The organism is Amycolatopsis roodepoortensis (genome assembly GCF_014873915.1).
Taxonomy (GTDB): domain Bacteria; phylum Actinomycetota; class Actinomycetes; order Mycobacteriales; family Pseudonocardiaceae; genus Amycolatopsis; species Amycolatopsis roodepoortensis.
The window spans coordinates 169,291-284,633 of record NZ_JADBEJ010000001.1 but is presented as its reverse complement, the minus strand read 5'-3'; the positions used below and the strand labels follow the sequence as shown (position 1 = coordinate 284,633).

Below are 115,343 nucleotides of genomic sequence, written 5' to 3'. Positions count from 1 at the left end.
GATGATCACCATCATGATCACCAGGAAACTGGTGAATTGTCCGATATGCACCACCTGATCGAGTGAATATCACCTGACAGATGGGTGGCGTAGCCCACTTTTGACCTGTTCTGTTGCCCGCAGATGTCTAGGGCGTTGCGAAAAGCCTTGTGGGCTCCCGAATCCTGGGATGTATCGGTCGGCCGCCCGGTCAACTCGGCCCGATTGCGCGTGAAGGCCCCCTTCCCTCGGCTGAGCCGAGGGAAGGGGGCCTTCACGCGCTCAGGAACTCACCGGGGTCGCCGCCGAAGTGAACGACCGCATCGCTTCGTCGAGCAGGTACACGTTCGCCTTCCCGACGTCGAAGTACATCCCCGTGAGCCGGAGTTCGCCCCGCGCCAGCGCGGCCTCCACCACCGGGTACGAACGCAGGTTTTCCAGTTGCTGCACCACGTTGTGCAGGGCGAGCAGATCCGCCTCGTGGCCGGGGCGGGCACCGTCGAGCAGCACCGGCCCTTCGCTTTCCCTGCGCCGCAACGTCGCCTCGCCGTGGCGCAGCCAGCCACCGAGGTGCACGAGACCGGTGGGCGCGTCACCGAGCAACGCCTTCATCGCCCCACAGCCGGAATGCCCGCACACCACCACTTCCCGCACCCGCAGCAGCCCGACTGCGTACTCGATCGCCGCCCCCACCGAGAAATCCGCCTCGGCGCCGGCGTGCGGGACGAGATTTCCGATGTTCCGCACGGTGAACAGGTCCCCCGGCCCGCTGGTGGTGATCAGGTTCGGCACGATCCGCGCGTCGCCGCAGGTGACGAACAACGTGTGCGGCCGCTGCCCGTTCGCCAGCCCGTCCCACGTGCTCCGCAGCAGCGGCGCCGTCCGCCGCTGGAACTCCGATGCGCCACGGCACAACGGAACGCTGCCGCCGCGCTGGCCCGGCAGTTCGAGATGTTCGGCCTGCCATTGCGACCACGGCGCGAGCCATCGCGGCACCACGCGCGAGGCGACGCCGCGGCGCACGGTCGGCACGCCCGCCTTGCCGCGGCCGAACCACGGATGCCCGATCTCGTCGACGATCACGGTCCCCCCGGCGCGTTCGTACGCGCGCTGCCAGCCGCGCAGGCAGTCGAAAGCGGCGTGGTCGAGGTAGTCGACGAACAGTTCGAGCGTCACCTCCGAACGTCCGGGTACTTCGGCGAGAACGGTCGTGAGCCTTGGCACGGAAAGGAAAGTGAGCGCGCCTTCGATGACGACGCGGCTCCGAGGGCCGTCCCGTTCGACGTGGATGCCGGAGAACAGCATCCGGCGCAGCATCAGCGCGAGCGCCACCACGATCCCCGCGGCGACGCCGGTGAGCAGGTCGACCGCGACCGCGCCGAGCAGGGTCGCGAAGTAGACCGGCAGATCGCCGTGGCGGCGGACCTCGCGGAGATTCGTGAGGTTGACCAGTTTCGCACCGACGTAGACGAGGAGGCCGGCGAGCGCGGCCAGCGGGATCAGCCGCAGCGCGCCCGCCAGGAACAGGCAGCAGCCGAGGATCCAGACGCTGTGCAGGACCGCCGACATCCGGGTGCGGGCGCCCGCTTCGAAGTTGGTCATGGTGCGCACGACGACGCCGGTGACCGGGAATCCGCCGAGCGAACCGGAAGCGACGTTCGCCAGGCCCTGTCCGATCAGTTCACGGTCGAGGTCGGTGCGCCGCCCCTCGCGGAGTTTGTCGATGGCGACGGCGGAAAGCAGGCTCTCCAGGCTGGCGATGAGCGCGATGGAGAGAACGGCGGCGATGATCGCGGCCCAGGAACCGGACGGCGCCTCGGGGACGAAACCCAGCCCTGGCAAGCCGTTCGGGAGGTCGACGCGCGGCAGGTCCATCCCGGCCGCGACGGAAAGGCCGGTCGCCAGCGTGACGGCGGCGAGCGGGCCGGGGACGCGGCGCACCGAACGCGGCATCCGGGTCCAGGCCAGCAGAACACCGACGGTGACGACACCGATCAGCGCGGCCTGGTCGTGATGCCCGACGATCCGGCCCGGCAGCGCGAGGACGTTCTCGATCGCGGAACTCCGAGGCGTGCCACCGAGCACGACGTGCAGCTGACCGAGGACGAGGATCAACCCGATCCCGGCGAGCAGGCCGTGCACGATGGCGGGCGAGATCACCAGGCTGGCCCGCGCGACGCGGCAGACGCCGAAGAGGATCTGGACCACACCGGCCGCGGCGGTGATCGCGCAGGTGGCCGCCCAGCCGAAGGTGGCGATGGTCTCCGCGATGACGATGGTCAGCGCCGCGGAGGGGCCGCTGACTTGAAGGACGGAGGCGCCGAAGAGGCTCGCGACGATCCCGCCGACGACGGCGGAGACGAGTCCGGCGAGCAAGGGGGCCCCGGCGGCGTGTGCGACGCCGAGCGAAAGCGGAACGGCCACGAGGAAGACGACGACCGAAGCCGGGAGGTCGTGGCGGAGGTTCTTCAGGAGGGTCGATGCGGGATTGCGGCGGCCCGGAGGCCCGGTGTCGTGCTCGTCACCAACGAAGTCGATCATGGGGGCAGGAAACCCGATCGGCGCGCAAAAGTCCGCTACGCAAAGGTTTCTCAGGTTTGCTTGTGCACCAGGGAACTAGGACGAACCACGCTTTGACGACAAACCGCCCGAGTTGGACCTCGATCGGACTCGCCCGTTCGCTTGACCAAGATCAACTCGCGACCACGCTCTGTACCCAGCGTGGCCTCTCCCGATTGCTGTGGCCGCTGTCACACTCTTTGGGTTGAATTTCGCCGTATTTACGCTTTTTGGGCGGCCGAGACCATTGCGGAGGTGATCGCGGCGAGGTCGTCCGCCTGGGAGATGTAGGGCGGCATCGTGTAGATCAGGTTCCGGAACGGGCGCAGCCAGACCCCGTTCGCGGTGAGGACCTCGGTCGCCACCGCCATGTCCACGGGATGGTCCAGCTCCACCACGCCGATGGCGCCGAGCACCCGCACGTCGGCGACCGCGGGCAGCTCGCGAGCCGGTTCGAGCCCGGCTTTCAGCGCCGCCTCGATCCGCGGGACGTCGGACTTCCAGCCGCCCTCGGCCAGGATCCCCAGCGAGGCGTTGGCGACTGCCGAGGACAGCGGGTTCGCCATGAACGTCGGGCCGTGCGCCAGCACCGGCAGCTCGCCGCGCGAGATCCCGTCGGCGATCTCCGGCGTGCACAGCGCTGCCGCCATCGTGAGGTAACCACCGGTCAGCGCCTTGCCGAGGCACAGGACGTCCGGCGTGACGCCGGCGTGCTCGGCGGCGAACATCGTGCCGGTGCGGCCGAAACCGGTGGCGATCTCGTCGAAGATGAGCAGGACGCCGTTGGCCTCGGTGATCTCGCGCAGCGCGCGCAGGTACGCGGGCGGGTGGAACCGCATTCCGCCGGCGCCCTGTACGACCGGCTCGACGATGACCGCCGCCAGCTCGCCCGCGTGCCGCTCGATCTCGGTCGCGAGCAGTTCGAGGTACGCCGGATCCGGCTCGTCGGCGAAACCGCCGGGCGGTTTGGGCAGGAACAGCTGATCCGGCAGGATCCCGCGCCACAGCGAGTGCATCCCGCCCTCGGGATCGCAGACGCTCATCGGCGTGAACGTGTCGCCGTGGTAACCACCGCGCCAGGTCATCAGGCGCCGCTTTTCCTTGCGCCCCACCGACTGCCAGTACTGCAGGCACATCTTGACGGCGACCTCGACCGACACCGACCCGGAATCGCACAGGAAGACGTGCCGCAGCCCCTCCGGAGCGAGGTCGACCAGCGTCTTCGCCAGCCTGATGGCCGGTTCGTGGGTGAGCCCGCCGAACATCACGTGACTCATCCGGCCCGCCTGCTCGGCCAGCGCCGCGTCCAGCACCGGGTGCCGGTAACCGTGGATCGCCGCCCACCAGGAGGACATGCCGTCGACCAGCTCACGGCCGTCGTCGAGGGTGAGCCGGACACCGCTCGCCTCACGCACGAGCAGGGAATCGATCGTGCTCGGCATCGGCCCGTACGGGTGCCAGACGTGTTCCGCGTCGAGCGCGAGGAGTTCGGCGGCGTCCATCCGGCGACCCTACGACACGCTCTCCTCAGCGCAGGCGCACAGGGAGGGTTTCCAGGCCGTGGACGAGGGTGCTTTCCCGCCACCGCAAGGTTTCCGGCTCGGCGTCCAGGCTGAGCGCCGGGAACCGCTCCAGCAGCCCGCGCAACGCGATCTCGGCCTCCAGCCGGGCCAGCGGTGCGCCGACGCAGTAGTGGATGCCGTGCCCGAACGCGAGATGCCCCGCCGCCGTCCGCGTGACGTCCAGCCGGTGCGGGTCCTCGAACCGCCCGGCGTCGCGGTTCGCGCCGAGCAGGGAGACGAGCACGAATTCACCCGCCGGGATCTCGACGTCACCGACCGGGACGGGTTCACGGGTGAACCGGATGGTCGCCAGGTGGATCGCGCCGTCGTAGCGCAGGAACTCCTCGATCGCGCCGGGCAGCAGGGCGGGATCGGCCCGGAGCGCGGCCAGCTGGTCCGGCTCGCGCAGCAGCGCGAAGACGCTGTTCGCGATCAGGTTGACCGTCGTCTCGAATCCCGCCACCAGCAGCAGGAACGCCATGGCCAGCAGTTCGTCGGCGGAGAGCGAATCACCTTCGTCGCTGGCGTGGATCAGGCCCGAAAGCAGGTCTTCGGCGGGTTCGGCGCGCTTCTCCTCGATGAGGTCGACGAGGTACGCGTGCATCTTCGCCGCCGCGGCCTGGAGCTCCTCCGGCGTCGACCAGGCGACCATCGTGTTCGACCAGGTCGCGAACGCCGGCTGGTCGCCCGCGTGGACGCCGAGCAGTTCGCAGATCACCCGGATCGGCAGGGGAACGGCGAAGGCGGGCAACAGATCGACGCGCTCGGCGTCGCCGATGCCGTCCAGCAGTTCCGCGGTGATCTGCTCGATCCTCGGCCGCAGCCGGGAAACCGTGCGCGAGGTGAACGCCTGGTTGACCAGTTTGCGCAGCCGGGTGTGGTCCGGCGGGTCCGAGTTGAGCATATGCCCGCCGAGCGCGCGGACCGCGCTGTCGGCCGCGGATTCGAAGCCGTCGCGTTCGAACAGCCGCCGGATGGCCGCCGGATCCTTGCCGACGCGGGAATCCGAGAGGACCGCGCGGGCCTCTGCGTATCCGGTGACGATCCAGACGTCCAGGCCGCGCGGCATCCGGACCTTGCGGGCCGGGCCCTCTTCGCGCAGCAGCGCCGAAACCCGGTGCGGTTCCTGGACGAGATCCTCGGCCAGGTTCTTCGGTTCCCCCATCGGTACGCCTCCCCCGGCGCGCCGGTCAGCGTTCGGCCAGCGCGGCCACCACTCGCTCGGTCACTTCGGTCCAGTATGCCCGCTGTTCCTCACGCTCGTCGGCGCCCGCGAGCCACTCCTGGTGGAAGCGGAGCGTGGTCTTCTGCTCGGTTCCGCTCACCGTGATCTGCAGGGTCGAATCGTGGTCCCAATCCTTCGGCCGCCAGGTCAGGCGGAGCTTGTCGCCCTCGGAGCGGCCGCGGATCTCGCCGGTCGTCCCGTTCGCCGTCTCGTACGCCGCGCCCAGCTCGGTGCCGAGCTCGGCGCCGGGGCCGAGCCAGATGCCGACGCCCTCGCGTCCGACCAGGAAGTCCCAGACCTGGGTGCTGGTGTACGGCACCGTCTGGGAAACGCCTACCTGCCAACCACTTCCGGCTGTCTTGGCCGTTGCTTTCACCACCGGGCCATCATCCCATCGGGTGTACCGTTCGACAGTCACCGGTCCGGGTGGAGGATCTCTGTCTGTGCGCTACCGTCCGATTTCTCCCGCTCTGCTGGTCTCCGAACTGACCCAGCGCATCACGGCGATCACGGGCCGCCGCCGGATCGCGGTCGCGATCGACGGCGCGGCCGGTGCGACCAACACCACAGAACTCGCCGACGCCCTGGTCGATCCCCTGCGGGTCGCCGGTCACGCGGTGGTGCGGGTCTCGGCGAACGACTTCCTCAGGCCTGCCTCGTTGCGCTTCGAACGCGGCAAGGAGGACCCCGATTCGCGCTACACCGACTGGCTCGACCTCGGCGCCCTGCGCCGCGAGGTGCTGGACCCGCTCGCCGAGGACGGCAGCGGGCAGGTCCTCCCGTCCCTGTGGGACCCGGTCCGCGACCGTGCCACGCGTGCCGAACGCGTCAGCCTGCCCGAAGGCGGCGTCGTCCTGCTGGACGGTGAATTCCTCTTCGGGGCGGGGCTCGCTTTCGACCTGAGCGTGCACCTGTGGCTCTCGCCGGCCGCGCTCAAACGGCGGGTGCCCGAGCAATGGGCGCTGCCCGCCTACGAACGCTACGAACAGGAAGTCGCCCCGTCGGCGCTGTCCGACGTGGTGATCCGCGTCGACGATCCGAAGCATCCGGCGCGCTACGAACCCTGATTCCTCAGAGCCGGCCGAAGGCCCCGCTATCGCGGTGGCAGGGCGCCCTGGTCACCCACAGGAACGAGCTTTACCAGGTCGCGCCCTGCCGACGTCGATCGCGGCGCGGGTTCACCAACAGACACTCAGCGCACCGCCGCGACGGGGTCACCGTCGAGCAGCCCGGAAAGCCTGCTGGCCATGGTGTCCCACCGCCAGTTCTCGCCGACCCAGTCTCGGCCGGCGGCCCCCATCCGCCGCGCGCGCACCGGATCCGCCAGCAACGCGGCCAGCGTCTCCCGCAGCTGCTGCTCGTCACGGCCGTCGACGACGTGCCCGGTGACCTCGTCCAGCACCGTTTCCGGCGCGCCACCGGAATTCCCGGCGACGACCGGCAGCCCGGTCGCCGAAGCCTCCAGGTACACGATGCCGAGGCCTTCGACGTCGAGCCCCTTCCCGCGCGTCCGCGCGGGCATCGCGAAGACGTCACCCGCGTTGTAGTGCGCGGGCAGCTCCTTCCACGGCACCGATCCGGTGATGACGACGCTGTCTTCGACGCCCATCGCTTCGACGAGCCCGGTGAGCGTCTTGCGGTACGGACCGCCACCGACGAGCAGCAGCGCCACGTCCGGGACCCGCTTGCGGAGCTCGGGCAGGATCTTGATCAGCATGTCCTGGCCCTTGCGCGGGACCAGCCGCGAAACGCAGACGATCGTGGGACGGTCGCCGAGCCCGTGCCGCTCGCGGATCTCCTTGCCCGCGGCCGGATCCGGGCGGTAGAGCGTGGTGTCCACGCCGCACGGGAGCATCTCCAGCCCCGCCATCGGGCCGAAAGCGGCCGAGAACCGGGAGCGCGTGTACTTGCTGACGTAGGTGATCACGTCGACGGTGTCGCCGATCCGCCGCAACGCCTGCCGGGAACCCGGCAGCATCGACCAGCCGACCTCGTGGCCGTGCGTGGACGCCAGGACCCGGCGGGCGCCCGCCGCCCGCAGCGGATGCCCCAGCAACGCCAGCGGCGCCGCGGCGCCGAACCAAACGGCCTCGCAGTCGCGGGCGCGCATGATCTCCTTGGCCCGCTTGAGCACGTCCGGGGTAGGCAGCATCAGCGACGTCGGGTGGCGCACCACCTCGAACGGGGCGGCGGCGTCGAACTCGCCGTGCGAGCCGGTGCTCGATTCCCAGGACGGCGCGTAGACGACCAGGTCGTCCGCGGGGAGGCGGGTGGCCAGCGAGTTCAGGTAGTTCTGGATACCGCCTGGCCGGGGCGGGAAGTCGTTGGTCACCAGCAGGGTCCTCAGCACCCCTGCAGGCTACTTGGCCCGCCGCATACGAAAGGGGCGGCACCGCCTGCGCGGTACCGCCCCTTGTCGTCTGTTCGTCAGGCCGTCGGGCGACGGGCGCCGACGTAGTTGTTCTGTAGCGGCGACACCTTGACGACGTCACCGGTGGTCGGCGCGTGCACCATCATGCCGTTGCCGACGTACATGCCGACGTGCGAGACCGGCGAGTTGTAGAACACCAGGTCGCCCGGCTGGAGCTGCGAACGCTGCACAGCGGCGCCGAAGGTCGACTGCTGACGGCTCGACCGCGGCAGGGTGAGCCCGGCCTGCTTGTACGCCCAGAGCATCAGACCGGAGCAGTCGAAGGACGACGGCCCGGTGTCGCCCCAGCCGTACGGGCTGCCGAGCTTGCTCTTCGCGGCGGCCAGCGCCGTCGCCGCGGCGGGACCCGGAGCGGGCACGTTGGGGAACGCGCCGCCCTTGTCCTTCTGAGCGTTGCGGTCCGAGGCGCTGAGGTTGTTGCTCGCGCGCTGGATCTCCGCGAGCTGGTCGTTCAGCGTCTTCTGCCGCGCCTCGATGTCCGTGGTCAGCTTGGCGGCCGTGTCACGGGCGGCGGTGGCCGCGTTCTGGGCGTCCGCCGCCTGCTTGGCGGCGGCCGCGGCCTGGGCGACGGCACCGCTCAGGTTGTTCAACGCGGTGTTCTTGTTCGCGGCGAGGACCTCGAGCGCCGAGGAGCGCTCCAGGAAGTCCTGGGTCGACGCGCCCGACAGCAGCGACGACAGCTTGTTCAACTGCACACCGCTGGTGAAGGAGGCACCGGCGAACTTGTTCACCTCGGCCTGGAACGTCTTCTCGTCACCGGCCGCCTTGACACCGAGTTCCTTGGCGGCGGCGGCGTCGGCGGTCGCCTTGTCGAGCTCGCTCTGCTTCGCGGCGAGGTCGTCCTTCGCCTTGAGGAGGTCTTCGTTCGCCTTCTCGGCCTGTGCCGCGAGGTCGCGGTACTTGGCGAGCGCGTCCGAGCCGGACGGGGGCTGTTGGAGGGCGGGGCCTGGGGCGGCGGTGGCCGGGGCCTGGACGACGGTCACCGCGGTGATCACCGCGGCCGCGGCCAAAGCTCCTGACACCACGCGCTTCACTGGATGCGACTGCACGGTCGCGCGTGTCTCCTTTGCTGTCGGCCACCGACTCGGAACCAGGGACGAAGAGGTCGGGGGCCCTCTTCCGCGAAGCCGCGACGCCGGCCGTGAGGCCCGCGCGGTTCCCCGCGTTCCCGCCTTGCGCCTGGCCGAGAGCTATCGCAACAGGTTTGGCGCACGGCTGGTTCTGATGCAACTCCCCGACAAAGCTGCCTCGGTGGCGATCCCGTGTCGTCGTCTGGCGACGACTTCCGGCCACGAGATCTCGGACAGGTTACGAAACCACGGGCACGACGTCCACCATGGCAGGCGCAAAAACTCTGCGTGATGCGCCGAAACACCTTCGGACCAGCATGAGCGGAAACATGTGACGGGCGTTACATCCTGGGACCTGTCGCGACTACCTACCGTTCACCCGATCGGATCGACCACTCGCCGAATGCCCCGGTAGTGGCGTGTCTCAGGCGGTTTTCCGGCGCTCCTGCTCCACGATCGCGACCATCCGGAGGCGCGGGACCATCCCCGCTTCCGCGAGCGCGTCGACCGCTTTCCGTTCGTCGGCGTCCCATTCGAGCGACGGCGGGGCGCCGAGAAGGACGCTGACGACACAGTCATGACATGCGTCACCGCGGACCGCGCACCGGTCGCAATCGATGACTAGCGTCTCTATGTCGGCTATATCGGCGATGGCCTTGTCGTGCATGTCGGGCTCCTCACTTTCAGTGGTGAGGTGCACATTAAGAGCGACCACCGACAGTTTCGGGCGGCTCCTTCAGCCTCCGACAGACCCGGCCTCGAGTTCTTATGTCGTGAAGGGCCCCTTCGAGACGTTCACCGTCTCAAAGGGGCCCTTCACGACATTTCCGTGTCTCTGGTGCAGGTGGGCGAACGTGGGGGTTACCGAGGCCTTCACGGACACGAGATGCGCCCCAACGCCCGCTCGACGCGCGATCGCTCAAGTAGCGATCACACCTCTAGACCCGGCTCAGCCGTGAAACCAGCACCGCCGACGGCACCGGGTGCGCGCCCTTGCGCCGCACCGAATCCGCCACCGCCCGGTCCGTGCTCGCGACCACCATCGGTCGCCCTGGCGGCTCCGCCGCGACCAGGGACCGGATGACGTCGTCCGCGAGGACGCCGCGTTCGGAGAACAGCACCCGCACCCCGCGCGGCACCGCCGCGGGCACGGAGAGCACACCGGCGCCGTCGAACACGACGGTGACCTCGGCCGAAGTCCGCGCGGCGAGCGCGGAAAGCTGGTGGATCAGCCGGTCGCGCTGGTCGGAAAGCGCCAGCTCGGGATATCCGGTCTTCGTGACGTTGTAGCCGTCGACGATCAGATGCACGTTCGGCAGCGCGAGATGCCGGTCGAGCCCGGTGACGTCCTGGATCTTGCCGCCCGCCCCGATACCCGACGTCGCGCCGCGGACCATGTCCGCCGGCCGCTGTCCCCGCGCGCTCACCGAAAGTTCCCGGCGCAGGCCGCCGACGGCGCCTTCGATCGTGTCCAGCAACAGCCCGAGCCTGACCTCGTCGGCCTGACGCGCCTCGCGGGCGGACTGGCGGGCGATCTCAGCGTCCGTGACGGCCTTCTCGGCCCGCGCCCGCTCTGCCGCGACACGCTGCCGCTCACGGTCCAGCTGGGCCTTCAGCGCCTTGATCTCCTCAGCGCTCTCGGCGCCGCCGCTCTCCAGCTGGGCGTGAGCCTCGGCGACGGCGTCCTTCGCCTGACGCAGCTGGACACCTTGTTCCCGCAAGCGTTTCAGCAGCTTCTCGACCTCGGCGTCGCGTTCTCCCCGCGCGCCGCTGGCGATCTCCTTGGCCTCACGCAACTCTTCGCGCAGCTGGGCCAGTTCGGCCTCCAGCCGCTGGTTTCGGGCCAGCGCGGCGTCGCGTTCGGCGCGCAACGCCGTCTCCTCGGCGTTCTTCGCCACCAGCCGGACCCGTCCGGCCGCGCCCGCCTCGCCGAGGAGCACGGCGGCGGCCGCGGCGGCGACGGAATCGGGGGCGTTCGGGTCGAGGGCGTCCTTGCGGTGGTCACGCAGCCACTCGGTGACCGCGACCCGGAACTGCGAAGACTCCCCCAACGCGGCGAGCAACGCCGTCCCGCCGAGTTTCGCGCGTTTCGCCGGGGCGAACTTCGCGACCGGGCGCAGCTGCCTCGGCACGTCGGCGGACGGCAGTTTGCCGACGGCGGCGGCCGCCAGCTCGGCGATCCGCTCCCGAACGGTCTCCGGCAAGGACGTCCAGCCTTCGGCGGGCACCTCTTCGGAGGTCTCCTGCGTGCCCGCGGACGCCACGACACCCGAGGGGCCGCCGGTGGCGTCCTCGGGCGTTTCGGGCACTGCGGGCTGCGGTTGCATCGCTCCAGCGTAGGCCCCATCCCCTCGGGGCGCGCTGGATGGGACGCCCCAGGATTGTCGGTGCCCGCCCCTACTGTGCCCGACCATGGACACCGGACGGCGGCCCGGCGCGGCGCAACTCGCCTTCGACGAGCTGGGAACTCCTTTGCGGGACATCACTTTCGTCGTATTCGACCTGGAGACCACGGGGACGAAACCCGGTCCGGACGGGATCACCGAGATCGGGGCGGTCAAGATCCGCGCCGGCGAGGTCGTCGGCGAATTCGCCACCTTCGTCAATCCGGGGATGCCGATCCCGCCGCAGATCGTCGAGCTCACCGGCATCACCGGCGCGATGGTCTACGACGCTCCCCGCATCGAGCGCGTGCTGCCCGCGTTCCTCGAGTTCATCTCCGGCGCCGTGCTCGTCGCGCACAACGCCGCCTTCGACACCGGCTTCATGCGCGCGGCCTGCGAAGGCCACGGCTACCACTGGCCGAAGACGGCCGTCGTCTGCACGGTCCGGCTCGCCCGCCGGGTCATCTCCCGCGACGAGACGCCCAGCTACCGGCTTTCCGCGCTGGCCGCGTTGTTCGGCGCGCGCACCACGCCGAACCACCGCGCGCTCGCGGACGCGCGCGCCACCGTCGACGTCCTGCACGCCTTGCTCGAACGAGTGGGCAATCTCGGCGTCCACACCCTCGAGGAGCTGCTGGACTATCTGCCCGAGGTGACCGCCGCCCAGCGCCGCAAACGTTCGCTGGCCGAGCATCTGCCGTCGAGGCCCGGCGTCTACCTGTTCCGCGGCCCGAGCGACGAGGTCCTCTACGTCGGGACGTCGTCCGATCTGCGGCGCCGGGTGCGGCAGTACTTCACCGGCTCGGAAAGCCGGGGCCGGATCCGGGAGATGGTCGCGCTGGCCGAACGGGTCGACGCGGTCGAATGCGCGCACGCGCTGGAGGCCGCCGTCCGGGAGCTGCGGCTGATCGCCGCCCACCGCCCGATGTACAACCGCCGTTCCAAGAACCCACGGCACGCCTGGTGGGTCGCGCTGACCGAGGAGGCGTTCCCGCGCCTGTCGGTGGTCCGCATGCCGCGAGACGGGATGCTGGGGCCCTTTCGCACCCAGACCGACGCCAGGACCGCCGCGGACACCCTCGCCGGCGCCTCGGGCCTGCGGACGTGCACCCAGCGCATCTCGGCGACGGCGCCGAACGGGACGCCCTGTGTCCTCGCCGAGCTCGGGCGCTGCGGAGCGCCGTGCGCCGGGAAGCAGACGATCGAGGCGTACCGGCCGAGCGTGCTGGCGGTGTCCGGGCTCATCGCCGGGACGGACGGACGTCCGCTGCGGGCCGCCGCCGATCAGCTGGCCCGGCTGTCCGCGGCGGAGCACTACGAACAGGCCGCTCAGCATCGCGATCAACTGGCCGGCCTGATCCGCGCGGTCGGCCGGGCGCACCGGCAGTCGGCGCTGGCGGGTATCCCGGAGCTGATCGCCGCCGGGCCGGATGGCAACGGCGGCTGGGAACTGGCGGTGATCCGGCACGGCAGGCTCGCGTCGGCAGGGGTCGCCCGGCGCGGCGTGCCGCCGATGCCGGTCGTCGAGATGCTCGTGGCGTCCGCGGAGACGGTGATCCCGGGACCCGGCCCGCTCTTCGGCGCGATCCCGGAGGAAGTCCAGATCCTGTTGCGCTGGCTGACCCGCCCGGGCGTCCGGCTCGTGCGCACGACGCATCCCTGGGCGGAGCCCGCCGCCGCGGGCGGCTGGCAGGAATGGCTCGACCTGGCGGCGAGCGCGACGGCGCTGGAACGTGTGGCGGGCTAGGATTCCGGCACCGGATTCACCGACGTAGGAGGACCCTTTGATCACGGCGATCGTGCTGATCCAGGTCGAAGCCGATGCCATCCCCGAGGCGGCACAGGCGATCGCGGACATCGACGGTGTCCGCGAGGTCTATTCCTGCGCGGGCGATGTCGATCTGATCGCTTCGGTCCGCGTCGCGGCCCACGAGGACCTCGCGGATCTGATCCCGGCGAAGATCGGCAAGGTCCCCGGCGTGCTGAGCACGGTCACGCATATCGCGTTCCGGTCGTACTCGAAGGCCGACAGCGAGTCCGCGTTCGACATCGGCGTCGAAGGCGCCTGAGCTTCTTCCCTTGTAGCGCGTGAAGGCCCCCTTCCCTCGGCTGAGCCGAGGGAAGGGGGCCTTCACGCGTGTCTCCCGAGCTAGTGCCCGGAGGTGATCTCCTTGCGCTCCTCGGAGGGCTCGCCACCGATGTCGTCGACCTTGCCGTTGCCGTGCCCGTTGGACCGGGCGCGCTCCAGCGCGATCGTCTCCTCGACCGGGTCCGGGGACCAGGTCGAACCGGCGACGGCGTGCCCGGCCGAGCCGAGTTTGTTCATCTTCTTCGGCACCGACGCGCCCTGGTACTCGAGCGGGATCGCGTGGCCGTGGTCGTCCACCGGGCCGAGCGGCTGGTGGATCTCGATGAACTCACCGTGCGGCAGGCGCTTGATGATGCCGGTTTCGACGCCGTGCTCCAGCACCTCGCGGTCGGCCCGCTGGAGGCCGAGGCAGATCCGGTAGGTGATGTAGTACGCGATCGGCGGTGCCAGCAGGACACCGATCCGGCCCGCCCACGTCGTCGCGTTCAGCGAGATGTCGAAGGCGAACGCAATGATGTCGTTGAAGCCCGAGAGCATGATGACCGCGAAGAACGTCAGGGCCATGATGCCCAGCGAGGTCCGGACCGGGACGTCGCGCGGACGCTGCAGCAGGTTGTGGTGCGCGGTGTCCTTGGACAGCTTTCGCTCGATCCAGGGATACATCAGCAGCAACCCGATCAGCAGCGGCATCCCGATCGCGCCGGGGAAGAACACCGCCGGAACCGTGTAGTTCCCGAGGTAGAGCTCCCACGCCGGCCAGATCCGCAGCATGCCGTCGGCCCAGGCCATGTACCAGTCCGGCTGTGAACCCGCCGAGACCTGCGCCGCGTTGTACGGGCCGATGTTCCAGATCGGGTTGATCTGGAAGAGGCCCGACATCAGCGCGATGACACCGGTGACCAGCGCGAAGAACGCACCGCCCTTGAGCGCGAAGACCGGCATGATGCGGACGCCGACGACGTTGGTCTCCTTGCGGCGCACGCCCGGGAACTGCGTGTGCTTCTGGTACCAGACGAGCGCGAGGTGCGCGGCCACCAGGCCGAGCATGATGCCCGGCAGCAGCAGGATGTGGATCGTGTACAGGCGCGGGATGATCTCGTTGCCGGGGAACTCCCCGCCGAACAGCGCCCAGTGGATCCAGGTGCCCATGACCGGCACCGAGAGCACGATGCCCGACAGGGTCGCGCGGATACCGGTACCGGAGAGCAGGTCGTCCGGAAGCGAGTAACCGAAGAAGCCCTCGAACATGCCCAGGACCAGCAGCAGCGCGCCGATGACCCAGTTCGCCTCACGCGGGCGACGGAACGCGCCGGTGAAGAAGATCCGGAACATGTGCACCATCATCGAAGCCACGAAGATCAGCGCGGCCCAGTGGTGCAGCTGGCGGACGAACAGACCGCCGCGGACGTCGAACGAGATGTCCAGCGTGGTCGCGAAGGCCCGCGACATCTCGACGCCCTGCAGACCGGTGTAGCTGCCGTTGTAGACGACCTCTTCCATGGAGGGGTCGAAGAACAGCGTGAGATAGACACCCGACAGCAACAGGATGATGAAGCTGTAGAGCGCGATCTCGCCGAGCAGGAACGACCAGTGCGTCGGGAACACCTTGTTGAGCTGGTGCCGCATGCCCTTGGCCAGGTGATACCGGTCGTCGGCCCACTTCGCACCAGCGCCCGCGGCCTTCTCGACCGGGTTCGTCCCCTTCGTCGGGGTGGTGAGTGAACTCATGACTTACGCTCCCAAAAGGCCGGTCCGACGGCCTCGTTGAAGTCTCCGCGCGCGATCAGGTAGCCCTCAGAGTCCACTGTAATCGGAAGCTGGGCCAACGGCCTCGTCGCCGGACCGAAAATCGGCTTGGCGTAGTGGAGCGCGTCGAACTGCGACTGGTGGCAGGGGCAGAGGATGCGGTTGGTCCGCTGCTCGTACAGGGAGGTCGGGCAGCCGACGTGGCTGCAGATCTTCGTGTACGCGTAGTAGTCGCCGAAGTTGTAGTCCTCCTGGCCCTGACGCTTGACGACCTTGGCGGCGTCGGTCGGGCGGAGACGGATCAGCATGACCGGGTTGTCGACGCGCTTGAAGGCGGCCGACAGCGCGTGCTCGTCGTCCTTCTCGGACTCGCGGTACGGGAACACCGTCTCCATCGCGCCCGCGTCGAGGTCCTCGGCCTTGACCAGGGAGATCTCGTGCGGACGGCCGGTGTTGCGGCGCAGGTAGACCTTCTCTTCCGGGAAGTTCTTCTTCCAGCCCGAGTGCCACAGCGAATCGCGGTTCTCGGTGTCCTTCCACGGGTCCTTGATGAAGGACGCGACCGGCAGCGCCGCGACGGCGAGACCGAGCACACCGGCGCCGGCACCCGCGGACCGCTTGATCATCGAGCGGCGCGCGATCGTGCTGCGGCTGCCCGAGTCGGCGAGCTGGGCGACGATGGTGGCCTTGTCGACCTCCTTGGAACCGCCGTCCCCGCGCTCCTGGACCGCGACCTCGGCCGGGATGAACTTCTTGGTGTAGAGGATCACACCGATACCGAGGCTGAGCACGGCGAGCCCGAGGGTGACCCCGAGCAGCGGCGTGTACAGGGTGTACATCGTGTAACCGTGCTTGCCCGGCTCTTTGTACTCGAACCAGTGCGGCCACGCGATGAGGACCACGAACGCGAGGCCGGACAGCGCGGCCAGCACGAACCAGAGGGCGACGGAGCGCTCGGCGCGCTTCTCCGCCTTCGTCCCCTCGACCGGCCAAGGCGTCGGGTATTCGACGATCTCGACCCCGTCGAGCGCGGTACCCAGCTTGACCAGCTGGTCGCGATCCATGTCCGCCAACTCCGCCTCTGTCGGCGGCTTCGGCCCTTCGGCGCTCATGCCTTCGATCCAATCCACAACGTCACGCCGATCAGCGCGGCGATCCCGACGATCCACGCGATCGCGCCCTCCGAGGCCGGGCCAAGACCGCCGAGCGAGTTACCGCCGGGTGAGTTGTTCCCGTTACTCACGGATTTCACGAACGCGATGATGTCCTTCTTCTCCTCCGGCGACAGCTGCCGGTCGGAGAACTTGGGCATGTTCTGCGGCCCGGTGAGCATCGCGGTGTAGATCTGCTCTTCCGTGGCCGGGTCCAGGTTCGGGGCGAACTTGCCCGAGGACAGCGCGCCACCGCGGCCGGTGAAGCCGTGGCAGGAGGCGCAGTTGAGGCGGAAGAGCTCGCTGCCGCGCGCGACGTCCTCGCCACGCAGCGCGTCACCCTTCTCGGCGGGACGCTGCGCGCCGCCGCCGTTGGCCTGGATGTAGGCACCCAGCGCGTTGATCTCGGCCTCGGTCAGCTTCGGCGGCTTCCGCTGCGCCTGGGCTTCCTGGCGGACCGCCGGCATGCGGCCGGTGGAGGTCTGGAAGTACACGGCCGCGTCGCCGATGCCGATGAGGCTCGGGCCACGGTCGGTGACACCTTCGAGCTTCGGCCCGTGACATTCGATACACGTGTTGTTGTAGAGCTTCTCGCCCTCGCGCAGGAGGGCGGATTCGCCCTGCGCCTGCGCGGTCTGCGGCTCCGGGGCGAAAACGGCGTACAACCCGCCCACGCTCAGCAGCGCGATCCCGAGCGCCAGCGCGCCGGCGAACCGCCTGCGAGCCTTCGACCGCTTGCGGAAGCGGCGCTCCGTGTTGTTCTTGCTGGAGGTCATCTTGCGGCAACCCTTGCTGTCAGTTCAGGCCGATAGGTCGTGGTGGCGGCTTCGTTCACGGAAGGATGTAGATCACCGCGAACAGGCCCACCCACACGATGTCGACGAAGTGCCAGTAGTACGACACGACGATCGCCGAGGTGGCCTGAGCCGGGGTGAACTTGCTCAGCTTGGTGCGGATGAGCAAGTACACGAACGCGATGAGCCCGCCGATGACGTGCAGGCCGTGGAACCCGGTCGCGAGGTAGAAGACCGTGCCGTACGCGCCGGACGGGATGGTCAGCCCCTCGTGGATCAGGTTCAGGTACTCGTAAGCCTGGCCACCCACGAAGATCGCGCCCATGATCAACGTGATGATGTACCAGCGGCGGAGGCCGAACACGTCACCCTTTTCGGCGGCGAACACACCGAACTGGCAGGTGAACGACGACGCCACGAGGATCACGGTGAACGGGATCGCCAGCGCGATGTTCAGGTGGAAGGGCTCACCGTGCAGCGGCGGCGGCCACTGGCCGGACGCGTTCTGCGCCTTCACGGTGAAGAACATGGCGAACAGTCCGGCGAAGAACATCAGTTCGCTGGACAGCCACACGATGGTGCCGACACTGACCATGTTCGGCCGGTTCAGCGAGTGGACCCGCTGGCTGATGGTGGGAGCTGCCGTTGTCACGCGTCGCATTATGTCCTCTCACGCACGGGGCCCGCCGGGTGGGTCCACGGCGGGTCGCGTGCGTGTCGGGTCACATCTGAACGAAAGTGGGAACAGGGCTACTCATGGGTTTACTAGATCGGCTTCGTGACCTGGTCAAGAAGCCGAAGCTCCCAGGCCTGACGGTCGACACGCCCGGCGTCGAGATCGTCGTGGAGGCCTTCGATCCCGCCGAGGCGGATTCTTCGGCGTTGTCGAGATCACCCGCTTGGGTCGCCGAAGCGCCCGCGATCCTGCGCCATCACTTGAAGCTGCCGCCCGAAAAGATGGCGGAGGCGGCCTCGATCCTCGCCCAGGACGGCTGGGAGCTGCGAGAACAGGGCCACGAAGGCGACTTCGCCCTCGCGCACGCGGTGCGGGTGCAGACCCTCGACGCGCTGCACTGCGCGCAGGAACGGTCACGGATGGCGGGCCTCGCGCAGCGGCTCGGCGGGGATTCGCTGGGCTGGGACGCGCTCCAGCCGTCGGGTGGTCCACGTGATGTCGGTCATGGCGGATAACATCGCGGGGTCGACATGACTAGACGAGGCGGAGGCGCGCTCATGGGCGAGCAGGCGATGCGGATCCTGGTGTTCAGCCACAAGGCGGAGGTGCGCGAGGCGATCATCAACGCCGTCGGCCGCAGGCCCGCCGCCGACCTCGGCCGGGTGGACTACACCGAGGCGTCCGGCATCTCCGAGGTCCTCGTCGAGATGGACGCGGGCAACGTGGACCTCGCCATCCTCGACGGCGAGGCGCAGCCGACCGGCGGCATCGGGCTGACCCGCCAGCTGAAGAACGAGATCGAGGACTGCCCGCCGATCGTGGTCTCGGTGCGGCGCAAGGACGACCGCTGGCTCGCGACCTGGTCGCAGGCCGACGCGGTGCTGGTCCACCCGCTCGACCCGCTGACCGCCGCCGAAACCGTCGCCGACGTGCTGCGCGCCCGGCGGGTGCCGGCCGTGCACGGCTGAGCCGATGAGCTCGGCCGCGAAGAGCTGGCCTTCCCTGCTCAACCAGCTCATCGCGCGCGCGGACCTGTCCGAAGAGGACACCGCGTGGGCGATGGACCAGATCATGAGCGGGGCGGCGACACCCTCCCAGATCGCCGGGTTCGCCGTCGCGCTGCGCGCGAAGGGTGAGACACCGGCGGAGATCTCCGGGATGGCCGACGCCATGCTGGCGCACGCCAGGCGGGTGACGATCGACAGGCCGTCGGTCGACATCGTCGGCACCGGCGGCGACCGGTCCAATTCGGTCAACATCTCCACCATGGCCACGGTGGTGACGGCCGCGGCGGGCGCGCCGGTGGCCAAGCACGGCAACCGGAGCGCTTCGTCGAAGTCCGGCGCGGCCGACGTGCTGGAGGAGTTGGGTGTCACCATCGACCTGCCGCCCGAGACGGTCCAGCGCAGCGTGAACGAACTGGGCATCGGCTTCTGCTTCGCGCCGAAGTTCCACCCCGCCCTGCGTCACGCCGGGCCGACCCGCGGCGAGCTCGGCGTGCCGACGACGTTCAACCTGCTCGGCCCGCTGACCAACCCGGCGCAGCCGCGCAGTTCGCTGATCGGCTGCGCCTACGAGGACAAGACCCGTGTGCTGGCCGAGGTGTTCGCGCGGCGCGGCATGACCGTGCTGCTCGTGCGCGGCGACGACGGGCTGGACGAGCTCACGACCACGACCACGAGTTCGGTGTGGGTGGTCTCCGGTGGAGAGATCACCGAGCGGAGCTTCGATCCCGCGTCGCTGGACCTCCCCCGGGTGACCGCGGAGGACCTGCGCGGCGGCGACGCGGCGCACAACGCCGAGGTGTTCCGTCAGGTGATGGCCGGGAAGACCGGGCCGGTCCGGGACGCGGTGCTGCTCAACTCGGCGGCCGCGCTGGCGGCTTTCACCGGGTTCTCGGGGTCGCTGGAAGACGATCTGGCGGCCGGGTTCGCGCGGGCGGCGTCGGCCATCGACTCCGGTGCGGCGGCCGACCTGCTGAACCGGTGGATCGCCTTCGCCTGACTTCCTGAGCGGTGAGGACGGTTGGAGCCAAGGGCCTCCTTGGGGTACCTACTGCCGATGCGCGTGATTGGACGGACGACACATGTGTCGGGACGGACGACACGTGTGATTGGACGGACGACACGCGGCGGAGCCCCAGGCCGCGGTCGTGTCGTCCATCCGATCACGCGTGTCGTCCATCGGATCACGCGTGTCGTCCATCCGATCACGCGTGTCGTCCAGTCGGTCACGTGACATCGCCGGTGCGGCCTCGTGAGTGGTAGGGACGGTTCTAACCGTCCCTACCACTCACGAGGCGGTGCTGAAGCGTGCCCGGTAAGCCGTAGGCGTCAGCCCCGTTGCCCGCCGCAGTTGCGTGCGCAAGTTCGCGGCGGTACCGAACCCCGAAGCCCGCGCCACCAGGTCCAGCCGCTGCTCCCCGCGCTCGATCAGCCGGCACGCCAGCGCGATCCGTTCCGTGGTGAGCCACGCCAGCGGCGTCGTGCCCAGTTCGGCGCGAAACCGCCGGTGCAGCGTCGCCTGGCTCGCCGCCGCCCGCGCGGCGAGGTCGGCGACGGTGAGCGGGCGGTCCAGCCGTTCCCGCGCCCAGGCGAGTACCGGCGCCAGCGAGGTGTCCGGCACCGGCGGCAGCGGACGCTCGACGAACTGCCGCTGGCCGCCGTCGCGATGTCCGGCGAACACCAGCCGCCTGCTCACCGCGTTGGCGATCTCGGCGCCGTGGTCGCGGCTGATCAGGTGCAGCCCCAGATCGAGCGCGGCCGCGCTGCCCGCCGCGGTCAGGACGTCGCCGTCGTCGACGAAGAGGACGTCGGGCTCCAGCAGTACTTGGGGATACAGCTCGCGGAACAGTCCCGCCCACTTCCAGTGCGTCGTCGCGCGCCGTCCGTCCAGGACACCGGCCTGCGCGAGGGTGAAGGCGCCGGTGCAGAAGCTCACCAGCCGGGCACCCCGCTCGGCCGCGGCGCGAACGGCCCTCAGCACCGACGCCTTGGCCGGGGTCTCCGGATCGGGCCGGTTGGGCACGATCACCGTGTCCGCGGTCTCCACGGCTTCGAGCCCGGCGACCCCGGTGAGCGTGAACATACCCAGGTGCATGCGCACGGACGGCTCGGCGGCGCACAGGGTGAAGCCGTACCAGGGCCTGCCCAGCTCCGGCCGCCGCAGGCCGAACAGCTCGGTCGCGACGCCCATTTCGAACGGATTGGATCCTTCGTCGACCAGGACGGCGACCTCGTGCGAGGAATCATGCGACATATGCGATTCCTAGCACTCACCGCTCCAGCGGTCCAGTGACGAGGATCGGATCATGAGCAAGCAACCGATCGATCTGGACACCGCGCTGGCCGGCTTCGACGAGATCTGGAGCCCGCGGATCGTCGCCCACGTCAACGACTACGACGTCCGCCTCGCCAAGGTCGCGGGCGAGCACGTCTGGCACGTCCACGAGGACACCGACGAGTTCTTCCTCGTCCTCGACGGCACCTTGGACATCGCGTTGCGCGAGGACGCGGGCGAACGGGTCGTCACGCTCCCCCGCGGCTCCGTGTTCGTCGTCCCGCGCGGCACCTTCCACAAACCGTCCTCAGTGGACGGTGCTTCGCTGCTGCTGTTCGAGCCGACCGGGACGCTCACCGTCGGCGACAAGCACGACGAGGTCCCCGACCATGTCCATGTCACCGTGGGGCAAGAAATCTAGCCGGCGGAAAACGTTCTGCGGTAAGCACTCGGGCTGGTCCCGCGCAGCTTGCCGAACTGATGCCGCAGCGCCGCGGCGGAGGCGTATCCGCAGGCGACCGCTATGTCCTCAATGGACAGACGTCCCTCTTCGAGCAGTGACTGCGCGCGGTCGAGGCGGCGTTCGGTGAGCCACCGGTGCGGCGTCGTCCCGGTGGCCGCCGAGAACCGGCGCAGGAACGTGCGCTCCCCCAAACCGCTGCGCCTGGCGAGTTCCGCGACGGTGAACGGCTGGTCCAAGCGCCGCTCGATCCATTCGAGCGCCTCGGCGAGCACGGTGTCGTCCGGCGCGGCGGTCTCGGGCACCGGCGCCTGCACGAACTGCGCCTGACCACCGACCCGATGCGGCGCCGCGACCATCCGCCTGGCCAGCGTGGTGGCCGCGGCGACGCCGCGCAATTCCCGCACCAGGTGCAGGCACAGGTCGACGGCGGCGACGGTTCCCGCGCTCGTGAGGACGCCGCCGTCGTCGACGTACAACGCTTTCGGGTCGACCTTCGCCGTCGGGAAACGCGACCGGAACTCCTGCTCGTAGACCCAGTGCACGGTGCAGTTGCGCCCGTCTAGCAACCCCGCGTACCCGAGGGAGAAGACACCCGCGCAGAAACCCGCAACCCAGGCACCCCGGCTCGCCGCGTCACACAGGACTTCGAGCACGGGCTCCGGCGGGCTCGCGCTGCGCGGCGCGCAGGTCGGCACGATCAGCAGGTCCGCGGACGCCGCGAAGTCCAGGCTCTCCAGGCCATCGAGCCCGAAGCCGGACCAGCTCAGGACGTTCTCGCCGCCGGGCGAGCACACCGCGAAGTCCCAGCCCTCGATTCCGTCGGCGCTGCGATCGGTGCCGAAGACCTCGCACGCGACGCCGAGTTCGAACGGCGAGACCTGGTCGGCGAGCACGACCGCGACCTTCTTCACATCCATCCGCGCAGTGTGTCACAAGTTTTGCGGTCGATGTCATCTCTGACACTGGTTGAACGCGGGCACGACGGCGAAAGTGGTCGCCATGAACAAGAACAACCCCGTGCTGCAGTGGACCGCCGCGATGGCACTCTCCGGCACGATCGGTGCCGTCGTCCTCGAAAGCGGCGCCGAAGCCCCCGCCGTGGCGTTCGCGAGGAGCCTGGTCGGCGGGCTGCTGCTCCTGGTGTGGAGCGCGGCCCGGGGCTGGCTCCGCCCGTGGACGCTCAGCCGCCGCGACCTGCTGCTCGCCGTCCTCGGCGGGCTGTTCCTGGTCGGCAACTGGGTCCTGCTGTTCGCCTCGTACTCGCTGTCGTCGATCGGGGTCAGCACCGTCGTCTACCACACGCAGCCGCTCATGCTGGTCGGTCTCGCGGCGGCGTTCCTCGGCGAGAAGATGGCCAAGAGCCAGCTGGTCCGGGCACTGATCGCGTTCGGCGGGGTGACGCTCATCTCGCTTTCCGCACACGGCGCCGACGGGAAACCCGTCCGCCTGGAGGGGATCGCGCTCGCCCTCGGCGCGGCCGCGCTGTACGCCGGCGCTTCCTTCGTCGCGAAGCAGCTCAAGCACGTCCGCCCGCACGTCCTGGCGGCCGTCCAGCTGGCGACCGGCACGATCGTGCTCGCACCCGCCCTGCTCGTCACTCCGCTGCCCACGGACACCTCAGGGCTGCTGTGGCTGATCCTGCTCGGGACCGTGCACACCGCGCTGATGTACGTCCTGATGTACGCGAGCATCGGCAAGCTGCCGACCACGACGGTGGCGCTGCTGTCCTACGTCTACCCGGTGGTCGCGGTGGTCGTCGACGTCCTCGCCTATGGGCACCGGCCGACGTGGCCGGAGGGCCTCGGCATGCTGGCCGTCCTGGCCGCCGCGCTGGCGCCGAAACGAGCACCCAAGCCCGCGCCGGCGCTTGAGACGGCGGTGGCCACTCGGGCCAGCGGGTCGTGAGTGCCGTTTCGGAAGTACGTGAAGGTGTGGTGCCGGGGGCGGATGAGGGGAACTTGAGGGACTCTGGGTCCTCTGAATGCGAAAACGGCGCCCGGCTCCACAGGGAGCGGGGCGCCGTTTCGGCGTCAAGACGTCACTCGTGGTTCGGGCCCGTGTGGTACTCGAACACCAGCCCGCCGATGGCGACGATCACCAGGCCCAGCGCGATGATCAGCAGCCAGACGTGGAAGAACGCGAGCGCGACACCGGTCAGCGCGGCGGCCGCCGCGAGACCGACCGGCCAGTAGCTGCCGGGGCTGAAGAAGCCCAGCTCACCGGCGCCGTCGCTGATCTCGGCGTCTTCCCGGTCCTCCGGCCGCGGCTCGATGCGCCGCGCCACGAACTGCAGGTAGCTCCCGGCCAGGAAGGCCAGGCCACCGGTGAGGATCAGAGCCACCACACCGACCGGCTCGACGCCGTCCCGGGTCATCGTTCCGGTCATGTACGCGTAGATACCCGCCACGACGACGGAGAAGACCGCGACGAGGAAGAAAATCCGTCCTTCGACCTTCATGGACGTTGCCTCACTCCTGTTTCGGGCTCGAACAGCCGGGTCAGTTGGACGCGACCCGCGCGGTGCGGTCGGTGTTGAACGGGGTGGTGGTGACGGCGTAGGGCGAGCACAGCTCGCCGCAGTTCATCGCCGTCAGCGCCTCGGAGGCGGTGTTCGGCTTGCCGCTCTTCGGGTTCACCGTGCCGCGGAGCTGGATGTACTGCGCGTACTTGTCCGGCGAGAGCGCCCTGACTTCGAAGTTCATCCCCGAGTGGTAGGTGCCGCACAGCTCGGCGCAGCGGCCGACGAACGAACCTTCCTTGTCGATCGAGTTCTGGAAGGTGAAGTCCTGGTTGTTCTTCTCCGGGTCCGGCATGACGTCCCGCTTGAAGTGGAACTCCGGCACCCAGAACGAGTGGATGACGTCGGCCGACCGCAGGTTGTACTGGATCGTCTTGTTCGTCGGCAGGACGAGCAGCGGGATCTCGGTCGAGCTGCCGACCGTGGTGATCTCGGGGTCGTCGTGGTTCTTGGAGTCGCTCTTGTACTTGAACTCCCAGTTCCACTGGAACGCGACGATGTCGACCGTGACGTCCGGGTTCTCCGTCTCGGCGAGCACGCGGTTCTCGGTGGTCGCGGTGAAGAAGAACAGCACGCAGACCATGATCGTCGGGACGACGACCGTGAAGATCTCCAGCGGGATGTTGTACTGGAACTGACGGGGCAGTTCCTCCTCCGCGCCGTCGGCGGTCTTCTTCTTGCGGTGGAAGATCGCGGTCCAGAAGATCAGCGCCCAGACGATGGCGCCGACGACCAGCGCGGCGATGACGGTCCACGTCCACAGCGTGCGCATGTCGTGCGCCTGCGGGGTCACCCCGGCAGGCCAGCCGAAGCGGAGGACCTCTTCCCCGGAACAGCCCGTCGCAGTCAGCATCACCAGCACGGCGAGCGCGACGACGCGACCAGACCGCTTGACTGGGGTGCGCTCTGGATTTCCCACTGCGCCTTGCCCTTTCACCCAGAGCCTCCTCGACCGATCTTCGTGACAGGCGGAGCCTAGCCGAGTTGCGGCGCCGCGCTGACCAAGGGGTGACCACAACACGCGTATCCCCCACCACATCCGGGTGTACACACCCACCGGCATACTGGGCCCTTCTCCCCGCTCGGCCAACAAGAGGTGTGTGAACTAGACGTGTGCGGCCTGCTTGGACTGATCTGTTCGACCGAAGCCGACGCTGCGAGCGCCCGTGACGCCGTCGACGCGGCCATGCGCTGCCAGCGGCACCGCGGCCCCGACGAGCACGACACCTGGGCCGACGCCGAGGTGGTCTACGGCTTCAACCGGCTGGCCTTCATCGACGTCGACCACGCCCACCAGCCGCTGATCTGGGGTCCGCCGGAGGCCCCTGAGCGCTACACGCTGAACTTCAACGGCGAGATCTACAACTACAAAGAGCTGCGCGACGAGCTGGCCGCCGAGCACGGTGCGAAATTCGCCACAGAGGGTGACGGCGAGGCGATCGTCGCGGCCTACCACTACCTCGGCGACGACGCGGTGAAGAAGCTGCGCGGGATGTTCGCCTTCATGATCTGGGACTCCCAGGAGAAGGTCGTCTTCGGCGCGCGCGACCCGTTCGGCATCAAGCCGCTGTTCTACTCCGCCGGCCCCGGCAAGGTCGCCTTCTCCAGCGAGAAGAAGAGCCTGCTGGAGCTTTCGAGCGTGCTCGGGGTCAAGGACGAGCTGGACAAGACGGCCCTGCAGCACTACCTGGTGCTCCAGTACGTGCCGGAACCGGAGTCGATGCACACCGGCGTCCGTCGCGTCGAGTCCGGCACGTCGTTCCGGGTCGTCCCCGGCGGTGACGTCGAGTTCACTCGGTACTTCCACCCGACGTTCAACGCGAAGCCCGTGAACAGCCAGGCCGAGGCCGACGAACTGTACGAGCGCATCGCCGATGTGATGCGCGACTCGGTCGGCAAGCACATGATCTCCGACCCGGACGTCACGGTCGGCGCGTTCCTCTCCGGCGGTATCGACTCCACCGCGACCGCGACGCTGGCCAAGGAGCACAACCCGAACCTGATCGCGTTCACCACCGGATTCGAGCGCGAGGGCTACTCCGAGGTCGACGTCGCCGCCGAATCGGCCGCCGCGATCGGCGTGAAGCACGTGGTCCGCACGGTTTCGGCGGACGAGATGATGGAGGCGCTGCCGCTCATCGTCTGGTACCTCGACGACCCGGTGGCCGACCCGGCACTCGTGCCGCTGTGGTTCATCGCCCGCGAAGCACGCAAGCACGTCAAGGCGGTGCTGTCCGGCGAAGGCGCCGACGAGCTCTTCTGCGGCTACACGATCTACAACGAGCCGATCTCGCTGGCGCCGTTCGAGAAGATCCCCGGCGGGATGCGGAAGATCATCGGGAAGGTCTCCACGAAGATCCCGGAGGGCACCCGCGGCAAGGACCTGCTGCGGCGCGGGGCGCTGCCGCTGGAGGACCGCTACTACGGCAACGCGCGCAACTTCCGCGACGACCAGCTCCGCAAGGTGCTGCGCACGTACGAGGACGGGATCGGCTTCAAGGACGTCACCGCGCCCTGGTACAAGATCTCCGAGAACTGGGACCCGGTCGCGCGGATGCAGCACGTCGACCTCTACACCTGGCTGCGCGGCGACATCCTGGTCAAGGCCGACAAGGTGACCATGGCGAACTCGCTGGAACTGCGCGTGCCGTTCCTCGACGCCGAGGTGTTCAAGGTCGCCTCGACGATCCCGCTCGACCAGAAGCTCGCGCACGGCACCACGAAGTACGCGCTGCGCCAGGCGCTGGCGAAGATCATCCCGGGCCACGTGCTGAACCGGCGCAAGCTGGGCTTCCCGGTGCCGATCCGGCTGTGGCTGCGCAACGAGATGTACGACTGGGCCAAGGGCATCATCTCGGACTCGCAGACCGACGCGCTGCTCGACAAGAAGGCCGTCCTGGCGCTGCTCGAAGAGCACAAGGCCGGGCAGCTCGACCGCAGCCGTCAGCTGTGGGCGCTGCTGGTGTTCATGCTGTGGCACGGCATCTTCGTCGAGAACCGCATCAAGCCCGAAGTGCCGGAACCCGTCTACCCGGTGAAGCTCTAGTCACGACTCGTGACACTGGCCTTCACCGGTCACCCGGTGGAGGCCAGCATGGAGCGATGGACTTCGTCCTCGTGCACGGCACGACGCAGAGCCCGGCGAGCTGGGACCGCGTGGCCAAGCTGCTCACCGCCGCCGGGCACCGCGCGATCGCCGTGGACCTGCTGACCCCGGTGGAGCTGCCGGTCGAGGGCTACGCGCAGCACGTGCGGGAGCAGTACGACGGCGGACGGCCGGTCGTCGTCGCCCATTCCGGGTCCGGAGTGCTGCTGCCCGCGATCGCCGAAGCGCTCGACGCGCGGGCCATGGTGTGGGTCGCCGCCTACATCCCCGACTTCGACGGCGGCCGGAGCCTGCGCGACGAGGCGCGGGACGTGCTCGAACCCGACTGGATCGGCGTGGACCCGGCGGCGGATCCCGCGAAGGCGTCGGAATTCCTCTTCCACGACTGCGATCCCGAGACCGAACGGCCGGCGCTGGAGAGCCTGCGGCTGTTCAACCCCGCGGTGCTCGCGACGCATCCCGCCGGGGCCGCGCCTGAGATCCCGTCGACGGTGATCGTCCCCACGCGGGACCGCACTTTGAAACCGGACTGGATGCGGCGAGCGGCCCGGGAACGGCTCGGGGTCACCGCGATCGAGATCGACGCCGGGCACTGTCCGCAGCTGTCCCGCCCCGCCGAACTCGCCGCCATCCTGACCCATCGCGCGTGAAGGCCCCCTTCCCTCGGCTGAGCCGAGGGAAGGGGGCCTTCACGCGCTATAACGCAGCCTCAGGCGGGCAGGATCGCCGCGATCTCCTCGGCGGACTCCGGCCCGAAGGCCTCCTTGAGGCGGCCCAGGACGTCGGTGCGGTCGAAGGACCATTCCTGCGTGCCCACGGTCTCCAGCACCAGCACGGCGATCAGCGAGCCCAGCTGCGCCGAACGCTCCAGGCCCAGCCCGCCGTCGATACCGGCGATGAACCCGGCGCGGAAGCCGTCGCCGACGCCGGTCGGGTCGACCTTGCCGCGCTCCGGGACGGCGCCGATCTGCAGCGCGAGGCCGTCCTTGCCGACGATCTCGACGCCCTTCTCCCCGAGCGTGGTGATCCGCATGCCGACGCGGTCGAGGACGTCCGCCTCGGACCAGCCGGTCTTCTGCAGCAGCAGTTCCCATTCGTAGTCGTTGCTGAACAGGTACTTCGCGCCCTCGACGAAGGCGCGGACCTGCGCGCCGTCCATCCGGGCCAGCTGCTGCGAGGGGTCGACGGCGAAGGTGTAGCCGCGCTGGCGGCACTCCTCGGCGTGCCGGACCATGCCTTCGGGGTCGTCCGGGCTGATTAGCACGAGCGACAGCTCACCGGCGTGCGCGGCGACCGGCGCCAGCTCGATGTTGCGGGACTCCGCCATCGCGCCGGCGTAGAAGGTGGCGATCTGGCAGAGGTCCACGTCGGTGGTGCAGACGAAGCGGGCGGTGTGCGCGACCTCGGAGACCAGCACTCCGGCGGTGTCGACGCCGTGCCGCTCGAGCCAGGACCGGTAGTCGGCGAAGTCCGAGCCCACCGCGCCGACCAGGATCGGGCGCTTGCCCAGCACACCGAGCCCGAAGGCGATGTTCGCGCCGATCCCGCCCCGCCGGACGACGAGGTCATCGGCCAGGAAGCTCAGGGACACCCGGTGCAGCTGCTCGGCGACGAGCTGCTCGGCGAACCTGCCTGGGAAGTGCATGAGGTGGTCGGTTGCGATACTGCCGGATACCGCGATCCTGGCGTTGTCTGCCACCGGTTCTCCTTGGTCGGTCGGCCCCGCCGAGGCGAGGACGGCTAAGTTACCCGCAGGTCATGCCCCATACGGGTTGCTTCGGGCACGGCCATCAACACTACCGGTTGGTAGTGGTGTCCTACTCGGACACGAGTCATTAGCTTGTCGTTCGTGACCACTTCCACGTATCACCTCGAACCGGAATCGATCGGCGAACTCATCGCCGACTGTGCCGGCATCCCGGCGTCCCTCCAGGCCGAGAACCTGCCCCTGCCCCGGCAGATCGCTCCCCCCTGGACCGTGGACGAGCGGTGCCACGCCCAGGTGGCCGATCTGGACGCCTACGTCTGATCCCGCTCCGGCGGCAAGAACCGCAGGCATGAAGAAGGGCCGCGACCTGGGTGAGGTTCGCGGCCCTTCTTCATGCCTCGACGCGGATCAGTGGAAGCTGTCGCCGCAGGCGCAGCTTCCGGTCGCGTTGGGGTTGTCGATCGTGAAGCCCTGCTTCTCGATCGAGTCGACGAAGTCGATCACGGCGCTGGACACGTACGGCGCGCTCATCCGGTCGACGGCGACGCGGAGGCCGTCGAAGTCACGGAACAGGTCACCGTCGAGCGTGCGCTCGTCGAAGAACAGCTGGTAGCGCAGGCCCGCGCACCCACCGGGCTGGACGGCGATGCGCAGGTGCATGTCGTCGCGGCCCTCCTGCTCGAGCAGGGCCTTCGCCTTGCTGGCGGCGGCGTCGGTCAACGTCACGCCGTGGGTCTCCTCGGCGGTTTCGGCCTGAGCTGCGGCTGCCTGCTCAGCGGTCGTCATGGTTCTCCCTCTGGTCGAACTCGCTGCGGGTACTCGTCTTGCACATGGTCCAACACGTCGGAGTCCCGATCTGTTCCCCACCATGGTGACATATCGCTCGGCCTGGTGCGTGGGACCGTGACGCCCGCGACTACCCTGGTGGGGTGAGGTTCCTGCGCCGTAGCACCACAGACTCCGCCACGACGGACACCGAGACCCCCGGCGACGAGGCCGTCGAGGTCCAGGCCAAGTCGTACACGCCCGGAAAGGGCAAGGCCACGCCCAAGCGGCGTGAGGCCGAGGCCAAGCGCCGCGGCCCGGTGGCGCCCCCGCCGACCACCATGCGGGAGGCGATGAAGCGCAACAAGGAGCTCCGGAAGTCCGCGAAGGCCGACCCGGAGTACAAGCTCAAGCAGCGCAACGCCGCCAAGGAACGCCGTGAGCGGATGATGGCGGGCGAGGACAAGTACCTGCTCCCCCGTGACCGCGGCCCGGTCAAGGCCTACATCCGTGACCTGGTCGACTCGCGGCGCAACCTGCTCGGCCTGTTCATGCCGCTGGCGATCCTCGTGTTCGTCGCGCTGATCCTGCCGTACCCCGAGGTCCAGCGGTACGCGACGCTGCTGTGCACCGTGATGCTGCTCGGCATGATCGTCGAGGGCTTCCTCAGCGGGCGCCGGATCGCGAAGATGGTCCGCCTGAAGTTCCCGAACGAGACGATCAAGGGCACGTCCGTCGGCTGGTACTCCTTCATCCGCGCGAGCCAGATCCGCAAGCTGCGGGTCCCGAAGCCGCGCGTGAAGCCCGGCGACAAGGTCTGATCTGCGGAAACCCGGGTCGTTAGCGTGGCTAACGGCCTGGGGTAGAGTCGCGTCCATGGAGTTTCGACGACTCGGCCGCAGCGGCCTCAATGTCAGTGAGATCTCGTACGGCAACTGGCTCACCCACGGGTCCCAGGTGGAAGAGGACCAGGCCCAGGCCTGCATCAAGGCGGCGCTCGACGTGGGCATCACCACGTTCGACACCGCCGACGTCTACGCGAACACGGCCGCCGAATCGGTACTCGGCCGCGGCCTGAAGGGCCTGCGCCGCGAAAGCCTGGAGATCTTCACCAAGGTCTACTGGCCGACCGGCCCCAAGGGTCCGAACGACCAGGGCCTCGGCCGCAAGCACATCATGGAGTCGGCGCACGCTTCGCTGAAGCGGCTCGGCACCGACTACGTCGACCTCTACCAGGCGCACCGCTTCGACCGGACCGTCCCGCTCGAAGAGACGTTCCTCGCCTTCGCCGACCTCGTCCGCCAGGGCAAGGTGCTCTACGTCGGCGTTTCCGAGTGGACCGCCGAGCAGATCACCCAGGGCGCGGCGATCGCACGCGAGCTCAAGGTGCCCCTCATCTCGAACCAGCCGCAGTACAACGCGCTGTGGCGGGTCATCGAAGCGCAGGTCATCCCGGCGTCCGAACGTGAAGGGCTCAGCCAGATCGTCTGGTCGCCGATCGCGCAGGGCGTGCTCACCGGCAAGTACAAGCCCGGTCAGCCGCTGCCCGAGGGCTCCCGCGCGACCGACGAGAAGGGCGGCGCCAACATGGTCGCCCGCTTCCTCAACGACGACGTCCTCGAGCGCGTCCAGCGGCTTCAGCCGATCGCGGACAAGGCGGGCCTGACGATGGCCCAGCTGTCCGTGGCGTGGGTGCTGCAGAACCCGAACGTCGCCTCGGCGATCATCGGCGCTTCGCGGCCGGAGCAGGTGCACGAGAACGTGAAGGCGGCCGGCGTGAAGCTGGACGCGGATCTGCTCGCCGCGATCGACGAGGCCCTCGACGGCGTCACCGAGACCGACCCGACGCTGACCCGCTCACCCTGATCCTCGGAACGCAGTCAGTCGGCTAAATGCGGACGCTTTTCCCGCATTTAGCCGACTAACTGCGACAGAGGTCAGTCGCCGTGTACCCGGGACTGGTAGGCGATCTGGCCGTCGAGGTCGAGGGCGTCACCGGGGGCACGCAAGGGATCGATGCCCAAGCCCCGCAGCAACCTGCTCGCGCCGGCGACCCGGTCACCGGTCCGGCCGTCGAGCCGCTGCGGCCGGTGACCCCGCTGGATCAGCAGGCCCTCGACGTCGTCGATCAGCCGGTACGGGTCGTAGACCTGCTGTTCAGGCATGACCACCACCGGGAATCCAGGTCTTCCCGGTGATCCTTTCGTAGACCTCGGTGTAGCGCTTGCGGGTCGCCTCGACGATCTCGTCCGGAATGGCCGGCCCGGGCGGCGTCTTGTCCCAGCCGGTGGTCGTGGACCAGTCGCGGACGAACTGCTTGTCGAACGCGTGCTGCGTGCGGCCGGGCTCGTACTCGTCGGCGGGCCAGAACCGCGACGAGTCCGACGTGAGCACCTCGTCCCCGAGCGTCAGCACACCGTCGGCGTCGAACCCGAATTCGATCTTGGTGTCGGCGATGATGATGCCGTTCTTCGCCGCGTGCTCCGCGCCCTTGGTATAGACCTCCAGCGTCAGATCGCGGAGGCGATCCGCGGTCTCCTTGCCGATCTCGTTCACGACGTCGGCGAAGGTCATGAACTCGTCGTGGCCGGTGTCGGAGATCTTCGTGGTGGGCGTGAAGATCGGCTCGGGCAGCTTGTCCGCTTCGACGAGACCGGCGGGCAGTTCGACGCCGGAAACCTTGCCGTCGCGCCGGTATTCACGCATTCCGAGACCGGTGAGATAACCACGCGCGATGCACTCGACCTGGATCATCTTCAGCGGCTTGCACCGCATGGCGCGGCCGGCGAATTCGGCGGGGACGTCCGTCGTGGAGAGGACGTGGTTCGGCACCACGTCGGCCATCTTTTCGAACCACCAGGCGGAAAGCTGGTTCAGCAGCGCACCCTTGTCCGGGATCGGGGTCGGCAGCGAGACGTCGTAGACCGAAACGCGATCCGACGCGACGAGCAGAATGTCGCCGTCGATTTCGTAAAGGTCCCGGACCTTACCCGCGTGAATGTGCTTCATGCCCCGTCCTCGATGTTGTATTCGTAGAAAATCCAGTGGTCCGGCAACGCCGCCGATTCGCCGTACTCGAGTACGTCACCCTCGGCGGACATGAACCTGTTGCGACTCAACAGAATCGCCGAACCTTCGGCCACGCCGAGTTCCGCCGCGTCCTCGGCACCCGCCAGCCCCGCGGCGTGCTGAGAATGAGTCGAGGTCAGAACCCGGCCTGTCCGGTCCGCCACATACTTGACCGTTCCTTCGACGATCCGCACCGGTTCGAAGAGCAACGGAGCCTTTGACGCGACAGCGCCGTCGAACCACGAGACCGACGTCGACACCGGCCGGCCTTCGCTCGCGTACGTGGTCCTGCGCCGCCGGATCACCGGAGCGCCTTCATCGATTCCGAGCGCGCCCGCGACCCTGTCCGGCGCCGGCAGCAGGCCCGCTTCGCGGATTTTCGCGTAGTGGCCCGGCGGATAGACCTTGCCGGTTCGCGCGATCGAGATCGTCCGATCGTGCGCGGAGCGGTGCAGTGTCCTGGTCTGCACCACTGTGCCGACGCCGCGTACGGCGCGGACCAGACCTTCGGCGCGCAGCGTCGAGAGCACCTTCATCGCCGTCGCCATCGCGACGTTCCAGTTTCTGGCTATCTCACGCGCGGACGGGACCGCGTCGCCTTCCTTGAGCCTGCCCGAAACGATGTCGTCGCGAATGTTGCCCGCGATCTGGAGATACGGCGGTTCGGGTCGATCGACGGCGGGCAAGGTGACTCCTCACAAGGTCGCGCGGTGCGCACAAGCGTTCTAGCACACCAATGGGCGAGCACCAAGGATCCTGCTCACACCCCATTATTACGTACTAGTACACATTCTGGACGGTGCTCTAGTACACCTGTTACTCTCCGAGAAGTTCCCGAAACCCGTTGGGGGGCTCGATGAACCATCTGAGCATCGACGAACTGCTCGAAGAGCTTCGAAGACGCAGGTGGGTCGTCTACATCTTCGGCCCCCGGGAGGAACCGGAGGTCTGTGCCGCGGTCTTCCAATGGGACACCTGCGCCGACGTCCTCATCCTCCGCGGGGAAGAACGGGCGAGCGCCTTCCGCGTCACCACACTTGCCGACACGGACGTCTTCCGCCCGGCGCTCGTCTCTTGGCAGTACCACTCCACGGCCGACTGGACCCTGCGCGCCGTGCTCACCATCCCGGCGCCCGGCGACGCCGCCGCGCCGATCCAGCTGCTGCAACCACATCCGGACTGCGTGATCCCGATGGAGGCACGAAGGCCGGTCACGATTCTGCCCGCCATCCCGACCAAGGCCGACCAGGGAGATCCCTAACCTCGGCCGATCACCTGCTCGGCGACAACGAGGTCGTGCGGGTAGGTGATCTTGAGGTTCTCCGCGCTGCCCGGAACCCACCGCACCGGCAGCGCGGAGAACCTTTCCATGCACGAAGACGTGTCCGTGCCGACGAAACCCTCACGCTCGGCCGTTTCGTAGGCTTCGAGCAACGGGGCCGCGCGGAAACCCTGCGGTGTCTGCACCCTGATCGCCCCGGGCAGCGCGCCGGAAACCGTGTCGCCGCCGACCCGCACGATGTCGTCGGCCGCGACGCCGGGTACCGCTCCCCCGTGGCGCCGCGTGGCGGCGAGGACGTCCGCGATCAGTTCCGGGGTGACGAGCGGACGGGCCGCGTCGTGCAGCAGTACCGCGTCGATCTCGCCGCTCTCGATGCGGGAAGCCAAGTGGCGCAAGGCGTTCAGCTCCGAGCCCTGGCGCGTCGCGCCGCCGTGGACGAGTTCGACCTCGCCCGGATGCGCGGCGAGCACCTCCTGCGCGAGTTCGGTGTCCTGCGGCCGGATGACCAGCACGAGCACGTCGATCCCGGGCACGCGGGCGAAGGCGGCGAGCGACCACGCGACGATCCGTTCGCCCGCCACCGGCAGGTACACCTTGTTGAGCTTGGCGCCGACCCGGGTGCCCGCGCCGCTCGCGAGCACCACCCCGGCGGCCTTCGTCTGAGCCACAGGCAACTCTTGCACAGGCGGGTGGGTAGGTTGGGCCCGGCCACCGAAGCGATCCGAAGGGGCAGGGCGTTGAACGACGAAATCCTCGAGTTCGCCGAAGTCGAGCAGCCTGACGAACACGCGCGCTCGGCGGCGATCGCCCTGCACTCCAAATTGATCAAACCGGCCGGTTCGCTGGGCAGGCTCGAAGAACTGGGCGTATGGGTCGCGGCCTGCCAGGGCCAGTCGCCGCCGCGGCCGTTCACGCGGCCCCGGGTCGTGGTGTTCGCCGGGGATCACGGCATCGCGGCGAAGGGCGTCTCGGCCTATCCGAGTGAGGTCACCGCGCAACTCGTCGGCAGCATGCTGACCGGCGGCGCGGCCATCAACGTCCTGGCGGCGTCGGCGGGCGCGAGCGTCCGGGTCGTCGACATGGCCGTCGACAGCGACGCCCCCGCGACGCGGTCGATCGGCGAGTTCAAGGTGCGGCGCGGGTCCGGCTCGATCGACGTCGAGGACGCGCTGACCGACGAGGAGGCGCGTGCCGCCGTCCGAGCGGGCCGGGCGATCGCCGACGCCGAGGTCGACGGCGGGGCCGACCTGCTCATCGCGGGCGACCTCGGGATCGGCAACAGCACGCCCGCCTCGGTGCTGGTCGCGGCGCTGACCGGCAGTGAGCCGGTGGCCGTCGTCGGCCGCGGTTCGGGGATCGACGACAACGCCTGGATGCGCAAGGCCGCGGCGGTCCGGGACGCGCTGCGGCGCGCGCGGACCGTGCTGGCCGACCCGGTCGCCCTGCTGCGCACCGCCGCGGGCGCCGACATCGCGGCGATGGCGGGTTTCCTCGCGCAGGCCTCGCTCCGGAAGACGCCGGTGATCCTGGACGGGCTGGTCGCCTCCGCGGCCGCGCTGGTCGCCGAGGAACTCGTCCCCGGCGCGCGGCAGTGGTGGGCGGCGGGTCAGCGTGGCGGCGAACCCGCGCACGCGCTGGCGCTGGAGCACCTCGACCTGGACCCGATCCTGGACCTGGACGTGCGCCTCGGCGAGGGGACGGGCGCGGTCGCGGCGCTGCCGCTGGTCTTCATGGCGACGCGGGTGCTGGCGGAGATGGCCACGCACGAACAGGCCGGCGTCAGCGGTCCGCTGATCGAGGCCCCTCCTTCCTGAATGCGGGGAGTACGTGAAGGCCCCCTTCATTGCGTCTAGCGCAATGAAGGGGGCCTTCACGTACTTGAGCGTCAGCCCAGCGGGTACATCCAGCCTTCCGGCGCGGGCCGGGTGCCCTCCTGGATCCCGGTCAGCGCGCCGCGCAGCTTCATCGTCAGCTCGCCGGGCTGCCCGCCCGCGACGGAGAACTCGCCGCCCGCGTGCTTCACGTGCCCGACCGGTGTGATGACCGCCGCGGTCCCGCAGGCGAACACCTCGGTCAGCTCGCCGGAAGCCGCCGCCTTCTCCCACTCGTCGGTGGAGACGCGCCGCTCCTCGACCTTGTGCCCGAACGACTTCGCCAGTTCCAGCAGCGACTTACGGGTCACGCCAGGCAGCAGCGAACCGGTCAGTTCCGGGGTCACGACGCGGGCCTCGTCACCGGAGCCGAAGACGAAGAACAGGTTCATCCCGCCCATTTCCTCGACCCAGCGCCGTTCGACCGCGTCGAGCCACACGACCTGGTCGCAGCCCTTCTCCACGGCCTGCGCCTGCGCGACGAAGGACGCCGCGTAGTTGCCCGCGCACTTCGCTTCGCCGGTGCCGCCGGGGACGGCGCGCACGTACTCGGTCGAGAGCCAGACGCTCACCGGCTTCACGCCGCCGGAGAAGTACGAGCCGGCGGGCGAGCCGATCAGCGCGTAGAGGTACTCGTTCGCGGGCCGGTTGACGCCGAGCCCGGCTTCGGTGGAGATCATGAACGGCCGCAGGTACAGCGACTCGCCCGGCTTCGTCGGCACCCAGCGGCTGTCGACCGCGATGAGCTCGCGGATGGAGTCGAGGAAGGTCTCCACCGGCAGCTGCGGCATGGCGAGCCGCTCGGCCGAGTTACGGAAGCGGATCGCGTTCGCGTCGGGGCGGAACGCCGCGATCGTGCCATCCGGCTGACGGTACGCTTTGAGGCCTTCGAAGATCGCCTGGCCGTAGTGCAGCACGGAAGTCGCCGGGTCGAGCGCGAAGGGCGCGTACGGCCCGACGGTCGCGTCGTGCCAGCCCTGCCCGGCGCTCCATTTCACGGTCACCATGTGATCGGTGAAGTGCAGGCCGAAGCCGGGTGCGGCCAATACGTCCGCGACGCGTTCCGGGCTCGCGGGGCTCGGGTGCGGGAGGTGGGTGAACTGCGTCGAGGTCGTCATGGCTAAGACGATAACGCTTGGTCGGACCCACGTTAGTCGGACGTCCGCATATCTTTACCTCCCTCGATCTGTCCGTCACGACGAACACGGGAGGGTCCTCGCCCCTAGGATGGCGGCGTGACGTACAACCAGATGCAGCCCGCCCACCCGGCCCAGCCGGCCAAGCCCGCCACCCCCGGCGCGGGGGCCGACGTCAAGACCTTCGTGACGGCCGTGCTGCTCACCTTCGGCACCGGCGTGCTGATGATGGACGGCTGGGCCCTGCTCGACAGCGGCTTCGGCGCGTTCCTCGGACTGGTCGCCGGCGGTTTCGGCATCTTCTGGTGGAGGAGCATCCACGGCAAGGTGTTCCCGCGCGAGCTGGGCACCAAGTCGGTGGTCATCCTCACGGTGATCAACGTGGTGCTGGTGCTGCTCCTGCTCCTCCAGGTGAGCTAAAGCAACCCCTCGGGGAGGCCGGGCGCGGGCCAGTCCGGGTCGGGCCGGAAGTCGGTCCACGTCCCGTCGAAGGGGAACCGCCCGGCGTCCGCGAGTGCCCCGATCCGCTCGCCCTCGGCACGCAGCCGCTCCAGCTGGCCGGCGGTGATGCGGCCGGCGAGGACGGCCTCCTCCGCCTCGTCCTCGTCCTTCCACTGCCAGCGTCCGCCGGGCTCGACGGCGACGTCGAGGATGCCGTCGATGCGGTCCGGTCCCGACGGCGTGCGCCCCAGCGGGACCTCGAGGTTGACGTACCAGTTCAGGAAACGGCCGCCGGCGTCGAAGAACCACCAGACCGACGACCATTCGTCGTCGGCGATGCGGCGCAGCGTCGAGGTGTCGCGCCAGAAGTCGGCCACCCGCACCCTCGGCACCCGGAACCGCTCCTCGAGCGGCGCCTCGCGGAAGAGCCGCCCGTCGGCGAGCCTGCTGCCGACGATCGGGGTGTCCGCTGGCAGCCAGCCGAGCAGCACGGTGCCGTCGTCGGAGATGACGCGCAGCGGGTGGTGCTGGCCGATCGAGCCGTCCGGCCGGAGGAAGCGTTCGACGACCGTGTCGCCAGGGGTCCAGAGAGGATCATGCACGCCTTGAACGGTCACTCTTCGAACGGTACCGACGGGCGCGGACCCGCAGAACCAGTTCGGCGAGCGTTCCCACTCCCGCGAGGCCGAGGGCCACGACCGGCCCAGCGAAGGCCGCGGCGACGGCCACGATCAGTCCACAAGCGAGTGTCGCCTTCGGACGTTCCGGGGAAAGCCGCTCGCGGCCGTCGGTGAAGGCGTCCACCGCGACGGGGACGGTCGCCACGGCAGCCACGACCGTCAGCACCGGCAGCAGCGAGACCCCGTCGGCCGCGGCGAGGAGCTCACGGAACGACGTCGCCGAAAGCCCCAGCCGGATCGGCCCCAGCTGGTAGAGCGCGACAGCGGTGATCGCGACGGCCACGGCGCCCACCGCGGCGGCGCGGCCCGCGCCGGGTCGGCGGGGCAGCAGGAACGGCAGCAGTACCAGCACGGCGAGGCCGAGTCCGGGCACGGACGGCGGGTCCGGCGCGATGAACTGCGCCAGCGGCGGGATCCCGACGCAGACGGCGATCAGCGACGCGGCCGCGACCAGCAGCAGGCCGGTGATCCAGCGGGCGGCGTAGCCGCCGAGGCGGACGCCGGCCAGGTCGGCGACGGTCACCACGACGGCGAACACCGCGGCGGCGGCTCCCGGCGCGGACGGGAAGACGTACTGGCCGAACGTCGTCGCGAAGACCAGGACCAGGCCCAACCGCGAAACGGAGCCCGCGATCCGGTCGGGTCGGGTGTCGCCCAGCGGCGGCAGCAGTGCCTCCGCCGCGACCGCGAGCACGGCCGCGACCACGACGGCGGCGAGTACCCAGTAATCCGCTCCGGAGGTGCCCGCCGCCAGTGCGATGAGCAGACCGCCAGCCAGCCGCACGCCGTCTCCCTTCCGGTGTCATCCAGTTACCCGATCGGCCCCGCTGTTACCCCAGGTCCCGCTGTCATTAGCATGGCTCACGATCCAACCGGGCGGCCGCCCGGTACCACCGCGAACGCGCGAGGAGCCAGAAGTGACCGTGCCGAAGCTTGCCCTGACCGAGAACGCCGAAGCGGCGCTTGCCAAGACGCGCGCCGACGTCGTCGTCATCGGAACCCTGCAGGGCGAGGACGGCCTGGCCCTCGCCGCCGGTTCCTCCGTGGCCGACGCCGCCTTCGACGGCAAGCTCGCCGACGTCCTCGGCACCCTCGGCGCGTCCGGCAAGGCCGACGAGGTCGTCAAGGTACCGACGCTGGGCAAGCTGTCCGCCGGTGTCGTGCTGGCCGTCGGCCTCGGCAAGGCGGGCGCGGACGGCGTCACCGCCGAGCAGGTCCGCCGGGGCGCCGGTGCCGCCGCGCGGGCGCTGAGCGGGACCGACCGCGCGTTCGTCACGCTGTCGGCGATCGACCTGCAGGCCGCCGTCGAGGGCACCGTGCTCGGCGCGTACTCCTTCACCGAGTACCGCTCCGAGAAGGGTGACGCCCCGGTCGCCAAGGTCGACTTCGTGAGCCCCGAGGAGGGCACCGCCAAGGACCACAAGGCGACGCTGAAGGCCGCCGGCCTGATCGCCGAGTCGGTCATCGTCGCCCGCGACCTGATCAACACCCCGCCGAACGACCTGTTCCCGGCCTCCTTCGCCGACCGCGCGAAGACGCTGGCCGAGGCCAACAACCTCGACTTCGAGGTCCTCGACGAGAAGGCCTTGAAGCGCAAGGGCTTCGGCGGCATCCTCGGCGTCGGCGGCGGTTCGTCGCGTCAGCCGCGCCTGCTGCGCATCGCCTACAAGCCCGCGAAGGCCTCGAAGAAGGTCGCGCTGGTCGGCAAGGGCATCACCTTCGACTCGGGCGGCATCTCGATCAAGCCCGCCGCGAACATGGACCACATGACCTCGGACATGTCGGGCGCGGCCGCCGTGCTCGCCTCCGTGGTGCTGGCCGCGAAGCTGAAGTACCCGCTCGAGGTCGTCGCGCACATCCCGCTGGCGGAGAACCTGCCCTCGGCCACCTCGTACCGGCCGGGCGACGTGCTCAGCATGTACGGCGGCAAGACCGTCGAGGTGCTCAACACCGACGCCGAAGGCCGTCTCGTGCTGGCCGACGCCATCGTGCGCGCGGGCGAGGAGAACCCCGACTACCTGATCGAGACCTCGACCCTGACCGGCGCGCAGGTCGTCGCGCTGGGCAACCGCACCGCGGGTGTCATGGGCTCCGACGAGTTCCGCGACCGGATCGCTTCGATCGCGCAGGCCACCGGTGAGGGCGGCTGGGCCATGCCGCTGCCGGAGGAGCTGCGGGCCGACCTCGACTCGCGCCTCGCCGACCTGGCCAACGTCACCGGGCACCGCTGGGGCGGCATGCTCGCCGCGGGCATCTTCCTGCGCGAGTTCGTCACCGAAGGCCTGCCCTGGGCGCACATCGACATCGCGGGCCCGTCGTTCAACACCTCCGGGCCGTGGGGTTACACCGGCAAGGGCGGCACCGGCGTCCCGGTCCGCACCATCGCCGCGGTCCTCGCGGACATCGCCGCGAACGGCTGATCCTTTTCGCGCGTGAAGGCCCCCTTCCCTCGGCTGAGCCGAGGGAAGGGGGCCTTCACGCGCATCTGTGGCAGGGTCGGTGCCGTGGACAGGGACGCGTATCTCGAAGGCGCGATCAGGGACGTGCTGAGCGGTGACGACGCGGCGCTCGACGACCGGATCGCGCACGCGGCGCTGTTGTTCGCCGCGTCCGGGGCGATGGCGGACGCCGACCGGCTGGTCACACATTGGCACGCGCTCACCGAACGTCCCGTCACGGCGCTGGTCCCCAGCGCCGTGCAGGCCCGCGCGTGGGCGATGCTCTTCGAAGCGCGAGGAGCGCACCCGGACTGGGCCGCGGGGATGATCCCGCTCGATCTCGACGCGGAGGAACGCGCGCACGACGAGTACCTCGCCCGGCGGGCGTCCGATCTCGACGGTCTGCTCGGCGGCTCCCCGATCGGCGAGGCCGTCTCGCATCTCGGCCCGTCACGCCCGGACCGGTTGCGCGAAGCCGTCGCGCGAGGCGATCTGGACGCCTGGGCGGAGATCGCGTCGCGCCAGGGTCGCCCGGACGTCGCCGTGCTCGCCGCGACCCGGCGTCTCGCGCCGCGGCTCGCCGGCGGTGCGGACCCGCTAGGGCTCGGCGGCTGGACCGAAGTGTGCGCCGGGGCGCTGGTCGCGGCGCTGTACGAACGCTACCCGCCGGACACCGGCTCCTGGCGCGAGATGATCGCGGGCATCCTGCGGCTGCGCGGCGGCGGCACCGCTCCCCCGGCCGCGTCGCTTCGCACCATCGGCGCCGCCGAGGCGCGGCTCGGCCTCCGGCTGCCCGACGACTACCGCGAGTTCCTCCAGACCTGCGACGGCCTGCCCGCCGACGTCGTCTTCCCGCGGCTGCTCGGGACCGCGGAACTCCGCGCGGAAGGCGGTGTCGTCGTGATCGCGGACCCGGCCGTCGTACTGCTGACGGCCGCCGGCGACGAGTGGCGGACGGTCGAGATCGACCCGGCGCTGGGCACGACGGTGCATCCGACGTTCCGGGCGCTGCTGGAGCGGCACTTGCTCCTTTTGGCGCAATCCGCGTGAATTCCGCCGGAGCGCGTCGCTAGCTTCGCGACCATGACCGCACTCACGCTCGCGAAGATCACCCGGGACAACGTCGGCGTCGCCTGTTCGATCGTCGTCGAACCGCACCAGGAGTCCTACGTGGCCCCCGTGGCCCGGTCACTCGCCGAGGCCTACACGCAGCCCGAAGCCGCCTGGCCGCGGCTGATCCTCGACGACGGCGAACCGGTCGGATTCGTGATGGGCGCGTTCGATCCGGACTGCCCGATCGACTACTTCCGCTGCGGGCTGTGGCGGCTCAACGTCGCGGCAGGTCGGCAAGGCAAGGGCTACGGCCGCTTCGCCGTCGAGGCCGTCTTTGACGAGGCTCGGCGCCGTGGCAGCCGGCGGGCGACGACCCTCTGGGTGCCGGGCGAGCACAGCCCGGAGGCGTTCTACCTGCGGCTCGGCTTCCGGGACACGGGCACCGTCCACGACGGACAGCATGTCGGCGAGATCGACCTCTGATCCCGCCTCAGGCTTCGCCGCGCTTCTTCCGCTCGGTGTACTCCCGCATCCGCTTCGGGTAGCCGACCCGCGCCACCTCGTACACCGGGATCGACCGTTTGCGGCCGAACTGCTGAGCCGCGTCCAGGCTCTCGATCCGGCGCCGGGTCCATTCGCCGTCGTGGGCGATGAGGACGACGGTGGTCTCCGTGACGTTGGTCTTGGGCTCGACATAAGCCTCGACGCCGGTCCGTGAAGCGGCCCACTCCTCGAGATGCTTGAAGTCGTTCGAAGAGGCTTTCCGCAGCGTACCGGGCTTCTGCCCGCCTTTAGAGCGCCGGCGCAGCGAGTCGAACAGACCCACTCCGACCACCTCACTTCCCAGTAGCGTCCGGTGCCCATTATCCCGACTCGCGTGTGTGCTCACCGTGGCGACCCTGGCGGGCCGTGTCCCGTGGGTCACAGGACGCGGCCTAGGTCGCAGCCTCTCCATACGTAGTGACAAGATGGCAAGTGTCCGCGCGCGCGTATACCGCGCGAAGCGGCGCCAGAGCACCACCCCTACCGCTTGCCGAGGAGTTATTGAAGTGACCGACACCTCCGCCGACCTTGTGATCCTGGGTGGCGGATCGGGCGGCTACGCCGCCGCGTTCCGCGCGGCCGAGCTGGGCCTTTCCGTCACCCTGATCGAAAAGGACAAGCTTGGCGGGACGTGCCTCCACCGAGGCTGCATCCCGACCAAGGCCCTCCTGCACGCGGCGGAGGTCGCCGACGAGACCCGCGACGCCGAGACCTTCGGTGTGAAGGCCGTGCTGGAAGGCATCGACATCGCCGGCGTCAACAAGTACAAGGACGGGATCGTCTCCCGCCTGTACAAGGGCCTCCAGGGCCTGGCCAAGGCGCACAAGGTGAACCTCGTCGAGGGCACCGGGACGTTCGTCGGCGGCACGACCGTCGAGGTCGACGGCACCCGCTACACCGGCAAGAACGTCATCCTCGCCACCGGCTCGTACTCGAAGACGCTGCCCGGCCTGGAGCTGGGCGGCCGCATCATCGCGAGCGAGCAGGCCCTTTCGCTGGACTACGTCCCGAAGAAGGTCATCGTCCTCGGCGGTGGTGTCATCGGTGTCGAATTCGCGTCCGTCTGGGCGTCCTTCGGCGTCGACGTCACCATCGTGGAGGCGCTGCCCCGCCTGGTCCCGAACGAGGACGAGTACGCGTCCAAGCAGCTCGAGCGCGCTTTCCGCCGTCGCAAGATCGCCTTCAAGACCGGCGTCCGGTTCACCGGCGCCAAGCAGGACGACAACGGCGTCAGCGTGTCGCTGGAGTCCGGCGAGACGCTCGAAGCCGACCTGCTGCTGGTCGCCGTCGGCCGCGGCCCGAACTCGGCCGGGCACGGCTACGAGGAGGCCGGCGTCAAGATGGAGCGCGGCTTCGTCCTCACCGACGACCGCCTGCGCACCAACCTGCCGAACGTCTACGCCGTCGGTGACATCGTCCCCGGCCTGCAGCTCGCGCACCGCGGGTTCCAGCAGGGCATCTTCGTCGCGGAGGAGATCGCCGGCCAGGAGCCGCGCGTGATCGACGAGAGCGGCATCCCGCGCGTCACCTACTCGCACCCCGAGGTCGCTTCGGTCGGCCTCACCGAGTCGCAGGCGAAGGAGAAGTACGGCTCCGACGTCACCACCTTCACCTACGACCTCGGCGGCAACGGAAAGAGCCAGATCCTCAAGACCTCCGGTGGGGTCAAGCTGATCAAGGCTCCGGAAGGGCCGGTCGTGGGCGTGCACATGGTGGGCGACCGCGTCGGCGAGCTGATCGGCGAAGCGCAGCTGATCTACAGCTGGGAGGCGTTCCCCGAGGACGTGGCTCCCCTCATCCACGCGCACCCCACGCAGACCGAGGCCCTCGGTGAAGCGTTCCTCGCCCTCGCGGGCAAGCCGCTGCACGTGCACAGCTGACGTCTCACCGTCGAAGAACCAGACCAAGCAAGACATATCAAGGGAGTCAGCGAACGATGGCCTACTCCGTCACGTTGCCGGAGCTCGGTGAGAGCGTCACCGAGGGCACCGTCACCCGGTGGTTGAAGCAGGAGGGCGACACCGTCGAGGTCGACGAGCCGTTGCTCGAGATCTCCACGGACAAGGTCGACACCGAGGTCCCGTCCCCGGTCGCCGGCAAGGTCGTGAAGATCAGCGCTCAGGAGGACGAGACCGTCGAGGTCGGCGGCGAGCTCGCCGTCATCGACGACGGGACCGGCGGGGTGCCGGAGTCCTCCGGTTCCGCCGAGCCTGCCGCCGAAGAGGCGCAGCCCGAGCCGGAGCCGGAGCCCGCGAAGGAAGAGGCCTCCGCGCCCTCCCAGCCGGACACCGCGCCGGCTTCGGGCGGCGAAGGCACCGAGGTGAAGCTGCCCGAGCTGGGCGAGAGCGTCACCGAGGGCACCGTCACCCGGTGGCTCAAGCAGGTCGGCGAGAGCGTCGAGGTCGACGAGCCGCTGCTCGAGATCTCCACGGACAAGGTCGACACCGAGGTCCCGTCCCCGGTCGCCGGCACCGTGCTGGAGATCCGCGCCGGTGAGGACGAGACCGTCGAGGTCGGCGGGGTGCTCGCGGTGATCGGTGCCGCCGGTTCCGCCCCGGCCCCGAAGGCCGAGTCCAAGCCCGAACCCAAGCCGGAACCCAAGCCCGAGCCGAAGCCGGAGCCCAAGCCGGAACCGAAGCCCGAGCCCAAGGCCGAAGCGGCTCCCGCGCCGAAGCCCGCCCCGGCTCCGCAGGCCGCCCCGGCTCCCAAGGCCGAGGCCGAGGCCCCGAAGCCGGCGGCGAGCAGCGACAACGGCTCGGACAACGCGCCGTACGTGACGCCGCTGGTCCGCAAGCTCGCTTCGGAGCACGGCATCGACCTGTCGTCGCTGTCCGGCAGCGGTGTCGGTGGCCGTATCCGCAAGCAGGACGTGCTCGCGGCCGCCGAGGCCAAGCAGAAGGCCGCCCCGGCTCCCGCCGCGCAGCCCGCCGCCCCGGCCCCCGCCGCCGCCCCGTCGGCTCCGCGCAAGGCCGCGGTTTCGCCGGAGCTCGCGGCGCTGCGCGGCACCGTGCAGAAGGCCAGCCGGATCCGTCAGATCACCGCCACGAAGACCCGCGAGTCGCTGCAGGTCTCCGCGCAGCTCACGCAGGTCCACGAGGTGGACGTCACGAAGATCGCCAAGCTCCGTCAGCGGGCGAAGGCGGCCTTCAAGGAGCGCGAGGGCGTCAACCTGACGTTCCTGCCGTTCTTCGCGAAGGCCACCGTCGAGGCGCTCAAGCAGCACCCGAACGTCAACGCGTCCTACAACGAGGACACGAAGGAGATCACCTACCACGGTGCGGTGCACCTGGGGATCGCGGTGGACACCGAAAAGGGTCTGCTGTCGGTGGTCATCCACGACGCGGGTGAGCTCAGCCTCGCCGGTCTCGCGCACCGCATCGCCGACCTGGCGGGCCGCGCGCGTTCGGGCCAGATCAAGCCGGACGAGCTGTCGGGCGGCACCTTCACGATCACGAACATCGGCTCCAACGGCGCCCTGTTCGACACGCCGATCATCGTGCAGCCGCAGTCCGGCATGCTCGGTACCGGCGCGGTCGTGAAGCGCCCGGTCGTGATCGCGGACGCCGACGGCAACGACACGATCGCCGTCCGGTCGATGGCGTTCCTCCCGCTGACCTACGACCACCGCCTGGTGGACGGGGCCGACGCGGGCCGCTTCGTCACGACGATCAAGCAGCGTCTGGAAGAGGGCAACTTCGAGGACGAGCTCGGTCTCTGATCCTCCGGTAGTCCAGGAAGGCCCTCGCTCCGCTTCGGCGGGGCGGGGGCCTTCCTCTTTCTTCCCCGCATTTAGTCCTCTGGATGCGGGAGTTTGACAGGCGACCCGAACTCTAGTATTCCGGAATTACGGAAAACAAGAGGGAGGACGCCACCATGCTGACCAGACGCCATCTGCTGGCGGGCGCCGCCGCGGGATCGGCCGCGTTGCTGCTGCCGGGAACCGCGACCGCGGCCCAGCCGGACACGACGACAGAACAGGGCTGGCTCGACTGGATCGCCGCACACCGCGGCGACGTCTCCGTCCTGATCGACGACGGCGCGGGCCGCCGCGCCGCGCGCAACCCCGACGTCCGGCGCGTTCTGGCCTCGTCGGTCAAAGTCGTGCATCTCAGCGCGTACGCCGAGAGCCGGCTCGACCCGGCCGAACAGATCCGGGTGGGCGACTGGGACGCCCACCACCCCTTCGTCGCCGACGGCCGCGCGCATTTCCAGGCGCTCAACTGGCTGGGCATCCCCTGCGACGAGTTCGGCATCGCCAAGGACCCCGAGCAGCGCGTCCCCTTGGCGAGGCTCGCCGAAGCGATGATCTTCTTCAGCGACAACGCCGCGACGGACTATCTCCGCACCCGCCTCGGCGATCCCGCCCTCCGGCGGGCGGCCGCGCGGGGCGGCTGGTTCCGGCCGGACACCCGCTCGCTCGGCGGCGAGGTCCTGATGCTGATGATGCCGGAGTACGCGCCCCCGCCCGGCAGCCCGGTCGCCGTCCGGCGGGCGATGGGCGACGCGGTCGCGCGCCGGTTCGTTCGCGATCCGGGGTTCCGCGCCGAAGCCTTCAAGCGCTGGCCCGGCATGCCGGGCACCTCCGACGCCCAATGGCCGTGGATCAAGGGGCACGGCCAAGGCTCGGCGTCGGAGCTGTTCTCGCTTCACCGCAGTATCGCGAAGGGCCTGTACGCACCCGCGCGCGAGATCCTCGCGAAGCCGCTCGCGGACCGCGTGCCGCCCGGAGCGAGCGAAGTGCTCTTCAAGGGCGGAAGCCTGCCGCGTTCGCTGACGCTCGGGCTTTCCGTCCGCTGGCCGGGCGGACGTTCGGGCACGGCAGCGGTCCTGCTCACCGGCGTGAGCGACCAGGACATGCAGAACGCCTTGCCGCTCATCGACCTCGTGCTCGCGGCGCTGTCGGACCCGGCCCGGTTCACCGCCCTGGAACGAGCGCTTCACTGAGGCGGCGGTATAGATAACCGGTATGAACGCCGAGTTCGCCGAGCGGATCGCCGCCCTCGAAGCACGGGTGGCCGCGCTCGAAGGAGGACACAGCCGGCAGACCGAACCGGCGGCCGGCCCTGGCGGCCTGGTCGGCTATCACGGCGAGCTGACCGAGCCCTTCGAACTGAGCTGGGCGATCAACGTCACGCCCGGGCCGATGCTGGCGTTCGAGGACGGGCCGCGGGTCGAAGTCCTCGCGGCCCTGTCCAGCACCGCGCGGGTGGCACTCGTGCGGACGCTGGCCGAGAAGGGCGCGCAGACCGCGCCCGCCCTGCAGGAGGCCGCCGAACTCGGCTCGCCGGGCCAGCTGTACCACCACCTCAAGGCGCTGACCGGCGCCGGGATCGTCGAGCAGGACAAACGCGGCAGTTACCGGCTCCGGCCCGCCGCGACGATCCCGGTGCTGGTGCTGCTCACCGCCGCGTCCGACGTCGCCGGGCAACTGAAGAACCTGAGCGTGCGGCCGGATCGCGGATAGGACACGATCGGATCATGCGAGTTCTGATCGCGGGCGCGAGCGGACTGATCGGCACCTCCCTCACGACACGGTTACGCCGTTCCGGGCATGAAGTGGTGCGGCTCGTCCGCCGGGAGGAGCGGGCGGCCGACGAACGCCGCTGGGATCCTCCCGCCGGCGAGATCGCGGACGGCGCGTTCGACGGGGTCGACGCCGTCGTGAACCTCGCGGGAGCGCCACTGCTGCCCGGACGCTGGAGCGCGGCCCGCAAACAGGTCCTCCTCGACAGCCGGGTCGAACCGACAGAGGTCCTCGCGGAAGCCGTCGCCGAACACGGGATCCCCGTGCTGGTCAACGCCTCCGCCGTCGGCTACTACGGCGACGCCGGTCCGTCCCTTGTGGACGAAACGAGCCCGGCGGGACGCGGTTTCCTCGCCGAGCTCTGCACCGCCTGGGAAGGCGCGACCGAGACCGCGGCCACCGCCGGCGCGCGGGTCGTGCGCATCCGCACCGGGCTGGTGCTCGCGCGCGAAGGCGGGCTACTGGACGTCCTGCGCCCGCTGTTCCGCCTGGGACTCGGCGGAAAACTCGGTGACGGCAAGCAATACATGCCGTGGATCTCACTCGACGACGAGGTCGGCGCGATCGTTTTCGCGCTGGAGAACGAAACTCTGTCCGGCGCGGTCAACCTCTCCGGCCCGCAGCCCGCCACGAACGCCGCCTTCACGAAGGCGCTGGGCCGCGCCGTGCACCGGCCGGCGATCTGGCAGGTGCCCGGTTTCGCCATGAAGATCGCCCTCGGGCAGGCGGCCGAGGAGATGGCGCTGTTCGGCCAGCGGGCCATGCCGCGGGTGCTGGAGGAGGCGGGATACGCGTTCCGCCATCCGACCCTCGAGGACGCGCTGGCCGCCGCGACATGACCGTGCGGCGCGGTCTGTACACCCTCGCCGGGTTCCTCCTGCTGATCGGCTTCGTCGTCCTCGGGCTGTCCGTCGACGAGCGGCCGCCGCCGGTGGACGTCGCGCTCGCCGACGCGTTCCGCGGCCAGCACACCAGGCCCGCCGGTCAGGTGGCCGGCCTGGTCACGAACGTCCTCGGCCCGGTCCTGCCGTTCGCGCTGGGGGCGGTGCTGGCGGTGGTCGCCTGGCGCCGCCGGGACCTGACCGTGCTGTGCGTCAAACTCGCCGTCGTCCTGCTGCTGTGCCGGATGACCAGCCTGATCGCGAAACCGGCCTTCTACCGGGAACGGCCGCGTGAATTCCCCGATCTGAGCTATCCGAGCGGGCATGTGGTCGCCGTCGCGTGCACCGGGTTCGTCGCGGTACTGCTGTGCGCCTGGACTCGCCCGCACCTCACGCGCCTGGCGATCACGATCGCCGCCGCGGCGACGGTGGCGGGTGCCCTCTGCCGCATCGTGCTGGGCGTCCACTGGCTGACCGACACCGCGGGCTCCGTGCTCGCGGTGGGCGGCGTCGGCCTGATCGTTGCGGCCGGGCTGGGCCTGCTCCCCCTGCCGAAAGACCCGGCGTAGTGTCGCTGACGTGAGCTCTTCGACCACGTCATGCCGCGCCTCCGCCGAGCCCGTCGACGTCCGCGAGATCGGGACGATCGACTACACCGAAGCCTGGGAACTCCAGCGAGAGCACGTGACCGCGCGTGCCGACGGTGACGGCCCGGACACCATGCTGCTGCTGGAGCACCCGTCGGTGTACACCGCGGGCAAGCGCACCGAAGCCGAGGACCGGCCGACCGACGGCACCCCGGTGATCGACGTCGACCGCGGCGGCAAGATCACCTGGCACGGGCCGGGCCAGCTGGTCGGGTACCCGATCGTCAAACTCGCCGACCCGATCGACGTCGTGCACTACGTGCGGCGTCTCGAAGAGGCGCTGATCACCGTCTGCGACCAGCTCGGCGTGCACACCGGCCGGGTCGAGGGCCGCAGCGGCGTCTGGATCCCCGCCGACGACCGCGGCCCGGAGCGGAAGATCGCCGCGATCGGCATCCGCGTCCAGCGCGGCGTGACCATGCACGGTTTCGAGCTGAACTGCAACGCCGACCTGGGCGCCTTCGACAAGATCGTCCCGTGCGGCATCCGGGACGCGGGGGTGACGTCGCTTTCCTACGAGCTCGACCGCGAGGTCACCGTGGCGTCGGTGCTGCCGATGGCGCGCGACGCCGTCCTCGCGGCGCTCGAAGGCGATCTGCCAGTGAGTGACGAGCGCTGGCTGCCGCGCCCCGAGGCCCCGGCCGCCCCCGGCGTCACCTTCGCCCTGCAGAACTAGAGAAGCGCGTGAAGGCCCCCTTCCCTCGGCTCAGCCGAGGGAAGGGGGCCTTCACGCGCTAAGCGTCAGTCCAGCTGAGGAGCGACCTCGGAAGCGATCAGCTCGATCTGGTCCAGATCCGACAGGTCCAGCAGCTGCAGGTAGAGCCGGGTGATCCCGGTCTTCTCCCGCCACAGCCCGACCTTCTCGACGACCTCCGCAGGCGTCCCCGCGAGCCCGTTCTCCCGCAGCTCGGACACCTCGCGCCCGAGCACCGAAGCGCGCTTCGCGACCTCGGCGTCGTCACGGCCCACGGCGACGACGAGCGCGGCCGAACGGATGATCTCCTTGGGGTCGCGGCCGATCTCGCGGGCGGCGTCGTCGACGCGGCCGAATTGCGCCGCGGCGACGTCCGGTCCTACGAACGGCAGGTTGAACTCATCCGCGTAGCGGGCGGCGAGCGCCGGAGTGCGCTTCTTGCCGCCACCGCCGATGATCACCGGCGGCCGGGGCCGCTGCGCCGGCTTCGGCAGGCCCGGCGAGTCGACGAGCTTGTAGTGCTCGCCGTCGAAGGAGAACGTCTCCCCCTCCGGCGTCTCCCACAGCCCGGTGACGACGGCGAGCTGCTCGGCGTAGCGGTCGAACCGCTCCTTGATCGGCGGCAGGTCGAGGCCGTACGCGGTGTGCTCGTCGTCGTACCAGCCGGAACCGAGGCCGAGTTCGACGCGGCCGCCCGACATCTGGTCCACCTGCGCGACCGAGATCGCGAGCACCGACGGATGCCGGAAGGTGGCGGCGGTGACGAGGGTGCCCAACCGCACACGACGGGTCTCGCGGGCGAGTCCCGCGAGGGTGATCCAGGCGTCGGTCGGCCCGGGCAGCCCGGTCGCCGAACCCATCTTCAGGTAGTGGTCGCTGCGGAAGAAGGCGTCGTAACCCGCGTCCTCGGTGGCCTTCGCCACCCGGAGCAGGTCTTCGTAACTGGCCCCCTGCTGGGGTTCGGTAAAGATCCTGAGGTCCACGAAAGCCACCATATAGAGGGCTTCGTCAGCTCGCTTTCCCGTGCTCGGCGGGCGGAACACGGCGGAACCCGACGAGCAGCCGCACCAGGACCTCCTCGACCTGGGCGCTGACCTTCTTCGGCTCGGGGGACGAAGCGATCTCGATGGCGGCGCTGGACAACGCGCCGAACAGCAGCCGCGCGGTGACGTCCACCGGGACGTCGTCGACCTCGCCGACCTCGATGAGCGACTGGATCCCGGTGCGGACCAGGCCGAAGCTGCACCGCTCCTCCGCCTCGCGCCAGCGCTCCCAGCCCATCACCACCGGCGCCTCGTGGATCGCGATGCGCTGGTACGCCGGGTCGAGGCAGCTCTGCAGGAAGCCGCGCAGCCCGGCGAGCGCCCGCTCCCACGGCGAATCGGGGCCGTTCATGATCTTTTCGAGCCGGTCGAAGACCTGGCTCTCGACCGTGTCGAAGGCGGCCTCGAACAGCGCCTGCTTACCGCTGAAATGGTGGTACAGCGCGCCCTTCGTCACCCTGGCCCGTTTGGCGATCTCGTCGAGAGACGTGCCGGCGTACCCGCGTTTGGTGAATAGCTCCACGGCACTCTCGACGAGCGCCGACCGGGTGGACTCGGAATAGTCCAGCCGCCTTGACCTCAATGTCGCCACCTTCACAACTTTACGCCGCCGGTCCCACTCCATACCCATGGTATGTTGACTGCTGTCAGGTCCGTACCGGGAGTATGCCGCAAACCTGCGGTATGAACCGGGTCACGGAGGGGAGCCCACATCATGAGCTGGAACGACTTCTACCAGCGGCGCGACATCCTCGAAGCCGCACTGCGCCAGGCGGGTCACCACCCGTCGGACGCGATCTCACTCGAAGAAATCCCTGGCGCCACCAAGTACTTCGCGACCGAGGAAGAGCTTCTGGTCGCGCTTCGGTACAAGTGGAACCAGGTGCTCGCCGGTCGTCTCCGCGCCGAGATGACCGATCCGGACTACGCCGACCAGGACCTCGCGCTCGACCGGGTCGAAGCCGTCACCCGTGCCTGGAACAGCGCCACCGCCGAACACGAGACCCTTCGCGCCGTTCTCGACGCGGCTCTCGACCGGTGCCCCGCGCTGATCCCGGGCCATGAGGCCGAGCTGCGCATGCTCGCGCTGACGGCGGGACTGGCCGACGGCGACGAGCCCATCGACGAGATCACCAAGGTCGGCAGCGCGTTCGCCGCCCTGCTCCGGCACGGACGGCACGCGAAGCCCGCCCGCCGCCGCAGCCCGATGGGTCATCTGCTCCGGTTGCTCGCACCGAGCGCCTGATCCGGCGTAGCGGCCTCGCCGACGATGTAGTTAGGTACCGACATGGCTGCTCACGCGCGCTGGACCGAGGCCGACATCCCGGATCAGACCGGCCGGACCGTGTTCGTCACGGGGGCGAACTCGGGGCTGGGGTTGCGCATGTCCGAGGTGCTCGCGGGCAAGGGGGCCCGCGTGCTGCTCGGCTGCCGATCGCCGGAGCGCGGCGCCAAGGCACTGGAACAGGTTCGCGCGGCCGCGACCGGGCAGGCGCCCGAGCTCGTCCGGCTGGACCTCGCCGACCTCGACTCGGTCCGCGAAGCCGCGAAGAAGGTCCAGGAGCTGTCAGGCGGCAAGCTCGACATCCTGGTCAACAACGCGGGCGTGATGGCGACCCCGCGCGGCCACACCAAGGACGGTTTCGAGACCCAGTTCGGCACGAACCATCTCGGGCACGCGGTGCTGACCTGGCTGCTGATGCCCTCCCTGCGCAAGGGCTCCGGGGCGCGCGTCGTCACCCTGTCGAGTGTCGCGGCGACAGGCGCGCGCATCGACATCGCGGACCCGAACTTCGAGCGCCGGATGTACAACCCCGGCTCGGCTTACGGCCAGTCGAAACTCGCCAATCAGGTGTTCGCGCTCGAACTGGACCGCAGGCTGCGCGCCGCGGGCGACGGCGTCGTCAGCGTGGCGGCGCACCCGGGCTACACCTGGACCGGGCTCGGATCGGGCATGGCCCGTTCCTATCGCAATCCCGTGGTGCGCGCGCTCGTCGCAGGCGGCAACCGGATCGGCGAGATCTTCATCGCGCAGAACGCCCGCCAGGGCACGCTCCCGCAACTGTTCGCGGCGACTTCCCCCGAGGTCGAAGGCGGCGATTACATCGGCCCGCGCGGGCTCGGCGGGCTTCGCGGCGCGCCGGTCAAGGTGCGGCCGTTGGCCGCCGCGAAGAGCGAGTCGCTCGGCGCCGCGTTGTGGGACGTGACCACCAAGTTGACGGGCGTCACCCCCGACCCCGCGTGAGCGGCGACCACTGCTCCGGCGGGCGTAGGGTGGCGGTGTGAGTGCTGCCCCAGATGGCCGCAAGCTGTTGCGGCTCGAGGTCCGGAATTCCCAGACTCCCATCGAAAAGAAGCCGTCTTGGATCAAGACGCGCGCGCGGATGGGTCCGGAGTTCACCGAACTCAAAGGCCTGGTGCGCCGCGAAGGCCTCCACACCGTCTGCGAAGAAGCCGGCTGTCCCAACATCTACGAGTGCTGGGAAGACCGCGAGGCGACCTTCCTGATCGGTGGCGACCAGTGCACCCGGCGCTGCGACTTCTGCCAGATCGACACCGGCAAGCCCGCCGAGCTGGACCGCACCGAGCCGCGGAAGGTCGCCGAGAGCGTCCAGGCCATGGGCCTGCGCTACTCGACGGTCACCGGTGTCGCGCGCGACGACCTCGAAGACGGCGGCGCGTGGCTGTACGCCGAAACCGTGCGCCAGATCCACGCGCTGAACCCGGGTACCGGTGTCGAGCTGCTGATCCCGGACTTCAACGCCGATCCCGACCAGCTGGCCGAAGTCTTCGGCTCCCGCCCCGAGGTGCTCGCGCACAACGTCGAGACCGTGCCGCGGATCTTCAAGCGCATCCGCCCCGGCTTCCGGTACGCGCGGTCGCTGGAAGTCATCACCCGCGCTCGCGAAGCCGGGCTGGTGACGAAGTCGAACCTGATCCTCGGCATGGGCGAGACCCCGGACGAGGTCGCGCCCGCGATGAAGGACCTGGTCGACGCGGGCTGCGAAATCCTGACGATCACCCAGTACCTGCGCCCGTCGCCGAGGCACCATCCGGTGGACCGCTGGGTCAAGCCCGAAGAGTTCGTCGAGCACTCGAACGCCGCCGAGGCCATGGGCTTCGCCGGCGTGATGGCCGGGCCGCTGGTCCGTTCCTCGTACCGCGCCGGCCGGCTGTTCGCCCAGACGAAGGCCCACCGCGGCGAGCCGCTGTCGGAGAACCTGGCCCACTTGGCCGCCGAGGGCCCCGCCGCGCAGGAAGCCAGCTCGCTGCTGGCGAGGTGACTCCGGTCACCCTCCTCGCGACATCGCCACCCACCAGGTCACGAATCAGTAAAGTGACCTGGTGGCGTTGGTAACTGATCTTCTGAACTGGCTGCAGGGTCTCCCGGAACCGGGACTGGTCGCGGCGACCGGCGGGCTGGTGTTCGCCGAATGCACCATCGGGCTCGGCTTCATCGCCCCCGGTGAATCGGGGCTGCTGGTCGCGGCCACGACGGCGACGTCGGTCCCGCGTTTCCTGACCCTGTGGGCGGTCGTGACGGTCTGCGCCGCGCTCGGCGACTCTCTCGGCTACGCGATCGGCAAACGCTTCGGCCCCCGCCTGCGCGAGACGAAGCTGATCCGCAAGTACGGCCTCGACGCCTGGGACAAGGCGACAGGCGTGCTCGAACGGCGAGGCGCGTGGGCGGTGTTCTTCGCGCGGTTCCTGCCGGTGATCCGCACGCTGACGCCGGCGGCGTCGGGCACGTCGGGCCTGCCCTTCCGCAAGTTCCTGCCCGCCGCGGCGGCGGGCGCGGCCTGCTGGTCGGCCATCCACATCGGCATCGGCGCCGCTCTCGGTGAAGCCGCCAAGAAGGTCGAAGGCGCGCTCAACACCGGCGGGCTGGTGATCGTCGGCGTGCTCGTCGGCGTCGCCGTGTACTTCCTGCTGCGCTACAAGAAGAAGCGGGCGCTCGCCGTCGCGGTCGAGGAAGCCACTCCGGCGAAGATCGGCGCGGACGACTAAATTCCCGGGTATGGCCGCCCTGAACCTGCCCCAGCCGATCGGTTTCGTGCTCGGTGGCGGCGGCAGTCTCGGGGCCATGCAGGTCGGGATGCTGCGCGCCCTGACCGAAGCCGGGATCACCCCGGACCTCGTCGTCGGCACCTCGGTGGGTTCGCTGAACGCCGCCGTGCTCGCCCTCGGGGACGAATCGGGCGACCGGCTCGACCGGATCTGGTCGCGGATGACCCGGCACGAGGCGTTCCCCGGCGGCGTGTTCAGCCAGGTGCGGACGCTGCGGCACAGCAAGACGAACCTGTTCCCCAACACCGGTCTCGCCGCGATCGTCGACGAGCACATCGGCGAGGGCGCCCGGTTCGAGGATCTCGCGCTACCGCTGGGTGTCGTCGCGACGGACGTCGACACCGCCGAGCCGCTCCTCATCCGCTCCGGGCCCGTTCTGGCTCCCCTGCTGGCCAGTTGTGCGATCCCGGGGATCTATCCGCCAGTGCCGTTCGGAAAGCGCATGCTCTACGACGGCGGCCTGGTCGCCAACGTGCCGATGCGCCAGGCGCTCGCCATGGGCGCGAAATCGCTCGTCGTCCTCGACTGCGCCTTCCCCGGCAAGATGCCCGGCGCCCCGCAGACCTTCGCCGAGGTGCTGATGTTCACCGCGATGATCAGCATGCGGAACCAGGCCGTCCTGGAAGCGCCGATCGCCGCGGCCGAAGTGCCCGTGGTGTACGTGCCCGGGCCGAAGCCGGTGCGGGTCAGCCCGCTGGACTTCCGCCACACCACCACGCTGACCGCCGAAGCCTATGAAGCCGCGAAGACCTATTTGGGCGAATTGCGTGTCGATGGCCCCGGTCTTTATGGTGCCCCCGGTCTCGTCGTGGATTGACAGGCAACCATCCGGCATCGATCACGTCTTCTTCGTCGCGTAGTTTTGAAAGAGAACTTTCCGCTGATAGCGACGTAAAAAGAGACTCACATGTTTCCCAAGAAGACATTACTTTCGACGGCCGGAATACTCGCCGCGGTATTGGTGATCTCGGCCTGCTCGCCTTCGGGTGGCACCGATTCCCCCGGCACCAGCGCCGAACCGGACACGAGCCCGGTTTCGGTGACCATCGATCCGGCAGGCGGGACGAACGTCAATCCGGCGACGCCGGTGGTGGTCAAGGCCGAGCACGGCAAACTGATCGACGTCACCGTCAGCAACGCCGACAAGGGCAACCAGGTGAAGGGCGAACTCGCGAGCGACGGGCTCAGCTGGAGGACCACCGAGCCGCTCGGCTACGGCAGCACGTACAAAATCGTGGCGCATGCCCAGGGCACCGACGGGAAGCCCGTCGAGCAGCAGAGCAGGGTCTCCACGCTGAGTCCGAAGCAGCAGGCGAACCCGAACCTCATCCCGGCCCCAGCCGCGGTGGCATCCGCCGGCGTCGGCGTCGGGCAGCCGATCGTGTTCGCCTTCGGCCAGCCGGTGAAGAACAAGGCCGAGGTCGAGAAGAAGCTGTCCGTGGAGTCCACGCCGAAGCAGGAGGGCTCCTGGTACTGGATCGACGACAAGAACGTCCATTACCGCCCCAAGGTGTACTGGCAGCCGGGGACGACGCTCAAGGTGTCGGCGATGATCTACGGCGTCGATTTCGGCAATGGCGTGTACGGCGCGACCGATCGCACCGAAACGTACAAAGTGCACGATTCGTGGGTCGCGAAAGCCGACGGCAACACCGAACAGATGCAGATCTTCCACAATGGCCAGTTGGCGAAGTCGATGCCCATTTCCATGGGCAAGGACGCCACACCCACGCATTTGGGCGCCCACGTCATTTCGGACAAACACGAGAATTACGTGATGGACTCGTGCACCTACGGCGTCTGCCAGGGGCAGCCGGGGTACTACAAGGCGAACGAGAAGTGGTCGCTGCGCATCTCCAACGACGGCGAGTTCGTCCACGAGAACCCGAACAGTGTCGGCGCGCAGGGCAGCTCCAACGTGTCGCACGGCTGCATCAACCTCAACGCCGCCAACGCCCAGTGGTTCTACCAGAACATGGGGCTCGGCGACGTCGTCGAGGTGACCAACTCCGGTGGCCCGCAGCTCCCGGTGTGGGACCTCTACGGCGACTGGTCGAAGTCGTGGACGGACTGGCAGGCGGGCAGCGCGCTCAAGTAGAGGCATGATGGGCCGGTGACCAGCACCCTGAGCACCGCCCGCTCACTCGTGGCCGGCGCCGGCCGGGTCGTCGCACTGACCGGCGCCGGGATCTCCACGGATTCGGGGATCCCCGACTTCCGCGGCCCGCAGGGCCTCTGGACCCGCGATCCGGCCGCGGAGAAGATGTCGAACCTCAAGGCGTACCGGGAAAGTCGCGAGGTCCGCGAACGGACCTGGCAGGCGCGACTGGTGCACCCCGGCTGGGACGCGACACCGAATGCCGCGCACTACGCGCTCGAGCGCCTCTCACCGACGCGGATCATCACCCAGAACATCGACCGGCTCCATCAGAAGGCGGGCTCACCGCCCGAGCGGGTGCTGGAACTCCACGGGACCATGTTCGAATCCGTCTGCCTGTCCTGTGACGACCACCGGGACATGCGCTCGACGCTGGAGCGCGTCCGCGCGGGCGAGACCGACCCGCCCTGTCTGGTGTGCGGCGGCATCCTGAAGTCGGCCACTGTGTCCTTCGGTCAGCACCTGGACCAGAACCTGCTCCGAGCCGCCCGCGCCGCCGTCTCCGACAGCGACCTCCTGCTGGTGGCCGGGTCCTCGCTACGCGTCCAGCCGGCCGCCTCCCTGGTGAGCGTCGCTTCCCGCTCCGGAGCCGCCGTGGTGATCTGCAACGGCTCCGAAACGCCCTACGACTCCATGGCCACGGCCGTCGTCCGCGGCCCCCTCGGCGACACCCTCCCCGCCCTGATCCCGCCACCCACGTGACCCACCCCAAACTCACGTGCCCGACTCCTCAGCTCACGTCCCCGACCCCGCCACTCCCGACTCCGCCCGGCCTCGTCACTCCCGCTCGCTCCCCAACTCACGTGACGCAACGGGTAACTCGCGTGGCTGAGCGCGTCACTCGCGTGATCGAACTCGTAACTCGCGTGCTTGAGCGCGTCACTCGCGTGTCCAGCGCCGTCATTCGTGTGATCAGGGGGGTGACTTGCGTGATCAGGTGGACGACACGCGTGTGTGGAGGGACGACACGCGTGATCAGGTGGCCGGCACGGCACCTGGGGTTGCCTGCCCGCTCGTGTCGCCCGCCCAGTCACGCGAATGACGCGTCCGATCACGTGAGTGACGCGTCTGATCACGTGAGTGACGTGTTCAAGCACGCGAGTGACGCGTCTGGTCACGGGTGTGGCGGGGTGTGGGTATGAAGAAAGGGTCCAGGCCCCGGGAGAACTCGTGGTTCTCGACCGGGGCCTGGACCCTCTTTTAATGTTAGTCCGGCGGTGTCCTACTCTCCCACAACCCTTCGGTTGCAGTACCATCGGCGCTGTCAGGCTTAGCTTCCGGGTTCGGAATGGGACCGGGCGTTTCCCTGACGCTATAACCACCGAAACACTACGAAACAACACACACTGTCTGTTTCCACAAACGGTGTGGTGTTTCAGAGCTGTAGAGTGGATGCGTAACATCTTTGTGGGCAAGTCCTCGGCCTATTAGTACCAGTCAACTCGACAACACATTACTGTGCTTCCATTTCTGGCCTATCAACCCAATGGTCTGTTGGGGGCCTTAACCCACAAGGGGTGGGATACCTCATCTTGGAACAGGCTTCCCGCTTAGATGCCTTCAGCGGTTATCCCTTCCGAACGTGGCCAACCAGCCATGCCACTGGCGTGACAACTGGCATACCAGAGGTTCGTCCGTCCCGGTCCTCTCGTACTAGGGACAGCCTTCCTCAAGTATCCTACGCGCGCGGCGGATAGGGACCGAACTGTCTCACGACGTTCTAAACCCAGCTCGCGTGCCGCTTTAATGGGCGAACAGCCCAACCCTTGGGACCTACTCCGGCCCCAGGATGCGACGAGCCGACATCGAGGTGCCAAACCATGCCGTCGATATGGACTCTTGGGCAAGATCAGCCTGTTATCCCCGGGGTACCTTTTATCCGTTGAGCGACACCCCTTCCACCAGGTGGTGCCGGATCACTAGTCCCGACTTTCGTCCCTGCTCGACATGTCTGTCTCACAGTCAAGCTCCCTTGTGCACTTGCACTCAACACCTGATTGCCAACCAGGCTGAGGGAACCTTTGGGCGCCTCCGTTACTCTTTAGGAGGCAACCGCCCCAGTTAAACTACCCATCAGGCACTGTCCCTGAACCAGATCATGGTCCGAGGTTCAGATTCCCAATCCGACCAGAGTGGTATTTCAACAACGACTCCACCAACACTAGCGTGCCAGCTTCACAGTCTCCCACCTATCCTACACAAGCCGAACCGAAAACCAATACCAAACTATAGTAAAGGTCCCGGGGTCTTTCCGTCCTGCCGCGCGTAACGAGCATCTTTACTCGTAGTGCAATTTCGCCGGGCCTGTGGTTGAGACAGCCGGAAAGTCGTTACGCCATTCGTGCAGGTCGGAACTTACCCGACAAGGAATTTCGCTACCTTAGGATGGTTATAGTTACCACCGCCGTTTACTGGCGCTTAAATTCTCAGCTTCACCCCGAAGGGTTAACCGGTCCTCTTAACGTTCCAGCACCGGGCAGGCGTCAGTCCATATACATCGTCTTGCGACTTCGCATGGACCTGTGTTTTTAGTAAACAGTCGCTTTCCGCTGGTCTCTGCGGCCACCCACCCCTAGTCCGCAAGGGACTTCAGAGTGTTTGGCCCCCCTTCTCCCGAAGTTACGGGGGCATTTTGCCGAGTTCCTTAACCACAGTTCACCCGATCGCCTTAGTATTCTCTACCTGACCACCTGTGTTGGTTTGGGGTACGGGCCGTGCACGCACTCGCTAGAGGCTTTTCTCGGCAGCATAGGATCACTCTACTTCGCCTCAATCGGCTACGCATCACGTCTCAACCTATATGGAATGCGGATTTGCCTACACTCCGGTCTACACGCTTACACCAGTACTACCACTCACTGGCGGAGCTACCTTCCTGCGTCACCCCATCACTCGACTACTACGGAATCAGATCCCACGCTCCACACTCGCGTATCCACCCGAAGGCTTCAACACGAGGCTTTGGGTGGTTAGTATCAACCGCCTCATCCTGGGCGCACGTGCTCGGGTACGGGAATATCAACCCGTTATCCATCGACTACGCCTGTCGGCCTCGCCTTAGGTCCCGACTTACCCTGGGCGGATTAGCCTGGCCCAGGAACCCTTGGTCATCCGGCGGCAGAGTTTCTCACTCTGCATTCGCTACTCATGCCTGCATTCTCACTCCCACACCCTCCACGACTGGCTTCCGCCGCCGCTTCCCTGGATGCAGGACGCTCCCCTACCCATCAACACGACTAGACACTTCCTCAAGGAAAGTGCCGATCTATATGTGTCAATGACACAGCTTCGGCGGTGTGCTTAAGCCCCGCTACATTGTCGGCGCAGGACCACTTGACCAGTGAGCTATTACGCACTCTTTCAAGGGTGGCTGCTTCTAAGCCAACCTCCTGGTTGTCTGGGCAATCCCACATCCTTTCCCACTGAGCACACACTTAGGGGCCTTAGCTGGTGTTCTGGGCTGTTTCCCTCTCGACGACGAAGCTTATCCCCCGCCGTCTCACTGCCACACTCTCACACCACGGTATTCGGAGTTTGGTTGATTTCGGTAACCCGGTAAGGCCCCTAGACCATCCAGTAGCTCTACCCCCGTGGAGAAACATGTGACGCTGCACCTAAATGCATTTCGGGGAGAACCAGCTATCACGGAGTTTGATTGGCCTTTCACCCCTACCCACAGCTCATCCCCTCAGTTTTCAACCTAAGTGGGTTCGGCCCTCCACGTCGTCTTACCGACGCTTCAGCCTGGCCATGGGTAGATCACTCCGCTTCGGGTCTAGACCACGCGACTCAATCGCCCTATTCAGACTCGCTTTCGCTACGGCTACCCCACACGGGTTAACCTCGCCACGCAGCACTAACTCGCAGGCTCATTCTTCAAAAGGCACGCCATCACCTCAACATCACAAGGATGTGCTCGGGCTCTGACGGCTTGTAGGCACACGGTTTCAGGTACTCTTTCACTCCCCTCCCGGGGTACTTTTCATCTTTCCCTCACGGTACTAGTCCGCTATCGGTCTTCAGGAAGTATTTAGGCTTACCGGGTGGTCCCGGCAGATTCACAGCAAATTCCACGAGCTCGCTGCTACTCGGGAACACCAAACAAACGATCCACAACATGTTTTCGCGTACGGGACTCTCACCCACTCCGGTCGCCCATCCCAAGGCGTTCCACTAACACGCGTAACCGTTCCGAGGACTGTCAGATCCTCGACGCTGGGTCCCACAACACCACACACACAACGCCTGACAGCTTGACATGTGCATGGTTTAGCCTCTTCCGCTTTCGCTCGCCACTACTCACGGAATCACGGTTGTTTTCTCTTCCTACGGGTACTGAGATGTTTCACTTCCCCGCGTTCCCTCCACACACCCTATATATTCAGATGCGGGTAACACCACATAACTGGTGCTGGGTTTCCCCATTCGGAAATCCTCGGATCACAGCTCGGTTGACAGCTCCCCGAGGCATATCGCAGCCTCCCACGTCCTTCATCGGCTCCTGAAGCCAAGACATCCACCATGTGCCCTTAACAACTTGACCACAAAGATGCTCGCATCCACTCTACAGTTCTCAAACACCACACCAGAAACAAACAACCCTGGAGCTCGTGTAAGCCCCTCGGCGTGTTGCCTCAGGACCCAACAGCGTGCCAATGAACAATTCTCGACTGAATCCGGCGTAACACTTTCCACGCTCCTTGCGGAGCAGTACTCGCCCTCGCCGGCAACCCAATCTCGAACCCTAACCAGTAGTTCCACAATTCCTTGAGCAACCAGTGCCAACACACAGTCGGTGTTGAAACCCTGGCCACTCCACCACCGTTGGTCCGGGTATCCCGGCGGGGTGGATGTGTTGCTCCTTAGAAAGGAGGTGATCCAGCCGCACCTTCCGGTACGGCTACCTTGTTACGACTTCGTCCCAATCGCCAGTCCCACCTTCGACCACTCCCTCTGCAAGCAGTTGGGCCATGGGCTTCGGGTGTTACCGACTTTCATGACGTGACGGGCGGTGTGTACAAGGCCCGGGAACGTATTCACCGCAGCGTTGCTGATCTGCGATTACTAGCGACTCCGACTTCACGCAGTCGAGTTGCAGACTGCGATCCGAACTGAGACCGGCTTTAAGGGATTCGCTCCACCTCGCGGTATCGCAGCCCTCTGTACCAGCCATTGTAGCATGTGTGAAGCCCTGGACATAAGGGGCATGATGACTTGACGTCATCCCCACCTTCCTCCGAGTTGACCCCGGCAGTCTCCCACGAGTCCCCGCCATGACGCGCTGGCAACGTAGGATAAGGGTTGCGCTCGTTGCGGGACTTAACCCAACATCTCACGACACGAGCTGACGACAGCCATGCACCACCTGTACACCAACCACAAGGGAAGCCCTATCTCTAGGGATGTCTGGCGCATGTCAAGCCCAGGTAAGGTTCTTCGCGTTGCATCGAATTAATCCACATGCTCCGCCGCTTGTGCGGGCCCCCGTCAATTCCTTTGAGTTTTAGCCTTGCGGCCGTACTCCCCAGGCGGGGCGCTTAATGCGTTAGCTACGGCACGGACAACGTGGATGTCGCCCACACCTAGCGCCCAACGTTTACAGCGTGGACTACCAGGGTATCTAATCCTGTTCGCTCCCCACGCTTTCGCTCCTCAGCGTCAGTATCGGCCCAGAGACCCGCCTTCGCCACCGGTGTTCCTCCTGATATCTGCGCATTTCACCGCTACACCAGGAATTCCAGTCTCCCCTACCGAACTCAAGTCTGCCCGTATCGCCCGCACGCTCCACGTTAAGCGTGGAGTTTTCACGAACGACGCGACAAACCGCCTACGAGCTCTTTACGCCCAATAATTCCGGACAACGCTCGCACCCTACGTATTACCGCGGCTGCTGGCACGTAGTTAGCCGGTGCTTCTTATCCAGGTACCGTCACTTGCGCTTCGTCCCTGGCGAAAGAGGTTTACAACCCGAAGGCCGTCATCCCTCACGCGGCGTCGCTGCATCAGGCTTGCGCCCATTGTGCAATATTCCCCACTGCTGCCTCCCGTAGGAGTCTGGGCCGTGTCTCAGTCCCAGTGTGGCCGGTCACCCTCTCAGGCCGGCTACCCGTCGTCGCCTTGGTAGGCCATTACCCCACCAACAAGCTGATAGGCCGCGGGCTCATCCTGTACCGCCGGAGCTTTCCACCACCAACCATGCGATCAGCAGTCATATCCGGTATTAGACCCAGTTTCCCAGGCTTATCCCAAAGTACAGGGCAGATTGCCCACGTGTTACTCACCCGTTCGCCACTAATCCACCCCGAAAGGCTTCATCGTTCGACTTGCATGTGTTAAGCACGCCGCCAGCGTTCGTCCTGAGCCAGGATCAAACTCTCCAACAATGTCAAATTTGATCGAGGCAAATACTTGCTCTCAAAGGAACCTCACACGAGGTTCAAATACATAAGCTCTACTGGCTTAGTTCACTAGCACACTGTTGAGTTCTCAAGCAACACACCCCAGATCGCACCGCAGTCACGCGGCCTTATCCGAAGCAGTCATTTCTTGGCTTTTGTCCGGAGCACACCCTAGCACCTGCTCGAAACTGCCGTTTCAGCGGGGGTAGAGTTACCTCTCCGGTTCGGGACCACCCACTCTACCACCATCCGGTGGGAGCTTGGTTCGTGTTCCCGGCGGCCGCTCGGTTTCCCTGGCGACGAAGAGAACATTACACGGCCCGAAACCGGCGTTTACAGGGGGGTCCCTTTTTTCGCGCCGGGGCTCTGACCTGCGTCGATCGGCCCCTCCCCCGGAACCGGCTCGCCGTGGGTGGCGACCACCGTCAGCACGACGAGGGCGGCGGCGAGCCCGGCGGTGATGTGGATGGGCGCCAGCGTGAACGACGCGGCGAGCACGAGCACCGCGGTCACCGGGAAGCCGATCGCGATCGGGCGGCATTCGTTGGTGGGCCCGATGTGCATCAGCCAGACGCTGAGCAGATAGATCGCGACGGGCACGGTCGTCGCCATGGCGGCGGGCAGGGACGCGACGTGCCCGGTGTGGGTGTCGTAGTCGACCGCGACTTCGAGCCCGGCGCCGAGCGCGGCCGCCGAGGCGAAGATCAGGTAGTGCCCGTAGCCCCAGCTCGCCACGGTGAACAGGCTCTTCGCCTTCTCCAACCGGACGTGACCCGGCTGGTCGAAGTACAGCCACCACAAGGAGAACACCAGCACGAGCCCCGCGGCGGCCAGCGAGATCAGGCTGCCGGTGTGCTTGCCCTCGTCCAGACCTTCCTTGACCGCGGTGGTCGCGCCGAGGATGGATTCACCCAGCACGATGATCGTGAACAGGCCGTAGCGCTCGGCGATGTGGTGCGGATGCCAGCCCGTCCAGCGCTTGCGTTCGGCGATCACCGGGACCGCGAGTTCCGCGATCAGGAGCAGGAAGAACGACGGCAGCGCCAGCGACTCCGGCAGACCGAGGCGGACGACCCACAGGATCTGGACGATCGTGATGCCGATGGCGTACCGCACTGCGGCCGGACGGCATTCCGGATCGGTCCGAGCGGCGCGCAGCCACTGCACGACCATCGCGAGCCGCATCAGGACGTAGCCGGCGACCACGATCGCGAAGTCGCCTTCGAACGCCGACGAGACACCGGCGGCGACGGTCAGCCCGCCCGCGATCTGCACCAGCGTCACCAGCCGGTATGGGACGTCGTCGGTGTCGAACGACGACGCGAACCAGCTGAAGTTCAGCCAGCCCCACCAGATCGCGAAGAACACCATCCCGAAGCTGAGCACCCCGTGCCCGATGTGGTTCTCGGCGATCGCGTGGTGCAGGCCGGCGGCGGCCTGCGCGACGGCGACCACGAAACACAGGTCGAACAACAGCTCCAACGGGGTCGCGACCCGGTGGCCTTCGCCGGAATCGCGCATCGTCATCGGCCGGTACCAGACCCGCAGCCGATTCCGCCGCTCAGAACTCTCCGCCATCAGTGCTCCTCGCCTTGTCGATCTGCGGAGATCTTCGCAGCCGAAAGCGGTTCACACACTCGGAGAAACGCGCGGCGGGTGGGTCCGGGCCGGGTGCACCTCCCCAGGCGACCCCGCGCGAACCCACCCGCGCGAATGCCTCACCGGTACTCGGCCCGCCAGTGGTGTTGAGCCGGCCGCCGCCGAACGGTCCCCCGCGGACGCCGACGACTGTCCACCGGCTCGTGACCGCAGGTGTCCATTCCTGGGAACTCCGGACTCACCACGATCGCTCCCGCCGATCGATCCATCCCCGATCGATCGACAGAAATACCACTGTCGGTAGCCAACGCACAGCGGTGAAGGCTCCGTTAGGTGTACCCGGTTGCTCTGAGTAGCACCAGGGGATGACGACCTCAGTCACTCGGATGGAGCATTCGGTCTTGCCGAACGTAGTCATCGGCCGCCCGGAAGACTCAGCCGCGTTGACTGTCGGCGGCGGCCCGCTCGGCTTCCTCCCGCTCAGTGAGCACGCGCCGCTTCCGGCGTGCGCGGAGTTCGATCACGGCGAGTAGGAGCGCCGAGCTCGTCAACACGGCGGCGCACAGCATCGCGGCGGTCAGCGCCCACGGATAGCCGCCATTCGCACCGAGTACCGCGTGGAAGACCGAGGCCAGCACGACCGTGCCGATCGCGGTGCCGATCCGTTGCCCGGTCTGCAGCGCTCCCCCGGCCACCCCGGCCATCGACGTCGGGACGCATTCCAGCGTCAACGTGGTGTTGGGCGAGATGACCATGCCGCCGCCGACACCCGCGACGAGCAGCGGCAGGGCGAACCACCACCCCGCCGCGGCGCCGAGGTCTTGACCGGCGAGAACGGCGACCGTGACCATCCCGGCGATCACCATCACCAGCCCGGTGACGGTGAGTTTGCGGCCCCACCTCGGCACCAGCCGTCCCGCGATCGCCGCCGACACGGCCGAGCCGAGCGCGAAGGAGGTGACGGCGAGCCCGGATTGCAGTGGCGTGTAACCGAGGCCCTGCTGGAAGAAGATGGCGAAGACCAGCCACATCCCGGTGAACCCGCTGAAGTACAGCGCGCCGACGGCCGCGCCCGTCGCGTAACCCGGGGTTCCGGTGAACAGCCGGGTGTCCAGCAGCGGCGGGCGGCCGCGCCGCACCATCGAGCGTTCCCAGCGCACGAAGGCGAAACCGAAGACCACCGCGACGAGGAACAGCCACCACAGGCTGCTGAGCCCGCCCTGTTCGGATTCGATCAACGGGAGCAGGACACCGAGTACGGCGACACCCAGCAGCATGATGCCGACGAAGTCGATCTCACCCCGCAGGCTTCTCGCCGGGGCTTCCGCTTTCGGCAGCCATCTCAGGGCCAGCGCGAACGCCAGGATCCCGATGGGCACGTTCACGTAGAAGACCCAGCGCCAGCCTTCCGGATCCCCGAAGACGGCGAGGATCACGCCGCCGAGCACCGGCCCGACGGCGGTCGAGATCCCGACGGTGGCGCCGAACATGCCGAACGCGCGGCCTCGTTCCGCGCCGCGGAACAGGTCCTGGATCATCCCGCTGTTCTGCGGCGTCATCATGCCCGAGGCGAATCCCTGCAGGAGCCGCGCGATGATCAGCGTCGTCTCGTCCGGCGCCGCGCCGGCGAACGCGCTGGTCAGCACGAACCCGGCGAGCGCGAACAGGAACATGCGGCGGCGGCCGAGCGCGTCACCGAGCCTGCCGCCGGTCACCAGCACGAGCCCGAAAGCCAGCGCGTACCCCGAAACCACCCATTGGATCCCGCCGCTCGACGCGCCGAGGTCCTTCTGGATCGAGGGCAGCGCCGTGTTGACGATGCTGACGTCGAGCAGTCCCATGAACCCGGCGGCGAGGGTGACGGCGAGCGCCTTCCAGCGCCGGGGGTCGGGTTCGGAGGTGTTCATCAGGTGCTGGCGGCGATCCCGGGGATGCCCTTGAGCTCACCGATCAGCATCGACGTCACCTTGACCGGATAGTCGTAGAGCGCGAAGACCGTCTGGTTCTTGCCGACCAGCTTGAGGTGCACCGGGGTCTCGCCCTTGTGCGCCAGCAGGGTCTGCTTCAGTTCGCTGACCACCGACTGGTCGATCTTCTCCGCCGCGGCCAGCAGGACCAGCGGCAGATCGTCGTCGCCGTTGCCCACCTCGGACAGGTCGAGCGGCACGAGCCCGCCGCCGAAGATGGACATCTTGTCCTCGCGCCAGTTCACCCTGCCCTTGACCAGCACCGCGTTGTCCTCGATGAGGTCGGCGGAGAACATGGCGTAGGACTTCGGGAAGTACAGCACCTCGAGCGAGGCGTCCATGTCCTCGATGGTGCAGATCGCCCAGGGCTCGCCCTTCTTGTTGACCCGGCGTTCCAGCGAGGTGATCAGCCCGGAGACGACCAGCTCGCCTTCCTTCGGCGGGTCGGCGAGGATCGCGGCGATCGGCCGCGGCGCGTGTTTGCGCAGGATGCGCTCGGCGCCGTCCAGCGGATGCGCCGAGACGTAGAGGCCCAGCATCTCCCGTTCGTAGGCCAGGAGCTGCTTGCGCGGGTACTCCTCTTCGCCGAACTTCAGATGCGCGAGCGGCGAAGAGGACACCGCGGCTTCGGCGTCGTCATCCCCGCCGAAACCGAAGAGGTCGAACTGGCCCATCGCCTCCTGGCGTTTGAGCGGGACCACGGCCTCGACCGCGTCCTCGTGCACCTGGATCATCGAGAGCCGCGTGTTGCCGAGCGAGTCGAACCCGCCCGCCTTGATCAGCGATTCGATGACCCGCTTGTTGCAGGCCACCAGCTCGGACTTGTCGAGGAAATCGGTGAAGGAGGAGTACTTCCCCTTCTCCTCGCGGGTCTTGATGATCGACTCGACGACGTTCGCGCCGACGTTGCGGACGGCACCCATGCCGAAGCGGATGTCCTCCCCGACGGCCGCGAACCTCAGCGCCGACTCGTTGACGTCCGGCGGGAGCACCTTGATCCCGAGGCGGCGGCATTCCGAGAGGTAGACCGCGGACTTGTCCTTGTTGTCACCGACCGAGGTGAGCAGCGCGGCCATGTACTCCGGCGTGAAGTTCGCCTTGAGGTACGCGGTCCAGTAGGAGATCAGGCCGTACGCGGCCGCGTGACTCTTGTTGAACGCGTAGCCGGCGAACGGGAGGATCGTGTCCCAGAGCGCCTTGATCGCCTCGGACGAGAAACCGCCGGGAACGAGGTCGCTCGACTTCATCCCGGCCTCGAAGCCCTCGAACTCCTTCTCGAGGACTTCCTGCTTCTTCTTACCCATCGCGCGGCGGAGCACGTCCGCGCGGCCCATCGAGTACCCGGCCACCTTCTGGCCGATGTGCATGATCTGCTCCTGGTAGACGATCAGGCCGTAGGTGTCGGCCAGGATCTCCTTCAGGGGCTCGTCGAGCTCGGGGTGGATCGGCTTGACCTTCTGCCGCCCGTTCTTGCGGTCGGCGTAGTCGTTGTGCGCGTTCATGCCCATCGGGCCGGGGCGGTACAGCGCGCCCACCGCCACGATGTCGTCGAACTGGGTCGGCTGCATGCGGCGCAGCAGGTCGCGCATCGGGCCGCCGTCCAGCTGGAACACGCCGAGCGTGTCACCGCGGGAGAGGAGTTCGTAGGTCGCCTTGTCTTCGACGCCGAGGGTGTCGAGGTCGATGTCGATCCCGCGGTTGGTCTTGATGTTGTCGATCGCGTCGCCGATGACGGTGAGGTTCCGCAGGCCCAGGAAGTCCATCTTCAGCAGGCCGATGGCCTCGCACGACGGGTAGTCCCAGCCGGTGATGATCGAACCGTCGTCGCGCTGCCACAGCGGGATGGCGTCGGTCAGCGGGTCGCAGGACATGATGACCGCGCAGGCGTGGACGCCGGCGTTGCGGATCAGGCCTTCGAGACCACGCGCGGTCTCGAAGATCGTCTTGCACTCCTCGTCGGTCTCGACGAGCGCACGGACCTCGGCCGCTTCGCCGTAGCGCTCGTGCTTCGAGTCGACGATGCCCGAGAGCGGGATGTCCTTCGCCATGATCGGCGGCGGGAGTGCCTTCGAGATCCGGTCCGCGATCGCGTACCCCGGCTGGCCGAAGTGGACGCGGGCCGAGTCCTTGATGGCCGCCTTGGTCTTAATGGTGCCGAAGGTGATGACCTGCGCGACCTTGTCGACGCCGTACTTGTCGGTGGCGTAGCGGATCATCTCGCCGCGACGGCGGTCGTCGAAGTCGATGTCGATATCGGGCATCGAGACGCGCTCGGGGTTCAGGAACCGCTCGAACAGCAGCTTCTGCGGGATCGGGTCCAGGTTGGTGATACCGAGGACGTACGCGACCAGCGAGCCGGCGGCGGAACCACGGCCAGGGCCGACGCGGATGCCGACTTTACGGGCGTAGTTGATGAGGTCGGCGACGATGAGGAAGTAGGCGGGGAAGCCCTTCCCGATGATGACGTCGAGTTCGATCTCGATGCGCTCGTTGTAGTACGGGTCCGGCACGCCGTCCGGGTACCGCCACTTGAGGCCGCGCGCGACCTCTTCCCGCAGCCAGCTGCCCTGGTCGTAGCCCTCGGGTACCTCGAAGAAGGGCAGCCGGTCCTTGTGCGTGTACACGTCCTTGTAGGACTCGACGCGCTCGGCGATCAGCAGCGTCGAGTCGGCGGCGCCGGGGACCTCCTTGTCCCAGTACTCGCGCATGTCGGCGGCCGACTTCAGGTAGTAGCCGTCGCCGTCGAACTTGAACCGGTTCGGATCGTTCAGCGTCTTGCCCGCCTGCACGCACAGCAGCGCGGAGTGGGTGTCGGCCTGGTCCTTGGTGACGTAGTGCGAGTCGTTGGTGGCCAGCGGCTTGAGGTCGAGCAGCTTGCCGATCTCGAGCAGGCCTTCGCGGACCGAGCGCTCGATCGGCAGCCCGTGGTCCATCAGCTCGAGGAAGAAGTTGTCGGCGCCGAAGATGTCCTTGTAGTCCGAAGCGGCCTGGATCGCCTCGGTGCGCTGCCCCAGCCGCAACCGCGTCTGCACCTCGCCCGAGGGGCAGCCGGTGGTCGCGATGATGCCGTGGTGGTTCTCCGCGATCAGTTCGCGGTCCATCCGGGGCTTGCGGTAGTAGCCCTGCATGCTCGCGAGTGAGGAGAGCTTGAACAGGTTGCGCAGGCCGGTGGAGTTCTCGGCGAGCATCGTCATGTGGGTGTAGGCACCACCACCGGAGACGTCACCGCCCTCACCGAACTCGTCGGCGCCGCGCTGGTTCGACTGGCCCCAGAAGACCGGCTTCTTGTGGAACCGGCTCTCCGGCGCGACGTAGGCCTCGATGCCGATGATCGGCTTGAGCTCGTGTTTGACCGCCTGCTGGTAGAACTCGTCCGCGCCGTACATGTTGCCGTGGTCGGTCATCCCGACCGCGGGCATGCCAAGGCGCGCCGCCTCCTTGAACAAGGGGGCGATCTTCGCCGCACCGTCGAGCATCGAGTACTCGGTGTGCACATGCAGGTGGACGAAGGAATCGTTCGACACCAGCGAAAACCTCCCCTAGGCAGACGGATCCCTGGCTGCTTGACGCGGGCCGGTCCTCCCACCTTATGCGCCGGTGCTCGACGGCGCCCGGGCGGGATGGCACCCCGGCGAGGGCCAGTCTCCCCCTCCGTCCGGCCGCCGCCAAGCACCGACGCGGCGCGGTTCGCGATGACCTCGGTTACCCCCGAACGGGGCGCCGGATCAGCTCAGCCGAGCGAGCCGCTCGTCGACCACCTCCCTGTCGAACCACTCCGGATCGAACCCGAGGCCGCCGAGTTCCTCGATCAGGCCCTCGTTCTCTTCGTCGTCCGGATCGCGCAGTGCCTCCAGCAACATCTCGTAGCTCCGCTCGTCTTCGCATTCCGGCGGAGGCGCGGCGCGTTCACCGTCGAGGCAACTCGGGGCTCCGGGGAGGGAGACCCGCCGCTCGACGCGGATCCAGTGCCGCCAGCTCTCCGCCTCGTAGACGAATCGGTGGCCTGGCGAGCTGACGACCTGGCCGAGTGTCACTTCGTCGTCGAAGCGGTGGCCTTCGCAGCTCTGCGCGTCGACGCTGAAGCCTCCGTACGCGGTCTCGAACCGGTGATACTCCCGTTCGTCGCGGTCGAACGCGGCCGCGAGGATGCGGTGCAGGCCGGCGAGGGTGACGTCGGAGCGGACTTCGAGCCGTCGCCAGATCGCTTCGTCCGGCTCGGCCAGGGCTACCGCCAGCCAGAGCCCGGTGACCGGCGCGGGCGGTGGCAGGACGAGCGGCAGCGGATCGGCCGACGGTATGCGCGGCAGCGGATGGTAGCCGGGAAGACCGAGCCACCGGCGCAGCTGGGCCGCACGCTCCGGCAGATCGGGCCTCGGATCTCTCCCCAACTTCAAGAGGTCGGGGATCCTCTCGCGAATCCAGGCGGCGCTGTCCGCCCTGACGATCAACGCCGCTTCGACCTGGCTCCGGAACTCCTCGGGGCTCAGCGGTGCCTCGGTCACCTCGAAGCCGCCGCGAAGCACCGCGAGGGTGTCCTCGGGTTCGGGATGGAGCTCGATCACGTCGACCTCGCGACCTTTCACCACCACCTGGACACCCACCGAGCGTTTGCCCGCGGTCAGCGTGGCGGCCAGGACCACGAGGTCCCGATCCACCTGGCCCTGGACGACACAGCCCGAGAGCTCGACCGGCCCGTGGAGCAGCTTCGGCCAGCGCTCCACCCTGGACACGTCCAAGGGCGGACGCGTCCGGCGGGAGCGCTGGTGCTTCGGTCGTTTGGCGGGCTTGCGGCCGCGGCTGACGGGGGACACGGAACGAGTATCGGCGGAGGCACCGACAGTTTCGGCGCCGTGAGCAGCGCTGATCGGAAAATGCTTGCCGACCTGGGCGTGGCTGTGCAGACTGGCCAGCCGCCAAGATCAACCGAACGCCCGGAGAGTTGATGATCGACCTGCAGGCCATGAACGAGCGCGTGATCGCGGAGTTCCGCGCGAACGGCCGCCACGGCGACGGTCTCCCGACCTTGCTGCTCACCACCACCGGTGCCCGCACCGGGCGACGGCACGTGACGCCGATGCTGTTCCTAGCCGACGACGACCGCTACGTCGTCTTCGCAGCCAATGGGGGCGCGCCCCGGCATCCGGACTGGTACCGCAACCTGGTCGCGGAGCCGTCCGTCGATGTCGAGGCGGACGGAGAGGCCTTCACGGCTCACGCGATCGAAGTCACCGGAGCAGCGAGGGACCGCCTGTTCGCGAAGCAGGCGAAGGCGTTCCCGCGGTTGGCTGAGCACCAGTCGAAGACCACGCGGCCGTTCCCGGTGATCGCGCTCAGCCGCGTGTGACGTTCGCGGGGTCGCGGCGGCCTTGGTCGCAGGCAAGTACGTGAAGGCCCCTTCATTGCGCCTGGCGCAATGAAGGGGCCTTCACGTACTTGCGGACCGAACTGGACGCAGACCTTGTGACGCTGGCCACTTAAGCACGGGGATCCGGTGTCCTCACGGCACTCCGTGCCCGCGAAGGTGCCCTGTACGGGTCCGCTTACCGCGTCCAAGCGAACCTCGCAGGCTGAATCCAGGCGCTCGGCCGTTCTCTTGACAAAGCGTCGCGGCCGACCGCACGATCTCGTCCCATGAACCTGTCTGACAGCCAGACAGCCGGACACGGTGGTCCACGACGCGTCAGCGCGATGGAGGCCGTTCTGGCCCACCTCCGCGGCGCCATCGAGCGCGGCGAGTACCCCGTCGGCCAGAAACTGCCGTCGGAATCCGCGCTCGGCAAGGAGTTCGAGGTCAGCCGTTCGGTCGTCCGCGAAGCGTTGCGGGGGCTGCAGGCACTCGGGCTCACCGTGTCCAAAACGGGCAAAGGGACCTTCGTGACCGCCACCGGGCCGGTCGAGAACCCCACCTTCGGGACCTACTCGGCCCGTGACCTGTTCGAGGTACGGCGGCACGTCGAGATCCCCGTCGCCGGTTACGCGGCCCTGCGCCGCAGCACCGACGACCTGGACCTCCTCGGTCACCTCGTCGAGCGGATGGACGTCGAAACCGACAACACCGCGTGGGTGGCGCTCGACTCGCTGTTCCACATCACCATCGCCCAGGCTTCGGGCAACCCGGTGTTCGGCAAGGTCATCGAAGAGATCCGGGACGCGCTGGCCCGCCAGTCGTCCTTTCTCAACCAATTGGGGGACCGTCGGACCCGCTCGAACACCGAGCACCGTGAGATCGTCACCGCCATCGCCGCCGGTTCCGAAGCCGACGCCGTCGCGGCGATGACCTCCCATCTCGAACACGTCGAGGACGCGCTCACCACCATCGTGCGGCCGGGCCACACGACGCAGCAGAACAAGGACGACTGACATCGTGACCGAACAGACCCTCAGCGCGGACGACAGCAAATCCGCGCCGGTACCCGCCGACGCCGGTGACGCCGGCTACGACAAGGCGCTGAAACCCCGCCACGTCAACATGATCGCGATCGGCGGCGCCATCGGGACCGGCCTGTTCCTCGGCGCGGGCGGCAGGCTCGCGCAGGCGGGCCCGGCCCTCGCGATCGTGTACGCGGTCTGCGGCCTCTTCGCGTTCTTCGTGGTGCGCTCGCTCGGCGAGCTCATCCTGTACCGCCCCTCCTCCGGTGCCTTCGTCTCCTACGCCCGCGAATTCATGGGCGAGAAGGGCGCTTTCGTCGCGGGCTGGATGCACTTCCTGAACTGGTCGACGACCGGTATCGCGGATATCACCGCGATCGCGCTGTACGCGCATTTCTGGTCGTTCTTCACCCCGATCCCGCAATGGGTGCTGGCGCTCATCGCGCTCGCGGTGGTGCTGGCGCTGAACATGGTCTCGGTGAAACTGTTCGGCGAGATGGAGTTCTGGTTCGCCATCATCAAGGTCGCCGCGCTGGTGACCTTCATGGGGATCGGGATCTTCCTGCTGGTCACGCAGCAGCCGATCGACGGCAACACGCCGGGCTTCTCGCTGATCTCCGACCACGGCGGGATCTTCCCGGCCGGGGTGCTGCCGATGGTGCTGATCGTCCAGGGTGTCGTGTTCGCCTACGCCTCGGTCGAGCTGGTCGGCGTCGCCGCGGGCGAGACGGAGAACCCGCGCAAGATCATGCCCAAGGCGATCAACTCGATCATGTGGCGGATCGGGATCTTCTACGTCGGCTCGGTGGTACTGCTGGCGATGCTGATGCCGTGGGACTCCTACTCGAAGAACGAGAGCCCGTTCGTCACCGTGCTCTCGCATATCGGAGTGCCGCAGGCGGGCAACGTCATGAACCTCGTGGTGCTGACGGCGGCCCTGTCCAGCCTGAACTCGGGCCTCTACTCCACCGGCCGCATCCTGCGATCGATGTCGATGGCAGGCTCCGCGCCGAAGTTCACCGGTGTGATGAACAAGAACCACGTGCCCTACGGCGGGATCCTGCTCACCTCCGCGGTCTGCGTGGTCGGGGTCGGCCTGAACGCCGTCGTGCCGAGCCAGGCCTTCGAGATCGTGCTGAACTTCGCCGCCATCGGCATTCTCGGCACCTGGGCGATCATCGTGCTTTCGCATCTACTGTTCGTGCGCAAGGCCAAGCTCGGCGAGGTCGAGCGTCCGTCGTACCGCCTGCCGTTCTCCCCCTACACCGAGATCGCGACGCTGATCTTCCTCGTCGCCGTGGTGGTGCTGATGGGCTTCGACGAGGTCGGCCGGATAACCCTGTACTGCCTTCCGGTCATCGGGCTCGCGCTGGTGGCTGGCTGGTTCGGGGTCCGCAAGCGGATCAACATGGACGTCTTCGAGAAGACGAAGCTGTGATCCCGGAGATCCGCGTCCCCGCGCACGAACCGCTGGTGCACCTTCTCCGCGACGGAATGGTCGAGGGGGTGCACCACGGTTCGGCCGTGGTGCTCGCCCCCGACGGCCGCGTGCTGTTCTCCGCGGGCGACATCGAAGCGGCGTTCTACCCGCGTTCGGCGGCGAAACCCTTGCAGGCCACGGCGATGGCGCGGCTCGGCGTCGACCTGAGCCCCGCCGGGTTCGCCGTCGGCGCGGCCAGCCACTCCGGCGAGGAGATCCATCTCGCCGAGGTACTCAGGACGCTCGACGGTGCCGGGCTCACCATGGAAGACCTCCGGACGCCGGAAGACCTGCCGTTCGACCCGGTCGAACGCGAAGCGTGGGTCGCTTCGGGACGGACGGCTTCGCGGATCGCGCACAACTGCTCCGGCAAGCACGCCGCCATGCTCGCGACCTGCCGTCGGCACGGCTGGTCCACAAAGGACTACCTGGATCCCGGCCATCCGCTGCAGCGCGCGATCGCGGAGTGCGTCGAAGACCTGACCGGGCAACGGATCCCGAAGGTGGCCGTCGACGGTTGTGGCGCTCCCCTGTTCGCGGTCTCGCTGCGCGGGCTCGCCCGCGCGGTCGGCAAGATCGCCGCGTCGGCGCCGGGAACACCGGAAGGTCTTGTCGCCGAAGGGATCCGGAAGCATCCGGAATTGGTCGCCGGTACGCGTCGAGACGTCACCGCGCTCATGCGCGCGGTGCCCGGCCTGATCGCCAAGGACGGTTTCGAAGCCGTCCAGGTCGCCGCCCTCCCGGACGGGACGGCGATCGCGATCAAGATCGCCGACGGTGGCGACCGCGCACGGCGGCCGGTGCTCGCCGCCGCGCTCGCGCTGTGCGGTGTCGATCCGGACGTGCTCGAACCCACCCCCGGCCTGCGCGTGACCGGCGCGCTGGCCGAACCCGACCTCGCCGCCTGAGGAGCCTTCGATGCACCGCGTGGAACACGATCTGCTGGGGGACAAGGAAGTCCCGGCCGACGCCTATTGGGGTGTGCACACCGCGCGCGCCAGGGAGAACTTCCCCATCACCGGCACCGCGATCTCCACGTACCCGCATCTGATCGAGGCACTCGCCTCGGTCAAGGAGGCCGCGGCCGGCGCCAACGCCGATCTGGGGTTGCTGGAGCCGGACGTCGCCGACGCGATCCGCCGGGCGTGCCGTGAGATCCGCGAAGGCGCGCTGCACGACCAGTTCGTCGTCGACGTCATCCAGGGCGGCGCGGGCACCTCGACGAACATGAACGCCAACGAGGTGATCGCGAACCGAGCGCTCGAACTGCTCGGGCACGAGAAGGGTGATTACGCCCGCGTGCACCCGAACGAGCACGTGAACCTCGGGCAGTCGACCAACGATGCGTACCCGACCGCGGTCAACGTCGCGACGATCATCGCCGTCCGCGAACTGGCCGAAGCGATGGTCGTGCTGGAGCGGGCTTTCGCGGCCAAGGCCGTCGAGTTCCGCGATCTGCTGAAGATGGGCCGCACGCAGTTGCAGGACGCCGTCCCGATGACACTGGGGCAGGAATTCGGCACCTACGCGGTCATGCTCGGCGAAGACCGGCTTCGGCTCACCGAAGCGGTGACGCTGCTGCACGAGATCAACCTCGGCGCGACCGCGATCGGCACCGGGCTCAACGCCGCGCCCGGGTACGCCGAAGCCGCCGTCGCGCAGCTGCGTGAGATCACCGGGCTCCCCGTCGTGTCGGCGGCGGACCTGGTGGAGGCGACGCAGGACTGCGGCGCGTTCGTGCACCTTTCCGGTGTGCTCAAGCGGATCGCGGTGAAACTCTCCAAGAGCTGCAACGATCTGCGGCTGCTCTCCTCGGGGCCGCGGGCGGGGCTCAACGAGATCAACCTGCCGCCGGTGCAGGCGGGTTCGTCGATCATGCCCGGCAAGATCAACCCGGTCATCCCCGAGGTGGTCAACCAGGTCGCGTTCGAGGTCATCGGCAACGACGTCGCCGTCACGATGGCGGCCGAAGCCGGGCAGTTGCAGCTCAACGCGTTCGAGCCGCTGATCCTGCATTCGCTTTCGGAGAGCATCACGCATCTGCGGTCGGCGTGTCTCGTGCTGGCTGAGCGATGCGTCTCCGGGATCACCGCGAACGCGGACGTGATGCGGGGCTACGTCGAGAATTCGATCGGCCTGGTGACCGCGCTGAACCCGAAGATCGGGTACGCGGCGGCGACCGAGATCGCCAAAGAGGCGCTCCTGACCGGGCGCGGGGTGGCGGAACTCGTCGTCGAAAAGGGGCTTCTGCCCGCCGAGGAGCTGGCGAAACTGCTGAAGCCGGAGACGCTCGCCCGGCTTTCCTGAGACCCGCGGGGCGGTACCGGGCGGTCCGCCCCGCGCCAGTGTCACGAAAGTGGCTTTCCGGACATTTCCCGTCCTGAAAGCCACTTTCCTGACCGGCGGGTACCGTCGTAAGCGGAAGCTGATCCTCCGCACGAAAGGCGGCCAGTGTGCTCGACCGACTCCTCGACCGGTACCTCGGCCTCCCGCCCGCCGAAGGGCCTGCCCCCTCGGTGACCAAGGCGATCCCCGTGCCGATGCCCGACGGCGTCCGGCTGCTGGCGGATCGCTACGCCGTGCCGGGCGACGAGCCGCGGCCGGTGGTACTGATCCGCACGCCGTACGGCCGCAAGGGCGTGATGGGCAAGATCTTCGGCGAGACGTTCGCGCGGCACGGGTTGCAGACGGTCCTCCAGAGCACGCGCGGGACCTTCGGCTCGGGCGGCGAGTTCCGCCCGTTCCACCTTGAGAAGGAGGACGGCCTCGCCACCGTCGCCTGGCTGCGCGAGCAGCCGTGGTGTGACGGCCGAGTCGCGATGGCGGGCGCGAGCTACCTCGGCCACACGCAGTGGGCCGTCGCCCCGTATCTCGACGAGCCGCTCGAAGCGCTGTGCCTCGGCGTCACCGCGTCGGAATTCGTCTCGACGTTCTATCCCGGCGGGATCCTCGCGGTCGACAACATGGTCTCGTGGTCGGCGCTGATCGGCCGCCAGGAGGGCCGGTTCGCCGGCCTGCCGAATCCCTGGCAGACGAAGAAGACCCGCCGCGCCATGGCGTATCTGCCGCTTTCCGGCGCCGACGTCGCGGCCATCGGCAAGCAGGTGCGGTTCCTGCAGGACGTCTCCGCGCACGCCGAACCCGGCGACGACTTCTGGGCGCCGTCGGATCACAGCGCCGGGGTCGCCGCGCTGGAGACCCCCGTGTCCATGGTGACCGGCTGGTACGACCTGTTCATCTCCGCCCAGCTGCGCGACTTCAAGGAGCTCGCCGCGGCCGGGCGCGCACCGCGGATCACCATCGGACCGTGGGCGCACGGCGAGCCCGCGAGCATGAAGACCCTGATCACCGACCAGATCGGCTTCCTCTCCGCCCACCTTCTCGGTGATCGCGCGCCGCTGAGGCAGTCGCCCGTGCGCCTGTACCTCCAGGGCTCCGGACGGTGGCTGGACTTCGAAAGCTGGCCGCCGGAGTCCGACGCCACCCCGTACTTCCTGCGTCCCGGCGGGCTTTCCACCGCGGAACCCGTCGAGTCGGAACCGGGCACGTTCACCTTCGACCCGGCCGATCCGACGCCGACCGTCGGCGGCCCGCTGCTGTCGGGCGTGCAGAAACAACAGGACAACAAGGTCGTCGAACAGCGGCCGGACGTGTTGCTCTTCACCGGTGACGTGCTGGAGCGCGACCTCGACGTCATCGGCGAGATCTCCGCGCTGGTGCACGTGCGGACCAACCTCGGGCACGGCGACGTCTTCGTCCGGCTGTGCGATGTGGACCGTCGCGGTGTCTCCCGCAACGTCACCGACGGCATCCTCCGCCTTCGGCCCGGTGCGCCGGAGTCCGATGTGGACGGTGTGGTCGCCGCCGAGATCTCGCTCGACCCGACGGCGTACCGGTTCCGGCGCGGGCACCGCCTGCGGGTGCAGGTCGCGGGCGGCGCCTTCCCGCGCTTCGCCCGCAATCACGGCACCGGCGAGCCGGCGCACAGCGCGGTGGACGGGAAACCCGCGCGGTTCGAGATCTTCCACGACCCCGCGCGGCCGTCCCGGATCACACTGCCGGTGTTCGAGGGTTAAGCCGGCACGACCCGCTGGTGCGTGGTCAGCCTGCCGTCGTCGTGCAGCACGTGGAACAGCAGCGACGGCGGCAGGTCGTAGTCCACCGGCCCGCCTTCACCCCACGACCGCAGCCCGTTCTCCTCCCACGGGAACAGGATGCTCGACCCGACCGACGGCGCCGACCGCAGCGGCAGCCCGGCGAACGTCGTCGACGCCGCGGCGTGGACGTGCCCGCAGAGCAGGGCGACCACGCGCGGGTGGCGCGCGAGCACCTCGGCCAGCTTTTCCTCACCGTACTGGCGCATCGCGTCCACCAACGGCAGCCCGAGCGCGACCGGCGGATGGTGGAAGGCGATGAAGGCCGGCCCGTCGCCGTCGCCGAGCACGCCGTCCAGCCAGGCCATGGTCTCGTCGTCGAACTGCCCGTCGGGCTTGCCGGGGATGGTCGAATCGGCCATGACGAACGTGACGTCGCCGACGGTGTGCGCCGTGTTGACCGGGGCGTCGTCCGGCGCCTGGCCGAGCAGCCCTTCGCGGAACGGGCCGCGCTTGTCGTGGTTGCCGGGGCAGACGAAGAGCGGGACGTCGGTCTTGAAGAGTTCGGCCGCGCGCCCGTATTCCTCCAGGGTGCCGTGGTCGGTGATGTCGCCGGTCACCAGGATCGCGTCGACCGGGGTCGCCAGGCCTGCCAGGTACCGCATGACCCGCGCGGTGCGTTCGTCGGCGCGCTCCCCGCCGTCGAGATGGTTGTCGCTCAGATGTGCCGTCACGAACATCGTGTCACCCCATGTCTTCCAGATATGCCAACGTCTTCACCCAGTTCCGCACGAGCAGCTCCACCGCCGTCGCGAGATCGGAGACGCGGATCGCCTCGGCGATCCGGTGGTGCTCTTCGATACTCTCCCTGGCGCGTTCGACGCCACCGAAATAACGCGCGTCGTAGCGTTTCAGCAGCGGCTTCGTCTGTTCGAGCAGGCGGAGCAGATGCGGATTCGTGCAGCGCGAGACGAGCAGCGCGTGCCAACGGTCGTCCAAAGTAGACAAATCACCCTGCCGCGCGAGTTCCGCGGTCATCTCGGCGGCGATCCGGTCCAGCCCGCCGGTGAGCCCGGCGAGGTCCTGCGGCGAACTCCAGCGCAACGCGAGCGATTCGAGCTCCGCGACCAGCGGGTACAGCTGCCGGGCCTCGTCCGGATCGAACGGCGGCACGAGGAAACCCCGGTTGGGTGCCGAGACGAGCAGGCCGCGGTCGGCCAGCCCGATCAGCGCCTCGCGCAGCGGCGTCCGGCTGACGCCCAGTTCGCGGGCGAGGTGCACCTCGTTGATGCGGCTGTCCGCGGCGATCCGGCCGTCGAGCACGCGGGCGGTGATCTCCTCCGCGAGGTCGCGCCGGAGCAGGTTCCTCGTCATCGGTGCAGTATTGCATGCACTTCGGCCATACTGTATTCAGTTAGGCATGACGGACTTCGATGTGCACCGCGCCCGCGCCGAGACACCGGGCTGCGCGGAGGTGGTCCACCTCAACAACGCCGGCTCGTCGCTGCCGCCCGCACGGGTGACCGACACCGTCGTCGGCTACCTGCGGGAAGAAGCCCTGATCGGCGGATACGAGCAGGCCGCGGCGACCGTGGAGCGGATGAACGGCGTCTATGCCTCGGCCGCGCGCCTCGTCGGCGCCGATCCCGAAGACATCGCCCTGACCGACAACGCGACCCGCTCCTGGCAGGCGGTCTTCTACGCGCTGCCGTTCGCCGCGGGAGACCGGATCCTGACGGCGAAATCCGAGTACGCGAGCAACGTGATCTCGTTCCTGCAGATCGCGAAGCGCACCGGCGCCGTCGTCGAGGTGGTCGAGAACGACGAGTCCGGGCAGCTGGACGTCGAGGACCTCAAGCGCCGCGTCGACGGCGACGTCAAACTGATCGCCGTCTCCCACGTGCCGACCCAGGGCGGGCTGGTGAACCCCGCCGAGGAGATCGGCGCGGTCGCGCGCGAGGCCGGGATCCCGTTCCTGCTGGACGCGTGCCAGAGCGCCGGCCAGATCGACCTCGACGTCGCACGCCTGAACTGCGACGCCCTCAGCGTCACCGGCCGCAAGTACCTGCGCGGACCGCGGGGCACGGGGTTCCTCTACGCGCACCCGCGGCTGCGCGAGCGCGTCGAGCCCGCGATGCTCGACCTTCACTCCGCGTCGTGGACCGCGCCCGAAACCTACGAAGTCGATCCGACGGCGAAGATGTTCGAGGTCTGGGAACGCGATCACGCCGCACTGCACGGCCTCGGCGCGGCGATCGACTACGCCCTCGAATGGGGCATGCCCGCCATCGAAGCCCGAGTCGCCGCCCTCGCGGCGAAACTGCGCGACGCGCTGCGCGAGATCCCCGGCGTCCGCGTCCACGACCAAGGGGTGCGACAGTGCGGGATCGTCACGTTCAGCGTGGCGGAAACACCGTCGCAGGAAGTGAAACAGCGCCTGGCGGCGGCGAAGATCAATGTCAGCGTCACGGAAGCGACGTCCGCCCAGTTCGATTTCGTCGAGCGTGGATTGCCGCCACTGGTCCGGTCTTCGGTGCACTACTTCAACACCGAAGACGACATCGCGCTAGTCGTCGGTGAAGTCGCGAAGCTGGCCTAACGGCGCGAAAGCACCGACTCGGACGGCGGGGCGTACGGCAGCCCCGTCGTCTTCGCGCGCATACCGAGCACCAACGCCTCCCCCAGCAGGCTGACGCCGATCGACAGCGTCACCGGCCGCGCGTCGGGATGCGCGCCGGCCATCGTGGCCAGGAAGCCGACCCCGAAGTTCACCAGCATCGACAGCACCCAGACGCCGAACGTCCAGCCGGTGTAGCGCAGCCACAGGACGCCGTCGCGTTCGAAGAGCTTCGTGGTGGTGGCGCGGACGGCGCCGAGGACGCAGCCGACCACGGAGCCCAGCACGAGCCACAGGCCGTCCGTGAAGGTGAAGGTCGCCAGCTTGCTCAGGCCGTAGACACCGATCGCGAGCAGGATCACCGGCCCCCCGAACACATCGCGGGCGACCAGTGGCTCCCCGCGCAACCTGCGCACGACGATCACGACCACCGCGGCGACCACCAGCGCGATCAGCAACCAGGTCCTCAATGAACTCTCCCCCTTTATAGCACGCCTGTGCCAAATAAAATAGCAGCACCGTGCTATAAAGGCAACATGCCCAAGATCGTCGATCCCGACGCCCGGCGCCTGGAGATAGCCGAAGCCGTCTTCCGGGTGATCCAGCGCGACGGTCTCGCGCAGGCGTCGCTCCGGAGCGTGGCCGAAGAGGCCGGTCTCGCGATCGGTTCGGTGCGGCACTACTTCCGCGGCCACGACGAGCTGATCGTGTTCGCCATGCGGTCACTCGGTGACCGGCTCGAAGCGAGGCTGCTGGGACACCTCCCCGATCTGCTCGACCCCGCGACACCGCGCTCACGGCGACAGGAGATCACCGAAGCGCTGCTCGGCGAGCTGCTCCCGCTCACCGAGCAGACCCGGGCCGAAACCGACGTCTGGCTGGCGTTCTCGGCCGCCGCGAAGAACCGCCCGGATCTCGCCGAGGAAGCCGTCCGCATGTACGAGGGAGTACGCGCCCTCGTCCGGCGGGTGCTCGACGGCGCGAACGAAGCGGGTGGCCTCCTCGACGGCCTCGACCTGGCCGTGGAGACCGAGCGGCTGGCCGCGCTGCTGGACGGGCTCGCGTTGTCGACGGGCCGGACGCCGCCGGAGCTGATGCGCACGGTGCTCCGGCGGCATCTGGAGAGCCTGAGGTGCCCGGAATGAGCACGTTCTACGAGATCGCCGCCCACGATCCCGGCCGCGTCGCGGTGATCGACGTCGACGGGCGCGAGACCACCTTCGGCGAGTTGTCGGCGCGCGCGAATCAGCTGACCCACGCGTTGCGCGCCCTCGGACTCGGCGAAGGCGACGGAGTCGTCGCGATCATCCACAATGGACTCACCTACTACGAGCTCCTGCTGGCGACCCTGCAGGCGGGGATGTACTTCACCCCGGTCAACCACCGGTCCTCACCGGGCGAGATCGCCTACATCGCGGCCAACAGCGGCGCCAAGGTCGCCGTCGCGGACGCGGACATCGCCGCCACGTGCACCGCGGAGCTGGCGGGCCTGCACCGGTTTTCACGCGGCGAGACGCCCGGCTGGGCGGACTATCCGGCCTGGGGCGCGGACCTGCCCACCACCGTGCCGGAGCACCGGACCGCGGGCCAGACGATGCTCTACACCTCCGGGACCACGGGACGCCCCAAAGGCGTCCGGCGCGCCCTGTCCGGCAGGCCGCCCGCGCTGCACCCGATCCACGCGAACGTCCTCGAACGCGTGGACGTCCGGCCGGGGCACGGCGTGCACCTCGTCGCCTGCCCGCTCTACCACGCGGCACCGGGCATGTTCTCGACCGCGATCCTGCATCTCGGGCACACACTCGTGCTGATGGACCGGTTCGACGCCGAGGAAACGTTGCGGCTCACCGAAAAGCACCGGGTGACGAGCACGCATCTGGTGCCGACGATGTTCCACCGCATGCTGCGGCTGCCCGAGGACGTCCGCGCGCGGTACGACCTGTCGAGCCTGACTTCGGTCGTCCACGGCGCCGCGCCGTGCCCGAAGGAGGTCAAGGAACGGATGCTCGCCTGGCTCGGACCTGTGGTCCACGAGTACTACGGCGCGTCCGAGGGGCTGATCACGGCCGTGCACGCGCGCGATTGGCTCGCCGAGCCGGGTACCGTCGGCACCCCGCTGGACGGCGTGCGGGTCAAGGTGCTCGACGACGACGGCTCGGAACTCCCCGCCGGCGAGACCGGGACGCTCTACTTCAGTTCCGCGCACACGAAATTCGACTACCACGACGATCCGGGCAAGACGGCAGCCGCGCGTTCGGGCGAATTCGTCACCGTCGGCGACGTCGGCTATCTCGACGCCGCGGGACGGGTGTTCCTCTGCGACCGGCGGACGGATCTCATCCTTTCCGGTGGCGTGAACATCTACCCGGCCGAGATCGAGGCGCGGCTGCTGAGCCATCCCGACGTCGCCGACGTCGCGGTGATCGGGGAAGCGGATCCCGAGTGGGGACAACGGGTCGTCGCGGTCGTCCAACCGGTCGAGGGAATCGCCGGGGACGCCGGGCTGGCGAAGCGGCTCGAAGAGCACTGCCGAGCCGAACTCGCCGGGTTCAAGACGCCGCGCCGGTTCGATTTCCGCGAGCGGCTGCCGCGGACCGAGAGCGGCAAGATGCTGCGGCGGACGCTTCGGGCGGAATGAACGGCCCTTTCGGGCAGTGCCGATCGCGGTACGGTCGGCTCATGCGCCTGCGGTCCGTGACCACGCTGCTCGCCACCCTCGTTCTCGCCCTGGCCGTCCCCGCGACGGCCGAGGCGACGCCCGGTTCCGGCGTGACCGGGACGATCTTCCACCAGAAGACGGTCGGGGACACCGATTACGTGCTGCGCGAGGTCGTCATCCAGCCCGGTGGCTACACCGGCTGGCACTACCACGACGGCACGCTGCACGCGTACGTCAAGGCCGGCACGCTGACGCACAACTCGGCCGATTGCGGGCTCGATGGCTTGTACCGCAAGGGCGCTGTCTTCACCGAACCGAGCGACACCGTCCACATCGGACGGAACCTCGGGACGACGCCGGTGGTGCTGGAGGTGCTCTACGTGCTGCCGCACGGGAGTCCGCTTTCGCAGGACGCGCCTAATCCCGGCTGCCCGTTCTAGGTGCCGAACCAGCCCGCGACGTCCAGGCGGAAACCGTCCGCGGGCGCCATCGTGCGGAGGTCCGTTTCGAGCGCGCGGACCCTGTCGATGCCCAGCGTGGCGGCCCACTCCTTGCGCAGCTCCTCGAAGATCGCCGCCGTCCGGCCGAGTGAGTCGAACCCGCGGCCGGTGAGCCGCACGACCTTGCGCCGCGCGTCGGCCGGGTCGTCGACGCGCGCGACGTAACCGAGCTGCTCCAGCTTGTCGACGGTCTTGCCCGCCGCCTGCTTGCTGATGCCGAGCCGTCGCCCGATCTCGCTCGCCGTCGCGCCCTCGCGGCCGATCGCCTGCATGGCGAAGCCGTACGCCGGGCGGACGTCGGGATGCCCCTGTCCGGCCAGTTCGGCGTGCATCCGGTCGATGATCGAGCGGAAGCCCGCGAACAGCAGGAGCGGCAGCTCGTACCCGGGCGGGTCGGAAACCGGCTTGCGTTGTTCGACAACCTGGTTTACCTTTTCGTCAACCACGTTGACCATCTTAGGGGGAACCTTGTTCACCGAGCACACCGTCGAAACCGCGCCCGAAGCCTCGCGTCGTTCGATGGAGGCGACCATCCGGAAGTTCGGCCACCTCCCCACCGCCGTCGCTCGTCAGGCGTCGTCACCGGAACTGCTCGACGGGTTCCTGAAGCTCAGCGCGAGTTTCGAGCGGACCACGCTCGACCCGCTCGCGCGGGAGACTGTCGTGATGACCGTGGCGACGCGCAACGGCTGCGGGGTGTGCGTCGAGATCCACACCGGCAAGCTGAAGGGCCTGCACGCGGACGACGGCGTCATCGCGGCGCTCCGCTCGCAGCAGCCTGTTCCCGACGAACGACTGGAAGCCGTCCGGCAGTTCACGCTCGCGGTGCTCGAAACCGCCGGCGGGGTCGACGACGAGACCCTGCGGACCTTCTTCGGGCACGGATACACCGAACGGAACGCCCTCGAAGTCGTCATGGGCATCGGGGCCTACACGATGTCCACCCTGGCGAACAGGCTCATCCGCGCCTAGTCGCTCTACGTGATCGCCCCTCGCGGCACGGATCACTCCAATGGCCGCCGATCTTGATGTATCTGGGCAGACCCGACCGCCTCTTCTCTTGTGTAGCCGAAAGTTCGCCACCCGCGGCGCGGCGCACACCGGCGGTCTGGCCTGCCGAGGGGGCAGACCAGACCGCCGAAACCGAAAACGTTCCACAGGTGTTGGGGGTGCGTGAAGGCCCCCTTCCCTCGGCTGAGCCGAGGGAAGGGGGCCTTCACGTGTCCGTGGACCTTTCGGCAGTGATCGAATTGTCGGTGCCCTTCTCTAGCATCAGGAGACTGGATCGCGCCCTGATCGCCGTCCACTGAACTGGGGAGTTCGAAGATGCGAAAAAAGCTGTCCGCCCTCCTGCTCGCCGCACTGAGTGTCGCGAGCGTCCTGGCCACGACCGGGACGGCCGCGGCCACCGAATCGGTGGGCAGGATCGGAGGATTCATCTGGTGGGACCGCAACGGCAACGGCAGCTGGCTGGACTCGGGCGAACCGCGGAGAGAAGGCGCGAAGATCATCGCCCACCACGTGGGCACGAACGTCGACTTCGTCACCTTCACCGACGCGAACGGCGAGTATGACCTGAAGAATCTGCCACTGGGCACGTACCAGGTGCACGCGGTGGACGACGGCTACTACACGACCACCGGCTGGAACACCCACGAACGCACGCTCACCGACGACCGTCCCGGCTCGGAGGTGTTCGGTCACCAGGGCACCCGGCTGCATGGGCGCGCTTGGACCGACATCGACGGTGACGGAATCCGCGAGGCCGAAGACCTACTCCGCGAGGCCACCTTCACGCTGAAGGGACAAACCGATCACGAAGGCCCGATCTCGCGAACCGCGACGACCGTGAACGGCGAGTACTACTTCGAGGATCTGCCTTCGGGCACGTTCACAATGGAGACCCCAGGTGTCAGCGGACTCACGGCCACCCGATACCAGGCGGGTGACTACTGGCCGAACTGGTACCGGAACAACGACTTCACCGGCACCGACCTGCTGAAGACCGAACCGTTCACGATGTACGCCGCCGACTACGAACCGAACATCGACGCCGGTTTCACGACACCCTGACCGCCGTCCGCATGTCCCGTCCCTGAGGCGGGGCATGCGGAATCGGTGGGCGCAGTAGGGATCGAACCTACGACCGCTCGGGTGTAAACCGAGTGCTCTCCCGCTGAGCTATGCGCCCGGGAGGTGACACCCGCGCACGGGTGCCACCGGTGAAGACTCAGGCCAGCGAGGCCACGGCCTTCTTCCAAGCCTGCTGGTCGCGCGCCTCGCCGGGCTGGTTGACCTCGGCGAACCGCACGACGCCGTCCTTGTCGATCAGGAAGGTGCCGCGGGTGGCCAGACCGGCCGCCTCGTTGAAGACGCCGTAGGCCTTCGCGACCTCACCGTGCGGCCAGAAGTCCGAAAGCAGCGGGAACTGGTAACCCTCCTGCTCGGCCCACGCCTTGAGCGAGAACGGGGTGTCCACGGACACGCCGATGACCTGGACGCCCTGGCCGTCGTAGTCCGCGAACTCGTCGCGGAGCTGGCACAGCTCGCCGGTGCAGATACCGCTGAACGCGAACGGGTAGAACACGAGCAGGACCGGCTTCTCGCCCTTGAAGGACGACAGCGTCACGGACTGCTTGTTGTAGTCGTTGAGCGTGAAGTCCGGGGCTTGCGATCCGACCTCGACGGCCATACCGGCGGTTTCCTCTCAAGAGCGAACAGGGGCCTGCGACGACAACCCTATCGTGTCGATCGCGCGCCCGGAGAGGTCACCGCTTGGTCTTGGACGACTTCGGCGAAACCAGCCGCGTGCCCGCCCATTTGGGACCGGCGCTGATGTTGGCCGTCTGCGCCAGCCCGACCTGCGGCACCGCCTCGGCGATCTCACTGGGCTCGACATGCCCGGGCTGGCCCGTCTTCGGGGTCAGCACCCAGATCACGCCGTTCTCGTTCAGGGGAGTCCGGACCTCGATCAGCGTGTCACCGAGATCACCGTCGTCCTCGCGCCACCACAGCAGCACCACGTCGATGACCTCGTCGGCGTCCTCGTCGAGGATGTCGCCGCCGATCTGTTCCTCGATCGCCGCACGAAGGTCGTCGTCGACGTCCTCGTCCCAGCCGATCTCCTGGACCACCATGTCCGGCTTGATCCCGAGCCTTTCGGCGACGCTGCTCTGATCAGCGTCTCCCGCGGCGACCACTGCTGTCACTCCTCCAACTACGACGGAGCGTGGTGTCGCGTCGGCCTGATCGGCCGGGCGGGCACCACACTCGGGTACACGATGCCCGTTAGCGAACACTGGTGAAGCGTTCCGCGCAACCGTCCACACCGGATCTTGAACAACTCGTGTCGCGGCGTACGGACATTCGGCCCACTCTCACGGGGTCAATCCGGGCGCGCCTGGGCACCTCCGAACGGCCTGCTTTAGGGTGGGAGAGAAAACGCGCGCGCGAGTACAGGCGCGTGCGAGGCGTGTCGCAATCGGGTCCGCGAACGTTACCGATCAGTAGCGGTGACGCGAACGGAACCGGAGGACGACGATGGAAGGCGAACACGCCCGCGTACGAGCACAACCAGCTACCACCTTTCGCAAGGAGACCCCTTGGCCCCGCAGAACGACGGCGCCTCCGGCAAGGAGACCCCGGCACGCGTCCGCGTCATCCGTGACGGATTGGCGGCGCACCTGCCCGACATCGACCCGGAGGAGACCGCCGAATGGCTGGACTCCTTCGACGAGGCGCTGGCCAGGGGTGGTCAGCAGCGCGCCCGTTACCTGATGCTGCGCATCCTCGAGCGGGCCAGGGAACGCCACGTCGGCGTCCCGGCGCTGACGTCGACGGACTACGTCAACACCATCCCCACCGAGAACGAACCCTGGTTCCCCGGTGACGAGGAGATCGAGCGCCGCTACCGCGCCTACATCCGGTGGAACGCCGCGATCATGGTGCACCGCGCGCAGCGTCCCGGCGTCGGCGTCGGCGGGCACATCTCGACGTACGGCTCGTCCGCGGCGCTGTACGAAGTGGGCTTCAACCACTTCTTCCGCGGCAAGGACCACTCGGGCGGCGGCGACCAGATCTTCATCCAGGGCCACGCCTCCCCCGGCATCTACGCCCGCGCGTTCCTCGAGGGCAGGCTCACCGAGAACCAGCTGGACGGCTTCCGCCAGGAGTTCTCGCACGCCGGCGAGGGCGGCGGCCTGCCGTCGTACCCGCACCCGCGGCTGATGCCGGAGTTCTGGGAGAACCCGACCGTGTCCATGGGCCTCGGCCCGATGAACGCGATCTACCAGGCGCGCTTCAACCGCTACCTGCGCGATCGCGGCATCAAGGACACCAGCGACCAGCACGTCTGGGCGTTCCTCGGCGACGGCGAGATGGACGAGCCGGAATCGCGCGGCCTCATCCACGTGGCCGCCGGCGAGGGCCTCGACAACCTGACCTTCGTGATCAACTGCAACCTGCAGCGGCTCGACGGCCCGGTGCGCGGCAACGGCAAGATCATCCAGGAGCTGGAGTCGTACTTCCGCGGCGCCGGCTGGAACGTCATCAAGGTCATCTGGGGCCGCGAGTGGGACTCGCTGCTGCACGCGGACCGTGACGGCGCGCTGGTCAACCTGATGAACACCACGCCGGACGGCGACTTCCAGACCTACAAGGCCAACGACGGCGCCTTCGTCCGTGAGCACTTCTTCGGCCGCGACCCGCGGACCAAGGAACTGGTCAAGGACCTCACCGACGCCGACGTCTGGAACCTCAAGCGCGGCGGGCACGACTACCGCAAGGTCTACGCGGCCTACAAGTCGGCGCTGGAGCACCACGGCCAGCCGACGGTGATCCTGGCCCACACCATCAAGGGTTACGGCCTCGGTCCGTCCTTCGAGGGCCGCAACGCCACGCACCAGATGAAGAAGCTCACCCTCGACGACCTCAAGCTGTTCCGGGACGCCCAGCGCATCCCGATCAGCGACGAGGAGCTCGAGCGCGACCCGAAGCTGCCGCCGTACTACCACCCCGGCAAGGAATCGCCGGAGATCGAGTACATGATCGGCCGCCGGAAGGCGCTCGGCGGCTTCCTGCCGGAGCGCCGCCCGAAGGCGTCGAAGGCGCTCGTGCTGCCCGGCGACAAGGTCTACGAGGGCATCCGCAAGGGCTCGGGCAAGCAGGAGGTCGCCACCACGATGGCGTTCGTCCGGCTCGTCCGCGAGCTGGCGAAGGACTCCGAGATCGGCAAGCGGATCGTCCCGATCATCCCGGACGAGGCGCGCACCTTCGGTCTCGACTCGATGTTCCCGACGGCCAAGATCTACAACCCGCACGGCCAGACGTACACGTCGGTCGACGCGAGCCTGATGCTGGCCTACAAGGAGTCCGAAAAGGGCGTCATCCTGCACGAGGGCATCAACGAGGCGGGCTCGACCGCGTCGTTCACCGCCGTCGGCACCTCGTACGCCACGCACGGCGAGCCGATGATCCCGATCTACATCTTCTACTCGATGTTCGGGTTCCAGCGGACCGGTGACGGCCTCTACGCGGCGGCGGACCAGATGGCCCGCGGGTTCGTGCTCGGCGCCACCGCCGGCCGCACCACGCTGACCGGTGAGGGCCTGCAGCACGCCGACGGGCACTCGCTGCTGCTGGCGGCGACCAACCCGGCCGTCGTGGCCTACGACGCGGCGTGGTCGTTCGAAATCGCCCACATCGTGCGGGACGGTCTGCGCCGGATGTACGGCGAGACCGGGCCGGACGGCAACGGCGAGAACATCTTCTACTACATGACGATCTACAACGAGCCCTACCAGCAGCCCGCCGAGCCCGAGAACCTCGACGTCGACGGCCTGCTCAAGGGTCTCTACAAGTACGCCGACGCGCCGTCGGGCGAAGGCCCGGAGGCGCAGATCCTGGTCTCCGGTGTCACCATGCCGGACGCGCTCCGTGCCCAGCAGATGCTGGCCGAGGAGTGGGGCGTACGCGCGGCCGTGTGGTCGGCCACGTCGTGGACAGAGCTGCGGCGCGAGGCCGTCGAGGCCGACCACGACAACCTGCTCCACCCTGGCGACTCCCCGCGTGTGCCGTACATCACGCAGAAGCTGTCCGGCGTGAACGGGCCGGTCGTCGCGGTTTCGGACTGGATGCGCGCCGTGCCGGACCTCATCCGCCCCTGGGTGCCGAACGACATGCTGACGCTGGGCACCGACGGGTTCGGGTTCTCCGACACCCGCCCGGCCGCCCGGCGGAAGTTCCTGGTCGACGCCCAGTCGATCGTGGTCGGCACGCTGAGCGCGCTCGCCAAGCGCGGCGAGTTCGACCAGGCGAAGGTGGCCGAGGCGGCGCGGAAGTACCGCCTCGACGACGTCGCCGCCGCGGGTCCGCAGTTGTCGGACTCCGGCAGCGCCTGACGCCGAGATGAAGGGACCTTTCCTCGCAAAATTTCGCGGGGGAAGGTCCCTTCATTGCGTCCGGCGGCGGAGCAGCTAGGGTGAGACATCGGATGTTTGCGGAAAGGGTGAACGAGTGTGACCAAGCGTCGACTGCCGAAGCCGAGTGAGCTGAAGCAGATCCTGCGGCCGAAGCCGATCGTGCTCAACCCGACCGACCGGCGGCTGGCGGGCGCGCACACGATCGCCGACCTGCGGATGCTCGCCCGCAAGCGCACGCCCCGGGCGGCGTTCGACTACACCGACGGCGCCGCGGAGCTGGAGGACAGCCTCCGCCGCGCCCGGCAGGCCTTCCGCAGCGTGGAATTCCACCCGAACGTCCTGCGCGGCGTGTCTGATGTGGACACCGGCAAGGAGATCCTCGGCAAGCGTTCGGAGCTGCCGTTCGCCTTCGCGCCGACCGGGTTCACCCGCATGATGAACCACGAGGGCGAGTCCGCGGTGGCCCGCGTCGCGCAGCGCAACGGCATCCCGATGGGGCTGTCGACGATGGCGACGACGTCGATCGAAGACCTCGCCGCGGCCGCCCCGGAGGCCCGCAAGTGGTTCCAGCTCTACGTCTGGCGTGACCACAAAGCGGGCGAAGATCTGATGAATCGCGCCTGGGCCGCCGGCTTCGACACGCTCATGCTGACGGTGGACACCCCGGTCGCGGGCGCGCGGCTGCGCGACGTCCGCAACGGGCTGACCATCCCGCCCGCGCTCACCCTCAAGACCTTCGTCGACGGCGCGATGCACCCGGCGTGGTGGTTCAACCTGCTGACCACCGAGCCGCTGACCTTCGCGTCGCTGAGCCAGTTCGACGGCACCGTCGCCGAGCTGCTCAACCAGCTCTTCGACCCGACCCTGAACTTCGACGACCTCGACTGGGTCCGCCAGACCTGGCCGGGCAAGCTCGTGGTGAAGGGGATCCAGAACGTCGACGACGCGCGTGACGTGGTCAAGCACGGCGCCGACGCGGTGCTGCTGTCCAACCACGGCGGCCGTCAGCTCGACCGCGCGCCGACGCCGATCGAGCTGCTGCCGGCGGTGCTCGACGAGATCCAGGGCGCCGCCGAGGTGTGGGTCGACACCGGCATCCTCTCCGGCGGCGACATCGTGGCCGCGATCGCGCGCGGCGCGGACGCGGTGCTCATCGGGCGCGCGTTCCTCTACGGCCTGATGGCCGGGGGCGAGCGTGGCGTTCAGCGGTGCGTGGACATCCTGCGCGCCGAGATGGTCCGGACGATGCAGCTGCTGGGCGTCCGCACCCTCGCCGACCTCAAGCCGTCACACGCCACCATGCGCTAGACCGCGGCCGAGACGCCGGACGGCGCGGTACGGACCTGCTTCGCCGTCCGGTTCCAGCTCCACCAGCCGTGCACGACCAGCCCGGCGAACACGATGTAGACCGCCGCGGAGAAGTACAGGCCCGACGAGAGCTGGAGCGGGACGCCGATCGCGTCGACGACCAGCCACACCAGCCAGAACTCGACGAGTCCCGCGCCCTGCGCGGCGAAGGCGACCAGCGTGCCGACGAAGATCGCGGCGTCCGGCCACGGCGCCCACGAGGCGTTCAGCGCGTCGAGGACCAGCGCCATCGCGGTGGTGCCGATCGCGAACGCGCCGATCATCGCCAGGCGCTCGCGGAGCGTGCCCTTGCGGACGACGACGCCGTAGACCGGGTCGCTGCGGCGGGACCAGGCCCACCAGCCGTAGATCGAGATGGCGAGGATCGCGATCTGCCTGGTCGCGAGCCCGCCGAGATGCGCGGAGAGGTAGACCGAGAACAGCAGCACGGTGGCGCCGACCTGCACCGGCCACGTCCACAACGTGCGGCGTTGCGCCAGGAAGACCACGGCCAGCGCGAAGATCTGCCCCGCCAGTTCGGCGAAGGAAATCCACTGTCCGAGCACCGTGACACCGTTGTGCAGCAAGAAGTCCACGTCCGCACCCCTCTCCGTCTACCGCTCCAACATGCTCCGTACCGACGCCATTCCCTAGGGAGTGTGAGGTGCGGAACAGACGGACGGCTCGAGAGACGCTCATCGGGACGCGAAAAGGGCCCTCGACCGCGTGTTCCGCGGCGACGGGCCCTTCGACTCCACGCGGGCCCGGTGCCTTCCTCGATCACCGGGCCCGCGCGGATGCTCAGGAATCTACGCGACCGATGCCCACGGGCGAAGTCGGCGGCTCCGAACGGACCTCCTGCTTGCCGTCCCCGGCCTCCAGGTGGCCCTGCAGGTTGGCCAGCCAGCCCTGCCAGCGGTCCTGCGCCGGCTTGATCAGGCCGCCGCCGAAGCCGACGACGATCACGCCGCCGATGGTGGCGAGCACGGTGATCAGGACCGGCCCCGTCACGGCCGTCGCGATGTTCACCTGGCCGAGTGCGGCGATGATGCCGAACGCCATGATCATCCAGTAGGCGATCGTGCCGAGGAGCCGCCCCGCGGGCCGCGTGGACAGCGCACCGGTCACCAGGTCACGGACGACCTTCGCGACGGCGGCCGCGACGATCACCAGCACCAGCGCCACCAGGATCCGCGGCAGGAACGCGATGATGTCGTTGAGCAGCGCGCTGACCGGATTGCTCTCACCGAATACGCCGAACGCGAGCTGCAACGCGATCAGGAGAATGAAGTAGTACACGAGTTTGACGAGGATCCCGCCCGCGTCGACATTCGCCTGTTTGAGCGTTCCGGTGAGCCCGGTCTTCTCGATGAGCTTGCCGAAACCGATCTTCGACAGAACCAGTCCCAATGCCTTCGACACGGCTTTCGCGATCAGCCAGCCGATCAGCAGGATGATCAGGAAACCGAGCAATTTCGGCACGAAGGTGGCGACAAGGTTCCATGCTTGTCCCAGACCGTCTTTCAGCTGCTCGCCCACGGCGAACTCCCTCCTCTGCGCATCCGCGACCTACCCGGTGCGGCTTGCGAGGGATCGTTGATCACGAGCCCCGCACCGGCAACTCGGCGCCCCACGATCGAGTGAGTCGGCTAGCGGGAAAAGATCGACAAGTCCCATACTTGTTCCACCGGTGGGGACCGGGGAGACGAGGCCGTCCGGCGCAGCGAAAAACGCGAGCGCCGGGCGGCCTCGAGTTTTATGCGAATGCCTTTCACCATTCACCGCCGACGACTGTCCACTTCGGACTCCGGCGGCGAAAGGCCGCAGCACGACGGCGCCCTTCGCCCGGCGGACCAGGCCATGTCCGGCGAGGCTGCTCGCGAAGACCGCGAACACGGCTTGCCGGACACGGCCTAGGATCGGCTGACCATGGCTGATGCGACCTCCGGACGGCGTGTGCCCAAGCACCACGGGCTGTCCGCCAAGACCCTCCGGCGGCTCGAACACGCCTCCGGCCGGCTCGCGAGCGCGAGTGTGGCGGTGATGGAGGAGCGGCTGAGCTGGTTCGCCCGCCTTCCCGCCGACCAGCGCGCGAGCGTCCTGCTGATCACCCAGGCGGGTGCCGCCGGTTTCGTCGACTGGCTCCGCGACACGAAGGAGGCGCTCTCCCTCACCACGGAGGCCTTCCGCGAAGCCCCCGCCGAGCTTTCCCGCTGGGTGAGCCTCCGGCAGGCGGTCGGCATGGTGCGGCTGGCGATCGAGGTGTTCGAGGAGCAGCTGCCGGAGTTCGCCGCGAACGAGGCGGAACGCGCCGCGCTGATCGAGGGGATCCTGCGCTACGGCAGGGAGATCGCCTTCGCCGCTGCGAACTCCTACGCGGCCGCCGCCGAGGCGCGAGGCGCCTGGGACGCGCGGCTGGAGGCGCTGGTCGTCGACGGCATCGTCCGCGGCGACGCCGAGGAAGCGGTGCTCTCCCGCGCCGCCGCGCTCGGCTGGGATCCGGCCGCGCCCGCGACGGCGCTCGTCGGCACCCCGACCTCGGACGACCCGCCCGCCGTCGTGTTCGAAGTGCGCAGCCGCGCCGCGCGCGTCGGGCGACCGGTGCTGCTTTCGGTGCAGGGCTCCCGGCTGGTCGTGGTCGTCGCCGGGCCCACCGACGGCAGCGTCAAGGACCGCGAGATCCTCACCAAGCTTTCGGTCGCCTTCGCCGAGGGCCCGGTCGTCGCCGGGCCGACGGTGCCCACGCTCGCCGAAGCGCACCACAGCGCGACAGAGGCACTGTCCGGGCTGCGCGCCGTCGTGGGCTGGCCCGGCGCGCCCCGGCCCGCGAGGTCCATCGACCTGCTGCCGGAACGCGCGCTGTCCGGCGACCCCGAGGCCGAGCGCCTGCTCGTCGAGCAGATCGCGCGACCGCTGGAGGAAGCCGGCCCGGCGCTGCTGCGGACCGTGGAGACCTATCTCGACAGCGGGGGCGTCCTGGAGACCTGCGCGCGGACGCTGTTCGTGCATCCGAACACCGTCCGGTACCGGCTGCGGAAGGCGGCCGAACTCACCGGCCGCCACGCCGCCGAATCGCGGGACGCCTGGGTGCTGAAGGTGGCGCTGACCGTCGGGCGGCTGGCCCGTGCTCGCGGCCTCTGGTGACCGCGCCCCGGTGGGTCGTGAGTGGCGTTTCGGGTGCTAGCCAAGGGTGTCTCGGGTACCTGCCGGCTCCAGGCCGCTGGGGAGGGTGTCGCGAAAGCCACTTTCGGGACATCAGACGTCGCGAAAGTGGCTTTCGCGACATGCTCGCCAGGGCGGTGCCGGGCCCGGGCCGCGGCAGGGGTTGCGAAAGCCACTTTCGCAACGTTGAAGGTTGCGAAAGTGGCTTTCGCAACCCCTGCCCAGCACCCAACAGGACCCCGGCAGTACAGGTGAGCTCCGAAAACGCCACCCGTGCCCGCAGTAGGGACACAAACCCGAAACGCCACTCGCGACCCACGCGACCCGAAGCGGTTGGTGACTCTGCGCAGTGATGGACCTCATAGGGAAAGCTGGTTGAACCCGACAAGGCTTTTGGGTTAAGCGCGGAGATCAGGAAGGCGCTTTTGGAGGGTTCCGACAATTACGTCGGCCGGACTTGGTGAGCGTCGGCATCACGACCATGGTGGCCGAGAGTGTTCTCTAATGGGGTGACAGTTGCAGTCCTCGCCCCCGGTCAGGGTTCCCAAGCCCCAGGCATGCTCTCCCCTTGGCTCGAGCTCGACGGCGCCCGCGCGCGCGTCGAAGCCTGGTCCGAGCGGGCCGGTCTCGACCTTGTCCGCCTCGGCACCGAAGCGGACGCCGAAGAGATCCAGGACACCGCGATCACGCAGCCGCTGATCGTGGCGCTGTCACTGCTGGCGTTCGAGCACCTTCAGCGGGAGGCCCCGGTCGCCGCGGACGCGCCGGTCGCCGGTCACTCCGTCGGCGAGCTGGCGGCCGCCGCCATCGCCGGGGTGCTGAGCCCGGAGGACGCCGTCGCCCTGGCCGCCGTCCGCGGCGCGGAGATGGCGAAGGCCTGCGCGCTGGAGCCCACCAGCATGGCCGCGGTCATGCTCGGCGACCCGGAGCAGGTCGTCGCGTGGCTCGAGAGCCACGGTCTCGCCGCGGCGAACCGCAACGGCGCCGGCCAGATCGTCGCCTCCGGCGCCGCCGGCGCGATCGAGAAGATCGTCGCCGAGCCGCTGGAGGGCACGAAGGTCCGCGCGCTCAAGGTCGCGGGCGCGTTCCACACCTCCTACATGGCACCCGCGCGTGAAGCGCTGGCCACCCACGCTGAGAAGATCACCCCGGCGGATCCGACGCGTCCGCTGCTGTCGAACGCCGACGGCCAGGTCGTCACCAGCGGGGCCGAGTACCTCGGCCGGCTGGTCGAGCAGGTCACGAACCCGGTGCGCTGGGACCTGACCATGGACGGTCTGGTCGCCGCGGGCGTCACCTCGACGCTCGAACTCCCGCCGGCGGGCACGCTGACCGGGCTGGTCAAGCGGCAGCTCAAGGGAACCGTGACCACCACGATCGCTCTGAAGACGCCTGCCGAGCTGGCGAAGCTTCAGGGGCAGGAGGACGCTTCGTGACCGACCGATCCACTTTGCGGCAGGCGCCGGGCGCCGCCGGGACCCGCATCCTCGGTGTCGGGAGCTTCCAGCCCGAGAAGATCGTGACCAACGACGATCTCTCGAAGATCATGGACACCAACGACCAGTGGATCCGCGAGCGGGTCGGCATCATCGAGCGCCGGTTCGCCGAGAAGGACGAGTCGCTGGTCGACATGGCGGTCAAGGCGGGCACCGCCGCGCTGGCCGACGCCGGCGTGGACCCGTCCGAAGTGGACACGGTCATCCTGCCGAACTGCACGATGCCCACCCAGATCCCGAACGCCGCCGCACAGGTGGCCGACCGGATCGGCATCACGCATCCGGCCGCGTTCGACCTCAACGCCGCCTGCGCCGGGTTCTGCTACGGCATCGGCGTCGCCTCGGACCTGATCCGCGCGGGCAGCGCGAAGAAGGCGCTCGTCATCGGCGCCGAGAAGCTCACCGACCACGTCGACCCGGTCGACCGCGCGAACGCGATCATCTTCGCCGACGGCGCGGGCGCGGCGGTGGTCGGCGCGGCCGACACCCCGCAGATCGGCCCGGTCGCCTGGGGCAGCGCGGGCGAACACGTCGACCTGATCTACATGCGCGACGACAAGTGGATCTACCAGGAGGGCCAGTCGGTCTTCCGCTGGGCGACCACGCAGATCGCGCCGATCGCCATGCAGGCGCTGGAACTGGCCGGGCTCGAACCGTCCGATGTGGACGTTCTCATCCCGCACCAGGCCAACCTGCGCATCGTCGAGGCCATCGCGAAGAAGCTGCGTGCCAAGGGTGCCCGCGAGGACATGGTCGTCGCCGACGACATCAAGTACTCGGGCAACACCTCGTCCGCGTCGATTCCGCTGGCGCTGGACCACATGCGCAAGGCCGGGACCGTCAAGACGGGCGACGTCGTGCTCGCCGTGGGCTTCGGGGCCGGACTCTCCTACGCGGGCCAGGCCTTCGTCTGCCCGTGATGAATACTTCCCCCGCGGGCACCGTGTCCGCGGGGCAGCCGAAAGCATCACCGAGAAGGGAACAACCAGTGGCAGACAACGCAGAGATCCTCGCCGGCCTCGCCGAGATCGTCGAAGAGGTCGCCGGTGTGGCGCAGGACGACGTGACCGCCGAGAAGTCCTTCGTGGACGACCTCGACATCGACTCGCTGTCCATGGTGGAGATCGCTGTCCAGGCCGAGGACAAGTTCGGCGTCAAGATCCCGGACGACGAGCTGGCGAACCTGAAGACCGTTGGCGACGCGGTGAACTACGTGTCGGCCAACTCCAAGTAAGTCCGACTTCTTGAATGGCGCCGACCTTGGGGAGACTCCAATGAGCAACATCGACGTCGTGATCACCGGGATGGGCGCGACCACGCCGCTCGGCGGGGACGTCGCGTCCACGTGGGACGGCCTGCTCGCCGGGGCGAGCGGGATCCGCCGCATCGAAGCCGACTGGGTCGACGAACTCGAACTGCCGGTGAAGATCGGCGCCATGCTCGCCGTCGACCCGTCCGAAGTCCTGCCGCGGGTCCAGGCCCGGCGGCTGGACCGCTGTGAGCAGGTGGCTCTCATCGCCGCCCGGCAGGCTTGGGCGGACGCGGGCTTCGAGCAGCCGACCGACGAGCATCAGGATGTGGAACCCGAGCGCCTCGGGGTGACCATCGGTACCGGTGTCGGCGGTCCGGTCACCCTCATCTCCCAGAACGACCTTCTGCACAAGCAGGGACTCCGCAAGGTCTCCCCGCTGACCGTGCCGATGCTGATGCCGAACGGCCCCGCCGCTCACGTCGGGATCGACCTGAAGGCGCGTGCCGGTGTGCACTCGCCCGCGTCGGCCTGCGCGTCGGGCGCGGAAGGGATCGCCGCCGGCTACGAGATGATCCGCTCTGGCCGTGCCGACGTCGTGGTCGCCGGTGGTGCCGAATCGTGCATCCACCCGATCACCCTCGCCGGTTTCGCCCAGGCGCGGACGGTGTCCACGCGCAACGACGACCCGACCAAGGCGTCCAGGCCGTTCGACGTGAACCGTGACGGTTTCGTCCTCGGCGAGGGCTCCGGCGTCGTGATCCTGGAGCGGGCGGACCGCGCCAAGGCCCGCAACGCGCGGATCTACGCGCAGCTGAGCGGGTACGGGATCACGTCGGACGCGTACCACATCACGGGCAACCACCCGGAGGGCGTCGGCCAGATCGCCGCCATGCGGCAGGCGATGACGATGGCCGGGGTCTCCCCTGCCGACGTCGGCCACGTCAACGCGCACGCGACCTCGACGGTCGTCGGCGACGTCGGCGAGGCCGCGGCGATCCGCAAGGCCATCGGTGAGCACGTCGTGGTCACCGCTCCCAAGGGCGCGCTCGGCCACCTGGTCGGCGGTGCGGGCGCGGTCGAGGGCATCGCCACGATCCTGGCGATCTACCACGGGCTCATCCCGGCGACGCTGAACCTCGAAGACCTGGACCCGAAGGTGCAGCTCGACGTCGTCTCCGGTGAGGCGCGCAAGGTCGAGCTGGGCGCGGCGATCAGCAACTCGTTCGGTTTCGGCGGGCACAACACGGCGCTGCTGTTCACCCCGGCGGCCTGATTTAAGTACGTGAAGGCCCCCTTCACTGCGTCTAGCGCAGTGAAGGGGGCCTTCACGTATTTCTGGTTGGCGCGGGCAGCTTGGTCCGCTCACCGAGTCAGGCGTGTCGCGAAAGCCACTTTCGCAACGTTGAAGGTTGCGAAAGTGGCTTTCGCGACACGCTCTGGCCCACCGTGGCGGTCCCCGGAGGTCACGAAGGGGGCGTTCCTTCGCGAACTCCCCGGTCAGGCCTCCTGGCGCTTGACCAGATGCCGCCCGATCCACCAGGCGGCCTCCACCAGCACGATCCCCACCCCGGCGCAGGCGAACGCCGACAGCGTGTACGCGCTCACGCTCGGGTCCAGCGCGAAGAACTTCTGCGTGAACGGGATCAGGAACAACGCGAGCGTCAGCACGACCATCCCGCCGATCAGCAGGATCTTCCACCACCGGTACGGCCGCGCGACGATCCCGAGCACCCACAGCGCGATCGTGATGAGCGTGATCAGCGCGGTCGTGCCCGCCTGGATCTTGTCCAGTTCGGACTGTCCGGATCCCTTGTACACCAGCAGGTAGCTCACGAACGTCGCGGTGGCGATGACCAGCCCGGCCGGGACGGCCATCCGCATCACCCGCCCGACGAAGCCGGTGCGGGCGCGCTCGTTGTTCGGCGCCAGCGAGAGCACGAAGGCGGGCAGGCCGATCGTGAACCACGCGGTGATCGTGATGTGCCGCGGCAGGAACGGGAACGGCACCTGCGCGATACCGACCATCAGCGCCAGCAGTACCGAGTAGACCGTCTTGGTGAGGAACAGGTTCGAGACGCGCTCGATGTTGCCGATCACCCGCCGCCCCTCGGCGACGACGTGCGGCAGGGTGGCGAACTTGTCGTCCAGCAGCACGATCTGCGCGACCGCGCGGGTGGCCGGGCTGCCGGCGCCCATGGCGACGCCGATGTCCGCGTCCTTCAGCGCGAGGACGTCGTTCACGCCGTCGCCGGTCATCGCGACGGTGTGCCCCTTCGACTGCAGGGCACCGACCATCGCGCGTTTCTGCAACGGCGTCACGCGGCCGAAGACGGCGCGATCCTCGACGGTGTCGGCCAGCTTCTCCGCGTCGTCCGGCAGCTTCCGCGCGTCGATGGGCTTGTCGGCGCCCGGCAGGTCCAGCGTGCCCGCGACGGCGCCCACCGAAATGGCGTTGTCACCGGAGATGACCTTGACCGCGACGTCCTGGTGCGCGAAGAAGTCCAGCGTGTCCTTCGCGTCCGGGCGGACCTTCTGCTCCAGCACCACGAGCGCGACCGGTTCGATCTCGCCGGGGCCTTCGGCCGCGTCGACGGCCCGCTCGGCCCGGCCCAGCAGCAGGACCCGCAGCCCGCGCGAACCGATCTTCTCGGCCTCCGTCCGGTGCTCGCCCTCGGGCAGCAGGACATCCGCCGCGCCGAGCACCCAGTCGCCGTGGCCGTCGAACGACGCGCCGCTCCACTTGCGCGCCGAGGAGAACGGCATGGTCGTGGAGACCCGCCAGCCCGGATCGGTCCGATGCGCCTCCGCGATCGCCTGCAGGCTCGCGTTCGGGCGCGGATCGGCGGCGGCGAGCGCGGCGAGCACGTCGTCCACCGGACGGCCCGGCGTGATCTCCCGGACCTCGGAAAGCCGCATCGCGTTCTCGGTGAGCGTGCCGGTCTTGTCCGCGCACACCACGTCGACCCTGGCGAGCCCCTCGATCGCCGGGAGTTCCTGCACCAGGCACTGGCGTTTGCCCAGCCGGATGACCCCGACCGCCAGCGCGACGCTGGTCATCAGCACCAGGCCCTCGGGCACCATCGGCACGAGCGCCGCGACCATGCCGCGCAGCGCGTCCGGCCACGCCTGGTCGCCCGCGAGCTGGTTGTAGATCGTCAGCGCGCCCGCCGGGATGAGCAGGTACGTGATGAACTTGAGGATCTTGTCGATGCCCTGGCGCAGTTCCGATTTCACCAGGGTGAACTTGCTGGCCTCCGCGGCCAGCTTCGCCGCGTAGGACTCGTCGCCGATGATGTCCGCGCGGTAGGTGCCGCTGCCGGCGACGACGAAGCTGCCGGACAGCACCTTGTCACCGGGCTGCTTGACCACCGGATCGGATTCACCGGTCAGCAGCGATTCGTCGACCTCCAGCGCGTCGGCCGTCAACGCCGGGCCGTCGACGACGATCTTGTCGCCGGGCCCCAGCTCGACGAGGTCCCCGAGCACGACGTCTTCCGGGGCGATCTCGCTGCTCTGCCCGTCACGGCGGACGGTCGGCTTCGCCTGCCCGACGATCGCGAGCCGTTCCAGTGTCCGTTTCGCCCGGAGTTCCTGGATGATGCCGACCGCGCTGTTGACGATGATCAGCCCGCCGAACAACCCGTCGATGAAGTAGCCCGTCGACAGGATGAGCACGAACAGCACGCCGTAGATCGCGTTGATCCGGGTGAAGACGTTCGCCCGGATGATTTCGCCGGTCGTCCGGCTGGTCTTCGTCGAGACCGTGTTGGTCTGGCCCGCGGCCACCCGCTGGGCGACCTCTTCGCTGGTGAGCCCCCTCGAGGCGTCGGTCAGCAGGGCCGGCTGATCAATTGCCATGCCCGCGACTCTATTCCGCCCGGCCCCCGCCCGCGTCAGCCTCGGGGACCATGTCACCCCTTACTTCAGCATCTTTCGTGCTCGGGGTTGGTCCCGCCGTCGGTCGTGTCGACGCGCCACGACCCGCTCTCCAGCCGCAGCGGCAGCACCAGCCGCCAGCGGATGCACCCCTCCGGCAGGTACAGCGGCGCGTCTTCGACGTCCTGCGTACTGGTGAAGGCGACGAGCGCCCGGAGTGTGTTCGGCGTGCCCGGCTCGACGCGGTAGACGAGGATGCTGCCGTCCCGAGTGGACTGGTAGTCCTTCCGCCACTCGGCCGCGGTCTTGGTCTTGGCCCGCTCGCGGCTGACCACCGATGTCCACTTCGGATAGTCGCGGTCGTTGATGGCGTCGAAATACCCCTGCAGCACCTGCCGAACGTTCTGGTACTGCGGATGCGCGAAGACGTCCGGGGTCACCTCGACGACGGGCGAGCCGGGCTGCTGCTCCGGAGCGACGGACGTCGGCGACTCGCTCACGACCGGCTCGGTGGGCGCGGCCTCCGGGCGCGTGTAGAGATCACGTGCCAGCAACCCCACGCCGACGGTCAAGGAGATCACGACCACGAGAACGGGGATCAGCCACCGCTGGCGAGAGAGGGGGCGAGGCTGGGCGGTCACCCTGAAAGGTTAGCGCCCGCCTCCTCCGTCATCACCGGCGTCTACCCGACTTGGTGCAGCCAGGTGACCGGGGCACCGTCACCGGCGTGCCGGTACGGTTCGAGCGCTTCGTCCCAATTGGCGGCGAGGAGCTCGTCGAGCTTGTGCGCCAGCGATTCGCCGGTGCGGACCTTGCTCACCAGGGCGCGCAACTGGTCCTCGCCCACGACGATGTCGCCGTTGGCACTGGTCCTGCCGTGCCACAGGCCGAGGCCCGGAGCGAAACAGAACCTCTCTCCGTCGACCCCCGCACTGGGCTCTTCGGTGACTTCGAACCGGATCATCGGCCACGCCTTGAGCGCGGACGCCAGCTTTCCGCCGGTGCCCGAAGGCGCACGCCAACCACATTCGGCGCGGAGCTGTCCTGGACTGGCGGGCTGCGCCGTCCACTTCAACTCGACTCGGGCACCCAGGGTGCCCGAAATGGCCCACTCGACGTGCGGACACACCGCAGACGGCGACGAGTGGACGTACACCACGCCACGGGTGTTGCCACGGGTGCTCACTGCTGACCTCCGCTACTCGACGAGGGGCGTCTTCCCCTACGACCTCGCGAGCTGCGCTGGTCAGGTGGCTCGTGCCGCCTCCCGGTACGCGTGAGCACATTGTGCACCCCAACTGTGCTGTTTGGCCACATGAACACCACAAGTCGCACCTGATTGGGACGCACGACTCGCGTGAAGGTCGCCGCCACCTCACCGCGGGCACCGCCGGAGGGATCCCTCACGCGGGTGTTCAAGTGAGCGGCGGGGCGTGCCCACCTTGAAGTACATGAAGGCCCCCTTCCTGTACCTAGGCGCAAGGAAGGGGGCCTTCATGTACTCGGGAAGGTGTGAAGGTCGAGTTTCCTCGGCTGAGCCGAGGGAAGGGGGCCTTCACGGACTCGCCGGCCGGCGCGCTCGGTCAGCCCTGGGCGCCGAGGGACTTCGCCGCGGCGAAGGTGTCCACCAGGCCGGTGCCCTTGTCGAAGCTCGACGTGTACGGCCCGGCCGCCACGTACGGCGAGCCGTCGGCGAACTTGTACGCCGTGCCCTTGATCGCGGCCTCGATGTCACCCGGGCTCGCGTTCGGCGCGACCTGGAACAGCTGCGCGACGATCCCGGCGATCTGCGGCGCCGCCATCGAGGTCCCGCTGATCACGTTGTAGGTGCCGAGGTCCAGCAGCCCCGGACCGTTCTTGGGCTGGAGGCCCTGCGTGCAGATCGGCTGCGTCGGACGGCACGCCGAGAGGATGTTCTCCCCCGGCGCGGAAACGTCGGGCCAGCTCGCCTGGTCGGTCTTCAGGCCGCGCGAGGAGAAGTCGGAGACCGTGCCGTCGCGGGTGCCGGTGCCCTGGTCGTTGAACGACGCCGCGGAGAGCACGCCCGGCGTCGGGTCCTGTCCCGGCGGGTTGGAGAGGTTCGCCGAACCGTCGCCGCCGTCGTTCCCGTTCGCCCAGACCGTGACGACGCCTTCCGCGGCGAGCGCGCGCTGCAGCTTCACCGTCGCCGAGTTCGGGTCGAAGGCGCCGCCGCCGCTCGGCCCGTAGGAGTTGTTGGTCACCTTGATCGGCGGGCACACCGACGCCGCGACGCCCGCGCCACAGGGCGCCTTGTGGTTCTCCAGCACCCAGTTCAGCGCCGCGTCCGTGCCGAGCACGAGCAGCGCGGCCCCGGTCGAGACCGAAACGATCTTCGAGCCCGGCGCCGAGCCGCCGACCTCGGTACCGTCGGACAGCTTCAGCCGGTTCCCGGCGGCGATACCGGTGACGTGCGTGCCGTGGCCGCCGAGGGCGAGCGTGTCGGTGTCGACGGAGGTCGGGACGTCGACGATGCAGTTCGTGGCGGTGCCGTTCAGGCAGAGGCTCTTGAGGTTGCGCACGACCCGCGTCTTGCCGTCGGCACCCTTGAACGCCGGATGCGTCGGGTCGACGCCGGTGTCGATGACCGCGACCGTGACGCCCCTGCCGTCGACGGGCGCGCCACCGGCGTCCTTGAGCTGCGTCTGGGTCTGGAGGCTTCGCGTCGCCGTGGTGCCGGGGCTGCCGTGCGCCTTGAGCTTCTCGTTGCCTTCGACGTAGGTGACCCCGGCGGCCCCGCGGACCGCGCGCACCTGGTCCGCCGTGCCCCGGACCGCGACGACGCCGATCTTCCCGAACGAGGTGATCTTCTTCAGCCCGGCGGCGCGCGCGGCGCTTTCGGCGGTGGCGATGTCGTCGGCGTGCACGAACGCGGTCACCCCGGTGGCGCCGGTGACGGCGGAGAGCAGCCGGGAGAGTCCGGGGGCAACGGGTGCGAGCGGTCCCGCGGCCTGCGCGGGGACCGTCCCCGCGGCCGGGACGGCTAGCAGGGCGACGACGAGTGCTGCACGTCGACGCCAGTGGCGAAATGCGGCCATGGTGTTTCTCCTGGTGACAGGGGGCAGGGAACTGTCACCTACCAACGAGTACCACCCGGACGGGTGACGGTGCTCACGCGCATTACAACTTTTCGGAGCAACATCACCTCGCCTACCTGCGACGTGTCTTCCCGTTGCTCCGGATGGAGGCGCTAGTTTGTGCAGCGAGACCGACGAGATGGGGAGGGGTTCGGTGCGACTCGTTCGCCTCGCTCAACAGCCGTCCCGGGTGGCCGAGGACGTCCGCGCCGCCCTGGCCTCACTCGGCCGGGGAAGCAACGTCGTCGGCGGGGTCGCCTTGATCGGCGCCAGCCCGGTCGACGGCAGGCCCGTCGAAGCCGTCGTCGTCATGCCCAAGGGCATCCTCATCGTCATCGGCGTCGACCTGCCGGATCCGGCGTTGAAGCTCGAAGCCCCGCTCGGCGGGCCGTGGAAGGCCGACGGCTGGCCGCTGGTCCACGGCGACACGTCGATCAACCCGGCCACGGACGCGCTCTCGCTGTCCGCCGCCTGCACCCACAGGATCGCGGACATCGCCCCCGGCGCCGGGCCGATCGGCACGATCATCGCCGTCGGACCGTACGTGGAGACGGTCGACCAGCCCGCCGCGGATCTCGCCGGCTCGGTCCGCGTCCTCTACCCGACGGCGACGACGATGCTCGCCGCGACGGTCTCCCTGGCCAGCGCGCCCAGCCCCCGGTCGGTCCAGCAGGCGCGCGAGCTGATCGCCGCGCTCGCCCCGGACGCGCCGCCGATGCCCGAAGAGATGTTGCTCGGCGAAGGGTTCAGCGCCTATTCCGACGACGAGCCGACGGTGATCCGCGAGAACCCGCTCGTCGCGATCGCGCCGACGGTTCCGGTGCGGCATCCGGGGAAGAGGCCCACGAAGTCGGCGGTGCCGCCCGCTCCGCCCGCCAAGCCGGTGAAGGCCGCTCCGCCCGTTCAGCAGGCTGTCGCCGTGAAGCCCCCGCCACCGGAGGCCGCCCCCGCCGAGCCCGGCCCGAAGACGTCACAGCAGTCCAAGACGGTGAAATGGCTCCCGGTCGCCGCGATCGGCCTGCTCATCGTGCTGCTGATCGCGGCCATCAGCGTCGCTTCCAGCAGTGACGACACGGCGTCCACGCAGGCTCCCCCGCCGCCGGCCCCGTCGACGGCGCCGTCCACCAGCCCGCCGCCGCCGAGCAGCGCGGTGGAGAGCATCCAGTTCACCTCGCGGGCGTCCGCCGCGGATCAGAAGTGCGCGTCGCACGCGTACGGTGACGTCCAGTCGAGCCTCCAGCAGACGAGTTGCGCCGGGGTGAAACGCGCGAGTTTCGCCGGCTCCATCGACGGCCGGAACGCCGCGGTGACGGTCGCCGTCGTGGACTTCCCGGACGCCGGGCAGGCGACCGCGTTCAAGGCCACCGCCGACACCCCCGGCGGGGGCGGCATCCTCGACCTCGCCACCGAGACCGGCCAGTGGCAGGGCGAAGTCCCGGTGTTCGAAGGCGCCGCCTACCAGAGCAGCGTCGACGGGAAGTCGGTCCGGCTGGTCCAGGTGGTGTGGGTGCCGGGACCGTCCACTCCGGACGATCCCGGCCTCGTCCGCGGCGCGAAGGCCGCGCTCGAACTGCCTGTGAACGGCTAGAGGCCGTACGCCTCCAGAAGGCGCAACCACACCTCGCTGATCGTGGGGAACGACGGGACCGCGTGCCACAGCCTCGGCAGCGGGACCTCCCCGACGATCGCGATCGTCGCCGCGTGCAGCAGTTCCGCCACGTCCTGCCCTACGAAGGTCGCACCGACGAGGACATCGCGTTCGGTGTCGACGACGATCCGCGCCTTGCCCGCGTAACCGTCCGCGTGCAGTGACGAACCGGCCACCGCGATGTCGATGTCGACCACGCGGTGCGGCTTGCCCTCCTCCGGCCCGGCGAGCCCGACCGAAGCGACCTCCGGGTCGGTGAACACGACCTGCGGGATGGCGTGGTGATCGGCCGTGGCGCTGTGCGCGCTCCACGCGCCGGAGTCGACGGGCTTGCCCGCCGCCTGCGCGGCCACCGCGTCGCCCGCGGCCCTTGCCGCGTATTTGCCCTGATGGGTCAGGGGCGCCCGGCCGGTGACGTCGCCGACGGCGAACAGCCAGCCACCGTCCACAGCGGACACCCGACCGTTGTCGTCCGTCGTGAGCGGCGCGCCCGCTTCGAGCCCCAGCGTCTCGACGCCGAGCCCGTCGGTCGCCGGGCGGCGGCCGGTCGCGACGAGCAATTCGTCGACGACCAACCGCTCGCCGCCTTTCAAGGCCAATTCCTTACCGCCGTCCACAGCGGACACGGAGTCGAGACCGGAGCCGGTGTGCACGGTGACACCCGCTTCACGGAGCCCCGCGACGACGGCGTCTCCCGCGAACTCCGGCAGCCGCGGCAACGGACGTTCACCCGAGATGATCAGGTGGACTTCGGCGCCGAGCGTGGCGAAGGCCTGCGCCATTTCGACTCCGACGACACCACCGCCCAGTACGCCGAGCCGTCCCGGAACCTTCTCCGCCGAAGTCGCCTCTCGCGAACCCCACGGGGAAACGGTGTCCAGCCCGGGGATCGACGGTGTCCGCGGGACGCTGCCCGTGGCGACGATCACCGCGTGCCGCGCGGTCAGCACGTCACCGCCGTCGACCGTGATCTCCCGCTCACCGGTGATCCGTCCGTGGCCGCGGATCGGGACGATCCCGACGCCTTCCGCCCACTTGACCTGTCCGGTGTCGTCTCCCTTGCCGGTGAACCAGTCCCGGCGCGCGAACACCTCGGCCGGGTCGACCGCGTCGCCCACCGGGACGCCGGGAACCCGTTTGGCGGCGGCGAGGAGGTTCCCCGGCCGCAGCAGCGCCTTGCTCGGAATGCAGGCCCAGTAAGAACATTCGCCGCCGAAGCGTTCGTGTTCGACGAGCGCGACCCGGAGGCCGCCCCGCGCTGCCCGTTCGGCGGCGACCTCGCCGACCGGGCCGCCTCCGATCACGATCACGTCAAAATCCTGTGCTGACATGCATTCAGCGCACACCACCGCGCAGCTTCGCGCAACCTGCCGCTATCCTCGTGTCGCTGCGTGAGTCATCAGCCGCGGGTCAGGTTTCGCCGTGCCGGTTACGCAGTAGAACGATCGAGCGCGGGAGGTTTTTCATGGCCAGGAACACTGCTGTGCATTTGCTGGATGATCTGACCGGCGAGGCGGCCGAGGAAACGGTCGCATTCGGTTTGGACGGAATCGCTTACGACATCGACCTTTCGGCCGACAACGCCACCGCACTCCGGGAAATCCTGCGTGCCTATGTGGAGAACGGCCGCCGGATCGGCGGACGCAAACTGCGGCCGCGGGTCGTGCAGCGGCCCAAGGGCACGCGCGTGACCAAGTCGACGCCGAAGACCGCGGCCACCGCCGCGAAGGCCGAGTCGAAGACGGCCGCGAAGCCGGGCCGCAAGCCCGCCGCGAAGGGTGTCGCCGGCCGCAAGCCCGCCGCCGCCAAGAAGGCCGCCGCCCCCAAGGCGGAGGCCAAGGCTCCGGCCAAGACCACGGCGAAAGCCACTGCGGCCAAGGCGAAGTCGACCCGCGGCACGGCGGCGAAGACCACGGCGGCCAAGGCGCCCGCCGGTCGTGCGAAGGCCGCGGCCGCGGCGAAGACCCCGGCCAAGGCCGCGCCGAAGGCCGCCGCCAAGACGACCACCGCGAAGGCGGCTCCGAAGACCGCGGCCGCGAAGACGTCCCCCGCCAAGGCCGCTCCGAAGGCCGCGGCCAAGGCTCCGGCGAAGAAGGCCGCCGAGCCGAAGAAGACCGCGCGCGCCGCTCGCAAGGTGCCCGCCGTCACTTTCTCGGCCACGGAAAAGTAATTCCACGAAATACAAATCGGCCCCCTTCGCGTAATTGAGCGAAGGGGGCCGATTTGTGTTAAGTCTCGTGAGTGGCAATGACGGTTCTAACCGTCCTTACCACTCACGAGGCCGGACGTTGAGCGCCTTCGGCATGCCATTCCGGGTAGTGGTACCGCGTGTGCTGAAGCGAGCGATGCCGCTCCAGCTCCTCGGCCGAGGGCTTCCGGGTGGAGAGTTCACCCAGTTGCGCGGCCGCCGCCACGCGGACCGCGGCCGTGACTTCGGCAACACCTTTGCGCAGGCCATGCTCGGCGAGCGACGCGACCGGGCTCCGGTGGGAGTCGAGCGGACGGGGATCCGCGGGTGCCGAAGTGAGGTACCGGCCGACCCGTTCCGAAGCCGTCGAGACGAGCAGCGTCGAATGCGCGAGCAAGCCCGTTCTCGTCCGGAACACGGCGAAACCGCACAGCTTCGCGTCACCGACGAACAGCCCTCGATCACCGAGCCGCGACGGCAGCCCGAGTTCGGCCACCGTCGCGGTCATCAGTTCCCCGAGCGCTTCCAGAGGTCTGGCGGACTTGTCCGACAGACCGAGCCCCGGCAGGACGAGCGTGATGTTGAGATTGCCGGGATCGTGGAACACGGTGCCGCCACCGCTGGCCCGGCGCAGCACCGGGACGCCGTCGCTCGCGCAGACGTCGGCCTTGACCTCGCGTTCGATCTTCTGCCCCCGCCCCACGACCACACAGTCGGTGTTGCGCCAGATCCACAGGACCGGCGCCTCCGGTGCGGCACGCAGGAGGGCTTCGTCGAACGCGAGGTTGTCGGCCGGGTCGTCGAACGAGGCGACGACTTCCGAGGGACCGGTCACAGTGCTTTGAGTTCCTCCACGATCTCGCCCACCGACGATTTGGCGTCGCCGAAGAGCATGCTGGTCTTCGCATCGTAGAAGAGCTCGTTGTCGATACCGGCGAAGCCCGAGCTCATCCCGCGTTTGAGCACGATCACCGACCGGCTGTGGTTCACCTTGAGGATCGGCATCCCGTAGATGGGCGAGCCCGGATCGGTCTCCGCGGCCGGGTTCGTGACGTCGTTCGCGCCGATCACCAGCGCGACGTCGGTCTGGGCGAACTCGGAGTTGATCTCGTCCATCTCCTTGAGCTGCTCGTACGGGACGTCGGCCTCGGCGAGGAGCACGTTCATGTGCCCCGGCATCCGGCCGGCCACCGGGTGGATGGCGTACGCGACCGTGATCCCCTTGGCCTCCAGCAGTTTCGCCATCTCGCGGACCACGTGCTGCGCCTGCGCGACGGCCATGCCGTAGCCAGGCACGACGACGACCTTGTTGGCGTACGCCATCTGGATCGCGGTGTCGGACGCGGAGGTGCTGCGAACCGGCCGGACCTCGCCGGATCCGCCGCTCGCGACCGCCGTGCCGCCGCCGAACCCGCCGGCGACGATGGCCGGGATCGACCGGTTCATCGCCTTCGCCATCAGGTTCGTGAGGATCGAACCCGAGGCGCCGACGATCATGCCGGCCACGATCAGCGCGGTGTTGTCGAGCGCGAGGCCCATGGCCGCGGCCGACAATCCGGTGAGCGCGTTGAGCAACGAGATGACGACCGGCATGTCCGCGCCGCCGATCGGCAGCACGACCACCACGCCGAGCACGCCCGCCGCGACCAGCAGGCCGATCATCAGCAGTTCGTTGTCACCACCGCTCGCGATGACCACCGCGAGGACGATCGCGGCGATCAGCACCAGTGCGTTCACCGGCTGCTGCAGTTTGCCCAAGGTGATCGGGCGGCCGGAGATGAGTTCCTGCAGTTTCCCGAACGCGATGTTCGAGCCCCAGAAGGACACCGATCCGACGATCGCGGCGAACAACGACGCGATCGCGACGTACGCGGGCTCGTGTGCGTAGCCCTCGGTGGTGCGGAACTCGACCCACGCGATGAGCGCGACCGCTCCGCCGCCGACGCCGTTGAACAGCGCCACCATCTGCGGCATCGCGGTCATCTTCACCTTGCGCGCGGACGGCACGCCGACGACGACACCGATCGCGACGCCGAGCGCGATGAGCAGCCAGTTGCTCATGCCCGGCGTCAGGAGCGTCGCGATCACCGCGATGGCCATGCCGACCGCGGCGATCCAGTTGCCGCGGACCGCGGTGCGCGGACCGGTCAGGCCCATGAGGCCGTAGATGAACAGTGCGAAGGAAATGATGTAGAGGACGGCGATGAAGGTCGTCACTTGTCACCACCGTCTTCCGGCTTCTTCGCCTTGAACATCGAGAGCATCCGGTCGGTGACGAGGAAGCCGCCGACCACGTTGATCGTGCCGAAGGCGATCGCGATCACCAGCAGGATCTTGTTCAGTACGCCGTCGACCCCGAGGCCGAGCACGATCAGCCCGCCCAGCAGGACGATGCCGTGGATCGCGTTGGTGCCCGACATGAGCGGGGTGTGCAACGTGTTGGGCACCTTGGAGATGACCGTGAAACCCACGAATCCGGCGAGTACGAGGATCGCCAAACTGCCTACGAGCATCACTCGCCCCCTTCTTCTTTTCCGGCAACGCAGGCCCCGGCGACGATCTCGTCGGAGAAGTCGAGCGCGAGCTTGCCTTCGGAGTCGACGAGCAGTTCGAGCAACTCGGTGACGTTGCGCGCGTAGAGCTCGCTGGAATGCGCGGGCATCTCCGCGGCGAGGTTGAGCGGCGAGCAGATGGTGACGTCGTGCTCGACGACCTCCTCGCCCGGTTTCGTCAGTTCGCAGTTGCCGCCGGACTCACCGGCGAGGTCGACCACGACACCACCGGCGGGCATCCCCTTCACCGCGTCGGCGGTGACGAGGACCGGTGCCCGGCGGCCGGGGACGAGCGCGGTGGTGATCACGACGTCGAACCTCGTGATCGCCTCGGTGAGCCTGCGTTGCTGCTCGGCCTTTTCCTCGTCGGTCAGCTCGCGGGCGTACCCGCCTTCACCGACCGCCTCGATGCCGAGGTCGAGGAATTTCGCGCCGAGCGACTTCACCTGCTCGCCGACCTCTGGCCGGACGTCGTACCCGGTGGTCTGCGCGCCGAGCCGTTTCGCCGTCGCCAAGGCCTGCAGCCCGGCGACACCGGCACCGAGCACGAGCACCTTCGCCGGTGGCACCGTCCCCGCGGCGGTGGTGAGCATCGGGAAGAAGCGGGTGAGCTTCTCCGCCGCGAGCAGGACCGCGCGATAGCCCGCGACGCTGCTCTGCGACGACAACGCGTCCATCGCCTGCGCGCGGGAGATCCGCGGGATCGCCTCGACGGCGAAGGCGCGGACGCCCGCCGATTCGAGCGCGGCTATCCCGTCGGGATCACCCCTCGGATTCAGGAAGCCGATGAGAATGGTGCCCTGTTTGAGCTTCGCGACTTCGGCCGCGCTCGGAGGCGCCACCTTCACCACGATGTCGGCATCCCACGGATCGCCGATCACCGCTCCCGCCTGCTCGAAGGTCTCGTCGGCGAGCAGCGCGCCGGCGCCCGCGCCGGGCTCGACCACCACCCGCAGTCCGCGTCCGGAAACGCGCTCGATGAGTTTCGGTACCAGCGCGATACGGCGTTCGCCTTGTCCGGTTTCCCGGACCACACCGACCGTGAGCTGCTCGTTCTCTGCCGCCACAGGCGACCTCCTCGCTGGAGAGGACCACACGAACCCGCACTTCTTACCACGCCCGGCCGACAACTTTCCTGGCTGAACGTATCCGGACGGCATCTTTCCGTGACATCGCTCATCACGATCGATCCAGCCATCGATCCAGGTGCGCGACGTCATAAGGGGTTACGGCGAACGAGAGTGCGGCACCGCACTCTCGTGATCGCCAGCCGTGAGCGGCTCGGGAAGTTCGTCCTGCGCCGGGATCCACGCGATATCAGCCGGATCCGGGCATTCGATCCTGACGGCGAGGCCTCCCTCGATGTGGGCAGCGTGTGGGAGCAGGAAGCCGCCGTGGCGCGGCCATGGGTCCGCCCGTGCCCGCGGTCGGCTAGCCGGCCGCCAGCCAACGCGAGCGGTGTCGCACGTGGATACCGTCGGTGTTACTGAGGATGCCCTCGGCCCAGTGGAACTGGGTGCAGCCGTGGTTCGGCGCCTCTTCACCGGGCGCGGCCCCGGGTGCGCCGAAGGCGATGTCGAAGAACTTGTCGGCGGTGTGCCGGAAGACAGGTGTGCTGCCGGTCAGGAACAGGGTGTCGCCGTGGATGTGCTCGCGCAGCCGGTCCCGGTTCTTCCGGTGGTGCCGGGCCGCGTAGTCGATGCCTGCCGGATCCGGTAGATAGGCCGCTGGGACTTCCGCGGTCTGACGGAGACCGCGGCCGAGGGCGGAGCGCAACCGCGGCCACGACGAGGCTCGCAGCTGCAGGCTGTGGTGACTCAGGACCAGGTCGAGCCGCCGGCCGTCGCCGTGTTCGGGGAGGGCGAGGCGCCTGCCGTGGCGCAGCGGCAAGTAGATGATGGTGTGCTTGGACCGTGCTGCCAGCAGCCACAACACGCCGATGCGGTACGCGGCCCGGCGATCGACGTGAAGCTCTCGCCAATGGTCGTCGGCCCATAGTCCCGCGTTGGCGGTTCCGTCGGTCGGGCAGATCACTCGCCAGTCCCGGCCGCCGAGTCGAGCCCGCCGGACCTCGACCGCCACCTTCATCGAATGGTGTCGACCATGCCAGGCGCCCGAATAAGCGTAGTGCCGCACCGACGATCCTTCCCTAGGTCTTCGCAGAACAGGACAGATTCCCGGAACCGTCCACAGAAGACAAGTGGGTTACGCCGCCCGCCTGGTACGACAGCGCTTTCCGCATCACGGAACGCTGCGCCAGTTCGGCACGCCCAGGAAGATCAGCCGCAGCCGCCGTTCGGCCGTGCGCACGGTCTCTTCGTCACGCGAAGGGGTTTCGAGCAGCTCCAGCACCGTCGTGAGCATGGTCGTCACGATCAGGTCGGCGAGCAGATGGAGATCTTCGGTGCTCCATTCGCGGAGGAAGTCGAACCGCGCGAGGTCGACGGCGAGTTCGCTGACGAAGAGCTTGAGCTCGAACGCGATCGCCTGCCGGACCGGTCCGGTGCCGCCGTAACGCTCCCTGGTCAGGAAATGGAAGTGGTCCTCGTGCGCCCGGACGTGTTCGCGCAGGATGCGCACGGACGTTTTGATCATGTCGTTGTACGCGGCCGGTCGGGTGCGTGCCGACCGGATCATCGTGCGCAGCGTGCGCATCGACTCCTCGACGAGCGCCACACCCAGCTCGTCCATCGACGCGAAATGCCGGTAGAACGCCGTCGGCACGATCCCGGCCTGCTTCGCCACCTCGCGCAGGCTGAGCCCGGAGAACCCTCGTTCCGCCACCAAGTCCAGGGCGGCGTCCAGCAGCGCCTGCCGTGTGCGCTGCTTGCGCTCCTGCCGGGAAACGGGCTCCGTTGTCACGACGGACAGCGTAATCGCCTCCGCACTATCACCCACGTCACATCACCCTCCTCTCGCGTTGACAAGCGCGACGGTCGCCACTTCACTATTGAGTGTACAAGCGTTCACTGAATTTGGGAGAAGTGATGACGGCACTGGTACCGCGCAGGGCCAGGCGGCTGGCCTCGCTGGCCGAGGCCCTGCTCACGCCCCATGGCATGGACCGCTACCTCGAACTCGTCGATCCGATGCTGGTCCGCCACGAGATCCGCGGCCTGGTCACCGACGTCCGGCGGCAGACATCCGACACGGTCACGCTGACCATCCGGCCGAGCCGCGCCTGGCGGGGACACGTCGCGGGCCAGTACGTGCGGGTGACCGTCGAGATCGACGGCGTCCGCCGGACCCGCTGCTACTCGCCAGCCGGTTCGGAGCACGACGGATCACTGGAACTGACCATCAAGGCCGACCCGCAGGGGCTCGTCTCGCGGCACCTGAACCGCACGGTCACCGTCGGTTCGGTACTCGGACTGTCCACTCCGGACGGTGAGTTCACCCTGCCATCGCCGCGGCCCCGGCGGATCCTGCTGCTGAGCGGCGGGAGCGGGATCACGCCCGTCCTGTCGATGCTGCGCACGCTGGCGGACGAGAAGTACGAGGGCGATCTCGCCTTCCTGCACTACACCAACGGCGCCGAGGACGCGCTCTACCGCGCCGAGCTCGCCGACCTGGCGCGCCGCCTGCCCGGCCT

Annotated in this window: 108 protein-coding genes, 1 tRNA gene and 3 rRNA genes (2 of these 112 only partly in view); 56 read left to right on the top strand and 56 right to left on the bottom strand. The window is 68.5% G+C overall.

Going from position 1 to position 115,343, the window contains the following annotated elements:
• From H4W30_RS01390 to H4W30_RS01370, 5 genes are all read right to left on the bottom strand, one after another.
• Positions 1-15, bottom strand: the 5' end (the start) of a protein-coding gene (locus H4W30_RS01390; RefSeq protein ID WP_455423566.1) for a SulP family inorganic anion transporter. 2,193 nt of this gene lie to the left of the window's left edge; the window shows 15 of its 2,208 coding nt (coding positions 1-15); it begins with the start codon at positions 13-15; its stop codon lies beyond the left edge, outside the window.
• A gap of 246 nt (positions 16-261) precedes the next feature.
• A complete protein-coding gene (locus tag H4W30_RS01385) occupies positions 262-2,520 on the bottom strand; it encodes a bifunctional SulP family inorganic anion transporter/carbonic anhydrase (protein WP_192741111.1) in 2,259 nt (752 codons plus the stop codon).
• A gap of 239 nt (positions 2,521-2,759) precedes the next feature.
• On the bottom strand, positions 2,760-4,040 hold the full coding sequence (locus H4W30_RS01380) for an adenosylmethionine--8-amino-7-oxononanoate transaminase (RefSeq protein WP_192741110.1): 1,281 nt from the start codon (positions 4,038-4,040) through the stop codon (positions 2,760-2,762).
• A 25-nt stretch (positions 4,041-4,065) separates the two neighbouring features.
• On the bottom strand, positions 4,066-5,265 hold the full coding sequence (locus tag H4W30_RS01375) for a cytochrome P450 family protein (RefSeq protein WP_192741109.1): 1,200 nt from the start codon (positions 5,263-5,265) through the stop codon (positions 4,066-4,068).
• Between the two features lie 25 nt (positions 5,266-5,290).
• The gene (locus H4W30_RS01370) at positions 5,291-5,644 is read right to left on the bottom strand and encodes an SRPBCC domain-containing protein (protein ID WP_126733768.1); all 354 of its coding nucleotides are present in this window, start codon (positions 5,642-5,644) and stop codon (positions 5,291-5,293) included.
• Positions 5,645-5,768: 124 nt separating this feature from the next.
• Between H4W30_RS01370 and H4W30_RS01365 the strand changes: the two genes are divergently transcribed.
• Positions 5,769-6,392 carry a nucleoside/nucleotide kinase family protein gene (locus H4W30_RS01365; RefSeq protein WP_192741108.1) on the top strand — a complete coding sequence of 208 codons (624 nt, stop codon included), beginning with the start codon at positions 5,769-5,771 and terminating at the stop codon, positions 6,390-6,392.
• A 125-nt stretch (positions 6,393-6,517) separates the two neighbouring features.
• Here the strand turns inward: H4W30_RS01365 and H4W30_RS01360 are convergent, their stop codons facing one another.
• The 4 genes from H4W30_RS01360 to H4W30_RS01345 all read right to left on the bottom strand — a co-directional run bounded on the left by H4W30_RS01360 (position 6,518) and on the right by H4W30_RS01345 (position 11,153).
• Positions 6,518-7,675, bottom strand: a complete 1,158-nt coding sequence (locus tag H4W30_RS01360) for a glycosyltransferase family 4 protein (RefSeq protein ID WP_192741107.1) — start codon at positions 7,673-7,675, stop codon at positions 6,518-6,520.
• 77 nt (positions 7,676-7,752) lie between these two features.
• Complete coding sequence (locus tag H4W30_RS01355; RefSeq protein ID WP_192741106.1) at positions 7,753-8,805, bottom strand: C40 family peptidase; 1,053 nt, start codon at positions 8,803-8,805, stop codon at positions 7,753-7,755.
• Between the two features lie 445 nt (positions 8,806-9,250).
• Entirely contained in the window at positions 9,251-9,493 is a 243-nt protein-coding gene (locus tag H4W30_RS01350; protein ID WP_192741105.1) for a hypothetical protein, read from the bottom strand.
• Between the two features lie 271 nt (positions 9,494-9,764).
• Positions 9,765-11,153, bottom strand: coding sequence for an NYN domain-containing protein (locus tag H4W30_RS01345; protein WP_192741104.1), 1,389 nt, complete (start codon positions 11,151-11,153; stop codon positions 9,765-9,767).
• 85 nt (positions 11,154-11,238) lie between these two features.
• On the opposite strand from H4W30_RS01345, the gene H4W30_RS01340 reads away from it, so the two are divergent.
• On the top strand, positions 11,239-12,957 hold the full coding sequence (locus H4W30_RS01340) for a DEDD exonuclease domain-containing protein (RefSeq protein ID WP_192741103.1): 1,719 nt from the start codon (positions 11,239-11,241) through the stop codon (positions 12,955-12,957).
• Positions 12,958-12,994: 37 nt separating this feature from the next.
• Positions 12,995-13,279, top strand: a complete 285-nt coding sequence (locus H4W30_RS01335) for an Lrp/AsnC family transcriptional regulator (protein WP_126733773.1) — start codon at positions 12,995-12,997, stop codon at positions 13,277-13,279.
• 80 nt (positions 13,280-13,359) lie between these two features.
• Here the strand turns inward: H4W30_RS01335 and qcrB are convergent, their stop codons facing one another.
• From qcrB to ctaE, 4 genes are read right to left on the bottom strand one after another with little or no spacing between them, the layout of a single operon-like run.
• Entirely contained in the window at positions 13,360-15,027 is a 1,668-nt protein-coding gene (gene qcrB / locus H4W30_RS01330) for a cytochrome bc1 complex cytochrome b subunit (protein WP_126733774.1), read from the bottom strand.
• Positions 15,024-16,157 (bottom strand): cytochrome bc1 complex Rieske iron-sulfur subunit, encoded by a 1,134-nt coding sequence (gene qcrA, locus H4W30_RS01325; protein ID WP_192741102.1) that lies wholly within the window; start codon positions 16,155-16,157, stop codon positions 15,024-15,026. Before qcrA ends, qcrB begins: the two co-directional genes overlap by 4 nt.
• Complete coding sequence (gene qcrC, locus H4W30_RS01320; protein ID WP_192741101.1) at positions 16,154-16,972, bottom strand: cytochrome bc1 complex diheme cytochrome c subunit; 819 nt, start codon at positions 16,970-16,972, stop codon at positions 16,154-16,156. Before qcrC ends, qcrA begins: the two co-directional genes overlap by 4 nt.
• Positions 16,973-17,027: 55 nt before the next feature.
• Positions 17,028-17,651 (bottom strand): aa3-type cytochrome oxidase subunit III, encoded by a 624-nt coding sequence (gene ctaE / locus H4W30_RS01315; RefSeq protein ID WP_091599208.1) that lies wholly within the window; start codon positions 17,649-17,651, stop codon positions 17,028-17,030.
• A 95-nt stretch (positions 17,652-17,746) separates the two neighbouring features.
• Between ctaE and H4W30_RS01310 the strand changes: the two genes are divergently transcribed.
• Genes H4W30_RS01310 through trpD form a run of 3 tightly spaced genes read left to right on the top strand, consistent with a single transcriptional unit; the run spans position 17,747 to position 19,670 of the window.
• Positions 17,747-18,181, top strand: a complete 435-nt coding sequence (locus tag H4W30_RS01310) for a hypothetical protein (protein ID WP_192741100.1) — start codon at positions 17,747-17,749, stop codon at positions 18,179-18,181.
• Between the two features lie 42 nt (positions 18,182-18,223).
• On the top strand, positions 18,224-18,634 hold the full coding sequence (locus H4W30_RS01305) for a hypothetical protein (protein ID WP_016336048.1): 411 nt from the start codon (positions 18,224-18,226) through the stop codon (positions 18,632-18,634).
• Positions 18,635-18,638: 4 nt separating this feature from the next.
• Positions 18,639-19,670, top strand: a complete 1,032-nt coding sequence (gene trpD, locus H4W30_RS01300) for an anthranilate phosphoribosyltransferase (RefSeq protein ID WP_192741099.1) — start codon at positions 18,639-18,641, stop codon at positions 19,668-19,670.
• Positions 19,671-19,958: 288 nt separating this feature from the next.
• Here trpD and H4W30_RS01295 read toward each other — a convergent pair whose 3' ends face one another.
• Positions 19,959-20,924, bottom strand: coding sequence for a helix-turn-helix domain-containing protein (locus tag H4W30_RS01295; protein WP_192741098.1), 966 nt, complete (start codon positions 20,922-20,924; stop codon positions 19,959-19,961).
• A gap of 52 nt (positions 20,925-20,976) precedes the next feature.
• Between H4W30_RS01295 and H4W30_RS01290 the strand changes: the two genes are divergently transcribed.
• Positions 20,977-21,366, top strand: a complete 390-nt coding sequence (locus H4W30_RS01290) for a cupin domain-containing protein (RefSeq protein WP_192741097.1) — start codon at positions 20,977-20,979, stop codon at positions 21,364-21,366.
• On the opposite strand, the gene H4W30_RS01285 is transcribed toward H4W30_RS01290, so the two are convergent.
• Positions 21,363-22,325 carry a GlxA family transcriptional regulator gene (locus H4W30_RS01285; RefSeq protein WP_192741096.1) on the bottom strand — a complete coding sequence of 321 codons (963 nt, stop codon included), beginning with the start codon at positions 22,323-22,325 and terminating at the stop codon, positions 21,363-21,365. The genes H4W30_RS01290 and H4W30_RS01285 overlap by 4 nt on opposite strands.
• An 82-nt stretch (positions 22,326-22,407) precedes the next feature.
• On the opposite strand from H4W30_RS01285, the gene H4W30_RS01280 reads away from it, so the two are divergent.
• Complete coding sequence (locus H4W30_RS01280) at positions 22,408-23,313, top strand: DMT family transporter (protein WP_192741095.1); 906 nt, start codon at positions 22,408-22,410, stop codon at positions 23,311-23,313.
• A gap of 133 nt (positions 23,314-23,446) precedes the next feature.
• On the opposite strand, the gene H4W30_RS01275 is transcribed toward H4W30_RS01280, so the two are convergent.
• Positions 23,447-23,866 carry a cytochrome c oxidase subunit 4 gene (locus tag H4W30_RS01275; RefSeq protein ID WP_126733782.1) on the bottom strand — a complete coding sequence of 140 codons (420 nt, stop codon included), beginning with the start codon at positions 23,864-23,866 and terminating at the stop codon, positions 23,447-23,449.
• A gap of 40 nt (positions 23,867-23,906) precedes the next feature.
• Entirely contained in the window at positions 23,907-24,845 is a 939-nt protein-coding gene (gene ctaC, locus H4W30_RS01270) for an aa3-type cytochrome oxidase subunit II (RefSeq protein ID WP_192741094.1), read from the bottom strand.
• Positions 24,846-25,037: 192 nt separating this feature from the next.
• Here ctaC and asnB point away from each other — a divergent pair, with 192 nt between their 5' ends.
• Both asnB and H4W30_RS01260 read left to right on the top strand, forming a co-directional pair.
• Positions 25,038-26,972: an asparagine synthase (glutamine-hydrolyzing) gene (gene asnB, locus H4W30_RS01265; RefSeq protein ID WP_192741093.1), complete on the top strand. Its 1,935-nt coding sequence runs from the start codon at positions 25,038-25,040 to the stop codon at positions 26,970-26,972.
• Between the two features lie 56 nt (positions 26,973-27,028).
• Positions 27,029-27,682 (top strand): alpha/beta fold hydrolase, encoded by a 654-nt coding sequence (locus H4W30_RS01260; RefSeq protein ID WP_192741092.1) that lies wholly within the window; start codon positions 27,029-27,031, stop codon positions 27,680-27,682.
• A gap of 59 nt (positions 27,683-27,741) precedes the next feature.
• Here the strand turns inward: H4W30_RS01260 and H4W30_RS01255 are convergent, their stop codons facing one another.
• Entirely contained in the window at positions 27,742-28,731 is a 990-nt protein-coding gene (locus H4W30_RS01255) for a carbohydrate kinase family protein (protein ID WP_192741091.1), read from the bottom strand.
• 141 nt (positions 28,732-28,872) lie between these two features.
• Between H4W30_RS01255 and H4W30_RS01250 the strand changes: the two genes are divergently transcribed.
• The gene (locus H4W30_RS01250; RefSeq protein ID WP_192741090.1) at positions 28,873-29,061 is read left to right on the top strand and encodes a hypothetical protein; all 189 of its coding nucleotides are present in this window, start codon (positions 28,873-28,875) and stop codon (positions 29,059-29,061) included.
• Between the two features lie 87 nt (positions 29,062-29,148).
• Here the strand turns inward: H4W30_RS01250 and H4W30_RS01245 are convergent, their stop codons facing one another.
• Entirely contained in the window at positions 29,149-29,526 is a 378-nt protein-coding gene (locus H4W30_RS01245; RefSeq protein ID WP_016336060.1) for a HesB/IscA family protein, read from the bottom strand.
• 143 nt (positions 29,527-29,669) lie between these two features.
• Between H4W30_RS01245 and H4W30_RS01240 the strand changes: the two genes are divergently transcribed.
• The gene (locus H4W30_RS01240; RefSeq protein ID WP_126733787.1) at positions 29,670-30,326 is read left to right on the top strand and encodes a DUF3043 domain-containing protein; all 657 of its coding nucleotides are present in this window, start codon (positions 29,670-29,672) and stop codon (positions 30,324-30,326) included.
• A gap of 55 nt (positions 30,327-30,381) precedes the next feature.
• Positions 30,382-31,371, top strand: a complete 990-nt coding sequence (locus tag H4W30_RS01235) for an aldo/keto reductase family protein (protein WP_126733788.1) — start codon at positions 30,382-30,384, stop codon at positions 31,369-31,371.
• A gap of 71 nt (positions 31,372-31,442) precedes the next feature.
• On the opposite strand, the gene H4W30_RS01230 is transcribed toward H4W30_RS01235, so the two are convergent.
• From H4W30_RS01230 to H4W30_RS01220, 3 genes are read right to left on the bottom strand one after another with little or no spacing between them, the layout of a single operon-like run.
• Positions 31,443-31,670: a hypothetical protein gene (locus H4W30_RS01230; RefSeq protein WP_192741089.1), complete on the bottom strand. Its 228-nt coding sequence runs from the start codon at positions 31,668-31,670 to the stop codon at positions 31,443-31,445.
• Positions 31,663-32,514, bottom strand: a complete 852-nt coding sequence (locus H4W30_RS01225; RefSeq protein ID WP_192741088.1) for a phosphoribosylaminoimidazolesuccinocarboxamide synthase — start codon at positions 32,512-32,514, stop codon at positions 31,663-31,665. The genes H4W30_RS01230 and H4W30_RS01225 overlap by 8 nt, the downstream gene beginning before the upstream one ends.
• The gene (locus tag H4W30_RS01220) at positions 32,511-33,260 is read right to left on the bottom strand and encodes a GntR family transcriptional regulator (RefSeq protein WP_192741087.1); all 750 of its coding nucleotides are present in this window, start codon (positions 33,258-33,260) and stop codon (positions 32,511-32,513) included. Before H4W30_RS01220 ends, H4W30_RS01225 begins: the two co-directional genes overlap by 4 nt.
• A 170-nt stretch (positions 33,261-33,430) precedes the next feature.
• Between H4W30_RS01220 and H4W30_RS01215 the strand changes: the two genes are divergently transcribed.
• The gene (locus H4W30_RS01215; RefSeq protein WP_192741086.1) at positions 33,431-33,835 is read left to right on the top strand and encodes a hypothetical protein; all 405 of its coding nucleotides are present in this window, start codon (positions 33,431-33,433) and stop codon (positions 33,833-33,835) included.
• Here the strand turns inward: H4W30_RS01215 and H4W30_RS01210 are convergent.
• The gene (locus H4W30_RS01210; RefSeq protein ID WP_192742369.1) at positions 33,832-34,500 is read right to left on the bottom strand and encodes an IspD/TarI family cytidylyltransferase; all 669 of its coding nucleotides are present in this window, start codon (positions 34,498-34,500) and stop codon (positions 33,832-33,834) included. The two genes, H4W30_RS01215 and H4W30_RS01210, sit on opposite strands and share 4 nt — an antisense overlap.
• Positions 34,501-34,593: 93 nt before the next feature.
• On the opposite strand from H4W30_RS01210, the gene cobT reads away from it, so the two are divergent.
• Positions 34,594-35,670 carry a nicotinate-nucleotide--dimethylbenzimidazole phosphoribosyltransferase gene (gene cobT, locus H4W30_RS01205; RefSeq protein WP_192741085.1) on the top strand — a complete coding sequence of 359 codons (1,077 nt, stop codon included), beginning with the start codon at positions 34,594-34,596 and terminating at the stop codon, positions 35,668-35,670.
• A 71-nt stretch (positions 35,671-35,741) separates the two neighbouring features.
• Here the strand turns inward: cobT and H4W30_RS01200 are convergent, their stop codons facing one another.
• Positions 35,742-36,845: a branched-chain amino acid aminotransferase gene (locus tag H4W30_RS01200; RefSeq protein ID WP_192741084.1), complete on the bottom strand. Its 1,104-nt coding sequence runs from the start codon at positions 36,843-36,845 to the stop codon at positions 35,742-35,744.
• Between the two features lie 117 nt (positions 36,846-36,962).
• Here H4W30_RS01200 and H4W30_RS01195 point away from each other — a divergent pair, with 117 nt between their 5' ends.
• Positions 36,963-37,283 carry a hypothetical protein gene (locus tag H4W30_RS01195; protein ID WP_192741083.1) on the top strand — a complete coding sequence of 107 codons (321 nt, stop codon included), beginning with the start codon at positions 36,963-36,965 and terminating at the stop codon, positions 37,281-37,283.
• Here H4W30_RS01195 and H4W30_RS01190 read toward each other — a convergent pair.
• Both H4W30_RS01190 and H4W30_RS01185 read right to left on the bottom strand, forming a co-directional pair.
• On the bottom strand, positions 37,280-37,906 hold the full coding sequence (locus H4W30_RS01190) for a DUF402 domain-containing protein (RefSeq protein WP_192741082.1): 627 nt from the start codon (positions 37,904-37,906) through the stop codon (positions 37,280-37,282). The two genes, H4W30_RS01195 and H4W30_RS01190, sit on opposite strands and share 4 nt — an antisense overlap.
• Entirely contained in the window at positions 37,899-38,768 is an 870-nt protein-coding gene (locus tag H4W30_RS01185; protein WP_192741081.1) for a hypothetical protein, read from the bottom strand. The genes H4W30_RS01190 and H4W30_RS01185 overlap by 8 nt, the downstream gene beginning before the upstream one ends.
• A 133-nt stretch (positions 38,769-38,901) precedes the next feature.
• On the opposite strand from H4W30_RS01185, the gene H4W30_RS01180 reads away from it, so the two are divergent.
• The 3 genes from H4W30_RS01180 (at position 38,902) to H4W30_RS01170 (ending at position 41,958) form a co-directional block, all read left to right on the top strand.
• Positions 38,902-40,404, top strand: coding sequence for a leucyl aminopeptidase (locus tag H4W30_RS01180; protein ID WP_192741080.1), 1,503 nt, complete (start codon positions 38,902-38,904; stop codon positions 40,402-40,404).
• Between the two features lie 84 nt (positions 40,405-40,488).
• Positions 40,489-41,472 (top strand): SMI1/KNR4 family protein, encoded by a 984-nt coding sequence (locus tag H4W30_RS01175; RefSeq protein ID WP_192741079.1) that lies wholly within the window; start codon positions 40,489-40,491, stop codon positions 41,470-41,472.
• Between the two features lie 33 nt (positions 41,473-41,505).
• Positions 41,506-41,958 carry a GNAT family N-acetyltransferase gene (locus H4W30_RS01170; protein WP_192741078.1) on the top strand — a complete coding sequence of 151 codons (453 nt, stop codon included), beginning with the start codon at positions 41,506-41,508 and terminating at the stop codon, positions 41,956-41,958.
• Positions 41,959-41,965: 7 nt separating this feature from the next.
• On the opposite strand, the gene H4W30_RS01165 is transcribed toward H4W30_RS01170, so the two are convergent.
• Positions 41,966-42,310 (bottom strand): hypothetical protein, encoded by a 345-nt coding sequence (locus H4W30_RS01165; protein ID WP_034324128.1) that lies wholly within the window; start codon positions 42,308-42,310, stop codon positions 41,966-41,968.
• 214 nt (positions 42,311-42,524) lie between these two features.
• Between H4W30_RS01165 and lpdA the strand changes: the two genes are divergently transcribed.
• The 7 genes from lpdA (at position 42,525) to lipB (ending at position 49,746) form a co-directional block, all read left to right on the top strand.
• A complete protein-coding gene (lpdA, locus tag H4W30_RS01160) occupies positions 42,525-43,898 on the top strand; it encodes a dihydrolipoyl dehydrogenase (protein WP_192741077.1) in 1,374 nt (457 codons plus the stop codon).
• Positions 43,899-43,954: 56 nt separating this feature from the next.
• Entirely contained in the window at positions 43,955-45,736 is a 1,782-nt protein-coding gene (gene sucB / locus H4W30_RS01155) for a 2-oxoglutarate dehydrogenase, E2 component, dihydrolipoamide succinyltransferase (protein ID WP_192741076.1), read from the top strand.
• 155 nt (positions 45,737-45,891) lie between these two features.
• The gene (locus tag H4W30_RS01150) at positions 45,892-46,962 is read left to right on the top strand and encodes a serine hydrolase (RefSeq protein ID WP_192741075.1); all 1,071 of its coding nucleotides are present in this window, start codon (positions 45,892-45,894) and stop codon (positions 46,960-46,962) included.
• Between the two features lie 22 nt (positions 46,963-46,984).
• Positions 46,985-47,482 (top strand): ArsR/SmtB family transcription factor, encoded by a 498-nt coding sequence (locus H4W30_RS01145; protein ID WP_192741074.1) that lies wholly within the window; start codon positions 46,985-46,987, stop codon positions 47,480-47,482.
• A gap of 14 nt (positions 47,483-47,496) precedes the next feature.
• Positions 47,497-48,381, top strand: coding sequence for a TIGR01777 family oxidoreductase (locus H4W30_RS01140; protein ID WP_192741073.1), 885 nt, complete (start codon positions 47,497-47,499; stop codon positions 48,379-48,381).
• Complete coding sequence (locus H4W30_RS01135) at positions 48,378-48,992, top strand: phosphatase PAP2 family protein (protein WP_192741072.1); 615 nt, start codon at positions 48,378-48,380, stop codon at positions 48,990-48,992. The genes H4W30_RS01140 and H4W30_RS01135 overlap by 4 nt, the downstream gene beginning before the upstream one ends.
• Before the next feature lie 10 nt (positions 48,993-49,002).
• Positions 49,003-49,746 carry a lipoyl(octanoyl) transferase LipB gene (gene lipB / locus H4W30_RS01130; RefSeq protein ID WP_126737774.1) on the top strand — a complete coding sequence of 248 codons (744 nt, stop codon included), beginning with the start codon at positions 49,003-49,005 and terminating at the stop codon, positions 49,744-49,746.
• 65 nt (positions 49,747-49,811) lie between these two features.
• On the opposite strand, the gene H4W30_RS01125 is transcribed toward lipB, so the two are convergent.
• Positions 49,812-50,747, bottom strand: a complete 936-nt coding sequence (locus H4W30_RS01125) for an LLM class F420-dependent oxidoreductase (RefSeq protein ID WP_192741071.1) — start codon at positions 50,745-50,747, stop codon at positions 49,812-49,814.
• Between the two features lie 25 nt (positions 50,748-50,772).
• A complete protein-coding gene (locus tag H4W30_RS01120) occupies positions 50,773-51,390 on the bottom strand; it encodes a TetR/AcrR family transcriptional regulator (protein WP_093938700.1) in 618 nt (205 codons plus the stop codon).
• A gap of 132 nt (positions 51,391-51,522) precedes the next feature.
• Here H4W30_RS01120 and H4W30_RS01115 point away from each other — a divergent pair, with 132 nt between their 5' ends.
• From H4W30_RS01115 to H4W30_RS01085, 7 genes are all read left to right on the top strand, one after another.
• Positions 51,523-52,053: a hypothetical protein gene (locus H4W30_RS01115; protein WP_192741070.1), complete on the top strand. Its 531-nt coding sequence runs from the start codon at positions 51,523-51,525 to the stop codon at positions 52,051-52,053.
• A gap of 42 nt (positions 52,054-52,095) precedes the next feature.
• Entirely contained in the window at positions 52,096-53,052 is a 957-nt protein-coding gene (locus H4W30_RS01110) for an oxidoreductase (RefSeq protein ID WP_192741069.1), read from the top strand.
• Between the two features lie 37 nt (positions 53,053-53,089).
• A complete protein-coding gene (gene lipA / locus H4W30_RS01105) occupies positions 53,090-54,091 on the top strand; it encodes a lipoyl synthase (protein WP_192741068.1) in 1,002 nt (333 codons plus the stop codon).
• A gap of 61 nt (positions 54,092-54,152) precedes the next feature.
• Complete coding sequence (locus H4W30_RS01100) at positions 54,153-54,815, top strand: DedA family protein (RefSeq protein WP_126737779.1); 663 nt, start codon at positions 54,153-54,155, stop codon at positions 54,813-54,815.
• Positions 54,816-54,825: 10 nt separating this feature from the next.
• Complete coding sequence (locus tag H4W30_RS01095; protein WP_192741067.1) at positions 54,826-55,692, top strand: patatin-like phospholipase family protein; 867 nt, start codon at positions 54,826-54,828, stop codon at positions 55,690-55,692.
• A 90-nt stretch (positions 55,693-55,782) separates the two neighbouring features.
• A complete protein-coding gene (locus H4W30_RS01090) occupies positions 55,783-56,973 on the top strand; it encodes a L,D-transpeptidase (protein WP_192741066.1) in 1,191 nt (396 codons plus the stop codon).
• Between the two features lie 15 nt (positions 56,974-56,988).
• Positions 56,989-57,735, top strand: coding sequence for an SIR2 family NAD-dependent protein deacylase (locus H4W30_RS01085; RefSeq protein ID WP_192741065.1), 747 nt, complete (start codon positions 56,989-56,991; stop codon positions 57,733-57,735).
• Between the two features lie 507 nt (positions 57,736-58,242).
• On the opposite strand, the gene rrf is transcribed toward H4W30_RS01085, so the two are convergent.
• From rrf to H4W30_RS01050, 7 genes are all read right to left on the bottom strand, one after another.
• Positions 58,243-58,359: ribosomal RNA gene (rrf, locus tag H4W30_RS01080) — 5S ribosomal RNA — on the bottom strand.
• A gap of 81 nt (positions 58,360-58,440) precedes the next feature.
• Positions 58,441-61,576 (bottom strand): 23S ribosomal RNA (locus H4W30_RS01075).
• Between the two features lie 323 nt (positions 61,577-61,899).
• Positions 61,900-63,416 (bottom strand): 16S ribosomal RNA (locus H4W30_RS01070).
• Together the 16S, 23S and 5S rRNA genes form the textbook arrangement of a ribosomal RNA operon.
• Before the next feature lie 348 nt (positions 63,417-63,764).
• Complete coding sequence (locus H4W30_RS01065; RefSeq protein WP_192741064.1) at positions 63,765-65,009, bottom strand: low temperature requirement protein A; 1,245 nt, start codon at positions 65,007-65,009, stop codon at positions 63,765-63,767.
• 455 nt (positions 65,010-65,464) lie between these two features.
• A complete protein-coding gene (locus tag H4W30_RS01060) occupies positions 65,465-66,937 on the bottom strand; it encodes an MFS transporter (RefSeq protein WP_192741063.1) in 1,473 nt (490 codons plus the stop codon).
• A complete protein-coding gene (gene dnaE, locus H4W30_RS01055) occupies positions 66,937-70,521 on the bottom strand; it encodes a DNA polymerase III subunit alpha (protein ID WP_192741062.1) in 3,585 nt (1,194 codons plus the stop codon). The genes H4W30_RS01060 and dnaE overlap by 1 nt, the downstream gene beginning before the upstream one ends.
• Before the next feature lie 201 nt (positions 70,522-70,722).
• Positions 70,723-71,808, bottom strand: coding sequence for a plasmid pRiA4b ORF-3 family protein (locus H4W30_RS01050; protein ID WP_318780500.1), 1,086 nt, complete (start codon positions 71,806-71,808; stop codon positions 70,723-70,725).
• 131 nt (positions 71,809-71,939) lie between these two features.
• Here H4W30_RS01050 and H4W30_RS01045 point away from each other — a divergent pair, with 131 nt between their 5' ends.
• The 6 genes from H4W30_RS01045 to H4W30_RS01020 all read left to right on the top strand — a co-directional run bounded on the left by H4W30_RS01045 (position 71,940) and on the right by H4W30_RS01020 (position 78,922).
• Positions 71,940-72,341 carry a nitroreductase/quinone reductase family protein gene (locus tag H4W30_RS01045; RefSeq protein ID WP_192741061.1) on the top strand — a complete coding sequence of 134 codons (402 nt, stop codon included), beginning with the start codon at positions 71,940-71,942 and terminating at the stop codon, positions 72,339-72,341.
• A 344-nt stretch (positions 72,342-72,685) separates the two neighbouring features.
• On the top strand, positions 72,686-73,357 hold the full coding sequence (locus H4W30_RS01040; RefSeq protein ID WP_126736085.1) for a FadR/GntR family transcriptional regulator: 672 nt from the start codon (positions 72,686-72,688) through the stop codon (positions 73,355-73,357).
• A 4-nt stretch (positions 73,358-73,361) separates the two neighbouring features.
• Positions 73,362-74,804, top strand: coding sequence for an amino acid permease (locus H4W30_RS01035; protein ID WP_192741060.1), 1,443 nt, complete (start codon positions 73,362-73,364; stop codon positions 74,802-74,804).
• Positions 74,801-75,754 carry an asparaginase gene (locus tag H4W30_RS01030; protein ID WP_192741059.1) on the top strand — a complete coding sequence of 318 codons (954 nt, stop codon included), beginning with the start codon at positions 74,801-74,803 and terminating at the stop codon, positions 75,752-75,754. Before H4W30_RS01035 ends, H4W30_RS01030 begins: the two co-directional genes overlap by 4 nt.
• 10 nt (positions 75,755-75,764) lie before the next feature.
• The gene (gene aspA / locus H4W30_RS01025) at positions 75,765-77,153 is read left to right on the top strand and encodes an aspartate ammonia-lyase (protein ID WP_192741058.1); all 1,389 of its coding nucleotides are present in this window, start codon (positions 75,765-75,767) and stop codon (positions 77,151-77,153) included.
• Positions 77,154-77,299: 146 nt separating this feature from the next.
• Positions 77,300-78,922, top strand: coding sequence for a CocE/NonD family hydrolase (locus H4W30_RS01020; RefSeq protein WP_192741057.1), 1,623 nt, complete (start codon positions 77,300-77,302; stop codon positions 78,920-78,922).
• Here the strand turns inward: H4W30_RS01020 and H4W30_RS01015 are convergent.
• Both H4W30_RS01015 and H4W30_RS01010 read right to left on the bottom strand, forming a co-directional pair.
• On the bottom strand, positions 78,919-79,680 hold the full coding sequence (locus H4W30_RS01015; protein WP_192741056.1) for a metallophosphoesterase: 762 nt from the start codon (positions 79,678-79,680) through the stop codon (positions 78,919-78,921). The two genes, H4W30_RS01020 and H4W30_RS01015, sit on opposite strands and share 4 nt — an antisense overlap.
• Positions 79,681-79,684: 4 nt before the next feature.
• Positions 79,685-80,314, bottom strand: a complete 630-nt coding sequence (locus H4W30_RS01010) for a GntR family transcriptional regulator (RefSeq protein WP_192741055.1) — start codon at positions 80,312-80,314, stop codon at positions 79,685-79,687.
• 46 nt (positions 80,315-80,360) lie between these two features.
• On the opposite strand from H4W30_RS01010, the gene H4W30_RS01005 reads away from it, so the two are divergent.
• A complete protein-coding gene (locus tag H4W30_RS01005; protein ID WP_192741054.1) occupies positions 80,361-81,539 on the top strand; it encodes an aminotransferase class V-fold PLP-dependent enzyme in 1,179 nt (392 codons plus the stop codon).
• Here H4W30_RS01005 and H4W30_RS01000 read toward each other — a convergent pair.
• A complete protein-coding gene (locus H4W30_RS01000) occupies positions 81,536-82,027 on the bottom strand; it encodes a DUF1453 domain-containing protein (protein WP_192741053.1) in 492 nt (163 codons plus the stop codon). The genes H4W30_RS01005 and H4W30_RS01000 overlap by 4 nt on opposite strands.
• A gap of 66 nt (positions 82,028-82,093) precedes the next feature.
• Here H4W30_RS01000 and H4W30_RS00995 point away from each other — a divergent pair, with 66 nt between their 5' ends.
• From H4W30_RS00995 to H4W30_RS00985, 3 genes are read left to right on the top strand one after another with little or no spacing between them, the layout of a single operon-like run.
• A complete protein-coding gene (locus tag H4W30_RS00995) occupies positions 82,094-82,702 on the top strand; it encodes a TetR/AcrR family transcriptional regulator (RefSeq protein WP_192741052.1) in 609 nt (202 codons plus the stop codon).
• The gene (locus tag H4W30_RS00990; RefSeq protein WP_192741051.1) at positions 82,699-84,195 is read left to right on the top strand and encodes an AMP-binding protein; all 1,497 of its coding nucleotides are present in this window, start codon (positions 82,699-82,701) and stop codon (positions 84,193-84,195) included. The genes H4W30_RS00995 and H4W30_RS00990 overlap by 4 nt, the downstream gene beginning before the upstream one ends.
• 41 nt (positions 84,196-84,236) lie before the next feature.
• Complete coding sequence (locus H4W30_RS00985; protein ID WP_192741050.1) at positions 84,237-84,656, top strand: cupin domain-containing protein; 420 nt, start codon at positions 84,237-84,239, stop codon at positions 84,654-84,656.
• Here the strand turns inward: H4W30_RS00985 and H4W30_RS00980 are convergent.
• Positions 84,653-85,171, bottom strand: coding sequence for a MarR family winged helix-turn-helix transcriptional regulator (locus H4W30_RS00980; RefSeq protein ID WP_192741049.1), 519 nt, complete (start codon positions 85,169-85,171; stop codon positions 84,653-84,655). The genes H4W30_RS00985 and H4W30_RS00980 overlap by 4 nt on opposite strands.
• A gap of 13 nt (positions 85,172-85,184) precedes the next feature.
• Between H4W30_RS00980 and H4W30_RS00975 the strand changes: the two genes are divergently transcribed.
• Positions 85,185-85,688 (top strand): carboxymuconolactone decarboxylase family protein, encoded by a 504-nt coding sequence (locus H4W30_RS00975; RefSeq protein WP_192741048.1) that lies wholly within the window; start codon positions 85,185-85,187, stop codon positions 85,686-85,688.
• Positions 85,689-86,042: 354 nt separating this feature from the next.
• A complete protein-coding gene (locus H4W30_RS00970) occupies positions 86,043-86,789 on the top strand; it encodes an SdrD B-like domain-containing protein (RefSeq protein WP_192741047.1) in 747 nt (248 codons plus the stop codon).
• Between the two features lie 46 nt (positions 86,790-86,835).
• On the opposite strand, the gene H4W30_RS00965 is transcribed toward H4W30_RS00970, so the two are convergent.
• The 3 genes from H4W30_RS00965 to H4W30_RS00955 form a co-directional block, all read right to left on the bottom strand.
• Positions 86,836-86,907 (bottom strand) — tRNA-Val (locus H4W30_RS00965).
• Positions 86,908-86,946: 39 nt separating this feature from the next.
• Complete coding sequence (locus H4W30_RS00960) at positions 86,947-87,408, bottom strand: peroxiredoxin (RefSeq protein ID WP_037342406.1); 462 nt, start codon at positions 87,406-87,408, stop codon at positions 86,947-86,949.
• A gap of 76 nt (positions 87,409-87,484) precedes the next feature.
• Complete coding sequence (locus H4W30_RS00955; RefSeq protein WP_034311133.1) at positions 87,485-87,916, bottom strand: DUF3052 domain-containing protein; 432 nt, start codon at positions 87,914-87,916, stop codon at positions 87,485-87,487.
• Positions 87,917-88,318: 402 nt separating this feature from the next.
• On the opposite strand from H4W30_RS00955, the gene aceE reads away from it, so the two are divergent.
• Together aceE and H4W30_RS00945 are read left to right on the top strand one after the other, a co-directional pair.
• On the top strand, positions 88,319-91,114 hold the full coding sequence (gene aceE, locus H4W30_RS00950) for a pyruvate dehydrogenase (acetyl-transferring), homodimeric type (protein ID WP_192741046.1): 2,796 nt from the start codon (positions 88,319-88,321) through the stop codon (positions 91,112-91,114).
• 117 nt (positions 91,115-91,231) lie between these two features.
• Positions 91,232-92,443 (top strand): alpha-hydroxy acid oxidase, encoded by a 1,212-nt coding sequence (locus H4W30_RS00945; protein WP_192741045.1) that lies wholly within the window; start codon positions 91,232-91,234, stop codon positions 92,441-92,443.
• Here the strand turns inward: H4W30_RS00945 and H4W30_RS00940 are convergent.
• Together H4W30_RS00940 and H4W30_RS00935 are read right to left on the bottom strand one after the other, a co-directional pair.
• Positions 92,440-93,078, bottom strand: coding sequence for a nicotinamide mononucleotide transporter family protein (locus H4W30_RS00940; protein ID WP_192741044.1), 639 nt, complete (start codon positions 93,076-93,078; stop codon positions 92,440-92,442). The genes H4W30_RS00945 and H4W30_RS00940 overlap by 4 nt on opposite strands.
• A 205-nt stretch (positions 93,079-93,283) precedes the next feature.
• Positions 93,284-94,021, bottom strand: coding sequence for a mechanosensitive ion channel family protein (locus H4W30_RS00935; protein ID WP_192741043.1), 738 nt, complete (start codon positions 94,019-94,021; stop codon positions 93,284-93,286).
• 225 nt (positions 94,022-94,246) lie between these two features.
• On the opposite strand from H4W30_RS00935, the gene H4W30_RS00930 reads away from it, so the two are divergent.
• From H4W30_RS00930 to H4W30_RS00905, 6 genes are all read left to right on the top strand, one after another.
• Complete coding sequence (locus H4W30_RS00930) at positions 94,247-94,399, top strand: hypothetical protein (RefSeq protein ID WP_192741042.1); 153 nt, start codon at positions 94,247-94,249, stop codon at positions 94,397-94,399.
• A 12-nt stretch (positions 94,400-94,411) separates the two neighbouring features.
• Positions 94,412-95,626 carry a PucR family transcriptional regulator gene (locus tag H4W30_RS00925; protein WP_126736013.1) on the top strand — a complete coding sequence of 405 codons (1,215 nt, stop codon included), beginning with the start codon at positions 94,412-94,414 and terminating at the stop codon, positions 95,624-95,626.
• A 527-nt stretch (positions 95,627-96,153) separates the two neighbouring features.
• On the top strand, positions 96,154-97,080 hold the full coding sequence (locus H4W30_RS00920; RefSeq protein WP_318780499.1) for an ACP S-malonyltransferase: 927 nt from the start codon (positions 96,154-96,156) through the stop codon (positions 97,078-97,080).
• Complete coding sequence (locus tag H4W30_RS00915; RefSeq protein WP_125692366.1) at positions 97,077-98,060, top strand: beta-ketoacyl-ACP synthase III; 984 nt, start codon at positions 97,077-97,079, stop codon at positions 98,058-98,060. Before H4W30_RS00920 ends, H4W30_RS00915 begins: the two co-directional genes overlap by 4 nt.
• Positions 98,061-98,128: 68 nt before the next feature.
• On the top strand, positions 98,129-98,374 hold the full coding sequence (locus H4W30_RS00910; RefSeq protein WP_004559006.1) for an acyl carrier protein: 246 nt from the start codon (positions 98,129-98,131) through the stop codon (positions 98,372-98,374).
• Positions 98,375-98,414: 40 nt separating this feature from the next.
• Positions 98,415-99,665, top strand: coding sequence for a beta-ketoacyl-[acyl-carrier-protein] synthase family protein (locus H4W30_RS00905; RefSeq protein ID WP_034311114.1), 1,251 nt, complete (start codon positions 98,415-98,417; stop codon positions 99,663-99,665).
• A gap of 224 nt (positions 99,666-99,889) precedes the next feature.
• On the opposite strand, the gene H4W30_RS00900 is transcribed toward H4W30_RS00905, so the two are convergent.
• The 4 genes from H4W30_RS00900 to H4W30_RS00885 all read right to left on the bottom strand — a co-directional run bounded on the left by H4W30_RS00900 (position 99,890) and on the right by H4W30_RS00885 (position 105,324).
• Positions 99,890-102,250 carry a cation-translocating P-type ATPase gene (locus H4W30_RS00900; RefSeq protein ID WP_192741040.1) on the bottom strand — a complete coding sequence of 787 codons (2,361 nt, stop codon included), beginning with the start codon at positions 102,248-102,250 and terminating at the stop codon, positions 99,890-99,892.
• 65 nt (positions 102,251-102,315) lie between these two features.
• Positions 102,316-102,909 carry a hypothetical protein gene (locus tag H4W30_RS00895; RefSeq protein WP_192741039.1) on the bottom strand — a complete coding sequence of 198 codons (594 nt, stop codon included), beginning with the start codon at positions 102,907-102,909 and terminating at the stop codon, positions 102,316-102,318.
• Positions 102,910-102,950: 41 nt separating this feature from the next.
• On the bottom strand, positions 102,951-103,454 hold the full coding sequence (locus H4W30_RS00890) for a DUF3145 domain-containing protein (protein ID WP_091599164.1): 504 nt from the start codon (positions 103,452-103,454) through the stop codon (positions 102,951-102,953).
• A gap of 397 nt (positions 103,455-103,851) precedes the next feature.
• Complete coding sequence (locus H4W30_RS00885) at positions 103,852-105,324, bottom strand: S8 family serine peptidase (RefSeq protein ID WP_192741038.1); 1,473 nt, start codon at positions 105,322-105,324, stop codon at positions 103,852-103,854.
• 193 nt (positions 105,325-105,517) lie between these two features.
• Here H4W30_RS00885 and H4W30_RS00880 point away from each other — a divergent pair, with 193 nt between their 5' ends.
• Positions 105,518-106,951 carry a hypothetical protein gene (locus H4W30_RS00880; protein ID WP_192741037.1) on the top strand — a complete coding sequence of 478 codons (1,434 nt, stop codon included), beginning with the start codon at positions 105,518-105,520 and terminating at the stop codon, positions 106,949-106,951.
• Here the strand turns inward: H4W30_RS00880 and H4W30_RS00875 are convergent.
• Positions 106,948-108,321: a dihydrolipoyl dehydrogenase family protein gene (locus H4W30_RS00875; protein WP_318780498.1), complete on the bottom strand. Its 1,374-nt coding sequence runs from the start codon at positions 108,319-108,321 to the stop codon at positions 106,948-106,950. The two genes, H4W30_RS00880 and H4W30_RS00875, sit on opposite strands and share 4 nt — an antisense overlap.
• A gap of 155 nt (positions 108,322-108,476) precedes the next feature.
• On the opposite strand from H4W30_RS00875, the gene H4W30_RS00870 reads away from it, so the two are divergent.
• A complete protein-coding gene (locus H4W30_RS00870) occupies positions 108,477-109,181 on the top strand; it encodes an Lsr2 dimerization domain-containing protein (RefSeq protein WP_192741035.1) in 705 nt (234 codons plus the stop codon).
• Positions 109,182-109,284: 103 nt separating this feature from the next.
• Here H4W30_RS00870 and H4W30_RS00865 read toward each other — a convergent pair whose 3' ends face one another.
• The 6 genes from H4W30_RS00865 to H4W30_RS00840 form a co-directional block, all read right to left on the bottom strand.
• Positions 109,285-110,034 (bottom strand): lipoate--protein ligase family protein, encoded by a 750-nt coding sequence (locus tag H4W30_RS00865; protein WP_192741034.1) that lies wholly within the window; start codon positions 110,032-110,034, stop codon positions 109,285-109,287.
• Positions 110,031-111,416 carry an NAD(P)(+) transhydrogenase (Re/Si-specific) subunit beta gene (locus H4W30_RS00860; protein WP_192741033.1) on the bottom strand — a complete coding sequence of 462 codons (1,386 nt, stop codon included), beginning with the start codon at positions 111,414-111,416 and terminating at the stop codon, positions 110,031-110,033. The genes H4W30_RS00865 and H4W30_RS00860 overlap by 4 nt, the downstream gene beginning before the upstream one ends.
• Positions 111,413-111,712, bottom strand: a complete 300-nt coding sequence (locus H4W30_RS00855) for an NAD(P) transhydrogenase subunit alpha (protein ID WP_007032801.1) — start codon at positions 111,710-111,712, stop codon at positions 111,413-111,415. Before H4W30_RS00855 ends, H4W30_RS00860 begins: the two co-directional genes overlap by 4 nt.
• Positions 111,712-112,818, bottom strand: coding sequence for a Re/Si-specific NAD(P)(+) transhydrogenase subunit alpha (locus H4W30_RS00850; protein WP_192741032.1), 1,107 nt, complete (start codon positions 112,816-112,818; stop codon positions 111,712-111,714). Before H4W30_RS00850 ends, H4W30_RS00855 begins: the two co-directional genes overlap by 1 nt.
• Before the next feature lie 364 nt (positions 112,819-113,182).
• On the bottom strand, positions 113,183-113,887 hold the full coding sequence (locus tag H4W30_RS00845) for a hypothetical protein (RefSeq protein WP_192741031.1): 705 nt from the start codon (positions 113,885-113,887) through the stop codon (positions 113,183-113,185).
• A 105-nt stretch (positions 113,888-113,992) separates the two neighbouring features.
• Entirely contained in the window at positions 113,993-114,649 is a 657-nt protein-coding gene (locus tag H4W30_RS00840) for a TetR family transcriptional regulator (RefSeq protein WP_192741030.1), read from the bottom strand.
• Positions 114,650-114,738: 89 nt separating this feature from the next.
• On the opposite strand from H4W30_RS00840, the gene H4W30_RS00835 reads away from it, so the two are divergent.
• A protein-coding gene (locus H4W30_RS00835) for a ferredoxin reductase (RefSeq protein ID WP_192741029.1) crosses the window boundary here: on the top strand, positions 114,739-115,343 show its 5' portion. The gene runs 487 nt beyond the window's last position; only the first 605 of its 1,092 coding nucleotides appear in the window; the start codon lies at positions 114,739-114,741; the stop codon falls past the right edge of the window.

Coding starts and splice junctions, on each gene's coding strand:
- H4W30_RS01385 (WP_192741111.1), bottom strand. CDS start 2,520: ATGATCGACTTCGTTGGTGACGAGCACGACACCGGGCCTCCGGGCCGC.
- H4W30_RS01380 (WP_192741110.1), bottom strand. CDS start 4,040: ATGGACGCCGCCGAACTCCTCGCGCTCGACGCGGAACACGTCTGGCAC.
- H4W30_RS01375 (WP_192741109.1), bottom strand. CDS start 5,265: ATGGGGGAACCGAAGAACCTGGCCGAGGATCTCGTCCAGGAACCGCAC.
- H4W30_RS01350 (WP_192741105.1), bottom strand. CDS start 9,493: ATGCACGACAAGGCCATCGCCGATATAGCCGACATAGAGACGCTAGTC.
- H4W30_RS01345 (WP_192741104.1), bottom strand. CDS start 11,153: ATGCAACCGCAGCCCGCAGTGCCCGAAACGCCCGAGGACGCCACCGGC.
- H4W30_RS01340 (WP_192741103.1), top strand. CDS start 11,239: ATGGACACCGGACGGCGGCCCGGCGCGGCGCAACTCGCCTTCGACGAG.
- qcrB (WP_126733774.1), bottom strand. CDS start 15,027: ATGAGTTCACTCACCACCCCGACGAAGGGGACGAACCCGGTCGAGAAG.
- qcrA (WP_192741102.1), bottom strand. CDS start 16,157: ATGAGCGCCGAAGGGCCGAAGCCGCCGACAGAGGCGGAGTTGGCGGAC.
- qcrC (WP_192741101.1), bottom strand. CDS start 16,972: ATGACCTCCAGCAAGAACAACACGGAGCGCCGCTTCCGCAAGCGGTCG.
- ctaE (WP_091599208.1), bottom strand. CDS start 17,651: ATGCGACGCGTGACAACGGCAGCTCCCACCATCAGCCAGCGGGTCCAC.
- H4W30_RS01310 (WP_192741100.1), top strand. CDS start 17,747: ATGGGTTTACTAGATCGGCTTCGTGACCTGGTCAAGAAGCCGAAGCTC.
- H4W30_RS01305 (WP_016336048.1), top strand. CDS start 18,224: ATGGGCGAGCAGGCGATGCGGATCCTGGTGTTCAGCCACAAGGCGGAG.
- trpD (WP_192741099.1), top strand. CDS start 18,639: ATGAGCTCGGCCGCGAAGAGCTGGCCTTCCCTGCTCAACCAGCTCATC.
- H4W30_RS01295 (WP_192741098.1), bottom strand. CDS start 20,924: ATGTCGCATGATTCCTCGCACGAGGTCGCCGTCCTGGTCGACGAAGGA.
- H4W30_RS01290 (WP_192741097.1), top strand. CDS start 20,977: ATGAGCAAGCAACCGATCGATCTGGACACCGCGCTGGCCGGCTTCGAC.
- H4W30_RS01285 (WP_192741096.1), bottom strand. CDS start 22,325: ATGGATGTGAAGAAGGTCGCGGTCGTGCTCGCCGACCAGGTCTCGCCG.
- H4W30_RS01280 (WP_192741095.1), top strand. CDS start 22,408: ATGAACAAGAACAACCCCGTGCTGCAGTGGACCGCCGCGATGGCACTC.
- H4W30_RS01275 (WP_126733782.1), bottom strand. CDS start 23,866: ATGAAGGTCGAAGGACGGATTTTCTTCCTCGTCGCGGTCTTCTCCGTC.
- H4W30_RS01260 (WP_192741092.1), top strand. CDS start 27,029: ATGGACTTCGTCCTCGTGCACGGCACGACGCAGAGCCCGGCGAGCTGG.
- H4W30_RS01245 (WP_016336060.1), bottom strand. CDS start 29,526: ATGACGACCGCTGAGCAGGCAGCCGCAGCTCAGGCCGAAACCGCCGAG.
- H4W30_RS01235 (WP_126733788.1), top strand. CDS start 30,382: ATGGAGTTTCGACGACTCGGCCGCAGCGGCCTCAATGTCAGTGAGATC.
- H4W30_RS01230 (WP_192741089.1), bottom strand. CDS start 31,670: ATGCCTGAACAGCAGGTCTACGACCCGTACCGGCTGATCGACGACGTC.
- H4W30_RS01225 (WP_192741088.1), bottom strand. CDS start 32,514: ATGAAGCACATTCACGCGGGTAAGGTCCGGGACCTTTACGAAATCGAC.
- H4W30_RS01215 (WP_192741086.1), top strand. CDS start 33,431: ATGAACCATCTGAGCATCGACGAACTGCTCGAAGAGCTTCGAAGACGC.
- H4W30_RS01200 (WP_192741084.1), bottom strand. CDS start 36,845: ATGACGACCTCGACGCAGTTCACCCACCTCCCGCACCCGAGCCCCGCG.
- H4W30_RS01170 (WP_192741078.1), top strand. CDS start 41,506: ATGACCGCACTCACGCTCGCGAAGATCACCCGGGACAACGTCGGCGTC.
- sucB (WP_192741076.1), top strand. CDS start 43,955: ATGGCCTACTCCGTCACGTTGCCGGAGCTCGGTGAGAGCGTCACCGAG.
- H4W30_RS01150 (WP_192741075.1), top strand. CDS start 45,892: ATGCTGACCAGACGCCATCTGCTGGCGGGCGCCGCCGCGGGATCGGCC.
- H4W30_RS01145 (WP_192741074.1), top strand. CDS start 46,985: ATGAACGCCGAGTTCGCCGAGCGGATCGCCGCCCTCGAAGCACGGGTG.
- H4W30_RS01140 (WP_192741073.1), top strand. CDS start 47,497: ATGCGAGTTCTGATCGCGGGCGCGAGCGGACTGATCGGCACCTCCCTC.
- H4W30_RS01135 (WP_192741072.1), top strand. CDS start 48,378: ATGACCGTGCGGCGCGGTCTGTACACCCTCGCCGGGTTCCTCCTGCTG.
- H4W30_RS01115 (WP_192741070.1), top strand. CDS start 51,523: ATGAGCTGGAACGACTTCTACCAGCGGCGCGACATCCTCGAAGCCGCA.
- H4W30_RS01110 (WP_192741069.1), top strand. CDS start 52,096: ATGGCTGCTCACGCGCGCTGGACCGAGGCCGACATCCCGGATCAGACC.
- H4W30_RS01095 (WP_192741067.1), top strand. CDS start 54,826: ATGGCCGCCCTGAACCTGCCCCAGCCGATCGGTTTCGTGCTCGGTGGC.
- H4W30_RS01090 (WP_192741066.1), top strand. CDS start 55,783: ATGTTTCCCAAGAAGACATTACTTTCGACGGCCGGAATACTCGCCGCG.
- H4W30_RS01065 (WP_192741064.1), bottom strand. CDS start 65,009: ATGGCGGAGAGTTCTGAGCGGCGGAATCGGCTGCGGGTCTGGTACCGG.
- H4W30_RS01060 (WP_192741063.1), bottom strand. CDS start 66,937: ATGAACACCTCCGAACCCGACCCCCGGCGCTGGAAGGCGCTCGCCGTC.
- H4W30_RS01045 (WP_192741061.1), top strand. CDS start 71,940: ATGATCGACCTGCAGGCCATGAACGAGCGCGTGATCGCGGAGTTCCGC.
- H4W30_RS01040 (WP_126736085.1), top strand. CDS start 72,686: ATGGAGGCCGTTCTGGCCCACCTCCGCGGCGCCATCGAGCGCGGCGAG.
- aspA (WP_192741058.1), top strand. CDS start 75,765: ATGCACCGCGTGGAACACGATCTGCTGGGGGACAAGGAAGTCCCGGCC.
- H4W30_RS01015 (WP_192741056.1), bottom strand. CDS start 79,680: ATGTTCGTGACGGCACATCTGAGCGACAACCATCTCGACGGCGGGGAG.
- H4W30_RS01010 (WP_192741055.1), bottom strand. CDS start 80,314: ATGACGAGGAACCTGCTCCGGCGCGACCTCGCGGAGGAGATCACCGCC.
- H4W30_RS01005 (WP_192741054.1), top strand. CDS start 80,361: ATGACGGACTTCGATGTGCACCGCGCCCGCGCCGAGACACCGGGCTGC.
- H4W30_RS00995 (WP_192741052.1), top strand. CDS start 82,094: ATGCCCAAGATCGTCGATCCCGACGCCCGGCGCCTGGAGATAGCCGAA.
- H4W30_RS00990 (WP_192741051.1), top strand. CDS start 82,699: ATGAGCACGTTCTACGAGATCGCCGCCCACGATCCCGGCCGCGTCGCG.
- H4W30_RS00985 (WP_192741050.1), top strand. CDS start 84,237: ATGCGCCTGCGGTCCGTGACCACGCTGCTCGCCACCCTCGTTCTCGCC.
- H4W30_RS00980 (WP_192741049.1), bottom strand. CDS start 85,171: ATGGTCAACGTGGTTGACGAAAAGGTAAACCAGGTTGTCGAACAACGC.
- H4W30_RS00970 (WP_192741047.1), top strand. CDS start 86,043: ATGCGAAAAAAGCTGTCCGCCCTCCTGCTCGCCGCACTGAGTGTCGCG.
- H4W30_RS00960 (WP_037342406.1), bottom strand. CDS start 87,408: ATGGCCGTCGAGGTCGGATCGCAAGCCCCGGACTTCACGCTCAACGAC.
- H4W30_RS00930 (WP_192741042.1), top strand. CDS start 94,247: ATGCCTTTCACCATTCACCGCCGACGACTGTCCACTTCGGACTCCGGC.
- H4W30_RS00925 (WP_126736013.1), top strand. CDS start 94,412: ATGGCTGATGCGACCTCCGGACGGCGTGTGCCCAAGCACCACGGGCTG.
- H4W30_RS00905 (WP_034311114.1), top strand. CDS start 98,415: ATGAGCAACATCGACGTCGTGATCACCGGGATGGGCGCGACCACGCCG.
- H4W30_RS00900 (WP_192741040.1), bottom strand. CDS start 102,250: ATGGCAATTGATCAGCCGGCCCTGCTGACCGACGCCTCGAGGGGGCTC.
- H4W30_RS00885 (WP_192741038.1), bottom strand. CDS start 105,324: ATGGCCGCATTTCGCCACTGGCGTCGACGTGCAGCACTCGTCGTCGCC.
- H4W30_RS00870 (WP_192741035.1), top strand. CDS start 108,477: ATGGCCAGGAACACTGCTGTGCATTTGCTGGATGATCTGACCGGCGAG.
- H4W30_RS00855 (WP_007032801.1), bottom strand. CDS start 111,712: ATGCTCGTAGGCAGTTTGGCGATCCTCGTACTCGCCGGATTCGTGGGT.